Annotated in this window: 89 protein-coding genes and 10 pseudogenes (2 of these 99 cut by a window edge); 30 read left to right on the top strand and 69 right to left on the bottom strand. The window is 70.2% G+C overall.

Annotation, left to right across the window (positions count from 1 at the left end):
• From AC07DO_RS37700 to AC07DO_RS37650, 11 genes and pseudogenes are all read right to left on the bottom strand, one after another.
• Window positions 1-79 carry the 5' portion of a hyalucidin A family RiPP precursor gene (locus AC07DO_RS37700; RefSeq protein WP_479066630.1) on the bottom strand. Its footprint begins 14 nt before the window's first position, so 79 of the gene's 93 nt are visible here — the first part of the coding sequence; its start codon is at window positions 77-79; the stop codon falls past the left edge of the window.
• Window positions 80-84: 5 nt separating this feature from the next.
• Window positions 85-1,272, bottom strand: coding sequence for a cytochrome P450 (locus AC07DO_RS37695; RefSeq protein WP_479066629.1), 1,188 nt, complete (start codon window positions 1,270-1,272; stop codon window positions 85-87).
• Between the two features lie 411 nt (window positions 1,273-1,683).
• Entirely contained in the window at window positions 1,684-2,592 is a 909-nt protein-coding gene (locus AC07DO_RS37690) for an esterase/lipase family protein (RefSeq protein WP_479066627.1), read from the bottom strand.
• Window positions 2,593-2,910: 318 nt separating this feature from the next.
• A pseudogene (locus AC07DO_RS37685) lies at window positions 2,911-3,429 on the bottom strand (isoprenylcysteine carboxyl methyltransferase family protein); the annotation flags it as partial.
• Between the two features lie 58 nt (window positions 3,430-3,487).
• Window positions 3,488-4,420, bottom strand: a complete 933-nt coding sequence (locus AC07DO_RS37680; protein ID WP_479066625.1) for an acyl-ACP desaturase — start codon at window positions 4,418-4,420, stop codon at window positions 3,488-3,490.
• Between the two features lie 90 nt (window positions 4,421-4,510).
• On the bottom strand, window positions 4,511-5,623 hold the full coding sequence (locus tag AC07DO_RS37675; protein WP_479066623.1) for a type III polyketide synthase: 1,113 nt from the start codon (window positions 5,621-5,623) through the stop codon (window positions 4,511-4,513).
• A 5-nt stretch (window positions 5,624-5,628) separates the two neighbouring features.
• Window positions 5,629-7,812 carry an MMPL family transporter gene (locus tag AC07DO_RS37670; protein ID WP_479066622.1) on the bottom strand — a complete coding sequence of 728 codons (2,184 nt, stop codon included), beginning with the start codon at window positions 7,810-7,812 and terminating at the stop codon, window positions 5,629-5,631.
• Between the two features lie 38 nt (window positions 7,813-7,850).
• Window positions 7,851-9,074 (bottom strand): beta-ketoacyl-[acyl-carrier-protein] synthase family protein, encoded by a 1,224-nt coding sequence (locus tag AC07DO_RS37665; RefSeq protein ID WP_479066620.1) that lies wholly within the window; start codon window positions 9,072-9,074, stop codon window positions 7,851-7,853.
• Complete coding sequence (locus AC07DO_RS37660; RefSeq protein ID WP_479066618.1) at window positions 9,064-9,333, bottom strand: acyl carrier protein; 270 nt, start codon at window positions 9,331-9,333, stop codon at window positions 9,064-9,066. The genes AC07DO_RS37665 and AC07DO_RS37660 overlap by 11 nt, the downstream gene beginning before the upstream one ends.
• Before the next feature lie 233 nt (window positions 9,334-9,566).
• Window positions 9,567-10,622, bottom strand: a complete 1,056-nt coding sequence (locus AC07DO_RS37655) for a type II toxin-antitoxin system Phd/YefM family antitoxin (protein ID WP_479066616.1) — start codon at window positions 10,620-10,622, stop codon at window positions 9,567-9,569.
• A 184-nt stretch (window positions 10,623-10,806) separates the two neighbouring features.
• Window positions 10,807-12,411, bottom strand: a complete 1,605-nt coding sequence (locus AC07DO_RS37650; RefSeq protein WP_479066614.1) for a S8 family peptidase — start codon at window positions 12,409-12,411, stop codon at window positions 10,807-10,809.
• Between the two features lie 501 nt (window positions 12,412-12,912).
• Between AC07DO_RS37650 and AC07DO_RS37645 the strand changes: the two genes are divergently transcribed.
• Window positions 12,913-16,692 carry a LuxR C-terminal-related transcriptional regulator gene (locus AC07DO_RS37645; protein ID WP_479066612.1) on the top strand — a complete coding sequence of 1,260 codons (3,780 nt, stop codon included), beginning with the start codon at window positions 12,913-12,915 and terminating at the stop codon, window positions 16,690-16,692.
• A 54-nt stretch (window positions 16,693-16,746) separates the two neighbouring features.
• Here the strand turns inward: AC07DO_RS37645 and AC07DO_RS37640 are convergent, their stop codons facing one another.
• The 4 genes from AC07DO_RS37640 to AC07DO_RS37625 form a co-directional block, all read right to left on the bottom strand.
• Entirely contained in the window at window positions 16,747-17,637 is an 891-nt protein-coding gene (locus AC07DO_RS37640; RefSeq protein WP_479066610.1) for a pentapeptide repeat-containing protein, read from the bottom strand.
• Window positions 17,638-17,902: 265 nt separating this feature from the next.
• Window positions 17,903-18,454 (bottom strand): hypothetical protein, encoded by a 552-nt coding sequence (locus AC07DO_RS37635; protein WP_479066608.1) that lies wholly within the window; start codon window positions 18,452-18,454, stop codon window positions 17,903-17,905.
• Window positions 18,455-18,655: 201 nt separating this feature from the next.
• Window positions 18,656-19,549 carry a YwqG family protein gene (locus tag AC07DO_RS37630; RefSeq protein WP_479066606.1) on the bottom strand — a complete coding sequence of 298 codons (894 nt, stop codon included), beginning with the start codon at window positions 19,547-19,549 and terminating at the stop codon, window positions 18,656-18,658.
• A 416-nt stretch (window positions 19,550-19,965) separates the two neighbouring features.
• The gene (locus AC07DO_RS37625; protein ID WP_479066604.1) at window positions 19,966-20,454 is read right to left on the bottom strand and encodes a GNAT family N-acetyltransferase; all 489 of its coding nucleotides are present in this window, start codon (window positions 20,452-20,454) and stop codon (window positions 19,966-19,968) included.
• Window positions 20,455-20,695: 241 nt separating this feature from the next.
• On the opposite strand from AC07DO_RS37625, the gene AC07DO_RS37620 reads away from it, so the two are divergent.
• A complete protein-coding gene (locus tag AC07DO_RS37620; RefSeq protein WP_479066602.1) occupies window positions 20,696-21,202 on the top strand; it encodes a DinB family protein in 507 nt (168 codons plus the stop codon).
• Between the two features lie 288 nt (window positions 21,203-21,490).
• On the opposite strand, the gene AC07DO_RS37615 is transcribed toward AC07DO_RS37620, so the two are convergent.
• Window positions 21,491-22,435, bottom strand: coding sequence for an alpha/beta fold hydrolase (locus tag AC07DO_RS37615; protein WP_479066600.1), 945 nt, complete (start codon window positions 22,433-22,435; stop codon window positions 21,491-21,493).
• An 89-nt stretch (window positions 22,436-22,524) separates the two neighbouring features.
• On the opposite strand from AC07DO_RS37615, the gene AC07DO_RS37610 reads away from it, so the two are divergent.
• Entirely contained in the window at window positions 22,525-23,118 is a 594-nt protein-coding gene (locus AC07DO_RS37610; protein WP_479066598.1) for a TetR/AcrR family transcriptional regulator, read from the top strand.
• A 276-nt stretch (window positions 23,119-23,394) separates the two neighbouring features.
• On the opposite strand, the gene AC07DO_RS37605 is transcribed toward AC07DO_RS37610, so the two are convergent.
• Window positions 23,395-23,793, bottom strand: a complete 399-nt coding sequence (locus AC07DO_RS37605) for a nuclear transport factor 2 family protein (protein ID WP_479066596.1) — start codon at window positions 23,791-23,793, stop codon at window positions 23,395-23,397.
• A gap of 216 nt (window positions 23,794-24,009) precedes the next feature.
• On the bottom strand, window positions 24,010-24,522 hold the full coding sequence (locus AC07DO_RS37600) for an enoyl-CoA hydratase/isomerase family protein (protein ID WP_479066595.1): 513 nt from the start codon (window positions 24,520-24,522) through the stop codon (window positions 24,010-24,012).
• On the opposite strand from AC07DO_RS37600, the pseudogene AC07DO_RS37595 reads away from it, so the two are divergent.
• Window positions 24,406-24,758, top strand: a pseudogene (locus AC07DO_RS37595) (winged helix-turn-helix transcriptional regulator). The gene AC07DO_RS37600 and the pseudogene AC07DO_RS37595 overlap by 117 nt on opposite strands.
• A 216-nt stretch (window positions 24,759-24,974) precedes the next feature.
• Window positions 24,975-25,118 carry a hypothetical protein gene (locus AC07DO_RS37590; protein ID WP_479066594.1) on the top strand — a complete coding sequence of 48 codons (144 nt, stop codon included), beginning with the start codon at window positions 24,975-24,977 and terminating at the stop codon, window positions 25,116-25,118.
• A 618-nt stretch (window positions 25,119-25,736) separates the two neighbouring features.
• On the opposite strand, the pseudogene AC07DO_RS37585 reads toward AC07DO_RS37590, so the two are convergent.
• Both AC07DO_RS37585 and AC07DO_RS37580 read right to left on the bottom strand, forming a co-directional pair.
• A pseudogene (locus AC07DO_RS37585) lies at window positions 25,737-26,016 on the bottom strand (IS5/IS1182 family transposase); the annotation flags it as partial.
• 100 nt (window positions 26,017-26,116) lie between these two features.
• Window positions 26,117-27,301, bottom strand: coding sequence for an MFS transporter (locus AC07DO_RS37580; RefSeq protein ID WP_479066592.1), 1,185 nt, complete (start codon window positions 27,299-27,301; stop codon window positions 26,117-26,119).
• Between the two features lie 150 nt (window positions 27,302-27,451).
• Between AC07DO_RS37580 and AC07DO_RS37575 the strand changes: the two genes are divergently transcribed.
• Complete coding sequence (locus AC07DO_RS37575; RefSeq protein ID WP_479066589.1) at window positions 27,452-27,778, top strand: ArsR/SmtB family transcription factor; 327 nt, start codon at window positions 27,452-27,454, stop codon at window positions 27,776-27,778.
• Window positions 27,779-28,128: 350 nt separating this feature from the next.
• Window positions 28,129-29,142 (top strand): NADPH:quinone reductase, encoded by a 1,014-nt coding sequence (locus AC07DO_RS37570; RefSeq protein WP_479066588.1) that lies wholly within the window; start codon window positions 28,129-28,131, stop codon window positions 29,140-29,142.
• Between the two features lie 31 nt (window positions 29,143-29,173).
• Here the strand turns inward: AC07DO_RS37570 and AC07DO_RS37565 are convergent.
• Together AC07DO_RS37565 and AC07DO_RS37560 are read right to left on the bottom strand one after the other, a co-directional pair.
• Window positions 29,174-29,596 (bottom strand): annotated as a pseudogene (locus tag AC07DO_RS37565) (IS701 family transposase); the annotation flags it as partial.
• Between the two features lie 194 nt (window positions 29,597-29,790).
• Window positions 29,791-30,327: a transposase gene (locus AC07DO_RS37560; RefSeq protein ID WP_479066587.1), complete on the bottom strand. Its 537-nt coding sequence runs from the start codon at window positions 30,325-30,327 to the stop codon at window positions 29,791-29,793.
• Between the two features lie 229 nt (window positions 30,328-30,556).
• Here AC07DO_RS37560 and AC07DO_RS37555 point away from each other — a divergent pair, with 229 nt between their 5' ends.
• The 4 genes from AC07DO_RS37555 to AC07DO_RS37540 all read left to right on the top strand — a co-directional run bounded on the left by AC07DO_RS37555 (window position 30,557) and on the right by AC07DO_RS37540 (window position 33,976).
• The gene (locus tag AC07DO_RS37555; protein WP_479066585.1) at window positions 30,557-31,324 is read left to right on the top strand and encodes a hypothetical protein; all 768 of its coding nucleotides are present in this window, start codon (window positions 30,557-30,559) and stop codon (window positions 31,322-31,324) included.
• An 884-nt stretch (window positions 31,325-32,208) separates the two neighbouring features.
• The gene (locus AC07DO_RS37550; protein WP_479066584.1) at window positions 32,209-32,541 is read left to right on the top strand and encodes a hypothetical protein; all 333 of its coding nucleotides are present in this window, start codon (window positions 32,209-32,211) and stop codon (window positions 32,539-32,541) included.
• Between the two features lie 595 nt (window positions 32,542-33,136).
• Window positions 33,137-33,529, top strand: coding sequence for a hypothetical protein (locus AC07DO_RS37545; RefSeq protein WP_479066582.1), 393 nt, complete (start codon window positions 33,137-33,139; stop codon window positions 33,527-33,529).
• A gap of 39 nt (window positions 33,530-33,568) precedes the next feature.
• Window positions 33,569-33,976 carry a hypothetical protein gene (locus AC07DO_RS37540; protein WP_479066580.1) on the top strand — a complete coding sequence of 136 codons (408 nt, stop codon included), beginning with the start codon at window positions 33,569-33,571 and terminating at the stop codon, window positions 33,974-33,976.
• Window positions 33,977-34,065: 89 nt separating this feature from the next.
• On the opposite strand, the gene AC07DO_RS37535 is transcribed toward AC07DO_RS37540, so the two are convergent.
• Complete coding sequence (locus AC07DO_RS37535) at window positions 34,066-35,811, bottom strand: FAD-binding oxidoreductase (RefSeq protein ID WP_479066578.1); 1,746 nt, start codon at window positions 35,809-35,811, stop codon at window positions 34,066-34,068.
• A 289-nt stretch (window positions 35,812-36,100) separates the two neighbouring features.
• On the opposite strand from AC07DO_RS37535, the pseudogene AC07DO_RS37530 reads away from it, so the two are divergent.
• Window positions 36,101-36,278: pseudogene (locus AC07DO_RS37530) on the top strand (plasmid stabilization protein); the annotation flags it as partial.
• Window positions 36,272-36,526: pseudogene (locus AC07DO_RS37525) on the top strand (SRPBCC family protein); the annotation flags it as partial. The pseudogenes AC07DO_RS37530 and AC07DO_RS37525, both read left to right, overlap by 7 nt.
• A gap of 89 nt (window positions 36,527-36,615) precedes the next feature.
• Here AC07DO_RS37525 and AC07DO_RS37520 read toward each other — a convergent pair.
• The 11 genes and pseudogenes from AC07DO_RS37520 to vioD all read right to left on the bottom strand — a co-directional run.
• A pseudogene (locus tag AC07DO_RS37520) lies at window positions 36,616-37,037 on the bottom strand (LLM class oxidoreductase); the annotation flags it as partial.
• 152 nt (window positions 37,038-37,189) lie between these two features.
• Window positions 37,190-40,414 carry a non-ribosomal peptide synthetase gene (locus AC07DO_RS37515; protein ID WP_479066576.1) on the bottom strand — a complete coding sequence of 1,075 codons (3,225 nt, stop codon included), beginning with the start codon at window positions 40,412-40,414 and terminating at the stop codon, window positions 37,190-37,192.
• A 26-nt stretch (window positions 40,415-40,440) separates the two neighbouring features.
• Window positions 40,441-41,298: an NAD(P)-dependent oxidoreductase gene (locus AC07DO_RS37510; protein WP_479066574.1), complete on the bottom strand. Its 858-nt coding sequence runs from the start codon at window positions 41,296-41,298 to the stop codon at window positions 40,441-40,443.
• A gap of 56 nt (window positions 41,299-41,354) precedes the next feature.
• Window positions 41,355-43,184 (bottom strand): non-ribosomal peptide synthetase, encoded by a 1,830-nt coding sequence (locus tag AC07DO_RS37505; protein WP_479066572.1) that lies wholly within the window; start codon window positions 43,182-43,184, stop codon window positions 41,355-41,357.
• Window positions 43,181-44,386 carry a pyridoxal-phosphate-dependent aminotransferase family protein gene (locus AC07DO_RS37500; RefSeq protein WP_479066570.1) on the bottom strand — a complete coding sequence of 402 codons (1,206 nt, stop codon included), beginning with the start codon at window positions 44,384-44,386 and terminating at the stop codon, window positions 43,181-43,183. The genes AC07DO_RS37505 and AC07DO_RS37500 overlap by 4 nt, the downstream gene beginning before the upstream one ends.
• Window positions 44,387-44,452: 66 nt before the next feature.
• Window positions 44,453-45,760 carry an MFS transporter gene (locus tag AC07DO_RS37495; protein WP_479066568.1) on the bottom strand — a complete coding sequence of 436 codons (1,308 nt, stop codon included), beginning with the start codon at window positions 45,758-45,760 and terminating at the stop codon, window positions 44,453-44,455.
• Between the two features lie 43 nt (window positions 45,761-45,803).
• Window positions 45,804-46,013: an MbtH family protein gene (locus tag AC07DO_RS37490; protein WP_479066566.1), complete on the bottom strand. Its 210-nt coding sequence runs from the start codon at window positions 46,011-46,013 to the stop codon at window positions 45,804-45,806.
• A gap of 45 nt (window positions 46,014-46,058) precedes the next feature.
• Window positions 46,059-47,402 (bottom strand): condensation domain-containing protein, encoded by a 1,344-nt coding sequence (locus AC07DO_RS37485; RefSeq protein WP_479066564.1) that lies wholly within the window; start codon window positions 47,400-47,402, stop codon window positions 46,059-46,061.
• Window positions 47,399-50,593: a non-ribosomal peptide synthetase gene (locus tag AC07DO_RS37480; RefSeq protein WP_479066562.1), complete on the bottom strand. Its 3,195-nt coding sequence runs from the start codon at window positions 50,591-50,593 to the stop codon at window positions 47,399-47,401. The genes AC07DO_RS37485 and AC07DO_RS37480 overlap by 4 nt, the downstream gene beginning before the upstream one ends.
• 125 nt (window positions 50,594-50,718) lie before the next feature.
• Window positions 50,719-51,750 (bottom strand): guanitoxin biosynthesis L-enduracididine beta-hydroxylase GntD, encoded by a 1,032-nt coding sequence (gene gntD / locus AC07DO_RS37475; protein ID WP_479066560.1) that lies wholly within the window; start codon window positions 51,748-51,750, stop codon window positions 50,719-50,721.
• Between the two features lie 23 nt (window positions 51,751-51,773).
• Complete coding sequence (gene vioD, locus AC07DO_RS37470; protein WP_479066558.1) at window positions 51,774-52,949, bottom strand: capreomycidine synthase; 1,176 nt, start codon at window positions 52,947-52,949, stop codon at window positions 51,774-51,776.
• Between the two features lie 331 nt (window positions 52,950-53,280).
• On the opposite strand from vioD, the gene AC07DO_RS37465 reads away from it, so the two are divergent.
• On the top strand, window positions 53,281-54,513 hold the full coding sequence (locus AC07DO_RS37465; protein ID WP_479066556.1) for a cytochrome P450: 1,233 nt from the start codon (window positions 53,281-53,283) through the stop codon (window positions 54,511-54,513).
• A 106-nt stretch (window positions 54,514-54,619) separates the two neighbouring features.
• Here AC07DO_RS37465 and AC07DO_RS37460 read toward each other — a convergent pair whose 3' ends face one another.
• Complete coding sequence (locus tag AC07DO_RS37460; protein WP_479066554.1) at window positions 54,620-58,090, bottom strand: thioester reductase domain-containing protein; 3,471 nt, start codon at window positions 58,088-58,090, stop codon at window positions 54,620-54,622.
• 68 nt (window positions 58,091-58,158) lie between these two features.
• Window positions 58,159-60,045 (bottom strand): non-ribosomal peptide synthetase, encoded by a 1,887-nt coding sequence (locus tag AC07DO_RS37455; RefSeq protein ID WP_479066552.1) that lies wholly within the window; start codon window positions 60,043-60,045, stop codon window positions 58,159-58,161.
• Window positions 60,046-60,434: 389 nt separating this feature from the next.
• Between AC07DO_RS37455 and AC07DO_RS37450 the strand changes: the two genes are divergently transcribed.
• Window positions 60,435-61,646 carry a cytochrome P450 gene (locus AC07DO_RS37450; RefSeq protein ID WP_479066550.1) on the top strand — a complete coding sequence of 404 codons (1,212 nt, stop codon included), beginning with the start codon at window positions 60,435-60,437 and terminating at the stop codon, window positions 61,644-61,646.
• A 78-nt stretch (window positions 61,647-61,724) separates the two neighbouring features.
• On the opposite strand, the gene AC07DO_RS37445 is transcribed toward AC07DO_RS37450, so the two are convergent.
• Entirely contained in the window at window positions 61,725-62,534 is an 810-nt protein-coding gene (locus tag AC07DO_RS37445) for a helix-turn-helix domain-containing protein (protein WP_479066548.1), read from the bottom strand.
• Window positions 62,535-62,973: 439 nt separating this feature from the next.
• Window positions 62,974-63,363 carry a DUF4232 domain-containing protein gene (locus AC07DO_RS37440; protein WP_479066546.1) on the bottom strand — a complete coding sequence of 130 codons (390 nt, stop codon included), beginning with the start codon at window positions 63,361-63,363 and terminating at the stop codon, window positions 62,974-62,976.
• Between the two features lie 693 nt (window positions 63,364-64,056).
• Between AC07DO_RS37440 and AC07DO_RS37435 the strand changes: the two are divergent.
• Window positions 64,057-64,197: pseudogene (locus AC07DO_RS37435) on the top strand (DUF4259 domain-containing protein); the annotation flags it as partial.
• A 305-nt stretch (window positions 64,198-64,502) separates the two neighbouring features.
• On the opposite strand, the gene AC07DO_RS37430 reads toward AC07DO_RS37435, so the two are convergent.
• The 7 genes and pseudogenes from AC07DO_RS37430 to AC07DO_RS37400 form a co-directional block, all read right to left on the bottom strand.
• Window positions 64,503-64,805 carry a S41 family peptidase gene (locus AC07DO_RS37430; RefSeq protein ID WP_479066544.1) on the bottom strand — a complete coding sequence of 101 codons (303 nt, stop codon included), beginning with the start codon at window positions 64,803-64,805 and terminating at the stop codon, window positions 64,503-64,505.
• Between the two features lie 24 nt (window positions 64,806-64,829).
• Complete coding sequence (locus AC07DO_RS37425; RefSeq protein WP_479066543.1) at window positions 64,830-65,093, bottom strand: hypothetical protein; 264 nt, start codon at window positions 65,091-65,093, stop codon at window positions 64,830-64,832.
• 282 nt (window positions 65,094-65,375) lie between these two features.
• The gene (locus AC07DO_RS37420) at window positions 65,376-66,005 is read right to left on the bottom strand and encodes a hypothetical protein (RefSeq protein ID WP_479066541.1); all 630 of its coding nucleotides are present in this window, start codon (window positions 66,003-66,005) and stop codon (window positions 65,376-65,378) included.
• Window positions 66,006-66,018: 13 nt separating this feature from the next.
• The gene (locus AC07DO_RS37415; RefSeq protein ID WP_479066679.1) at window positions 66,019-66,363 is read right to left on the bottom strand and encodes a hypothetical protein; all 345 of its coding nucleotides are present in this window, start codon (window positions 66,361-66,363) and stop codon (window positions 66,019-66,021) included.
• Window positions 66,364-66,438: 75 nt separating this feature from the next.
• Window positions 66,439-68,997, bottom strand: a pseudogene (locus AC07DO_RS37410) (RHS repeat-associated core domain-containing protein); the annotation flags it as partial.
• On the bottom strand, window positions 68,937-69,521 hold the full coding sequence (locus AC07DO_RS37405) for a DUF6531 domain-containing protein (protein WP_479066539.1): 585 nt from the start codon (window positions 69,519-69,521) through the stop codon (window positions 68,937-68,939). The pseudogene AC07DO_RS37410 and the gene AC07DO_RS37405, both read right to left, overlap by 61 nt.
• Before the next feature lie 786 nt (window positions 69,522-70,307).
• Entirely contained in the window at window positions 70,308-71,273 is a 966-nt protein-coding gene (locus AC07DO_RS37400) for a pirin family protein (RefSeq protein WP_479066537.1), read from the bottom strand.
• A gap of 141 nt (window positions 71,274-71,414) precedes the next feature.
• On the opposite strand from AC07DO_RS37400, the gene AC07DO_RS37395 reads away from it, so the two are divergent.
• The gene (locus AC07DO_RS37395) at window positions 71,415-71,756 is read left to right on the top strand and encodes a tetratricopeptide repeat protein (RefSeq protein WP_479066536.1); all 342 of its coding nucleotides are present in this window, start codon (window positions 71,415-71,417) and stop codon (window positions 71,754-71,756) included.
• A 50-nt stretch (window positions 71,757-71,806) separates the two neighbouring features.
• On the opposite strand, the gene crcB (AC07DO_RS37390) is transcribed toward AC07DO_RS37395, so the two are convergent.
• The 5 genes from crcB (AC07DO_RS37390) to AC07DO_RS37370 form a co-directional block, all read right to left on the bottom strand.
• On the bottom strand, window positions 71,807-72,181 hold the full coding sequence (gene crcB / locus AC07DO_RS37390) for a fluoride efflux transporter CrcB (RefSeq protein ID WP_479066534.1): 375 nt from the start codon (window positions 72,179-72,181) through the stop codon (window positions 71,807-71,809).
• Window positions 72,178-72,531, bottom strand: a complete 354-nt coding sequence (gene crcB / locus AC07DO_RS37385) for a fluoride efflux transporter CrcB (protein ID WP_479066673.1) — start codon at window positions 72,529-72,531, stop codon at window positions 72,178-72,180. Before crcB (AC07DO_RS37385) ends, crcB (AC07DO_RS37390) begins: the two co-directional genes overlap by 4 nt.
• Window positions 72,532-72,818: 287 nt before the next feature.
• The gene (locus AC07DO_RS37380; protein WP_479066532.1) at window positions 72,819-73,931 is read right to left on the bottom strand and encodes a carboxylate-amine ligase; all 1,113 of its coding nucleotides are present in this window, start codon (window positions 73,929-73,931) and stop codon (window positions 72,819-72,821) included.
• Between the two features lie 127 nt (window positions 73,932-74,058).
• Window positions 74,059-75,165 carry a M20/M25/M40 family metallo-hydrolase gene (locus AC07DO_RS37375; RefSeq protein WP_479066671.1) on the bottom strand — a complete coding sequence of 369 codons (1,107 nt, stop codon included), beginning with the start codon at window positions 75,163-75,165 and terminating at the stop codon, window positions 74,059-74,061.
• A 28-nt stretch (window positions 75,166-75,193) separates the two neighbouring features.
• A complete protein-coding gene (locus tag AC07DO_RS37370) occupies window positions 75,194-75,904 on the bottom strand; it encodes a LuxR C-terminal-related transcriptional regulator (RefSeq protein ID WP_479066530.1) in 711 nt (236 codons plus the stop codon).
• Window positions 75,905-76,721: 817 nt separating this feature from the next.
• Here AC07DO_RS37370 and AC07DO_RS37365 point away from each other — a divergent pair.
• The gene (locus AC07DO_RS37365) at window positions 76,722-80,009 is read left to right on the top strand and encodes a bifunctional cytochrome P450/NADPH--P450 reductase (RefSeq protein WP_479066528.1); all 3,288 of its coding nucleotides are present in this window, start codon (window positions 76,722-76,724) and stop codon (window positions 80,007-80,009) included.
• A 42-nt stretch (window positions 80,010-80,051) separates the two neighbouring features.
• On the opposite strand, the gene AC07DO_RS37360 is transcribed toward AC07DO_RS37365, so the two are convergent.
• A complete protein-coding gene (locus tag AC07DO_RS37360; protein WP_479066526.1) occupies window positions 80,052-82,211 on the bottom strand; it encodes a nuclease-related domain-containing DEAD/DEAH box helicase in 2,160 nt (719 codons plus the stop codon).
• Between the two features lie 96 nt (window positions 82,212-82,307).
• Window positions 82,308-83,732 carry a dihydrolipoyl dehydrogenase family protein gene (locus AC07DO_RS37355; protein ID WP_479066524.1) on the bottom strand — a complete coding sequence of 475 codons (1,425 nt, stop codon included), beginning with the start codon at window positions 83,730-83,732 and terminating at the stop codon, window positions 82,308-82,310.
• 164 nt (window positions 83,733-83,896) lie between these two features.
• Between AC07DO_RS37355 and trxA the strand changes: the two genes are divergently transcribed.
• A complete protein-coding gene (trxA, locus tag AC07DO_RS37350) occupies window positions 83,897-84,283 on the top strand; it encodes a thioredoxin (RefSeq protein WP_479066522.1) in 387 nt (128 codons plus the stop codon).
• 39 nt (window positions 84,284-84,322) lie between these two features.
• On the opposite strand, the gene AC07DO_RS37345 is transcribed toward trxA, so the two are convergent.
• Window positions 84,323-85,357 (bottom strand): LacI family DNA-binding transcriptional regulator, encoded by a 1,035-nt coding sequence (locus AC07DO_RS37345; RefSeq protein ID WP_479066520.1) that lies wholly within the window; start codon window positions 85,355-85,357, stop codon window positions 84,323-84,325.
• A gap of 272 nt (window positions 85,358-85,629) precedes the next feature.
• Between AC07DO_RS37345 and AC07DO_RS37340 the strand changes: the two genes are divergently transcribed.
• On the top strand, window positions 85,630-87,057 hold the full coding sequence (locus AC07DO_RS37340; RefSeq protein ID WP_479066518.1) for an amidase: 1,428 nt from the start codon (window positions 85,630-85,632) through the stop codon (window positions 87,055-87,057).
• A pseudogene (locus tag AC07DO_RS37335) lies at window positions 87,045-87,317 on the top strand (hypothetical protein); the annotation flags it as partial. The gene AC07DO_RS37340 and the pseudogene AC07DO_RS37335, both read left to right, overlap by 13 nt.
• On the opposite strand, the gene AC07DO_RS37330 reads toward AC07DO_RS37335, so the two are convergent.
• A complete protein-coding gene (locus AC07DO_RS37330; RefSeq protein WP_479066513.1) occupies window positions 87,256-88,170 on the bottom strand; it encodes a TIGR02452 family protein in 915 nt (304 codons plus the stop codon). The pseudogene AC07DO_RS37335 and the gene AC07DO_RS37330 overlap by 62 nt on opposite strands.
• A gap of 159 nt (window positions 88,171-88,329) precedes the next feature.
• On the opposite strand from AC07DO_RS37330, the gene egtA reads away from it, so the two are divergent.
• The 6 genes from egtA to AC07DO_RS37300 all read left to right on the top strand — a co-directional run bounded on the left by egtA (window position 88,330) and on the right by AC07DO_RS37300 (window position 94,033).
• Window positions 88,330-89,670 carry an ergothioneine biosynthesis glutamate--cysteine ligase EgtA gene (gene egtA / locus AC07DO_RS37325; protein WP_479066511.1) on the top strand — a complete coding sequence of 447 codons (1,341 nt, stop codon included), beginning with the start codon at window positions 88,330-88,332 and terminating at the stop codon, window positions 89,668-89,670.
• Window positions 89,667-91,025 (top strand): ergothioneine biosynthesis protein EgtB, encoded by a 1,359-nt coding sequence (gene egtB, locus AC07DO_RS37320; RefSeq protein WP_479066509.1) that lies wholly within the window; start codon window positions 89,667-89,669, stop codon window positions 91,023-91,025. The genes egtA and egtB overlap by 4 nt, the downstream gene beginning before the upstream one ends.
• Window positions 91,025-91,780 carry an ergothioneine biosynthesis protein EgtC gene (egtC, locus tag AC07DO_RS37315; protein ID WP_479066507.1) on the top strand — a complete coding sequence of 252 codons (756 nt, stop codon included), beginning with the start codon at window positions 91,025-91,027 and terminating at the stop codon, window positions 91,778-91,780. Before egtB ends, egtC begins: the two co-directional genes overlap by 1 nt.
• Entirely contained in the window at window positions 91,777-92,739 is a 963-nt protein-coding gene (egtD, locus tag AC07DO_RS37310) for an L-histidine N(alpha)-methyltransferase (RefSeq protein ID WP_479066504.1), read from the top strand. Before egtC ends, egtD begins: the two co-directional genes overlap by 4 nt.
• A 71-nt stretch (window positions 92,740-92,810) precedes the next feature.
• Window positions 92,811-93,548: an alpha/beta fold hydrolase gene (locus AC07DO_RS37305; RefSeq protein ID WP_479066502.1), complete on the top strand. Its 738-nt coding sequence runs from the start codon at window positions 92,811-92,813 to the stop codon at window positions 93,546-93,548.
• Window positions 93,549-93,805: 257 nt separating this feature from the next.
• Window positions 93,806-94,033, top strand: a complete 228-nt coding sequence (locus AC07DO_RS37300) for a hypothetical protein (RefSeq protein WP_479066500.1) — start codon at window positions 93,806-93,808, stop codon at window positions 94,031-94,033.
• 397 nt (window positions 94,034-94,430) lie between these two features.
• Here the strand turns inward: AC07DO_RS37300 and AC07DO_RS37295 are convergent, their stop codons facing one another.
• Window positions 94,431-95,063, bottom strand: coding sequence for a TetR/AcrR family transcriptional regulator (locus tag AC07DO_RS37295; protein ID WP_479066498.1), 633 nt, complete (start codon window positions 95,061-95,063; stop codon window positions 94,431-94,433).
• A gap of 130 nt (window positions 95,064-95,193) precedes the next feature.
• Here AC07DO_RS37295 and AC07DO_RS37290 point away from each other — a divergent pair, with 130 nt between their 5' ends.
• On the top strand, window positions 95,194-96,315 hold the full coding sequence (locus tag AC07DO_RS37290; protein WP_479066496.1) for a serine hydrolase domain-containing protein: 1,122 nt from the start codon (window positions 95,194-95,196) through the stop codon (window positions 96,313-96,315).
• A gap of 50 nt (window positions 96,316-96,365) precedes the next feature.
• Here the strand turns inward: AC07DO_RS37290 and AC07DO_RS37285 are convergent, their stop codons facing one another.
• Window positions 96,366-97,571 (bottom strand): extracellular solute-binding protein, encoded by a 1,206-nt coding sequence (locus AC07DO_RS37285; protein WP_479066669.1) that lies wholly within the window; start codon window positions 97,569-97,571, stop codon window positions 96,366-96,368.
• 316 nt (window positions 97,572-97,887) lie between these two features.
• On the opposite strand from AC07DO_RS37285, the gene AC07DO_RS37280 reads away from it, so the two are divergent.
• The gene (locus AC07DO_RS37280; protein WP_150175059.1) at window positions 97,888-98,109 is read left to right on the top strand and encodes a dodecin; all 222 of its coding nucleotides are present in this window, start codon (window positions 97,888-97,890) and stop codon (window positions 98,107-98,109) included.
• A 12-nt stretch (window positions 98,110-98,121) separates the two neighbouring features.
• Here the strand turns inward: AC07DO_RS37280 and AC07DO_RS37275 are convergent, their stop codons facing one another.
• The gene (locus tag AC07DO_RS37275; protein ID WP_479066494.1) at window positions 98,122-98,631 is read right to left on the bottom strand and encodes a phosphatase domain-containing protein; all 510 of its coding nucleotides are present in this window, start codon (window positions 98,629-98,631) and stop codon (window positions 98,122-98,124) included.
• 79 nt (window positions 98,632-98,710) lie between these two features.
• On the opposite strand from AC07DO_RS37275, the gene AC07DO_RS37270 reads away from it, so the two are divergent.
• A complete protein-coding gene (locus AC07DO_RS37270; protein ID WP_479066492.1) occupies window positions 98,711-99,715 on the top strand; it encodes an LLM class flavin-dependent oxidoreductase in 1,005 nt (334 codons plus the stop codon).
• Window positions 99,716-99,972: 257 nt separating this feature from the next.
• Here the strand turns inward: AC07DO_RS37270 and AC07DO_RS37265 are convergent, their stop codons facing one another.
• The 12 genes from AC07DO_RS37265 to AC07DO_RS37210 all read right to left on the bottom strand — a co-directional run.
• The gene (locus AC07DO_RS37265) at window positions 99,973-101,223 is read right to left on the bottom strand and encodes an ABC transporter permease (RefSeq protein WP_479066490.1); all 1,251 of its coding nucleotides are present in this window, start codon (window positions 101,221-101,223) and stop codon (window positions 99,973-99,975) included.
• Window positions 101,220-101,996: an ABC transporter ATP-binding protein gene (locus AC07DO_RS37260; RefSeq protein ID WP_479066488.1), complete on the bottom strand. Its 777-nt coding sequence runs from the start codon at window positions 101,994-101,996 to the stop codon at window positions 101,220-101,222. The genes AC07DO_RS37265 and AC07DO_RS37260 overlap by 4 nt, the downstream gene beginning before the upstream one ends.
• The gene (locus AC07DO_RS37255) at window positions 101,993-103,471 is read right to left on the bottom strand and encodes a peptidoglycan-binding domain-containing protein (protein ID WP_479066486.1); all 1,479 of its coding nucleotides are present in this window, start codon (window positions 103,469-103,471) and stop codon (window positions 101,993-101,995) included. The genes AC07DO_RS37260 and AC07DO_RS37255 overlap by 4 nt, the downstream gene beginning before the upstream one ends.
• Entirely contained in the window at window positions 103,468-104,061 is a 594-nt protein-coding gene (locus tag AC07DO_RS37250) for a hypothetical protein (protein ID WP_479066484.1), read from the bottom strand. The genes AC07DO_RS37255 and AC07DO_RS37250 overlap by 4 nt, the downstream gene beginning before the upstream one ends.
• A gap of 178 nt (window positions 104,062-104,239) precedes the next feature.
• Complete coding sequence (locus tag AC07DO_RS37245) at window positions 104,240-105,664, bottom strand: cation:proton antiporter (protein WP_479066482.1); 1,425 nt, start codon at window positions 105,662-105,664, stop codon at window positions 104,240-104,242.
• A 5-nt stretch (window positions 105,665-105,669) separates the two neighbouring features.
• Entirely contained in the window at window positions 105,670-106,185 is a 516-nt protein-coding gene (locus tag AC07DO_RS37240; protein WP_479066480.1) for a flavin reductase family protein, read from the bottom strand.
• Between the two features lie 9 nt (window positions 106,186-106,194).
• Entirely contained in the window at window positions 106,195-107,757 is a 1,563-nt protein-coding gene (locus AC07DO_RS37235; RefSeq protein ID WP_479066478.1) for a tryptophan halogenase family protein, read from the bottom strand.
• A 45-nt stretch (window positions 107,758-107,802) separates the two neighbouring features.
• Window positions 107,803-108,015 carry a ferredoxin gene (locus tag AC07DO_RS37230; protein ID WP_268774975.1) on the bottom strand — a complete coding sequence of 71 codons (213 nt, stop codon included), beginning with the start codon at window positions 108,013-108,015 and terminating at the stop codon, window positions 107,803-107,805.
• A 43-nt stretch (window positions 108,016-108,058) separates the two neighbouring features.
• Window positions 108,059-109,264 (bottom strand): cytochrome P450, encoded by a 1,206-nt coding sequence (locus AC07DO_RS37225; protein WP_479066476.1) that lies wholly within the window; start codon window positions 109,262-109,264, stop codon window positions 108,059-108,061.
• 8 nt (window positions 109,265-109,272) lie between these two features.
• The gene (locus AC07DO_RS37220; RefSeq protein ID WP_479066474.1) at window positions 109,273-110,388 is read right to left on the bottom strand and encodes a cytochrome P450; all 1,116 of its coding nucleotides are present in this window, start codon (window positions 110,386-110,388) and stop codon (window positions 109,273-109,275) included.
• A 79-nt stretch (window positions 110,389-110,467) separates the two neighbouring features.
• Window positions 110,468-111,688, bottom strand: a complete 1,221-nt coding sequence (locus tag AC07DO_RS37215; protein ID WP_479066472.1) for a cytochrome P450 — start codon at window positions 111,686-111,688, stop codon at window positions 110,468-110,470.
• A gap of 130 nt (window positions 111,689-111,818) precedes the next feature.
• Window positions 111,819-115,343 carry the 3' end of an amino acid adenylation domain-containing protein gene (locus tag AC07DO_RS37210; protein ID WP_479066470.1) on the bottom strand. It continues 7,821 nt past the right edge of the window, so 3,525 of the gene's 11,346 nt are visible here — the last part of the coding sequence; the start codon falls outside the window, past its right edge; the stop codon is at window positions 111,819-111,821.

Here is a 115,343-nt window from a genome sequence, read left to right as displayed (position 1 = left end):
AGATGTACCAGAAGTGGTGCCCGCCGTAACCGGACCGGATGTTGAGGACCGATTTGGCTGTGCGGATGAGCTTCCTCATGCCATTCACCTCCTTTCCAGGGCGGCGGCTCGGTGGCGCAGCTCCGCGGTGAAACGCGGCGGAGCCAGGGCGGGACCTTTTTGGGGTCCGCCGCCGCTCGTGGTGATCGATACATGCCAGTCGCGGGTGATGATGCGGATCAGGTCTTCCAGGAGCGTCGTCGTCAGGGTCGCCCCGGCGCAGGTGTGCGGGCCGTATCCGAACGGCATGAAGGCCGGTTCGTGCGGGGGCGCCGCCCAGCGGCGCGGTAGGAACTCGTCCGCGCGCTCCCAGTGCTCAGGATGGCGGTGTACGAGGTACAGGCAGACGTTCACTTCGTCGCGAGCGCCGACCGTGACGTCGGCCAGTTGGTGTGCGCGGCTCGGCGTACGGTCGAACAGCCAGGCCACCGGCCACAGGCGCAGCGCCTCCCGGACGATCCACGCCGGCTTGTCCGCGGCGGTGCCGGGATTCGTGGCGACGAGGTACACCGCCCAGCCGAGGGCGAATCCGATCGAGCCGACCGTGGCGAACAGGAACGACAGATAGACCTCGGCCACCTCGCCGGGGTCCGTCGCCGAAGCGGCATCACTGACGACGACGTCCAACAGGTCACGCGGCTCGACGACGACACTGCTGCGGCGCGCCCGGACCTCCCGGACCAGCAAGCGCATCACGCTGCGGCGGAATCGGAGCCGGGACAGGACCGTATGGCGCTCTCGTGCCCCGGCCAGCACCGCGCGGGCAATGATGCCGTCCACCGCCGCCAGGAGTTCAACGGGGGCGTCCGGGTGCAGAAGTGCGTCCCGCAGGTGCTCTCGGATCAGCAGATTGCCCGCGTCGGGCCAGCTGCTGGTCGGAGCAAGGCGTGCGCCGACCAGGCGGGACAGGTCCCCGCGGCGGGCGTCGAGTCGGCGGCGCACCAGCTCGCGTGCCGCGCGGCCGATGTCGATCTGCGCCGTTCTGGGGCCGAGGACCCCTGCGCGGGTGCGGAAGAAGTCGGAGGTCTCCCTGTAGGCGCCCGACCGGTTGCCCAGCACCTCACGGGCCGCCTGTGGATTCGCCACGCACAGCCTCCCCGACGCCGAGCGCCACACGTCGCTGTCGGCACCCTCGAACTCCGCCGCCAGGAACTCCAGTGGGTCGTCCCGGTGGGAGGCCGCGCCGCGACGCCGTGGAGCCACCGCACCGTCGGGCGACGACGACCTGGGCATGGCAACCCCCTCGGTCCAGCACGCAGTCGAGACCGCAGACACGGCCGGCCGAGCCGGCCATCGGCGATCGCAAGGCCCTCCGGTGACGCCGAACCGCTCAAGGGACAGCCTCCTCCGCGGGAGGCGGCCTGGGAAGCCGTCCGCGAACATCGTCTGTCGCCCGGTAGGAGAACCGGTCATCAAGTCCGAGCCCGAGTGCCACGCGCCGTGTACGCGGCCGACGCAAGAGCCCCTCCCCGCCGTAGCCCTTCGCCTCACCGAAGCGCGAGCCCTCCATCGGGCCGGGCGGTCACCGTGGCGGGCCCGACAGCGCTGTCAGCAGGGCCGTGCGGGCGTGGTTGAAGGTCAGCCGAGCACCCACGTCCGGGTACACCGAACCTCGGCGTACCCGGACCGTCCCGGCCCCTCTGCCTACCAGTTCCGCGCCCAGTAGGCCGCGTTCATCGCGACGCGGGCCGGAGCCGCGCCGTCCGCGTCATAGCGCCACAGCCCGTCGCCGGGCTCGTTCCGGTACTCCATCTCGTAGGTACCGGTGGTCTTCTCGTTGACGTCGGCGTGCTTCCAGCCGTTGCCCCGGTAATACATCACCCGGTGCTCCGCTTCCTCCATGCCGACGGCGGACCCGAGGACGGCGAGGTCGTCGGCCGAGCCGATCAGGGTCCAGTCGGTTCCTTGCGTCGACTGAGGGTTGTCGCCCGTCCAGTCGAGGAAATCGGACCCCGGCCGCATGTCCCGGCACTGCTGCGTGCGCTCGAACGGCCAGCAGAAGTACGCGAGCCTCAGACCGCTGTGCGGAGTGACGATGGTGACCGCGTCCTCGACGTACAGGTAGGGCGGCCAGTCGGCCAGCTTCTGCTCGACTCCGGTGAGGGCCGCTCGGGCGACCAGACCGCCCATGGAGTGGCCGATGAGGTCGACCGACTGGCCGTTCTTGGAGTAGCGCTCGTAGATGTCCCAGGCGAGCCGCCTCCCCAGTTCCTTGATGGAGAGGTTCTTGTCGCCCGTGGCGATCCTGACGTCGCAGTTCACGTCGCCCTGGTAGTAGCCGACCATGTGCAGGGGCCCCGACCAGCCCTCGCTCCTGAAGAGGTCGCGAGCCGGGCGCCAGCCGTCCAGGCAGTCGCTGCCGGGCGAGTCCGAGGAGACACCCAGGTAGCCCTTGAGGAAGTAGACCGGCTCATTGACCGTGTCGTCCCGGGGCGGGGCCGCGGCGCGTGCCTCGGCCACGGAAGCGCTGCCGGAGGACGCCGAAGCGGCCGTCGCCCCACCCGTCACCAGCATGGCCACCACGACCACCAGCACAGCCACGAGGTGCGCCAAGAGGCGCGATGTTCTGTGTACAGGCACAGCTCCACGTACAGGCATGGTTCCTCCTTCGTCAGGCCGGTCGAGGTACTGCACCGGACGCTAACAAGGGGGCCCCGCCCGCGAATCCAGCAGCGGGTTGACCTCCGCCTACCGCCTGGGTTGACGAGGCAGCCACGTACAACCGGCGCCGTAGCGCGGGCACCCCGCCGAGGCTCCCGATGTGCTGATCGCCCTGGTAGGAGACGCGCGGCGCGGACAGCAGGGCTTCGTTGACGAGGGCGGCGAACAGCTCCAAGAGCTGCACCGCGCCGCTGGTCCCTCCGCAGGCCACAGCACCTCGTTCTCCGTGCGTACGCGGACGGCGAGCCAAGGCGTGTTGGCGATGGTGAAGAGCATGGCAGTGATCCATGCGGTGTGGACGAGGGGCAGGGCGATGCCTTCGATCAGGACGATGAGGTAGTTGGGGTGCCGCATCCAGCGGTAGGGCCCGGTGGCGACCAGCGGTATCCCCGGCACGACGATGACGCGGGTGTTCCAGCGGGGGCCGAGCGCCCTCATGCACCAGGCGCGGCCCGCCTGCACGAGGATGAGGACGGCCAGCGCCGGCCAACCGATCAAAGGGACGAAGGCGCGGTCGGTGAGCGCGACCTCCGCAACGGTCCCGACGAGCAGGCAGACATGCAGGAGGATCATGACGGGGTGGTGGCGTCGCCCGTACTCGACGCCGCCACGGTCGACGGCCCATCGCGCGTTCCGACGGGCGGTTCCCAGTTCGACCAGGCGCACGGCGGCCAGCGCGGCCATGAGAACGAACAGACTTACGGGGATCGTGGCCCAGCCCAGGGACATGGCGGATCGTCCTTCTCACTCCCGGGACGGCGGAATCCTCGCCCGACCGCCCATCGGATTACGCGTTCGCGAGCCGGTTGAGGCGTTCGGCCAGGGCGCGGTATCTGCCGGCACGGTCCGCTGATTCGTCCATGTGGGCGGCGATCTCCTCCTGGGCGTGCTGTCCGACCGGTGTGAGTCCGGTGGTGTCGAGGGCGCCGAGCATGCGGACGAAGGGAAGGGCGATGTCCTTGTAGTAGATCTCCGGGGAGAGGATGCCCGACCTGGCCATGGAGCTGACCAGCCGGCCGAAGCCGGGTGCGGCGTGGCCGGGAGGGCGGAACGTCCTGAGGACTTTGGCCACAGCCTGCAGCGTTCGGTCGGGGTGCATACGCATACACGCCTGGAGGGTGGTCCGGTAGAAGAGCATGTGCCGGTTCTCGTCGTGGGCGATGCGCTGCATCAGGGCCCCGCACGCCGGTTCGTCGCACAGTCGGCGAATTCCCTGGTAGCTGACGCGGGTGCCGAGCTCCTGGACGGTGACGTAGACCAGGGAGGCGATGAGGTCGCCGCGGTAGTCGATCTCGTAGCCGTGCTGCACATGCGCGGCGCGCGCGTCCTCCATAAGCACCGGATCGGCACTGCGGGTGACCACGAGGTAGTCACGGATGGCGGTGCCGTGCCTGGCCTCCTCCATGGTCCATCGATTGACCCAGACACCCCATGGGCCGTCGAGCGACAGCATTTCCCCGATCACCCGGTGGTAACTGGGCAGGTTTTCCTCGGTGAGCAGACTGTAGAGGAGGCCGTCCCGAGCGGCCGCCTTCAGTTTCTGCTGGGAGGGGTCCCATGGCTCCCCCTCGAGAAGACCGTCGTAGTCACGGCCCTGGCTCCACGGGATGTACTGGTGCGGGTACCAGTCGACGGTGGTCCGCAGATGCGTGTCGAGGGCGTCGGCGACCACCGGTTCGAGGTCGATCAGGATGCGTACGTCTGCGGGGATGGCGGGCACGGTCCGTGACGCCTTTCTTGTCAGGCAGTTCAGGCGGTCGTCTCAGGCAGTTCAGGCGGTCGTCAGGTTTCGGTAGCGGCGGGTGGCCCCCTACCAGCGGAGGAGGACCAGTTCGATGGCGAACCCCGGCCCCATGGCGGCGACCAGGCCGGGCGCGCCCGCGGGAGGCGGCGTTTCCATGGCCGCGTGCAGGATGTCCAGTACGGAGACGGACGAGAGGTTGCCCCGCTCGGCCACGGAGCGCCGGGTGAGTTCCAAGGCGCCGGGCCGCAGGTCCAGGGCCCGCTGTACACCGGTGAAGACCTTCGGTCCGCCTCCGTGGATGATCCAGCTCGCGATCTGGTGCGGTGTCAGTGCGTGCCGCTCGAGGAGCCCTTGGACGGCCGTGGGCAGGTGCTTCTCCGTGAGCGTGGGGACCTCGGGCGACAGCAGGATCCGGAAGCCGTGGGAGCCGATGTCCCAGCCAAGGACGTCCTCGGTGCCGGGGACCAGCAGGCTGTGGGTGTCCACCAGCTCGGGCCCGGCGGGGCAGCCGTCCCGTCGGGCTCCGAAGGCCACGACGGCGGCCGAGCCGTCCCCGAAGAGGCTGCCGGCGACGATGTTCGCCACGGAGCCGTCCTTGAGCTGGTGCGCCAGTGTGCACAGTTCCACGGCGAGAAGGACGGCCACTTGGTCGGGGTGGGCCAGTAGGTAGTCATGGAGCCGGGCCAGCCCCACGGCACCTCCGGCGCAGCCGCTGCCGAACAGCGGGATACGTTTGACGTCCGGCCGTAGCCCGACCCGGTGGGCGAGCCGAGCCTCCAGCGACGGCACGGCCAGCCCGGTGACGGTGGTGCTGATCACCGCGTCGACCTCCTCCGGCCGGACGCCCGCGGTGCGCAGCGCGCCGACCAGCGCCTGTTCCCCCAGGTCCATGGCGGTGTCGAGCCAGACGCGGTTCTGCTCGGTGAAGTCCTCCCTGCGGGCGAGATCGACGAGCTTCTCCAGCGGCAGGGACAGCGAGCGGGTCTCCACACCCGAGTTGGCATGGATCTTGCGGAGTACCAGAGCGCCCGTCTCGGACTCCAGCAGCGACGTGCGGGCCAGGGCGGCCAGGATCTCTTCCTGCCGGTACTGGTACGGCGGGAAGGCCGTCCGGATCGCCGCCACCCGTGGGCCGGCGACCGCCGACTGCCGGGTGCGGTCGTGTGTCGCCTGGGGCATCGACATCAGCTTCCGCCTTTCTTCACAGGTGTAGTGATCACAGGTGTAGTGATCAACAACGGGGGCCTGCTGCGGGGCGGGGCCCACCAGTTCGCCGGACCAAGGACCGCCATGACGGCGGGCACCAGAACTCCCCGCACCAGGACGGCGTCCACGAGCGCGCCGAACGCGACGCCGATGCCGATGAACTTGAGCAGGGCGACGTGGGAGGTGGCCATGGCCGCGGTCGAGATCGCCACGGCCGCCGCGGCGGACGTCATCAGCCGGCCGGTGCGGGCGACGCCCTCGATGACCGAGGTGCGGTTGTCTCCGCAGCGGTCGTACTCCTCCCGGAGACGGCCGAGCAGGAAGACCTCGTAGTCCACCGACAGGGCGAGCGCGATGAACAGGACGAACAGCAGCGTCGAGGCGTCCAGCGTTCCCGTGGTGGTGAAGTGGCCGAGCACTGCGCCGCCGTGGCCGTCCTGGAAGAGAACGACGAGCGCACCAAGGCTCGCCCCGAGGCTGGCGGCGGCCACGATCAGAGCTTTCAGAGGGGCGATCAGGCTACGGGTGAAGACGCTGAGGAGGGCCAGGAGCCCCGCGGCCAGCAGACACAGGCACCACGGGAGGGCGCCGAGGACGGCGTCCGCCGTGTCGACGGCCTCCGCGGCTCGTCCGCCCACCGCCACGCTTCCCGGCGCGGGGGTTTGTCGCACCTCGCGCACGACGGTGTCCGCCTCCGGCGTGCCGGGCGCGGCGGACGTGGCCGCCAGCAGCACGAGTGCCTCACCGGACGGAGCCACACGCGCCACGCGTACGCCAGTGATGCCCGGGACACGGGCGAGTCGGTCGCCGTACGCCGGTGCACCGTCCGTCGCCCGCGGTCCGGTGACGACCACGTTGAGGAGCCGCTCCGGTGGCGCGGTGAACTCGGCGCGCACACGCTCGGCCGCTGCGGCAGCCGGAGCCGAAGCAGGCAGTGTGCGTTCGTCCACAATGCCGAGCCGGGCGTGGGTGAAGGGCAGGGCCAGCAGGGTCAGCAGCAGCACCGACAGGCCGCCCGTCAGGAGGGGCCGGGCGGTGACCGTGGACGTCGTGCGACGCCAGAAGCGACTCCCGTCCCCGGTACGGGCACGCCGCCACCGCGCCAGCGGGTCCCATGCCTGGGCCCGGGGGCCGAGCAGCCGCAGACAGGCGGGCAGCACGGTCAGGGCGACCAGCGCCGCGAGCACGGTGACGACCATGCCCGCCAGGGACAGCGCGCGCAGCATCGGCACCGGCACCACCAAGGCGGTGGCGAGGCACACGGTGACGGCGGCGGCGGAGAACGCGACCGAACGGCCGCTGGAGCGGCGGGCGGCCGCCAGCGCCGTGTGAAGGTCCGCGCCCCGCGCGATCTCCTCCCGTACGCGGGCCAGCAGGAAGAGGCTGTAGTCGACGGCCAGGCCGAAACCGATCGCCGAGGCGGCGTTCACCGCGACCCGTGACACGTCGGCCACCTGCGCCAGCAGGCCCAGGACCGGGACGGTGCAGCCGATGGCCAGCGCGGCCACGACGACGGGCAGCACCGCGGACACCACGGAACCGTAGGCGAAGACCAGGACGACGAAGAGCACCGGCGCGGCCAGCAGTTCGGCCCGGCTCAGATCGCGCTCGATGGTCTCGTCGATCTCCCGGTTGGCCCACACCTCGCCGCTGGGCTCCACCCGCATCCCCGGGGCGGCCGCACGGGCCGCCGCCACCACACCGGGCGCCACCTGTTTACGTTCCTTGTCCGTCCCCTTCAGCCGTACGCCGACCAGCAGGGTCCGTCCGTCCTTGGAGCGCAGCCACGTGTCACCGGTGGTCTGTGCCGACCACACGGTCTTGACGTCGCGCTGCCCGGCCAGCGTCTCCCTCATCGCTGTGGTGCCGTCCCGGACGGCGGCCCCACGTTCACCGTCTCTGCGCCGTGAATCGCCGGCGCGCTGCGAAACGCCGGTTCGCTGCGAAACGCCCACGCGCTGCGAAACGGCCAGGAGCAGATCGGGCGAGGGCACGCCGAGTCGCTCCGCCTGCCGTCCGGCACGCGTCGCCTCCGTGTCCGTCGCGACCGCGCCTCCGGTGCTCAGCGTCGAGAGGGCAACCGGGGCAAGCACCCCGGCGCACACCGCCGCCAGCAGGGCGCTCACCAGCACCAGCCAGGCCCGGCGCCGCACCGCATCCATCCATGTGCCTCCGTTCCGGACGCTTCGTCCCGCTCCCGCTAGGAAGCCGTGAACAGCAGAACGGCGTTCTGGCCGCCGAAGCCGAAGGAGCAACTGATCCCCGCCTCGCCGCGCGTGGGGCGGGGGCGTCCGGCGACGATGTCCAGCTTGTGGTCCCCGTCCTGGCCCTCGAAGTTCGCCACCGGCGGGACGGCCGCATGGCGCAGCGCGAGCACCGTGTACGCCGCCTGAATCGCCCCGGCCGCCCCCAGCGCGTGCCCGATCACGCCCTTGGACGCGGTGACCGGCGGCCCGTCGTCACCGAAGACGCGGACGAGGGCTCGTGCCTCGGCCGCGTCGTTCAGCGGGGTGGAGGTGCCGTGCGCGTTGACGTGGCCGACGTTCCCCGGCTCGCACGCGGCGTCGGCGAGAGCAGTGCGGATGGCGCGGACCGCGCCGTCGCCCTGCGGGTGCGGGGCGATGGGATGGTGCGCGTCGGCACCGGCACCGTAGCCTCGCAGCAGCGCCAGCACGGGAGCCCGGCGGGCCCGGGCCGCGCCTGCGCGTTCGAGGACGAGGATGCCGGCGCCCTCGCCCAGGACGAAGCCGTCACGTTGCGCGTCGAACGGCCGGCTGGCCAGAGCCGGTTCAGCCGTGCGCCGGGACAGTGCCCGCATCCGCGTGAAGCACGTGGCCGTCATGCGCGAGCGGGCCGACTCGCTGCCGCCCGCCAGCACGATGTCGCAGGTGCCGGATCGCAGCAGGTCACGTGCCACTCCGATCGCGGTGGCGCCCGACGCGCAGGCACTGGCGGTGGTGAAGTTGGGACCGCGCGCGCCCAGGTCGATGGCGACCTCGCCCGCGGCCATGCTCGGAACGCTGCGCGGGAGCGCGAGTGGCGAGACCCGCTCCGGCCGCCCGGCGCCGAGGTGGCCGAACTCGGTGACGTAGGTACTCAAACTGTTCGATCCCACGCCCAGCACGACACCGACTCGCTCCGCTTCCCAGGCATGACGATCGAGGCGCGCGTCCGCGACGGCCCGCCGGGCGGCGACGAGGGCGAACTGGATGAAGCGGTCCCCGCGCCGCGCCGCCGCCCGGCCGAGTTCCGTCTCGGCGTCGAAGTCCGTCACCCGGCAGGAGAAGTCGACGGGCAGGTCCGCCAGGCCCGGATCCGTCGCGGCCAGCGAACGCCCCCGGCACAGGGCCGCCCAGTTCGCCTCCGCCGTATGCCCGGCGGGAGTCACGAGCCCCAGGCCGGTGACCGCGATCTCAGCGCGCATGCTCGAACGCCCGAGCCGCCTCGCCCAGGGTCGAAGACGGGCGCAAATCCAGAGCGTTCTCGGGCAGGACGATCCCGTACTCCTCCTCCGCCCCCACCACCAACTCCATCAGCGACAGCGAGTCCAGGCCGAGACTCTCGAACGTCGTCCTGCCGGAGAACTCACCGGCATCCGCCTTGACACCGAGGTGGCCGGTCAGCAGGGCCACCAACTCCTCGGGAAGCTCGGACTCCGTCACGCCTTCCGCCGCCTGCCTCATGCCTGGATCTCCTGTCCGCTCGCTGCGAGAGGCCGTGCGGCGCTGCCCGCGTTCCTCCGTTAAAAGCCACGCGCGCAGGAGCCTTGCGTCTCGAGCCACTTCACGTGTCGGCCGAGCGGGTCCTGCACCTGTCGCCCGGCCGCACCCAGCTTTGGCTGCGCGCCACCGTGTAAACACCAGCGAGGGGTGGAGGGAACGATCTATCACTCGTTAGGACCCGCAAGGCCACTGGTTCAGCGGCGGGCCGGACGGGCGCAGCGCACGTTCCCGGAGGTGATCGCGTCCCGGGGCAGGGCGAGGCCGAAGGCCCGTTCCAGGCCTTCGAAGAACAGCGCGATGTTGTCCGTCCAGTTGCCTGCCTTCTCCGCGATGCGCAGGTGCCGGTTGAGGAAGGACAGCGGCGCTTCGGGGGCGAACGGCGGCTCCCCCGGGGTGTACCAGATGAGCTCGTACATGTCCCGCTGGTCTTCGGCGCCGTCCTCGACCGGGAAGGGGTTCTGGTACACCCCGTCCTCGAAGTAGCTGAAGTCGTAGATGGCCTTGGCCATGGTCGCGCCGAGCGTGATCTGCTGCTCGGGAGCCGGGTCGAGCGAGCGCGTGAAGGCGTGGTCGAAGTCGTGGTAGCCCAGCCACGTCCAGCCGTTCTCCTCCCCGAAGGCCAGCACGCGGGTGAGGTCCTCGGTGCCCTCCCGTGCGTCCCGCTCCTCGACCTGGTGGAGCAGCAGCCCGTCGGCGATGTCCTGCGCGTCGGCCCCGTAGGCGAGGGCGACCTCCTCGGCGGTCAGTCCCTTGATGAACACGAGTTCCGTGAAGGGCTGTTGGTTCCGCCAACTGCCGGCGATCCACGCCACACCGTCGCCCACCGGGCCCTGGCGGGCGAGGAACTCCTCGAACGCGGCCGCCTGCTTCGGGGGCATGTGACTCTGGCGGGCCGTGCTCGCCCTGTCCTCCAGCCAGTCGAGCTCCGCCACGGACCTCAGTTCGGCGACGACCACCCGGTCCCGCACGAAGGTCATCCGCCCCCCGTCAGCGTGCACGTACCGGATGTACGGGCCCTGCGGGTCCGGGCCGAACGGGTGCCCCTGCCCCGATCCGGATCTGGGCCGGTGTCGCGCGCCGCCGTGGGCCCGTTGGGCGAAGTGTTCCAGCTCGGCGAGTTCCGCCGCGGGCAGGAGCACACTCGTCGGCTCGCCGCCGTCGACGACACACACCCGCTCGCCGGTCTCCTCGACGCGAGCGACAAGACCCGCGAAGTCCGCTATGGCGTCGCTCAGTTCAACGTTGTCCATACGAGGGGACATTACTGGCGGCAATGCGGCCGCCGGGCCGGGGGTGGGACACCTGGCGGCCACCAGGCTTGCAGCGCAAGGGAGTTCGGCGACCCCGGCGGGGCGCCGACCGGCGTGTGCGCGGTCGACGCCCCACGGGCGGTGGCAGGTCAGAGATCTCCCCTGTCACGCGCGGTCGGAACGCTCAGAACTGCAGGGCCCAGGACCCGATCGTCCCGGTGTCGTTGGCCCAGTTGTCGGTCACGCGCAGCTGCCACGTGCCGTCGGCGGTCTCGCTCGAGGCGTCGACGCGGTAGGTGGCCCGGACGTCGTCGGCGCTGTCATTGCTGTCGTAGTTCTTCAGGAGGTAGACCGTTCCGTCGGGTGCGACGAGTTCGACCTTCAGGTCGCCGCGGTAGGTGTGCCGGATGTCCACGGCCACGGACAGGTCTGCGGGCGCCCTGCCGGTGACGCCGGTGACGGGGAGCGGCGATTCGACGGTGGCGTTGTCGCGGATCGGGTAGTCGTCGGTGTTCTCGAACCTCTTGCCGGTGGGCGGGGTGGTGTCGCCGCCGCCCGTGTGCAGGAGCTTGTTCGGGGAGCCGGTGCGCGGGTCGGTCACCTTGCCGGGGGTGGCGTCGGCGACCAGCTGGTCGCGGACCTGGGCCGGGGTCCACGTCGGGTGGGCGGCGAGCAGCAGGGCGGCGGCACCCGCCACGTGCGGGGAGGCCATGGAGGTACCGCTCATCGTCTGCGAGGCACTGTCACCGGCGTTGGACGAGGAGACGATGCTGTCGCCCGGCGCGAAGATGTCCAGACAGGAGCCGTAGTTGGAGCCCTGCCCGTTGGACCAGCCGGTGGCGCGGGCGTCCCGGCTGTTGGTGGCCCCCACCGTGATGGCCGACGGGGTGGAGGACGGGGAGTACGAACACGAATCGGCGTTGTTGTTCCCGGCCGCCACGACCCAGGCCACCCCCGAGGATATGGAGGCGGCCACCGCGTCATTGACGGACTCGGTCCTGCCGCCACCGATGCTCATGTTGGCCACGGCCGGCTTGACCGCGTTCTTGGTGACCCAGTCGATTCCGGCGAGGACCGGGGCCCAGGTGTCGCCCGAGGTGCCCTGACAGTTCAGCACGCGCACGCCGATCAGCTTGACGCCCTTGGCGACGCCGTACGCGCCGCCGCCGACGGTCCCGGCGACGTGCGTGCCGTGCCCCTGGCAGTCGGAGGCGTTGGAGTCGTCGTCGATGAAGTCGTAGCCGCTGACCGCGCGGCCCCCGAAGTCGCGGTGGGTCATGCGGATGCCGGTGTCCACGATGTACGCATTCACGCCCGAGGCGTTCGTGTCGTACGTGTAGCTCCTGTCGACCGGCAGGTCGCGCTGGTCGACGCGGTCCAGCCCCCAGGAGGGCGGGTTGGTCTGAGTGTCGACCGCGTAGGCGACGGCGTCGGCCTCCACGCGGGCCACCGTCGGGTCGGCGGCCAGTTCCTTGGCCTCGCCTTCCGTCATCCGCACGGCGAAGCCGCGCAGGGCGACGGTGTACGTGTGGCGCAGGCTCCCCGCGTGCTCCTTGGCCAGGGCCTTCGCGGTGGCGGGGATGTCAGCGCGGGCGACCGAGTTCTTGAAGGTGACGATGTACGAGCCGTCGACGGCGCCGGGGCGGTCCGCCCCGACGATGCGGCCTTCGCCGCCGCCCGGCGGCACGGGAGCGGCTACGGCGCCGGAGGTCGCGGCAACTCCCGCTAGCAGGGCGGTACTTGCGCCGACGGCGAGTGCGCGCCGGACGACGCGAGCGTCGATCTTCATGGGTTCTCCTCGGGTACGGGGTGGGGGCTGCACCATGCGGGGGTGCACGAGTAACGCCATGCACATGACAGCGGCATAGGCGCGGCGGTCAGGACGCGGGGATGTATGGGTTGGGGACCGAGACGTACGAGGTGGCGTCGTCGGACGGGGCAGAGCTTCGGTCACACGGAAGCGGCACAGCAATCCGTAGCGCTACCCAAAGAGTGGGCGGCGGGGCGGGGCTGTGGTCAGGACCTCTCGTCGTTCGGGGCGACGCACGGTCCGACGACCGCCCTGACGGGGGTGTCGGCATTCCGTAGGTGGTGGGCCCCTATTGCGACGTCGTACCGACGGCGGGTAGACCACGGTTCAACGAACGCCGTACACCGACGAGAAGCGTCCTCCTCACCGAGGGCGGATTGTCCTGGGTGACGGCAGGCGAGAGGCGGAGCCGTGACCCGACGTTCCTTCGATGCGGACCGTTCTTTCGGTACGGACCGTTCTTTCGGCTCCCGTTGGGACGTGGAGGCGGCTGTCGCCGAGGGCAGCGGTTCCGCCTGCCGGGCCGAGGGGAGCCGACGTCTGCGGGACGCGCTGCGCGCGGGCCCGGTCGTCGCGGTGGTGCGGGGAGAGTCCGGGACGGGCGTGTCCCGTCTGGTGGACGAGGTCCTCGGGGAGACGGAGTTCGCCGGGTGGACACAGTTGCGCGGGACGTGCCAGTGGCCAGGGAGGGCAGGGTGGGGCGGCCTCGACGTCGGCCGGGACGCTGCTGCGCCGAGGGGGGCAGGTGCTATCGCTCCGAGTGAGGCGGGCACGGGCACACCGAGTGAGGCGGGCACGGGCGCACCGCTCGACGCGACCGACGAAACCGCGCCCCGTGCAGCCGCGGGCACCGTACCCGGCGGAACGAACGTGACCGCACCCGCCGAGGAGGGCATCACCACGCCGAGTGAGGCCCTCGCTGCCGCGCCCGGCGAGACCGAAGTATCCGCACTCGGCAAGGCCGACGTCGCCGCACTCCGCGGGGTCAAGGTCGCCGCACTGCGCGGGGCCGACATACCTGCGCCCGGCGAGACCGGCCTCGCCTCGCCGAGAGAGGCCACCGTCGCCGACCCCAGCGAGGTCGACGCAGCCGCGAAGATCGCTGCGGCGCCCGAAGTTCGGAGTGGCAGCGCGCCAACTCGTCCCTCCCTCTCCCCCGCCCACGATGTCACGCACCTGCCGTCCGTCCCGCCCGGGCCGGGCACGCGCTCGTCCGTCGCCGCCGTCACAGAACCACCCGGCGACGATGCCCTCGCCCCCATAGCGGACGCCCTCGCCGGGATGCCGTGCCGTCCCGGCGGCCCAGGGCGGTCCCTTCCCGCCGTCGCCGGGATCGTGGGACTCCTCGTACCCGAGTTGGCCGAGCAGTTGCCGGAACCACCCGCGGCTGCGGCCGACCCTGCGTCACGGCGTGCGCTGTTGCCGCGTGCTGTCGCGGCTTTGCTGGCGGGGCTGGGGGACGCCGTCCTGGTCGTGGAGGACGTCCACCACGCCGACCCCGCCACCCTCGGCCTGCTCCATTACCTGATGAGCGCGATGCCGCCCCGGCTGCGGCTGATCGTCACCGAGGAGGCGGCGCCCGGCCTGCCGCTCTTCGGGGTCGGCTTGGCGGTACGGGCCCCGGTGGCGGAGATCGACGTCCGGCCCTGGGCGTACGGGGAGACGGAGGAGTTCGTACGCCGGTGGCTGCACGTCCACCGTCCGCAGCACGTCGAGGAGCTGCACGATCTGGTCGTGCTGGTGCACGAGTGGACCCGCGGCCTCCCGGAGGTCGCCGAGGCCCTGTTGCGGGCCACCGAAGAACTGCTGCACGCTCGGGCGGAGGGCGGCCGACGCGCGCCCTTGGGTGCGGTCGACAGCCGGACGGTGCGGGACATCGGGAGCGCCGGTCCGCCGATGACGGCGGGAGGAAACAGCCGTCGGGAAGGCGACGCACGGCACGCACCGCACACACCCCACACACCGCACGCACCGCACGCGCGGGCCGACGGTGCCGACGCGTACGGCACACCCCAAGAGCCGACCGCCGTGGACGGCATCGGCGCGCCGGAGACAGCGACGGCATCCGGAAGCGACCACGCGCCGCCGGCCGCGGACTCCGTGCTCGCGGCCGTGCGGTCCGTGGGCGTTCCGCCGCCGCTCCGGCGCGACTTCGCACTGCGGTACGCCCGCCTCGACGACGACGCCCTGCGCGTCGTCGAGGCGGCGGCGGTGCTCGGCCGCCCCGTGCCGGTCGCCGTGCTCGCCGAGGTGGGTGACGTCGCCCCCGACCGCGTCGGGGCGGCCGTGGAGACGTGCCTGCGACAGGCCGTGCTGCGGGCCGACGGCCCCCGCCCCGTCTTCCGCCATCCGCTGGACCGCCGTGCCGCGCTGGCGCGCACGCCCGGCCCCCGGCTGGCCCGGTTGAGTCTGCGCGCCGCGCGGGCGCTGCACCGGGGCGGTGACGGTCCGCTGCCGCTGGTCGACCTCGCCCGGCTGTACCGGGCGGCCGGACGCGTACGCGAGGGGGTGCGCTGCCTCGTCGCCGCGGCCGACCGGGCCGCCACGACCGGCGACTACTCCACCGCGACCAGCCTCTACACGCGCGCCGTCGACGAGGACCCACGCGCCGAAGGCCGCATCCGCACCGCCGCGAAACTCGCGCGCACGGCCCAACTCGCACGCGCCGACGGGCGTGTGGTCGCCGCGGTACGGCGCGTACTCGACGAGGACGCCCCGCCGCCCCGGCTGCGCGGCGAGATCCGGCTGCACCTGAGCGTCGTGCTCCGCAACCAGAGCGGAGGGGCGCTGGACAGCCTGAACGAGGTGGCCCGGGCCATCCCCGACCTCGAGCTGACGGATCCGCAGACCGCCGCCCGCGCCATGGCGGTCGCCGCCATCCCGTCCATCAAGGGCTGGCCCGTCGACCGTCATCTGCACTGGCTGGACCGGTGCGAGGCGCTCGACGGCCAGGTCACGGAGCCGGGTGCCCGCGCCGCCATCGCCGCGAACCGCGCGACCGCGCTGATGCTGCTCGGCGATCCCCGCGCCTGGACCGCCGCGGACGCGCTGCGCGGTCCGGCCGCGACCGCCATGGAAGCCGCGCACCACGCGCGCGGCTGGACCAACCTGGCGCACGCGGCCACCGCACTCGGGTACGACGCGCGGGCCCGCGAGTTCCTCGCGCGGGCCGCCCACGGCCTCGCCGATACCAGCAGCCCGTACCTGGAAGGGCTCACGCAGACCGCCCAGTTGGTGCTCGGCTGGCACGAGGGGCGGTGGGACGGGCTGTACGCCGCGGCCGACCGCACCACGCGGCTCTACGCGGAGATACCCGACCTGACCGCCGAGGCCATGCTGGTCCGCGGGCTGACCGGGCTGCACGTCCTCGGCGACGTCCCGCAAGCCCGACGCGACCTGGCGGAGGCGGCCCGGACCACCCGTTACGACACCGGCGTCATCCTCACCGCCGCAGCCGCCGCCACGGCCCGCGTCCATCTGGAGGCGGGACGCCCCGGCCAGGCGTGCGAGGCGGTGGAGGAGACCTTGCACCGCCTGGAGCGCACCGGCGGCTGGGTGTGGGCGGGCGAGGTGGCGCCCACCGCGGTGGAGGCCCTGTACGGCAGCGGGCAGGGTGGGCGGGCCCGACGGCTCGTCGCCGAGTTCGACGCGGCGACCGAGCCTCTCGACGCGCCCGCGGCCCGCGCCGCGCTGACCATGTGCCGGGCGCTGCTCGCCGAGGCCGACGAGCGGCCGGGCGACGCCGTCGGCCTCTGGGAGGACGCGGAGGTGCGGTGGCGCGGGCTCGGCCGGCCCTTCGACGCCGCGCGGGCGGCCGAGGCCCGAGGGCGCTGCCTGCTCGATGTGCCCGGCCGGGCGCGCGACGTCGCTCCGGCGGCCGGCGTCATCCAGGACGTCGTCGAGGCCTATCGCGAACTGGGCGCGCGCTGGGACGTCGCGCGCTGTCAGCGGTTGCTGCGCCGCCACGACATCGTCACCACCCACCGCCGCGGCCGCCTGGGGTACGGCGACCAGCTCTCGCCCCGCGAGCAGGAAGTGGCTCAACTCGTCGTGCAGGGGCGGGCGAACCGGGAGATCGCCGAGAGCCTGGTGCTGTCGACCCGGACCGTCGAGCACCATGTGGCGCGCATCATGCGAAAGTTGAACGTCGCCTCCCGGACCGGCATCGCTCTGGCCGGTCGTACGGGCGAGGACAGCTTTCCGGAGAGAGGCACACGCGCCCGCGGCGTCCCGTACGCATCACGCCCACCACGTACCTGAGCGCCGCGCTTCCGCGCGCGATGCGGGGCGTGTTACGACCATGGCTGGGATCACCTAGTGAGCACGGGCCGAGTCAACCTGGTCCCTCGTCAGGCCCTTCACGTCACGCAGTTCCGCGCCGCGCAGGTCCACGTCGTTCAGTTCCGCACCGCGCAGGTCCGCGCCGCTCAGTTCCGCACCGCGCAGATCCGCGCCGCGCAGGAACGCATCGCGCAGATCCGCATGGCCCAGGAACGCGCCGCGCAGGTCCACGTAGCGCACGTTCGCGTCGCGCAGGTCCACGCTGCCCATGTCCGTGTTGCTCAGGTCCGCCTCGCGCAGGATCCCTTCGCGCAGGTTCGCTTGGTTCAGGTTCGCGGCGTGCAGGTTCGCCCGGTTCAGCTCCGTGCCGTGCAGGTCCGCTCCGCTCAGTTGCCCGCCGTGCAGGTCCGTGTCGCGCAGGTCCGCGTCGCTCAGGTCGATCGATGTTCCCCCTGTGCCTGGGGCGAGGAGGCCGGGGAGCTTGGCCCCCTGGAGAACCGGGCGGAAGGTGTCGTCACGGGTTGCGTCGCGGTTGGCGAGCACGGTGAAGGCGGCCTGGACGTCGGCGGGGATGCCCTGGTCTTTCGCCGGGGGGTTGGCGGCGTGGGTGCGGATGTAGGTGGCGAGGACGTTGGCGATGGTGGGTTGGTCGCGGCGGGAGTCCTGCATGATTCGCTGCAGGGCGTAGATGCCGCCCAACCGCACGTCCACCTTGTCCTCACCGAGGTTTCCCACCGCCGCCGTGTACCGGTCGGTGATCTGCCCTTCCTTGGCCAGCGCCCGGTCCTCCCGCGCCTGGGTGTTGGCCTGCTGGGCGTGCTCATTGGCCTGTCTGGTCTGCACGTTCGAGTACCAGAGCCCCACCACCGCCACGACAGCGGCGACCACGACGGTGAACAATTCGACCCGGCGCGCCCAGTCCATGCCCTCCGGACGTCCCCCCGGAGCAGGAGCAGGAGCGGGATCGGGAGCGGGAGCGGGAGCGGGAGCGGGATCGGGGGCAGGGGAAGTGTTCGGTGGCCGGGTGGAGCCTGCTCCCGGGCTGCTGGCGGCCCTGGCTGTGAGGCGGGTGGTACGGCGTAACCGTGGGCGGCGGGCAGGCGTAGAAGGCATACCTGTATTCGATCTCACCTTTCCGTGCCGGCGCAGCGATTCGGCTCCATGAAGCCAAGGCGGAAAGGACGCTCCATCAGCTCTGCTGTCGTTGCCCCAGTAGGCGGGCCTGTTCCTTCTTCAGCACGGAGAATCCCTGGCGCGCGTAGGCGGCAAGCTCCTCGCTGGGGAACGACACCACCGAGAGGTGCTGATCGTGGTTTCCCTGCGCCCACCGGGCAGCTGTGATCTCGTAGCCCGACACATGCGCGCACAGCTGGAGCAGAAGCGGCGGCATCTCTGGTTCGCTCAACAGGTCCGCGTGCTTGATGACCAGGTCGCGCATGGCCTGGATGTTCGGCAGAAAGACGGTGGTCACCCACAGCCGCCACTCGGTGCGCTCTTCCGCAGTGGGCGGAGTCTCATGAACGAACGGTGACGTTCCGCCAGGGCGAGCATGACGTTCCAGGAACGCGCCGAAGGTGCGGCTGTTGGCTTCCGTAAGGGCGAACAGGGGCCCATAGAAGTCGCCGAGCTGGCGATTCACGCGGGCCAGTTGTTCCTGCCGCTGCGACAGGCGCAGGCCGTTGAGGTAGGTGACGACGTAGCCGACGAACGCCACCCCAATGGTGACGACCACTGCGGTCATGAGGGGCGATGCTAGCGGGCACGGCCTCCCCTCGTTGGACGGCCGTGGCGGCCTTACGTTTCATAGCGGTGGTGGACTCTGCGGATCCCGCCGGGGTCTGCGGCGGCGAGAGCGGACGGGCGGTATACCCCGCACCAGCGGCTCGCGGGCACCAGCGGCTCGCGGGCACCAGTACGGCCCTTTGGTCGAAGTGGCGCGCGGTCAAGAACAATCTGAGCGGTAGGCGAAGGGCCTGTCGGAGCAGCTGGTGCATTCGAACAGGTAGATGCCGCCCATGTCGCCGAGCATGAGCCCAGGGGGGCATTGGACCTCGGTGCGTTGTTCGTATGGAAGGTCCCAGATGGTTCCCGTGGTCGGGGCGTCCTCGATGGGCAGCCAGGTGCGCCAGCTCGCGCCGTCGAACTCGCTGCTGCTGATCGTCAGGAGATGCTCCATGCGCTCACGGCATCCCGGGCACACAGGCCAGTTGGGCTCCTGTGTCCACGTCGGATACCCGCCGACCTTGACGCCGTCCGACACGGAGAGGTGGGACCAGTAGGACCAGCCGGTTTCCTCCTCCAGCTGTTCGAACCTGGCTTCGAGCGCGTCGGCGACCTCGTCCGGGAGGTCCCAGTTGGGATAGTCGGTGACACGCTCGGGGTGCAGGACGCACGGGTCGGGAAGGTAGTCGTTGCCAGCGCCGGTCGGGCGGGGCCGGTCGGCCGGCCGCAGGTCGCTCAGGGAGCCGTCTCGCCAATAGATCTCGGGGCGGGGAACGTAACCGGCCTCGTGATCGAAGGGGCACCACAGCACCTGCAGCAGATCCGTAGCGCTGGGGAAGGCCAGGTCAGGCACGTCGGCCGCGAAGAGCTGGAGGACCGGGACGAGCGGGATCGGTCCCTGGCCGGGAGGGGAGAACGCCGTGCGCGGGTGGTCGTCCTCACAGTGGGGCCAGGGCTCCGAGAGCGGCCAGAGCACGGGTCCGCCGAGCGAGCTTTCCCGCGCGCTCGGATCGCCGAGGCGCGGATGCAGGCGAACGGCCGTCTTCCGATAGCCGGCCACCTCAGGGAACAGCGTCTCGACATCGAGCGGACGTGGCGGGGTGGTGCGCGCCATCGGAGTACTCCTCACAGACCAAAGCGTTGCCTCGGCCGCGGCCGAGGCCGCGGTGGGCCGAGAGTAGACGCACGGCCGGTCGGATCCAGCAGCAGGCCCCGTTCTCGGTCACGAAGCAGGCCCCGTTCCCGGTCACGAAGCAGCGCACGGTCGGCCCCGACAGCACCCGAGATCACGAGAACCCCGGCGCCACAACCGGCGCCACAACCGGCGGCGCCAGGCCGAGAAGTCCTTGATCGCCTGCAGCTGCTCAACCTGGCGAGCCTTGCGGTCGGCGACGCTCTGGCGGCGTTCCTCCAGCCGTTCAGCGGAACGCTGAGTGGCACGTTGGGAGAGCGCGGTCAGACCGCCGCCCAGGAGGACGCCTACGAGCGAAAAGAGCGGTGCCCACACTCCGGTCGCCACGCGCCGCTCCCCTACGACAAGTCCTTGCGCATTGTCGTGCACACCGTTTCATAGCGACGCAGTGTTCCATCCGGGGCCTGCTCGTCCCACGCGTCCGGCCGGCGATCGTAGGCGAGGTAGCCGAGGCGTTCGTAGAGGGCGCGGGCGCGTGGGTTGTTGTCCTCCACGCCCAGCTCCGCCCGCCGCAGCCCGCGGTTCAGGATGCGCTGCTCCGCGGCTGAGATGAGAACGGTGCCGATGCCGCACGACTGCAGTGCGGGGTGAACAGCCAGTTGCCACAACGTGCCCGCCCCTTGGCCGGCGCGGTAGTCGACGCCGCCCATGGCGATCGGGATGTCACTGCGGGCACAGACGGCCAGATAGTCGACTTCGCCGTACCGCGCGCGCTCCAACTGCCGTGCGACGTTGGCGAGGTGACAGGCGCTTCCCGCCCAGCCGCACGCCGCCAGATCCGCGTGCGTCAGATCCCGCACGGTCAAACTCAACGCGACGTCGATCATCAACACCCCTCCGACCTGTCCGACCTGTCCGACCTGCCACGGTCCACCCCGGCAGAATCTGCAGCAACTCAAATTCCCCTGCTGTCCCGTCACCGCACCGGAACACTGGACACAAGGCGGTCTGCCCCTGGAACGGGCGGCCAGGCCTGAGTCCGACTCACGGCCCCGATGTCGGCGGCACGGCCGGGTCCGCCGCTAAATGCCTCGACAGCAGGTGCGGTGATCGGGGACGCTTCGCGCGATGACCAGAATCGACGACACACCGCCCGCGTGGGACGAGCGCACGCAGCTCACCACCTTCCTCGACTACACACGGGAGAGCGCTCGCGCCAAGTGCGAGGGCGTCTCGGCAGAGAACGCCCGCAAGGCGCTCCTGCCGGGCTCACCGCTGATGACCATGAGCGGAGTGATCAACCATCTCCGTTGGGTCGAGTACTACTGGTTCCAGGTGGTCTTCCTCGGCGAGGAGGACCAGGGCCCCTGGACCGAGGAAGACCCCGACCGCGAGATGCGTATCGCCGTCGACTTCCCGCTCGCGCAGTTGCTCGACGAATACGCCGAACACAGCGCCCGCTACCGCGAACTGGTCGCCAAGAACGACCTGGACAAGCGGGCCGAGGGAACCGTCCGCGACGGTCTCCACGTCGACCTGCGCTGGATCCTCCTCCACCTCACCGAGGAGACAGCCCGCCACAACGGCCACCTGGACATCCTGCGCGAGATGCTCGACGGCACGACCGGCAACTAGATCCGCCGGAGAGCACGGGCGGAGCCAAAATCGGATCGAGGCAACCGTGACGGTGCCGCGGCCAACACGGATGCGCTCCATGACGGAACGGGCTGCGGCGCGTCGCCCGCCGGCCCAGCCTGATCAGCAGGGCCGACGGGCGGGCGGCATCCGCCCTCGCCGTCAGCGTCGATCTTGCAGGTGAGGCCGCGGCGGGAGCGTCCGAGCCCCTCGTCGGGGCAGGCCTGCCGGGGCGTTGTTCCTCTCCCGGCCCCTGAGGGCGTCGCTTGCGGATCTGGTAAGGGCGACCTACCCGACACGCTCGTGATCTATGAACGCGGTCAACACGTCCACAGTCGCGTCGGGCTGCTCGTCGGGAATGAAGTGTCCGGCTTGTGGAATGAAGACGCCCGTCGCGTTCTCCGCCCACGGGCTGATGGAGGCGGCCATGTCGGGGATCGAGCCGTGGGAGCTGGAGATTCCCAGGACCGGGACGGTCAAGTTCCCTCGTCCGAGAGCGTCATGATTTCTACGCGCTGATTCCGCGGCGTCGCGGTAGTAGGCGAGAGACGCTCGGAGCCCACCCTCGGCCGCGATGGCGGCGGCGTAGTGGTCGATCTCGGCGTCGTCGAATGTGTTCGGGGACAGAGCTTTGACCTTCAGGAACCAGCCGACGTAGTCACGCTCGCGGCCGGTGAGCAGGGTCTCGGGCAGTTCGGGCACCAGGTGGAACGCGAAGTGCCAGGTCTTCCAGGCCCGGTCGGGATCCGTTGGGATGGAGTCCGGGAGGGTGACTCCGGGAATGCCGGCGTCAAGCAACGCGACGCCGTGCAGGCGCTCTTCGTACTTCAGGGCCAGCGAGAAGGCGACCCAGGCCCCGATGTCGTGGGCGGCGAGCCAGTACTTCTGCACGTTGAGCGCGGTCAGCGCGGCCTGGACACGCGAAGCGACGGTGTGCGTGTCGTAGCCCCCTTGAGGTCGGTCGGAGTGGCCCTGCCCCGGCAGGTCGATCGCGATCACGTGGAATCGCTCGGCGAGGCCGGGCATCACCTTTCGCCAAGCCCACCAGGTTTGCGGGAATCCGGCGAGCAGGACGACGGTGGGACCGGCCGCCCGGCCACCTTCCACGGCGTGCAGTCGGATTCCTTCCGCGTCGACCCAACGGTGAGTGAAACCCGTGAGGTCGTGCAGCGGCAACCCGGGGACCGGGTTCTGGTCGCAGGAGCGGTTCGGAGCCATGGCGTCGTCGGTCATGCGTCGAACCTACTCCATCTTGAACTGGATAGTTCAAGATAAGGTGGGCAAGACCACAACGGCTGATCCGAGAACGAGGTGCATGCGTGATGGCCGGAAAGAAGCAGTTCGACGTGGGCATCGCACTCGACGCGGCGATGGTCCAGTTCTGGCGGGCCGGATACGCCGATACGTCTCTCGACGACCTCTCCAGGGCGACCGGACTGAACCGCAGTTCCCTCTACTCCTCGTTCGGCGACAAGGACTCGCTGTATCTGCGCTGCCTGGACCGCTATGCCGCACGGTACGGAAACAGGTACGACCAGGCGCTTTCACGTGCCTCCGAGGAACCGCTCCAGGCGCTACGGGCGTTCTTCGAGGTCACCCTGCGGCGCATCGCCGACCCCGAGGTACCCGATGGATGCCTGGTCGCCCAGACCGCGATGGCGGCACCGGTACTCAGCCCCGCCATCGCCGCACGAGCGATCGAAGCCCTGGGCGCTCAGCACGCGCGGCTGCGGACCGCCCTGGGCGCCGCGCAGTTGCCCGAGGGCGATGCCGACGACCTCGCTGCCCACCTCACGGCGGTCAACCAGGCACTGGCCGTGATGAGCAGGACCGGGGCGAGCGAGAAGCAGCTCCGCACCGTCATCGGCGTCAGCATGAGCGCGCTCTCGCACGCCTTGCATGCCCGGAACCGGTGATCCTGGTCCGGAAATACGTGTCGCCCCCTCGGCGCTCCGCCTTGAGCGGACTTGACCCTACAACCTGCACGCGGTGGTGTTCGTGGACCAGGTGGTACCGCCAGTAGGCGTCGAGGTCGCCATCGCTGACAGGTGCGCGGAGTTGAGAACGGCTTCGGAGCCGACGAGGCCCCAGCGGGCTCCGGTGATGTCGCCGGTCGCCGATGAGGGGCCGGCCGGCTCCCCCGATGGCCTGCGGCTGCCTCCCGGGCACGCGCGGCGCGCCCGGGGGCGTGGTCACATCACGGTGTCGGTCTGCAACGGGCCCGCGGTGATGCGGAGTGTGCGCACGCGGACCGGCTCTTCCTGGTCGAGATAGAAGATGTGCATGAACGGAGCGCGCACCACCCGGTCCGGCGCGCTCCTCCTGGCCATCGTGGCCTCGCCGCGCAGCAGGCGGACACCGTCGCTCGCGGTCCAGTACTCCAGGACCTCGTGGGCGATGTTCAGTGGCTCGTCGATCTTGACGAAGAATGCCTTGATGGCCTCGACGCCGTGGATGTGCTCGGTGCCGAAGAACATGTCGGTGTCCTCTGTCAGCGGCGCGAAGCCCTCACCGAACTCCAGGGTGTCGATGGCGTCCATGAACGTAAGGACCCAGTCGGGTACGGCTGTCGCGTGCGCGGTGTCGGGCATGGTGGTGGTCCCCTGATCAGGCTGTTGTGGGAAGGGAGGCAACAGGGGCGTCGGTCTCGGCGCTCATATCTTGTGTTCCCTCAGAGCGCGGTGCATGCGGTCACCAGACCCGTCCGTGGGCTGCTCCGGGTCGCGGGCGGTCTCCCACGACGTACTGTCCGGGCGTATGGACCCGCCATGCGGACGTGCCGCTCTTCACTCAACCGCCGAGCTTTTTCAGACGAGACCGTCGATCAGGGCCTCGAGGCAACGCTCTCCGTCCCGGGTCCGCGCGTCGGGGACAGTTGCCGCCTCTCCGATGCGGCCCTCGGCGGGAGTGCTGAAGAGCTGGCCGAACAGTTCCTTCGCCGTGCGCAGTCCATCAGTGGTGGACACCGCTGCGGCGTCCACCGCCTCGACCGTGGCGCGGGCAACGCCGGGCGCCAGGGCGGCGATGCGGACGGTCAGGGAGTCGACGACGTGGTCGAGCTCTGCAGCCGGCACGGCCCGGTTCACCCAGCCCGTCCGTTCCGCGGTCGGGGCATCGATCAGCTTGCCGCTGAGGATGATCTCCAGCGCGCGTGCGCGGCCCACGAGGCCGGGCAGGTAGGCGGCGCCTCCCGCGCCTGGGATATAGAGCTCGGTGACAACGGTCGACAACTGCTCGATCAGCTCTTCGACAAGTGGTCGCTTCCGGTGCTGGACGCCTTGTGCGATCGCCCCCGGCGTTTCAACGAGCTTCGCCAGCACCTGCCCGCCGTCACCCCGAAATCGTTGACGGCATGCCTTCGGCGGCTGGAACGCAACGGCGTGATCGAGCGAGTGATCCTGTCCACCGAGCCAGTGGCGGTCGAGTACCGCATCTCCCCCCCCTGGGGCGCACCCTCCAGGACCCTCTGCAGACCCTGCCGAGATGGGTGGGCAAGCACCTCGACACAGTGGAAATCCCCCGCTCTCGCTACGACCAGCGGCACACGCGCAGTTGAAGCCGAGGCCCACGCCGTCCGTGCCTGGTGAACGCGAGCGAAAACGGAACCATCGCGTCGTGGGAACGTCTTCCCCCAGAAGTTGATGTTCGGAGGAGGGGAGCCTCGGTGAAGAGCCGCGGACAGGGCCGAGATGCAGACACTTCCCCGGCCGGGGACGCGCCCTGGTGGGCCGGGCTCGGCCTGCCGGGTGGGGTGGTCCTGGTGGCGATCGGAGTGGGACTTCTACTCTGGCTGGTGTGGGGTGGCCGTACGACCACCGGCGACTGGTACCAGTACTACGGAGCCGCCAAAGTCCTGGCCATCGGCTGCGTCATCGCCGGCACCACACTCCTTGCCCGGCGCCGCGTGCGTGAGTAGGGGAAAACGTGCCGACACCTGCGAGCCCGGTCGCGCTCGTCACCAGATCATGACGGCGACGAAAACATGGACGGCCACCGCGACGGTGCTCCCGACGACTTGGCGTGGCTCGCGCCGCCCGAGCCCGATCGTCGCGTCCATCGCCTGGGAGAGGGCCGCACCCGACAAGCACAGGCCGGGACTAACGCCCGTGGCGAGAAACGGAAGGACGGCGGCGAGCCGCAGAGCGGAACAGCCTTCGCCGCATACATCCGCGCGTAGAAGACAAGGCCGACGCCGTCGCCGCCTTATGTGACGAGCACCGAAGGGCGTAGGGCGGCGACTACCGCGTAGAAGGCACCACCCACGGCGAGAATCGCGTTCAAGAAGAAAACAATGATCATGGCCCAAGTGTGCAGTTCCCGATGATCCAATCTCGTCCTGAACCAGCGGGCCGGACAGCCCAGTTGCGATCGAAAAGAGCCGCTTCCTCCTCGGGGAATGTCAGTTCTCACTGCCGGGCTGAGGGGTGGCTGCGGCCGATACACATGGGAGGGGCTATGGGGCGGGCAGCTTGCTGGGCGGTTCCCAGCCGCGTGTGAGGATGTCGAAGATCGTCTCGACGGCAGCTCGGCGGTCTTGCCGACCGCGCCCCCACTGGCCGGGCATGATGACCAACCCGAGCGGGCGGCGCCCACCTTCTCCGGCGAGGCGGGTCTTGCTTGTGAGCCCGCCTCGCGGGCCTCAGAGCCTCATCAGAGCGGTGACGTGGTGGGCTCCTGCGTCGGCCCGGGATCTTTGGGGCGCAGGTAGAGGTGCCCGCTACGTGCTGGCGAGCGTGGCAGGTCGTGGAATAGACGCTGACCATGCTCCGGTCGATCAGGCCCTCGGCATCGACGTCGGTCTGGACGGCCCGCAGATTCTCCGACACTCGTCCGCCACGCCCTGGAGCCACCTGCCCGACGACGTGCTTCGCAAGCTGCCCGGCGCCGCGCGCCGGGCAGCTTCGAGGTCACCGGTCAGTCGACCTCGCTCATCCGGGGCGCCTCGGCCGTCGACGCCGGCGTCACCGCAGGCCGTCCTCCCCGACGCCCCAGTACGCGCTCGACGGCCACGGCGGAGACGCAGAGAAGGGCGGCGAGCACGGAGAAGACAGGGAAGATCGTGGTGTCGCTCCAGACCGTGGCGCCGATGCCTACGAGGAGCGTGGGCGTGATGAGCGCGCCGTACGCGAGCAGGTAGAACATGGACATGACAGCTCCGCGCCGCTCGGCGGGAATGTGAGCGGTCAGGTGGCGCAGGGAGCCGCCGAAGGCGAGCCCGTAGGCGCCGCCCTGGAGTGCGACGGTGACGATGATGACGCCGGCGTTGCCGGTCGCGAAGCCGGCCACCCCGGCCAACATGAGCACGGCGAGCGCCGTGTCGCCGACGAGCGCGACCGTGCGGGCCGGGTAACGCGCGCTGACGACCTGGGCGCAGGCGGCGGCCAGGGTCACGGCCGCAATGACGACGCCGCCGAAGAACGGCCCGTCAACATGCGCCGCATGGGCGGCGATCGCGGGTTCCAGCGAGAAGCAGACCCCGAGCACGGCCCAGGCGGCACCGGCGCCGATCACGGCGAAGACGAAGCGTCCACGGATCTCCTTTGGCACGTGCGGGCGAGGGATTCCCAGAGGCGCGGCCCCGACCGAGGGGTGCGGCTCCCGCATCACCAGGAGGAGCACGAACAGGGCGAGGGCGATGAACGCATCAGCGAGGTAGGGCAGGAGCAGGGGATGGAAGCCTGTCTGGGCGAGGCCCGCGGTACCGAGCGCGGCGGCGGCGATGCCGACGTTGAACGCGATGGCGGTGAGGGTCCCGCTGCGGGCCGCCCGCTCGGGACTCACGTCCAGCAGAGCGGCCCCGCCGGCGACGACGATCGCACCGATCCCCAGACCGTTGAGCATCCGCGCCACGACGAGACGTCCGGGGCCCGCAGCGGAGAGGAAGACGGCCAGCCCGGCGAGCAGCAGCAGGACCGCGACGAGAAGCACGGGCCGACGGCCGTACCGGTCGGACAGGGGTCCGGAGACGAGGATCGCGACGACCGCGACAGCCCCGTACGCGGCGAAGATGATGGTGGTGAGGAAGGGCGGATAGTCCCACTCCTCGGCGTACAGGGAGTAGAGCGGTGAGGGGATGGCGGACGTCGCCTGCCCGAGCATGAGAAGAACGAGGAGGGTCGCATAGCTCCATGGCTGGGGACGTCGCCCCGGGGAGAGTGCCGGCACAAGGACTCCTGGGAAGTATGATGCGTGTCGTACTTCGTGGATGCTAGGGAGAAGTATGATGTACGTCAAACTTGGAGTTGTCTGATGCCACCCTGGGAGATCCCCTCCGACCAGCTGCCACCCGTCGCCCCGGTCCAGAAACTGCTGCGCGCACTCGCGGATCCCGTACGTCTGGAAATGGTCCGCCGACTGGCCGTGGACCCCGCCGCCGAAGCCCCCTGCTCGGACCTCTACGAGGGCCTGAACAAGTCCACAGCGACCCACCACTTCAAGATCCTGGTCGAGGCGGGCGTCCTTCACCCGGTCATGGTCGGCCCTTCGCGCGGGCACCGCCTGCGCCGCAGCGCCCTCCAGGAAGCGGCACCGGGTCTGCTGGACGCGTTGATGGCGGCGATGGCACGAGAGGGCTGACGGTTCTGGGACCTGACGCGGCAGCGCATCAGGGCCGGTCGTGATGGGGCATGCGAGTCGGTGCATCTCGTGACGCCGCCTGGCGGATCCCCTGGTCAGGGCCGTCATCGGTTCCCGTTGCCACCCGGTGCGGGCGGCTGCGGGTCTCGAGGGGTACCGGTCGGTGCGAGTGACCGGTACGCATTCGTCGCTGGGCGGGCCGCGGGTCTCTCCCGCAGTGCCGAGGCCCCGCAGGGCTCGCGGGACTTCCGTGGCAGCCCGCTCCGCGAGGGGGTTCAGGGGATCTCCCTGCCCCGAGGCGTTTTCCCCGGACGGCGGGCGTCCGGGAAGGAACTAAGGATGGGTGAGAGATGAAGTCCGTCGTTCGGACGGCTGCCGGCGGGCCCGAGGTCCTCCAGTTGGTCGATCGTCCGGTTCCCGAGCCCGGTCCCGGGGAGGTACGGGTCCGTGTGCACGTCTCGGGCGTCAACCCGACCGACTGGCGAAGCCGCCAACGCGCGCTGCCTCCGGGCATGGACGAGCAGGTGCCCCACCAGGACGGCGCGGGGGTGATCGATGCCGTCGGTTCGCAGGTCGATCCGGCACGAGTCGGACAGCGGGTGTGGATCTGGGAGGCCGCGTGGAAGCGGCCCTGGGGAACGGCACAGCAGTACACGCTCGTGGCCGACCGGCACGCCGTCGCGCTGCCCGACCATGCTTCGTTCGAACTCGGCGCCGCCCTGGGCATCCCGGCCCTGACCGCCCATCGCGCACTGACCGTGCACGACGGCGGACCGGGGCAGATCGCGCCCGGCACTCTGCGAGGCACGACCGTCCTGGTGGCGGGTGGCGCCGGCGTGGTCGGCAACGCGGCCATCCAGCTCGCCCGCTGGGGTGGAGCCCTCGTGATCACCACGGTCAGCAGCCCGGCCAAAGCCGCGCTGGCACACGCGGCCGGCGCCCACCACGTGGTCGACTACCGCGCACAGGATGCGACCGCAGAGATCCGCGCCCTCGCTCCCGAGGGCGTCGACATCGTGGTGGAAGTCGCACCCGGCACCAACGCCGCTCTCGATATGGCGGTGACCGCCCCGGGCGCCGTGATGGCCTACTACTCCGGCAGCGAAGACGAACAGCTCTCCGTCCCGGTGCTCTCCTCACTGGCGGCGAACCTGCGCTGGCAGAGCGTCTACGTCTACACCGTGCCGCCCGCCGCGAAGCAGCAGGCACTCATCGACGTCGCCGCGGCCGTGGACGCACGCGCCCTGCGCGTGGGCGAGGACGCCGGAATGCCACTGCACCGCTTCCCGCTGGAGCACATCTCCGATGCCCACACCGCACTCGAGCGGGGCCTGGTCGGAAAGGTCCTGCTCGACATCCCGTGACCGCGGGAACGGCCCCGCCTGTTCCCCGGAGCCACGTATCCCAGGTCCGTCCCTCGAAGTGGTCCAGGCCCGGGCCGTGCTTGAGTTCGCGACGGTCGTGCTCGATACACCAGCGCATCCTCGCGAACCGCACCAGGTCCGCGACCGGGGTGGGTGGTGGCGGGCAGGTTACTCATCCAGTAACCGGTCGGCGCCGCCTCACCCTCGTCCTGTGCGACCGGCAGGGTCCGTAGCGGCAGCACGCCGTCCCACCAACTGCGTCCGCCGGCCAGCGCCTGCGCGGTGCGCCGGACGACTTCGCCGGCAGGCCGCACCCGCAGCACCGCGAAAAGCGAGGTCATCGGCCCCTGCTGCCCCGACGCCAGGTCACCTCCTGGAGCGGGGTGCCGACATCGACCAGGGCGGACAGGGGCTGCGGCCGGGTGCGGTAGCAGGGTCGGGTGGGACCCACACCGGGACAGGCTTCAGGCCGGTCGACAGACGACGCCTTGACGAACTATCGGACGACGCGCCGTTTCTGTACGAGGCCGACACCAGCTACGTCCTCGACCCCAACGCACCCACCCCGCACGACAACCAGCTTCCGGAGCCGAGCCCTGCAAGGGGTGAAGGCGAGCCCGGCTGCCGGACCAAGAGGTACGCGTGTTGTTACGGCCCGGTCCGAGGGTTCTTCGTCCAGTCGGTGCGGGGACCCTTAAGGGTCAGACGCCGGGTCATGAGAGTGATGAATGCCTGGTTCAGATGGGCTTCGGCATGCTGGGGAAGCCGCTCGTAGTCGCGGCAGTTGCGGCGGGCGTTCATGATCCAGCCGAGTGAGCGCTCGACTTTCCAGCGTCGGGGCAGCACGACGAAACCGCGGGTTCCCCTGGGCCGCAGTACGGGCTGGGGCGACAACCACAGGTGGTCCGCGGTCCAGGCGGGCAGCAGGTCACGGGCGTAAGCGGAAAACGCCCAGACCTGGGTGATCCGAGGGTGGGTGAGCCGCAAGCGCCAAAGCAGGTCGCGGGCGATGATCTCATCGCGGACATCCCCGGCCGTCACCGTGATCATGACGGGCAGGCCCAGCGTGTCGGCCACGAGATGTCTTTTGCGCCCGTTGATTTTCTTGCCCGCGTCATAGCCGCGGCTGTCCCGGCCGACGGTGGAGGCCGCCTGCACCGACTGGGAGTCGACGATCAGCGTCACAGGGAACGGGCAGCGGCCCTTGCCCGTGGGGATGTAACGCCGCAGCTGGTCCCGGAGGAAGGTAATGACCAGGTTCGGTGAGACTCGCGCCAACTGCGTGGAGACAGATGATCAGGACGCGCACGCCCTGCACCTCGGCCAACTGACCGTTCTCACCGAATCCAGGCGACTTCTCATTCGACGTAGTTCGAGTGCAGCCCCAGTTGGAGTGCCGGTCGGAACCCGGGTCTTGCGGCTGCACATCGTGTCATCGATCGTCGTGCCCATGGAGATGCTGATGACCTGCCTGGTTTCACTGGCCAGTGTGAATATCGTGCTGGGTCTGGCGACCCGGCCGTGGAGGCGGTCGGTGGAAGCTCGGATGGTCCGGCAGGTGCGGGCTTGGCCGGGGCTCGACGCGTACCACGCGGACCTGCTGAGCACCTCCGAACCGTTGTGCTCGACCGACCACCAGGCCGGCAGAATGCTGCTGAACTCCTCTCGTGCGGCCTCGGTGGCCGTCCGTCTGATGAGTGAGGACAGGCTGCTCGACAGGCACGGCATGAAGCTGGCGGAGACTGCGGCTGAGCCATCCCACCCGGTCACCGCGGCAGCGTTTCGCGCCATCAGCCGGTACCAGACCGTCCACGACCGCCCGCGCGTCGGCGACATCGGCCGCGACCCCGCCTTCCAGACGGCCGTCCGCAGTCACCTGAACGACCTCTTCGCCCACGCCCCCGCCACCCGCCGCCACTTGGGCACTGCGATCAACAACTTGGCCCTCTGGTGCTACGGCCTCGGCGCGGCAGCCCCCGCCGTGCACGCCTTCTTCATACTGCGCCGCACCGACCCCAGCGACCCCTACGCCCTCCAGGGCTCCTTCGTGCTGGCCTCGCTCGCCTTCGTGGCGGCCCTGATCGTGCTCACAGCCCAGGCCGGCAACACGTGGCACCCCCTCGAAGGCTTGGAAACCCCCACCGAACTCAAAGAACTGGCCCCACCCCGCGAAGACCCGTAGACCTTGCCGAAGGCGCCGGGGAAACATCGGCCGACCACGACGGGAAAACCCCGTCGGCGAATAGGTAGCGGGGAACATCCGGAGTCACGGCCCGGGGCCGACTATGACCCGGGACGCTATCCGTGCCCTCGGAGCGCCAGCGCGAGCTGATCCTGGCGAACACGAACGACAGACTCGCCCCAGCAGGGGTGGTCCGCAGCCGTGTCAACGGGTGCGAGCCGAAGCTCATCGCCAACCAGACCGAGCTCGCCCTGGGGCCCTACGAAGCGACTGGATCGGATGAGACGCCAGCTGACTTCAGTGAGAACGGACACCAACTCGCTCACGCCGCCGACAGCGCGGCTCAGTGACGGAATCGCTAAAACCGGGATGAAAACGCCCCCACCCGGGGGGTCTCTGGCGGTCCTCGCCCACCCCGCGGCGTACAGCGGTCACGCCCGCGGCGTCGCGGCGCCGTGAACGTTGGCGGCGGGCTGACCTCGTCCGCAAGGGCTGCACCCACGGCGCCGTCCTTGTCGACGTCTCCTCCGGACCCGCATCCTGAATCGGCTTGAGGGGTAGACACGAAGCGCCACCTGCCTGCCCGCAGGCACGGTGCACTCACGCGCTGGGGGTGGAGCAGGTGCGACGGGTGGTCAATCTGCAATCCGTTGAGCAGAAGTTGTTGCTGCTTGCTCTCCTGTTCGTGGTCGGCGGGTCGATCGTCGCGAACCTCTTCGCGTGGGACGTGAAGTGGCAGATACCCCTCATCTATGCCGCACTCTATGTCCTGCTATCAGTCGTTATCGAGATCCGTGATCGTCAGGCCCCTACTGCTTCCACGCACTACCGCACCAGCGACGAATTCTTTCTGTCGTTCACGCACCGCCGAGCGACATGTCTACATGAGCTACGTGCGCAACACGCCGCCGCCAAACTTTCATTCCCAGGCCGCACAATGGCTGCGAGAGCACTACGAGGAGATGCACGGTCTTGCCAACTACCACGCCCGCGTGGTGACCATCAACAGCGGTGTCGACGCCGTCAATATGGCGATCATTGATGACACCGCGGTCCTGTTGCTCCTGACCGCGGATGGATCTTTCATGAGCGGACACAGCCTGGAGACGGCTGAAGCCGTCAACTCCTTCCGGGACTACTACAGGTCTTGGTGGGCATCGGCGGAGCCGCTGGAAACCTACGCGCAGCGGACTGACCTCATGTCTCCCGACCACTGAGCCTCACGGAACTGCGGAACGGGCCTCGCATGCTCCTCACCCTTGCTCCGCGCGTCTCCCGGACCTGCCCGCTTTCGCTTCCCACCCGTTGCATGCTCTTAGGTCATGGGCATGCAAAGAGGAGGCGCATGGTTACGGGTGCTCGTGTGCGCGGTTGCGCTGGGCGTGGTGGCGGTGTGGGGCCTGCCGGCGGTGACACGGAGCGATGTGGATCCGGTGGGGGCATGTATCGGCTTGGCGGGGCTCATCGTCTCCGGCTGGTCGGGGGGGATGTCCTGGCGGGCGCTGCGTCACCAGGAACGTGACGCGGTGGTGACGGCGGGCCTGCTGGCTCGAGCGGTGTTCCCAGGCCGAGAGCCGCGCACGGGCACAGCTGCTCGTTCTTGCCCTGCTGGAGAACCGCAAGCCCGAGGACCCCGTTCCGGTACGGCTGCCACTGACCTCCTGGTCCACGTTGCCTGCCCCAGCCGTCGGCGTCGGGCGCGTAGCCGCGAACCGTGATCCGGGCGCGGGAGCCCACGCCGTACGAGCGTGGGTATGCGGACACCTGGTCGACACCTACGCAGGGATCTCCTTCACGACCGCCGCCGCGTTGATGGATGCCGGGCTCACCCTTCCGGTACTGGACGGGCTGGATGAGATGGCCGCCGAGGATGCTCCCGGATACGGCTCCCCGGCCCGGCAGGCGCTGTCCATGCTCAACGCCTTCCAGCAAGGCCGCGCGAAGGCCAATATGGTGCTGACCTGCCGCAGCGAGCAGTACGAAGCGTTGGAAGCCGTCCAGGTGTGGGCTCAGGACGCCGCCCGGATCGAGATCACCCAGGTCAGCCCTGCCCAGGTCCGTCAGTTTGTGCACGGACGTGTGGCCGACATGACGCGCTGGGAGTGCCTGTTGGACGCCCTCGACCGGGCGCCGTCCGCGACGCTGGTGCGGGCGCTGTGCACTCTGGAGGCTGACCCTGGCCGTGACCACCTACGAGCAGCGTGATGCTGTCACGGGTGACTACGTGCGGGAACGCTCGACATCATGGACTCGCCGCACACCGTCGTCCGTGCCGAACTCATCGCCGCGCTCTTGTTCGGGCTCCCGGTCGGTGTCCTGTACGGGGCCATGGTGCGGCCCGCATTCGGGGTCCTGGCCGGCGTCGCGATGGGGCTGCTGTGCGGGCTCGGTGGGACGGGGACTCGCTATATCGCTCTTCTGGTGTGTACCCGCCGCGGTCGCCAGGCCCTGCCTTGGCGTCTACGCCGGTTCCTGCACTGGGCGACCGAAGCCGGCCTGCTGCGCGTTGCCGGCACCGCCTACCAGTTCCGCCACCGGGAACTCCAGGACTGGCTCGCCACCTTGCGAGCCGCGCCCCCGTGGCCCCGGGATCCGGCCCGGCGCGCTGTCGATTCCTTCGGGCACGATGGTGGAGGTGATGCCGCCCCGTGATGTGGGCACCGTCGCCCTGCGGAAGCGCCCGGACCGACCGTGACCACCGCTCCCGGCAAGGAGCGGTGGTCACGGGTGCGTGTGCGGGGTTACGGCAGGCGCACCGACTGGGCGTGCCGGAAGATGTCCTTCGGGTCCCAGGCCGCCTTCGCCTTCTGCAGGCGGGCGTAGTTGCCCTTGTAGTAGAGGCTGTTCCAGGCGGTCGACGAGGTGTTCCAGGCGGCGTCGCCGAGGTCCTTGTCGGGGTAGTTCACGTAGCAGCCGTCGTTGATGTCGTTCGGCACCGGGACGCCGCCGGTCTCCGCGTACACGTCCTTGTAGAAGTCTCGGATCCAGGCCAGGTGCCTGGCCTCGTCGGCCGGGTCGGTCCAGTACGTCTGGTACTGCAGCTTGAGCACCGAGTCGCGCTGCGGCACCGCGGTGTCACCGGGTTTGACGCTGTTGATGCGACCGCCGTACGAGTCGACCTGGAGCAGCGCGTCGCCGTTGCTGTAGTCGGAGCGCGTCAGGTGCTTGTACATCGCCTTGATCTGGGTGACGGAGAAGCCCTTGCGCGCGTACGCCGACTTGTACTTGCCGTACAGCGTGGGGTTGCCGCCGCTGAGGTAGTCCGTGGCGATGTACCAGGGCAGCGCGCGCGGCTTGGCGAACTGCGGCATGGCCGCGTGTTCGCCGGACCGCTGAGTCATGGCCCGGCGGGTGACGCCCACGCCCGCGGAGACCGCGGCCAGGTAGTCGTCCAGGAGGGCCTGCGCGTCGGGGACGGTGGCGTCCATCTGCGTGAGGAGGACGATCTCCGACCGTTCGGGGTTGGCGCGCTGGTTCAGCTTCAGCAGGCCGAACAGCGAGTTGTACTTGGAGTCCGGCGCGCTGTTCTGCTCGTGCCAGGTGCCCCAGTTCTGCAGGAGCCGGGTGAAGGACGCCTCGGTCATGTCCTTCCAGGGGAAGGCCGTGGCGTGCACGAAGACCTCGGAGGGAGGCTTCGGCAGCAGCTTGGACGGGTCGCTGCCGGTGGCGCCGGGCGTGCGCAGCCAGTAGCGGGTGATGAGGCCGAAGTTGCCGCCACCGCCGCCGGTGTGGGCCCACCACAGGTCCTTGAGCGCGGCGTCAGTGGAGTCGCGGGTCGCGACGACGGCCTTGGCCGTGCCGTTCTTGTCCACCGTGACGACCTCGACACCGTAGAGGTGGTCGACGGTCAGGCCGTGCAGGCGGGAGAGCAGGCCGTAGCCGCCGCCGGATATGTGGCCGCCCGCGCCGACGGAGGCGCAGGAGCCCGCCGGGAGCGTGACGCCGTACAGCTTGTAGAGCGTCTCGTAGATCTGGAGGTTGGAGGCACCGCCCTCGACCGCGAAGGCGTTCTTGGCGCTGTCGTAGTAGACCTGCGTCATCCCGGACATGTCGATGACGACCTGGACGTCCTTGTTGAAGACGAAGTCCTCGTAGCAGTGGCCACCACTGCGGACCGTCAGCCGCTTGCCGGCCGCCACCGCGTCCTGGACGGCCCGCACGGCCTGGGCGGTGGTGGTGACCAGGCGGACGTAGTCGGGCTTGGCGACCCAGCGCTGGTTGATGCCGCGGACCAGGTCGGGAAAGCGGGCGTCACCCGGGGCGACGGTGATGTAGTCGGGCGTGCCGACGGTGGTCTGCGGCCCGGTGGCGACGGTGGTCGCGGCCACTCCCCCGGGGTGCGCGGAGCTCTGGGCGGCCGCGGACGGGGCGGTGGTCAGGGCCGCTCCGCCGGCGACTGCGGCGGCGCCGGCGAGAAGGGATCTTCGACCTAACGCTCCGCCCTGATTCGCCGCACTCGAGTCGGTTGTCTTGTTTGTCCTTCTCATGGTCACACTCCACCAACGGGTCTGGCACCAAAGGAAGTTGAAGATGCATCGAACGATGATCGATCACGACAGTAGCCCAGCGGGACAGGGGTGACGCAATAGCTTCATTGAGAAAACTGTCCGAACTGCCGGTCACGCCATGGTTGATTGCAACATGTGCAACTATGCGCGGCCGAACGGCTGCTCACCCGCCTTCGCGGGACGCCCGTCGGCGAGTGTGACGCGGGCCGACTCGTGCGCCGGCGCCCCGTCCGCACCCACGCCCCGCCGGGACTCCGGGCCGACCAACTTGTCCGGCGGTCGAGCAGCCCATCCGGTCTGGAAGGAGATCGCCGCGCGCACCGTGAACAAGGAACGGGCCCGCTCCGGCGAGTCGACGACCGCGAGCAAGACGTCCACCCAGGACAAGAAGTCCCCCCCAGCGCGGCGGCGAGCGCTCGCACAGCGGCTCCCAGGGGCCGACGAAGCCTGGCTGCCGCAGGACCTGCACGTGGACGCCGGGGAACCACCCGCCGTCACCGCGCACGAAAACCGCACCGGCCAGGACGTCTCCGCCCAGCTGCGGGCCCGCCGCGACCAGCTGCGGCTCGAATGGGGCACCCGCGAGCAGGGCGGCTACACCGGCTGGCTCCAGGTCGCCGGCCTGGACAGCGGGACCAGTGAGGTCACGGTGCACCTGTCGTTCTTCGAGGAGGGGCACGACCCGGGTGAAGAGGCAGGCTGACGACGCCGAGGTCGGCGCGGTCGGTGCGTCCCTGTGCGGCCCCACACCCCCGCACCCCCTCGGCCCCGGCTTCGGCCCTGTCCGTCGCTCGGCCGCAACTGCCGCATCCGGCCGTCGAGCTCACGCTGGTAGAAGTCGATGAATCCGTCCGGGTCGGGGCCGGCGTTCTGCATGACCAGCCTGTCGAATCCCGCGTCCACGAACTTCTGCGCCACCTCGACGAACCGCGTGGGGTCCGTGCCGCAGGTGAACTTCTCCAGGATGTCCTCCTCGCGCGCACGGTCGTGGTCGCGGCGTCGAAGTTGACCGGGTTGGGCAGCACGCTCATGACCTTCCAGCCGGTCAGGGCCCATCGCGATGTCTCCAGGGCTGCCCTGGCCCCGGTGTGCTCGTCGGGCGCCCAAGCCATCGGCACCTCCGCGTACCGCGGACCGGCACCTCCGGCCTCCCGGTACTGCCGGACGATCTCGGGCTTGTCCTCCGTGGCGAACAGGCCGTCCCCCCCTGTTGTCTGTGGGCCCTTTTGCCCGCATAGAGGCACCCGTTGGCATACGGGCATAACGCACACATCCATCGAGGCCACACCACCGTCACCGAGGCCCGCCCGCCCACGCGGCGCGCAGAGTGTCACAGCTCCCCCAGCTCGGCGCGCAGTCAGCCGACTGGTTGGTCCACCCCCGCCGCCACGATCAGTCGGGCCGCGTTGGTGACCGAGGAGTCCTCGAAGAACTCGGCGATCGGGACTTGCACCGTGAACGCACTCTTGAGGCGGGAGACGAGCCGCAGCGCGGCCAGGGAGTGGAAACCCAGCGCGAAGATGTCCGTCCGCAGGTCGATCGTCGGCACCTTGAGCACCGCACAGTAGACCTCCGCGATCTTGAGTTCGAGCTCGCTGGCCTGCGCTTCTTCGGAGACGTCAGGCTCGCGGCTCTGCAGCGCGAGCAGGGCTGTCTGGTCGACCTTGCCGTGCGAGGTGAGCGGGAACCGTTCGACCACCGAGATGTGGGCCGGGACCAGGTGTGGGGGAAGCTGGGTGCGAACGTACGCCGCGACTGTTGCCTCGTCGGCGTGCGCACCGATCAGGAACGCGATCAGCTCGAGCTCGGCCGCTGGGTCGGCCTCGGTGCGCCGAGGCACGACCAGGCTGCTCGCCACGTCCGGATGGCCGTCGAGTACCGATTCGATCTCGGCGAGCTCGACGCGATGGCCGCGCAGTTTGAGCTGGCGGTCCACGCGGCCGAGGAATTCGAGGTCACCTTCGGTGTTCCAGCGGCCCTGGTCGCCGGTGCGATACATGAGTGCGCCCGGCTCGGCCGAAAACGGGTCCGCCACGAAGCGCTCGGCGGTCTGCTCGGGCCGGTTGAGAAAGCCGTCACAGACGCCGGGGCCGGCCAGGTAGATCTCCCCTGGCACGCCGCGTCCCACCGGTGCGAGCAACGCGTCGAGCACGTAGACGGCGGCGTGCGGCATGGGTCGTCCGATCGGCAGCGCCTCACGGTCGAAGTCGGGCCCAGGCCGGTAGGTCGTGCTGGTCACCGCCGTTTCGGTGAGCCCATAGACGTTGGTGAGCGGAATCCCGAAGTCCAACCAGCGCTGGTAGACCTCGACAGGCGCGCGTTCGCCGCCGACCAGCACGCGCCGCAAGGTGTGCGGAATGGGGACGACAGCCGGGTCGATCAGGCGCACTACTTCGATCCAGTAGGCGGTGGGGAGCTCACATATGGTGATCTCGCGCTCTCCGAGGAGGTGCAGCAGTGCCTCCGGGCCGGTCCGGCCGAGCATGCCGTCGAAGAAGACGACGCAGCCACCGGCCAGCCAGGTGGGGAAGAACTCCTCGACATGTACGTCGAAGGTCATCGCGGCGAGCTGCAGCATCCTGTCGTCCGGGCCCAGCTCGAATGTGTCCGCCGCGGCACGGGTGAACGCAGTCAGGTTGACATGGGTGACGAGGGTGCCCTTGGGCACTCCCGTCGAGCCGGAGGTGAACGGGACGTACGCGACCTGGCGGGCTGACACAGCCATGTCCGCGAGATCTTCGCCGGTCTGGGCCTCGATCGAGGAAACAACCGCCGGATCGTCGAGGGCGAGCACCTGGTGGGCCCCGGCGAAGTCCTCGGCAAAGTCCTTGGCGAGGTCCACGACCGTGAGCAGCAAGCGGGGCGCGGTCTCGGCGAGGACGTGGGCCTTGCGGCCGGCGGGTGCGTCCGGAGCCATCGGGACGTAGGCCCCGCCCGCCTTCAGCACGGCGAGGACGGCGGACGGCCAGGAGGAGCCGTGGGGCAAGGCGAGCGCCACCCGCTCGCCGGTGCGAAGACCCAGCTGACGCAGGTGCCGCGCGAGCCGGTTGGCCTGGCTGTTGAGCTGTGCGTAAGTGACCTGCGTACCGTCTTCGCGCTCGATCGCCGGCGCATCCGGGCTCTGTCGGACCCGTCGCTCGAACAGCGCGTGCAGGGTGTCCGGCTCGTCCCCCGGGACGGGCCGCCCGGTCAGCTCCCGGTCGGGCTCGGCGTCGGTTGAGGTGCGAAGGGCTCCCAGCGGGGACTCGGGGTGGGACGCGGCCTCGCCGAGCAGCGCCAGGTAGCTCTCGGCCATGGCCTCGATGGTGCCCGGGTCGAACAGCTCCCTGTCGTATTCGAACTGAAGGCTCAGCTCCCCCAGCGCGTCCACGGCGCCGAGACCGAGACGGAGCCGGGCCCCGCCGTTGGACAACTCGTACAGCTCTGTCACCGCGCAGCCCGGCAGCGTGGCCTCGAACTCCGTGGACTGCTCGAAGGAGTACGCCGTCTGGAAGAGCGGGGTCTCCTGCGAGGTGCGTTGGGCGTCGACCCGTTTGACGAGCTCGGTGAACGGCGCGTCTTGCGAGGAGAGCGCGTCGAACGTACTCAGCTGGAGTTCGCGGACCAGCGAGGCGAAGGGCACGTCCGTGTCCAACCGCAGTCGCAATGGCATGGTGTTGGCGAACAGCCCGATGAGCGACTGGTACTCGGGCCGGGTCCGGCCGGCCAGAGGCGTTCCGATCAGCAGATCGTCCTGACGGGTGCAGCGGGCCAGCAGCACGCCCCAGACACCGCCGAGCATCGCGAAGGGCGTGACCCCGAGCCGCTTGGCGCAGGCGTAGGCATCGGCCCGAAGCCGCTCTGGCACCAGGGTCGTGAACTCGTCCCCTCGGTACTCCCGGGACGCTCCTGAGCTGTGGTCGACCGACAGTGCGAGGGTCGTCGTCGCACCGGTCAGTTCCCGGGCCCACGCGTCGAGCGCGTCGTCGTACCCGCCGTCCTCGGTGAGGCGCCGCTGTTCGGCCGCGAAGTCGCGGTACTGCAGGGTGAGGTCGGGCAGATCGGGCTCATCGCCCGCGTGCCATGCGGTGTAGAGCGCGGCGAACTCGGTCCAGAACAGACGCAGCGACCAGCCGTCCGCGACGATGTGGTGCATGTTGAGGAACAGCGCGTAGGCGTCATCCTCAAGACGTAGCGCAGCAGCCCGCAGCAGCGGGCCGTTTACGAGGTCGAAGGGCTCGCGAGCGGCGGTCTCGACGAACTCACGCCACTCGTCGGGCCGGGAGCGGAAGTCGAACACAGGCAGCGCGAAGGGCTGCGGCGGATCTGTGACGAGGTAGAGCTCACCGTTTTCCTCGCCCACCCGGGAGCGCAGCACCTCGTGCCGGCGCACGATCTCGCTGACGCAGCGCGCGGCGAGGTCCGTGTCCAACGTGCCACGCAGTCGGATCACCATGGGTATTCCGTAGACACTGCGGCCCGGGGCGAGTTGTTCGGCAATCCAGATCTGCTCCTGCAGGAGGGAGAGCCTCTCGGTCTGTCGGTTGCCCATGGGTGCTCCGGTCGGGTGCGTGGCCTGCGCAGTGGTGGGTGACTCGGTCATCGTGATCCGCTCTTCCTGACAGTCGGCTAGTAACCGAGTTTCCGGTCGACGAGGCCGATCGGCTCGAGGCCGTCCGCCAGTCGACGAACGTTGCGTTGGACCAGGTCGACGAAGGGTTCGAGTGCGTGGTCCAGATCGCCGGCGCAGTGCGCGGTGATCACACAGGTGGGCAGGGACCACAGCGGGTGCTCCGGAGGAAGCGGCTCTGGGTCGGTGACGTCCAGGCCGGCTCCGGCGATCCACCCGGAGGTCAGCGCGCGAACGAGGTCATCCGTGACGACGAGCCCGCCGCGGGCCACGTTCACCAGGCACGCGTCCCGACGCATGGACTTGAGTCTGGCCGCGTCGATCAGCCCGGCCGTGTCCGCGGTCAGCGGCGCGGCGAGGAAGACCACACGGGCCTCGGGCAGCCATGCGTCGAGGCGATCGGGCGTGGCGACCTCGGCGCCCGCCATCGGGGCGCCGCTGCGGCACACCACCTTGGGGCGGACCTTGAACGGGCGCAGCAGTGCGAGCAGTGCCCGGGCGACTCCGCCGCCGCCCACCACGAGGACCTCGGCGTTCGTCAGGCCGATGGCGGGGCGCGGCAGCCAGGCGCCGGCCCGCATGGAGGCAGTGCCCTGCCGCAGCACGGTCAGCGCGAGCATGAGGGCGTGTTCGGCCACCAGCTCGGACTGGACACCCACGGCCCGGCTCCAGCGGATCCGTTCATCCATGAGCGGCAGGTAGCTTTCGACGCCGGTGCTCGCGAGTTGAACCCAGCGCACCGACGGTGCGCGCTCCAGTGCGGCTGCCAGCTCCGAGGGCTGATCGCCGGTCCAGATCAGGCCCTGGGCCTGGCCCGGCGGAGCCAGTCGTACGCCTGAATGATGCAGCGCTGTCATGAGATCGGCGGGCGCCGGCTGGGGAAGCACTGCCACCGGCAGGTCGGGAAGCATGGTCACCGGCCACTGCCCGGGTTGCCCGCCGCCGTGACGTCCGCCGTCGCGCCGGCCAGCGCTGCCACTCCGCGTACCGAATACGCGGCGAAGACCTCGCGCGGACCGAGGCTGGTGCCCAGGTGTTTGCGGATCCAGCTGATCAGCCGCAACATGAACAGCGAATCCCCTCCCAGGTCGAGCAGGTTGTCGAGCACACCGATCTCGTCGAGTCCCAGGAGCTCCGCCGCGACGGTGGCGATGCGCCGCTCGATCTCATCGGCCGGCGGCACGAACTCGGTGGGCAGGTCGGGGCGGCGCTTCGGCGGCTGCGGAAGCATCGCGTGGTCGATCTTCCGATGTGTCGTCAGCACAAACTCGTCCAGCCGGATCAGCGCCGAGGGGATCAGGTGGGTCGGCAGTTCGTCGGCGAGGAAGGAGCGCAGTTCACCGACGCTCACGGTGTCCCGGTCGGCAGTCACGTAGCCGATCAGACGCTGCTCACCCGACGCGTCCCGACCGGTCGTGACCAGGGCTTGACGCACCGCCGGGTGTCGGTCGAGGGCGGCCTCGATCTCGCCCGGTTCGACGCGATAGCCACGCACCTTGACTTGCTGGTCGCCGCGTCCGAGGAATTGCAGCCGGCCGTCGGGAAGACGGCGTACCCGATCGCCGGTGCGGTACAGCCTGGCGCCCGGAATCCCCGAGTAGCGGTCGGCGACGAACTTCTCCGCGGTGACGTCGGGCCTGCCCAGGTAGCCGCGTGCCAGCGAGTCACCGCCGATGAGCAACTCGCCCTCGGTATCGGCGGGTACGAGTTCGAGCCGCTCGTCGACGACGTACATGCGGGTTCCGGTGATGGCATCGCCTATGGACAGCACTCCGTCCTTGGGAGTCTGGCCGGGCGGCACGCTCCAGTAGGCTGCGGTCGCGGTGGTCTCGGTCGGTCCGTAGACGTGCACCAGCGGAAGATGGAAGCGGTTCCACTGCTGGACGGCTTCGGGCATGGCGCGGTCTCCGCCCATCACGACCGTGCGCAGTGACGGGGGCAGTACCCCGCCGGTGTCCACGAGGTGGTGGACCAGCAGGTGCCAGTGCGCGGTCTGCATCTCCAGCAGCGTGATGTCGTGCGCGGTGAGGAAGTCGAGCAGGGCCTCAACCGGGGAGAGCGCGACCCGGTCGGCCGGGAAGACGCTTGTCCCGCCCTGTACGAGTGGGGGGAACAGCTCCTCGAGTGCGGCGGAGAACGCGGCGGCGGCCAGCATCAGGTAGCGATCACGCGGTCCCATGCCGAACTCGGCGCTCGCGGCGGCCGCGAGATTCGCCAGGCCGAGATGGGTGATCATGACGCCTTTGGGCGCTCCGGTGGAACCCGAGGTGTAGATCACGCAGGCCAGATCGTCCGGTGCGGCTGCGGGGGCGCCGGAGCGGGGGGCCGAGCGCCCTCGGTCCGGGGCGAGCGTCGTGACGGGCAGGTTGGTCGGCCCCTCATGTGTGCCGTCCACGATGAGGATCTTGATGCCGGAGTCCGCCGCGAGGAAACTCTTGCGCTGGTCGGGGTAGTCCGGGTCGATGGGCACGTAGGCCGCTCTCGCACGCAGTACGCCGAGAATCGCGACGAGCAGGTCGACGGAGTGACGCATCATGACGCCGACGCGATCGCCGGGAAGCACGCCCGCCTCCGCCAGGCGCGCCGCCATGTGCTCGGTTTCGGCGGCGAGTTCGGCGTAGGTCAGCGTCCGCTGTGCGTCCTCGGTGGCGCAGGCGTGCGGCGTCACCCTCGCGTGCTGCTCGAGCAGGCTCGGGATGAGCTGCGGCGCGTCGTCGCGCGCTGATCGAACGTCGGCGTTCACGCGGCGGACTCCTCAGGGTTGGACGACATCGACGTCACGGGGCCCGCGGCGGCAACAGCCTGCCCTGCCATCAGCTGCACCACGGGCGTGACACCACTGCCCGGCGACACCGGGGCGCCGAGGGCCGCGAACCCGGTCTCGAGTGCGGCCAGCACGGTGACCAGGTCGAGCGGGTCGACGTGACCGCAGTGACCGATCCGCACGACGTGGTCGGCCAGTTCTCCGTTGCCGGTGGTCAGCTGGACGCCGGTGTGCTCGACCACCGCATCGACGACAGCTTGCGCGCTCACTCCGGGTGGCGTGAACGCGGCCGTCACGATGCCGTTGCGCGCCACTTCCGGGGTCAGCAGCCGCAGTCCGAGGCCGCGCAAGCCCGCTCTGGCCATCCGGCCGAGCTCAGCATGCCGCCGATGGCGCCGCTCCATGCCTTCGGCGAGTACCTGTTCCAGCGCCGCGGCCAACTGGAGCAGCACGCCGACCGCCGGCGTCCAGGGAGTACGCGGGATGGAGTGGTTCAGGCCGTCACGCGTGATCGTCCAGTCGAAGTAGAACCGCGGATGCCCGGCCTTGGCGTGCCGACGCCAGGCGCGCTCACTGACCGAGACGAAAGCGACCCCTGGCGGCGCCATCAGCGCCTTCTGGGTCCCGCTGACCACGACGTCCAACCCCCACGCGTCGGCCTGCATTTCGCAGCCGCCGACCCCGGAGGCCGAGTCCACGATCGTCAGCACGTTACGCGTCGCTCGCCCGAAGGCCTCGAGGTCGGTGACGACGCCGGTGGAGGTCTCGCAGTGCACGACGATCGCCGCGACGATCTGCGGGTCGGCCTCCAGACAGGCTTCGACAACGGCGGGGTCCGGCTCGCGCCCCGGCGCGACGTCGAGCACGACCGTCTCTAGGCCGTAAGCGCGGCACAGCTCCACCCAGCGCCTGCCGAAGGCACCGTTGTCCACCACGAGCACCTTGTCCCCTGGACTGAAGAGGTTTTGCACCGCGCTCTCGAACGCACCGGTGGTGCTAGACGTGAAGACCAGCACGTCCCCCTTGGTGCCGAGCACCTGCCTGAGCCCGTCGAGGATGCGTGTGAATGTGCGGGCGAAGTCCACGGTGCGCTCGTCGACCATGGGGTGCGTCGCCGCCGCGATGACCGCGGGCGGCAGCTGGGTCGGACCGGGTATGGCCAATCTGTCCTTGTAGATCATCTTCCTGATTCCTTCGTGCCGCGGTGGTCCGGCTTCGTCAAAGGCTCGTCCGCAGTCGAGTACCGCTCAGCCAACCGTCGCCTCACTGCCGCTGTCCGGTACGTGGGGTTCGTTCCGCGCCTGTAGCTCTGGTGGCTCAACCTTGGTCAGGGCAAGGGCGAACAGGGCCGTGCCCACGACCGCGACCACGGCACAGCCCACCAGCACCGGGCGCAGGCCGAACAGGATGCCCAGAGGGCCGGCCACGGCGAAGCCGACCGGTTGGGCGATCTCGGAGGCCATCAGGTCGAAGGCGGCCACCCGGCCGAGTACCTTGCTCGGTACGGCTCGCTGCATGAGGGTCTGGAAGAACACTCCTTGCAGGCCGATCGCGCAGCCGGAGAGCACTGCGGCACCCGCCACCACCACCGTCGGCACGCCGGAGCCGAGGGCCAACGCCTCGAAGACGATCAGCGGTGGCAGCCACGCTATGAAGATCACCGGTCGCTTCGGCTTGATCCGGCTGGAGGTGAACTCCGCGCAGAGCACGCCGATGGTCATGCAGGTGCCGATGACACCCCAGGCCGCGGGACCGCCCAGATGGGTGTCGGCCACCATCGGGCCGAGGACCGCGAGGGGAGCCAGCAGGACCATCGAGAACAACGTCCACTGCAAGGTGAGCAGCCAGAGCCAGGGGCGCTTTCGAAACTCCTGCCAGCCTTGCTTCAGCTGCGTGACGACCGTCCCGCCTTCGTGCTCCGGTTCGGCTTCGCGCCGGGCGGGGATCCTGGCGAATACGAGGCAGAGAGTGATGAAAGCCATCAGCACGCTCTCCACCAGGAAAGCGGCTCCCGAACCCCATGCCGCCACGACGAATCCTGCCGCCGCGGGGGCCACCGTCCAAGCCAGTGAGGAAAAGGCGCCGACCAGCGCATTGGCCTCGTCCAGGTCTTCTCTCGCAACGATGTCCGGCATGATCGCCATGCTGGCCGGGCCGAACAGCGCGTCGGCGCCGCCATATACGACGGCCAGAGCGAAGAACCAGGCGAGGGTCGCGGTATCGGTGAGGAGCCCTATCGCCAAGGTCGCCGCCGCGGTCAGGCGTACGATCGACGAAACGGTGAGCAGAGCGGCACGCGGAAAGCGGTCCGCCGCGACGCCGGCAAACAGCGACAAGGCGAGCGAGACCGCCGCCTGAACTCCGAGGACGAGGCCGAGGTCACTCGCAGAACCAGTGGTGTGGAGAATACCGAAGCTCTCCGCGACCGGCAGGAAGCCGTTGGCCATGCTGGAGCCGAGACGGGCGGCCAATAGGCAGGTGAAGTTTCGGTTGGTCAGCAGCCTTCTGCGTTTGCTTCGGCGTCTTATTTTGTCGGAGACCTCTACATCGCTCATTGCGTCTCTTTCCGCGCGTGCTGGTTTCAGGTCCGAGGGGTCCTCAGAAGGTTGTCGCCTCGACCAGGGACTTGGGCCGCATGTCCGTCCAGTTCCGTTTCACGTACTCCAGGCAGTCCTCTCGCCCGGCTTCGCCGTGCACCACGGTCCAGCCGTTGGGCACGGTGACGGCGGCGGGCCACAACGAGTGCTGTCCCTCAGCATTGACCAGCACCAGGTACACGCCGTCTTGGTCCTCGAATGGATTCGCCACTGCTCTCACTCCCATACGTAGTTGTCGAAATGTGTCGGCGGCCGCTCAACTCGATATGCGTGGCACGTCGACTGTGCTGATCGGCGCATCCGGGTCCGCGGCAAGAGCGGCCAGCGTCCGCCGGTAACCGTCGGCCACGTGCTGGGCGGTCTCCGGTTCGAACAGGTCGAGCTGGTACTCCAGGAACGCGTCCATACCGGCCGGCTTCTTGTCCGGGCCGAAGTTCTCCCGCAGGCTCAACGCCAGGTCGAACATGGAGCTGCCGGCGTCGATGTCCACGGGCACGTCGGTCAATCCGTCGAACTTGAGCCCGGCTTCGGTGTCGGACTCCAGGGTCAACATGACCTGGAAAAGCGGGTGTCGGGACCGCGAGCGGGCCGGATTGAGTTCCCTGACCAGGTGATCGAAGGGGATGTCCTGGTTGTCGTAGGCATCGAGGGCGACGGCCTGGACCCGTTTGACCAGGTCTCGCAGACTCGGGTCGCCGGAGACGTCAACGCGGAACACCAGCAAATTGACGAAGTACCCGACGAGATCGGTCAGCGCGTCATCCATGCGGCCGGCCACGGGTGAGCCGATCGGAATGTCGGTGCCCGCACCGAGCTTGCTCAGCAGCGCCGCAAACCCGGCCTGCAAGGCCATGAACATGGTCGCGTTTTCGGTGCGGGCGACCTCGGTCAGTGCCGTATGCAGATCGGCGTCGAGGGTGAACTCGATGGTGCCCCCGGCGAAGTCCGACATCGGTGGGCGCGGGTGATCCGCCGGCAACGGCAGTTCCTGGGGAATGCCGTCGAGCACCGCACGCCAGTGCGCGAGCTGTCTCGACGCCAGGCTGTCCGGGTCCTCCTCGCGGCCCAGCAATTGCCTCTGCCAGAGTGTGTAGTCGGCGTACTGGACAGGCAGCGGCGGCCAATTCGGCTCGGCACCACGGCGCCGCGCCGCGTAGGCCCGGGCGAGGTCCCGGGTGAGCGGCCCGAGCGACCAGCCGTCGCTGACGATGTGGTGCATCGAGATGAGCAGCACGTGCTCCTGCGGCCCCAGTACGAACAGCCATGCCCGAAGGGGCAGGTCGCGCACGAGGTCGAAGGGGCGTTCCGAGGCCTCGTACATCGCCGGACGCAGCTCTTCCTCGGCGAGCTCCTCGTACTCCAGCCTTACCGCGCATTCCGAGATGTCCAGGACGACCTGGTGCGGCACGCCCTTACCGTCCCGGATCACCGTGCGAAGCACTTCGTGTCGCTGCACGACGTCTCGCAGTGCCTCCTCCAAGGCTGTTCTGTCCAGCTGCCCGGTCAGCCGCGAAGCGAGCTGCATGGTGTACACCGAGCTGCCCGGATTCATCTGATGGATGAACCACAGTCCGAGCTGCCCCAACGACAGAGGGATCATGACTGGTCCCACACGGCGCTTTGCCGCTGGTGGCTCGGGAGGAGTGCCGGCCGGGTGATGGCGGCGATCTGACCGGAGTCGATCTGCGCCGCGAGCAACGCCGCGGTAGGCGCCTGGAACAGGGCCTTGATACCGATCTCCACACCCATGACACTGCGGATCCGGCTCAGCAGACGCACCGCGTGCAGAGACTGGCCGCCGAGTTCGAAGAAGCTCTCGTCCACACCGACCGAAGCGAGATCCAGCACCTCGCAGATCAGCTTGCACAGTTGCTGCTCGCGCGCGGTGCCCGGGCTGCGATCGGTGACAGATGTGCGCTGGTCCGGCTCGGGCAGGTTGCGCCGGTCCACCTTGCCGTTCGTGGTCAACGGCAGGTACCGCAGGCGCACCACGGCAGACGGAAGCATGTAACCGGGCAGCTGGGACGCGGCGTGGGCGAGGATCTCCTCGTCGGGCGCCCGGGCCACTACGTAGGCGACGACGTGCCGCAGTCCCGGCCTGTCCTCGCGCACCACCACGGCGGTCTGTTCCACGTCCGGGTGCGCTGCGATCACGTTCTCGATCTCGCCGAGCTCGATCCGGAAGCCGTTCAGCTTGACCTGGTCGTCCCGGCGCCCGACGAACTCGAGATTCCCGTCGTCACGCCAACGGGCCCGGTCTCCGGTGCGATACATCCGCCCCCCGGCCGGACCGAAGGGACAGGCGACGAAACCGGACGCGGTGAGGTCGGGCCGGCCGAGATATCCGCGGGCCAGCCCGGCGCCGCCGAGGTACAGCTCGCCCGCCACGCCCACCGGCAGCGGCCGCAGGCCCTCGTCCAGGACGAAGATCTGGGTGCCGGCGATCGGCCGGCCGATGGGTGGCGGTTCGTTCCCCTCGTTCCCCGTCAGCGGGCCGCTCAGCGTCGCGCACACCGTGGCCTCGGTGGGCCCATAGGCATTGAACACGCTGCAACGCCCGGACCAGCGTGCGGCGAGGTCGGCGGTCAGGCTCTCCCCCGCCACCACGATGGTCAGGTCCGCGGGCAGATCCTCGTCGGGGGAGAGCGAGGCGAGTACCGAGGGCGGCAGGGTCACGTGCGTCACGGTCTCTCGCACGAGCAGTGCTTCGAACGAGCCCCCGACGAAGTCGTGAAGGCCCGGGACGAACACCGCCGTAGCGCCGCTGAGCAGGGCCATGCAGAGCTCCGAGACGGAGGCGTCGAAACTCGGACTGGCGAATTGCAGGACCCTGCTGTCGGACCGTACGCCGAATGCCTCGATCTGCGCGCCGGAGAGCCCGGCGAGACCCTCGTGCGTGACTGCCACGCCCTTGGGTGTCCCGGTCGAACCGGAGGTGTAGATGACGTAGGCCGGGTGCGCGGGGGTGAGTGGGTGCGACCGCTGTGCGTCGGAGAGGTTCGATGCGTCCGCGTCCGCGCCCGCGTCACGCCCGGTCTGCTGTTCGTCGAGGACCAGGAGCGGCGTCGTCCAGGGCTGGGCCGTGGCGCCATTGGCATCGGTCAGCAGCAGGGCCGGACGCGCGTCGCCGACGATGTACTCGATTCGCTTGGCCGGGTAGGCCGGGTCGAGCGGGAGGAACGCGGCACCCGCCTTGCTGATGGCGAGGATGGCCAGGACGAGGAGCGGGCCGCTGGGCAACGCGACCCCCACCAGCTCCTCGGGTCCCGTTCCGCGGGCGATCAGAGCTCTGGCAAGCCGGTTGGCCCGCTCGTTGAGTTGTCGGTAGCTCCACCGCAAGTCGCCGCAGGAGACCGCACACGCGTCGGGGCGCAGCGCGACCTGGGCCTCGAAGAGCGAGGGGAGGACGACGGGATCGTACGAGGTGCCGTCCCCGCTCCCCTGCGTCACCAGCAGAGCGTGCTCCGCCTTCGAGGCCAGTGGAATCTCGCACAACGGTCGGTTCGGCGAGCGGACCGCGTTGGCGAGGAAGGTGGTGTAGTGCGTCGCGATGCGGCGGATCGTCTCCGGCGCGAACAGGTCGGTCGCGTACTCGATTTCCGCTTCGAGCCGGCCGTCCCGCTCGACGACCTCGATACTCAGGTCGAGTTTGCTGGCGGTGCGCGGTGGCGGTGCGGCGCCCTCGATCGTCACTCCCGCGACGTGCAGGGACTCCTCGAGCGCCTCGTCGTAGACGAACGCCGTCTGGAAGAGCGGATTGCGGCTCGGGTCGCGGGGCGGACGAAGTCGCTCGATGACCTTCTCGAGCGGCGCTTCCTGATGGACGAGACCTTCGATGGAGGCCCGGCGCGTCTGGTTGACCAGGCCGAGGAAGGTCTGATCCCGCTCCGGGCGTACCCGGAGGGCCAGGACATTGACGAACATGCCGATCAGTTCCTCGGTGCCCGGCTCGGTCCGACCGGCCATAGGGGTGCCCACCAGCAGGTCCTCTTGGCCCGCGTAGCGGCCGAGAACGGCGGCCCAGCCGGCGAGCATGACCACGTAGGGGGTGACGCTCCAGCGGCGGGCCGCCTCCGTGAGTTCGCCACCCAGCGAAGCCGGCAACGTGAAGGAGTGGCTGGCGCCATGGAAGCTCATGCGTGCGGGACGCCGGTAATCGGTAGGCAGTTCAAGGGCGAAGGACGCGTCCTTGAGCTGGGTGCACCAGTGCTCGACCTGACCGTCCAACAGGCCCTCGTCGAGCGAGCGACGTTGCGCGACGGCGTACTGCCCGTAGGCGACAGGCAGCACGGGGAGTTCGGGTGTGCGGCCCTCGGCCCCCGCGGCAAGGAGTTCGGCGAGCTCCTGGACCAATACGCCGGCCGAGACCCCATCGAAGATCAGGTGATGTATGTCCACCAGCAGGCGGTGGTCCGCGGGATTGAGGCGGTACAAGCCGAACCGTACGAGCGGCCCGTGCAAGAGGTCGAACGGAGCTGCCGTCGCGGCGCTCACCCGCTCCATCATCTCCTGCTCCGAGGCGACATCCTGTGGATCGAGTCTGACGGATTGTGCGGGGACGACGACGAAGCGGGGCGAGCCGGAGCCGATGGACACCACGGAGTGCAGCACTTCGTGCCGTTCAACGATGTGGGTCAGAGCCTGCTCGAGCAGCCCGGGGTCCAGCTCGCCGCGCAGGGCGAACACGACCGGGGCTCCGTAGTGCGAGCCCCCGTCGGCGAGCTGCTCGGAGACCCAGATCCGCTCCTGTGCCAGGGAGAGGGGGAAATCCCTGGAAAGAGCGGCATCCACGTCAACGCGGCGGTCCTGGCTGTCGTTTGGTTGTGTCGCGGAGTCTTGGGCAGTCGACACTGACGTCTCCCAGTCGGTTCCGGGTACGGTCCGTCCGGCCGCGTGGGCCGAGGCGTTGTAGGTCGTCAATGGATCACTCGCGCGTCGTGGCTGGTTCTGCGGTCGCGCGACTTGCGCAGGTCGCGCGCCACGTTCAGCCTCTTGAGCCAGCGGTCCGTGCCGTCGAAGCGGGCCGTGAACGGCACCCTGCCGTGCACGATCTTGTAGTTGTCCAGGAAGAGCAGTTCACCCGGTTCGAGCACGTAATCGCGTATGTTGCGATCGACTTCCGCCTCGATGGCCTTCATCGCGCGGGCGCTGTCCGGGTCGGCGTATGCGTCCTCCATGAAGAACGGATCGATGCGCAGATAAGGTGCCTCGCGGTCGCCGAAGAGGATGGCGACCCGGTCGGGCTCGCTGTCCTTGGCCATGATCCATTCGTAGCTGCGCGCGAGCAGCTCGCGTTCGCGCGCCGACATCTCCCGGTTGTCTTCGGCGTGGTGCGGCAGATGCGAGCGGTCGGGCTTGATCGGGTACCGCTCCTGACCGAGCAGGTCCCTGATCTCATCGGTGAGCTCGAGGTCGTCGACCGAGGCGAAGGTCGTTGCCACCCGGTCGTGGTTGCGCAGGCACGCCAGGCCGAGGTAGTCGGCCCGCAGCGGGTGGAAGGCCTCCTCGGTGTGCCAGGTCAGCAGTTCTTCGCTGCCCGAGCCGAGCTGCTCGTTCTCGTGACCCTTGATCGGGAAGATGTCGTGCATGATCCGGCCGTCCTGCTGCGTCGCCCAGGCGATGGGATCGCCCAGCAGGGACGCGCAGAGCATGAAGTACACCTCCGCGGGGAACGTGGACGCCCGGCCGACATGGGTACGCCAGTGCTCGGGAGTGGGCCCGACGGCGACGTCGTCGATCCGGAAGCCGCGGATGGACAGCACGCCACCGGAAGCCTCCAGGCGGAACGCGTTCAACTCGGCCCGCAGCCGCTGCGGCAGCTCATGTGCGTACACCGCGCACTGCCGGACGAACTCCGGGTCACTGACCGACTGGAACTTGGCCGTGAGTGACGTGAGTAGTTCGTCGACTGTCTTCAATTCGATGTCTGAGAGTTCAATGCTCTGCATGTTCGTCAGGGTTCCTTTCCGCCTCAGGGTTGGGGACTCGCGGCGAACTCAGCGCCCAAAATGTCCAGGCCCTTGCTCAGTTGGCCGCGATCGCCGCCGAAACCGAGCCGGACGCGGCACGGGTGGTCGAATGCCCGGCCGGGGACGAGCAGTATGTTGCTGGTCTCTCCCAGCCGCCGGCACAGCTCGGTCGTGTCCTGCCACGGGCGCAATCGCGGGAACGCTGTCACTCCGCCGAGGGGCAGCGGGAGATCGACACGGTCCTCGTGCCGCGCGGCCCAGTCGGTCAGCAGGCGCCGGTTGGCCTTGGCGTTCTGCAGCCTGGGAGCGATGAACACGTCCGCACGCTGTACGACGCGCAGCGCTATGTACTCGAGAAGCGGGGAGAGGCTGAGGGTGATGCGGTCGCGCAGGTTGGTCATCGCCCGAAGAAGCTCCGGGTCGGCCATGCACCATCCGAAACGCATGCCGGGTAGACCAAAAGCCTTGGAGAAGGTTCCGATCGACACAGTGCGCGGATACGTCAGTCCGGGGTCCGGCAGCGGCGCGTCATCGTAGACCAGGTCCGTGAAAGCGCCGTCCCACAGGAGATGGGCGCCAACACTGTCAGCAATCTCCAGCAGGCGACGGAAACCGGCGAGGTCGAGTGTCGCGCCGGTCGGGTTGTGCGGAAAGTTGACCACAATAACCTTGGTGCGCGCAGTGACGATCCTCGCGAGTTCCTCCACGTCGGGCCGGAATCCGTCCTCCTCGCGCAGCTGCCAGCGCAGGACTTCGCACCCCATGGACTCTGCGACGGATACGTGCGAGTGGTAGGCCGGGTGCAGGGCGACGACTTGGTCGCCCGGCTCGAGGAGGGTCTGGAGCGCGACGTAGATGGCTTCGCTGCCGCCGTGCGTCAGCATCACCCTGCGCGCGTCACCGTCCCCCCAGCGCGAGGCGATGGCCTCGCGCAGGTCGTCCCGGCCCAGGCACGGACTGTCCCGGAAAACAATTTCGTCCAGATATCCGGGCTCGATGCCGGCAAGTTCTCGCACCTGCCCGAGTGAGTAGTCGAGAACCCCACTCGACCCGATGTCTATCGCCGCGTCATGATAGTGGTCGCGCATCCAGTCTTCGAGCAATGCCCCATCAAAATTCATCGTTCTCCAGAACCTTCTCAGTTCGGCAGAGATGCTGGACTTGCGTTTCTGGTCCAAGGACGGTGATTCCTCAAACACCCGGATCGAGGGTGTGAGGTCTTCTGCGGAGCAATGTATGTCCTCCCCGATAGGGGCAGTTGACAGATATTGCCCCCTGCGGGATCTGCGTTGCTGCCCGTGCGTCGACGAGTCGGGCGGCCGTCGGTCCACACCGTGGCCACCGTGACGACGCCGTGCCGTCGCCGGCGGCTCGGTGAGCCGCGGCTGAATTCCACGGCCCAGAAAGGCTGTTGTCGATCGTTGCCCGATATTCGATCAATATTGCTGCGTCAACTGCCGCCGTCGATCCGGCTGTTAAGGTTCCGGAGCGCGATTCCGAGCAAACTCCGTGACAGCGAAGGTGATTTCCTTGGTGGACATGCGAGCAGGGTTCGACTATGACAGCCATGACCCGGCGATAGCGGTGGACCCGTTTCCGACCTATGCGAAACTCCGCGAATCCTGCCCGGTGCAGTGGAGCCGCGCATGGGACGGCTATTGGGTCACAACCGGCCACCGTGAGGTGACCTCGGCGGCCCGCGATGCCCGGACCTTCCACACCGCGCAGGACAGGGCGGACGGTACGGTGCAGGGGGTGACCATTCCCTCACTCGGGCAGAGCAACCGGATGATACCGCTGGAACTCGACTCGCCGGAGTGCCTGAAGTACCGCAAGCTGATCTCCGTGTTCTATTCCCCGAAGCAAGTCGCTGCGCGCGCCGGCGAGGTCCGGCAGCTGGCGGCGGCTTGTATCGACGAGGTGATCGAGCGCGGCGAGTGCGACATCGTTCTGGCGATGACCGAGAAGCTGCCCAGCATTCTGACCATGCGGGACATCGGACTGCCCGAGGAGCGGTGGTTCGACATCGACTCCCTCCTCTACCGGGCGCTTTTCGCCGCTCCGCACGATCCGGCTACAGCCCGCGAATGCGCGCAACTGATCTGCCTGGAGCTGGTGGAAGCACTCGACGCGCAACGGGACGGCGACAAGCGGGGGCTGCTCGGGCACCTGGCGGCCAGTGAGGTGGACGGAGCACCGATACCGGACGATGACATCGTTTCGATGATGTATTTGCTGCTGCTCGGCATCCATCCGACGTCGAGCGTGACGGCGATCGCGCTCCGCACCCTGGCCCAGCAACCCGAGTTGCGGTCCCGGCTGATGTCCGACCGCTCGATGATCCGCACCGCCGTGGACGAATTCCTGCGGTGGGTCTCGCCCGTTCAGAGCACGGGCCGGATTGCCGCCGAGGACGTCGAACTCGGCGGGCAGCGCATCGCCCGGGGCGAGCAGATGCTGCTCGGGTGGGCCGCGGCGAACCGCGACGATTCCGTCTTCCCGCAGGCGGACCGGATCGACCTGAACCGCGACGCCGGCCGCCACCTCGCTTTCGGTGCCGGCCAGCACTATTGCGTGGGCGCGGCCATGGTGCGAGAGATGTTCACGGCGATGCTGGAGGAAGTGTTCGACCGGATGCCGGACTACACCGTCGCCGATGACGCGGCGATCGAATGGTTTCCGGATCTGACCCCCGTATACGGGATCAAGGCTCTGCCGATACGGTTCGCGCCCGGCCGATAGGCCGGGCGTCGTTCATGGCCGAGGAGTCGGCCGGCCCGGGGGACGTACTGCGGGACGCGGGGCCGGGGACGGGGGATGGCCCCGGCCCCGCGTCCCGGGCGGCACGTCAGGGGTTGACGTGGCCGCCGTCCATGGGGCGCCCCGCTGTCATCAGGTTCTTCAGGTCCCGGGCGTACTTGGCGACGAGGTCGCGTGTGACGCCCGGGATCTCCCCGTGCCCGGCGATCGCGCCGGCCCGGACGGCGGCGCGGAACCGTTCGGAGGGGAAGATGGATCCGGGTACCGGGTCCTCGGGCTCCTTGTAGCCGTGCAGGATGGGCAGCGCCGCGTACTGCCGCTGTGCCTGGGGCAGGGCGCGCAGCGCCGCCTCGAGCCGCAGATACCACTCGGCGTAGTCGTCCACCCGCTCGATGGCGTGGCCGTCCTGCGCGAGCCAGTCGACGATCGCGTCGAGGGAGACGCCGTCGTCGTGGGGGTTCACGAGGCTGAACGTCCGGTACCCGGACGGGGCTTCAGCGGCGCCGCGGCCCCCCAGCGCCACCATGGCAGCAACCGTGAAGTCGACGGGCAGGCCGTCGTAGTGGGCGCGTTCGCCGTCCGCGCGGTAGAAGCTGCGCGGCGCGATTCCAGTGGCGAGCACGCTGAACAGGAGGCGGCTGAACACGTCGGTGGCGTTGAGCTGTCCGCCGTACCGGCTGTGCGCGAGGATCATGCTGGACCGGAAGGCCGTGACCGGCAGTCCGCACAGGTCGTGCGCCTCCCGCAGCAGCACTTCGCCGGCCCATTTGCTGGTCGCGTACCCGTTGGCGTAGCCATCGTCGACGTTCAGGGCGGGTATGGCGCCGCGGACGTCGGTGTCCTCGTCGAGGGCCGGTCGGCAGGAGTCGGCGACCCCGACGCTGGAGACGTAGGTGATCGGCTTCGCCCGGTGGGTGAGGGCCAGCCGGACGACTTCGGCCGTGCCGACGACGTTGGCCTCGAAGAGGTGCGGGTACGGCAGGAGGTGGTTCACCAGCGCACCGGCGTGGACGATCAGGTCGACCTCGTCGGCCAGCCGGTCCCAGACCGCCTCGTCCAGGCCGAGCCGCGGTTCCGCCATGTCACCCGCCACCACCTCGAGATGGGCCGCGGCCAGTTCCTCGTACGTCCGCACCAGCTCCGGGTCGCCGCTGTCGAAGGCCGCGTTCAGCCGCTGCCGGGCCGCGGCGGCGTCGCTGCCGCGCACCAGGGCGATCAGCCGGCCGCCGGCCGGCGCCAGAGTCTGCAGCCATTCCAGGGCGAGGAAGCGGCCGAGGTAGCCGTTCGCGCCGGTCAGCAGCACGGTGCGCGGCTCCCGCTCGGCGCGGGGCAGCGCGGGGGCGTCGGCGAGGAGGTGTGCGTCGAGGAACTTGTCGAGGGTGAGGTCCTTCGCGTGGACCTCGGTCACGCCCTCGCCGTGCACCGAGGCGAAGGTGGGCCGCCGCACGGCCGAAACACGGTGAGCACGGCGCCCGGCGCCCTCGCCCCCTTCCTTGAATCCCACGATGCGGATCGTCATTTCCTTGAGCGTGACCGGTTCCAGGAACAGCTCGATCGGTACGTCGATGTCCAGCTCGTCGCGGAGCCGTCCGGCCAGATGCACGGACGTCAGCGAGTCGCCGCCCGCGTCGAGGTACGTCTTCCCCAGACCGGCGGGCCCGTCGAGATCCAGCGCCTCGATCACCAGCTCGGTGACTCTGTCCTCCAGTTCGCTGCCCAGTGCGGGCGCCGCGCTCTCGGCCGGCGCTTGAGCAACCGGCGCTTGAGCGGCCGACGTGCGAGCAGCCGACGTGCGAGCAGCCGACGTTTGAGCGGCGGCACGGCCGCGCAGCGTCAGCGCGCCGTAGCTCTCGCCCGCGAACGGGTACGACGGGAGCCGTACCCGGCGCACCTCGCCGTCGAGCGCCGGCCAGGTCACCTCCTCGCCGCGCAGCCACGCCTCCCCCGACGGGTCCCGCACCGGATCCGTGTGACCCTCGGCCAGTGCCATGAGCTTGTCCGACACCTCCTGCACGTCGGCGGCGACCACGTAGGCACGCACGGGCATCCCGACCCGGCCGGTGCGCAGGGTGTGCGCGACATCGGCGAGGGCGGGGGCGTCGGCCTCGTGCAGACGTGCCGCCAACCGTGCTGCCACGAGGGCGAGTTGACGCGCGGTACGGGCCGACAGCGGCAGGACCGTCGGGCGGCCGTCGGCCTTCGCGCGCGGCTCGCGTGCCGGTGCCTCCTGCGCCACCACGTGCACGTTCGTGCCGCCCATGCCGACCGACGTCACGCCGGCAAGCCGGGGCAGGTCCGGCCTGCGCGGCCAGTGACGGGTCTCGGTCACCAGCCGCAGCGGCGAGTCCCGCAGGGCAGCCATCGGGCTCGTGACGTTCACCGTCGGGGCCAGGGTGGCGTGCTCCAGCATCAGGACCGTCTTGATCAGCGCCGCCACACCGGCCGCCGCGTCGGCGTGCCCGATGTTCGACTTCACCGAACCGAGCGCGATGCCGACGCCGCCGTCGATGCCGGCTCGGGCGTCGAGACCGGCTCGGGAGGTGAACGCCGCGCTCGCCGCCGCCAGTTCGATCCGGTCGCCCAGCTCGGTCCCGGTCCCGTGCGCCTCCACGTACTGCGCCGCCGACGGCTCCAGCCCCGCCGCAGTCCACGCCTCGGTGATCGCGGCCGTCTGCCGGTCCACGCCCGGGGCGGTGAAGCCGACCTTGCCGGCCCCGTCGTTGGTGACGGCCGTGCCTCGGATCACCGCGCGCACCGGGTCGCCGTCGGCGAGCGCGTCCTCCAGCCGCCGCAACACCAGCACGCCCACCCCGCTGCCCGGCACTGTGCCGGCCGCCTTCTCGTCGAAGGGGCGGCAGCGGCCGTCGGGAGAAGAAGTCCCGCCCTGGTAGTAGACGTAGCCCTCCTTGCGCGGGGCGCCGATGGAGACACCGCCCGCGAGCGCGGTGTCGCACTCGCCGAGCAGCAGGGCCTGGACGGCGACATGGACCGCCGTCAGCGAGGACGAGCAGGCCGTCTGGACCATCATGCTCGGCCCGTCCAGGCCCAGCCGGTAGGAGACCCAGGGCGCCAGGAACTCGCGGTCGGTGAGGAGCCGCACCTGCATCGCGCCGATCGACGCGGCGAGCGCCGGGTCCGTCTCGGCGGCCAGCGCGTGCTCCGTCGAACTGCCGCCCATGTAGACGCCGGTGCGGGACGGTGCGTTCAACGGGGCGTACCCTGCGTCCTCCAACGCCGACCAGGCGGTCTCCAGGAGCACCCGGTGCTGCGGGTCCAGGGCGGCCGCCTCGGTGCGGTTGAAGCCGAAGAGCTCGGCCTCGAAACGGTCCGCGTCCGCGAGATATCCCTGTACCGGGACGAACGCGGGATGACGCAGCTCGGCCGGGTCCGTCCCCTCGGCGAGCAGTTCCCTCTCGGTGAACTCGGACAGCGAGCAGACGCCGTCGCGCAGGTTGGCCCAGTAGGCGTCGAGGTCGCGGGCGCCGGGGAAGCGTCCGCTCATCCCCACGACGGCCACCGCCTGCTCAAGCTCGTGCTGTGCGGCTTCCTCGGTGGTCATCGCGTCGTGCCCTTCTTGGAACGGAGCTTGTGCGGGGCGGCTGTGATGAGGTCCTGGTACTCCGGGTGTCACCGCCGTCCCCCTCCCTCTAGACGCTGGCGCCGTGCGCGCAGCGCGCGAAAGCGCCTGGCCGATGCCGCCTGCGCGACCACAGCCGGACCCTCGTCCGGGGGAACGCCGTCACGGATCAGCATTGCCTGCGCCGCCACCGTGGTGTGAGAGAACAGAGCAACGACCGAGAGCCGAACTCCCGCATGTCGCTCAAGGGCGTTCTGAAGCTCGAAGAGCTTGACCGAGTGGCCGCCCAGATCGAAGAAATTCACCCCGGTCGGAACGTCTTTCCGCTTCAGTACCTCGGCCCACGCGGCGGACACCCGTCCAGTCGTGTCGTCCGTGGGGGCGGCGGCTCCATCCTCTGTCTGGGAGTCCGGACGGGTCTCTGCCAGAGCACTGAGGCGTTGTCGGTCGATTTTGCCGTTGACATTCACAGGAAACCGATCGAGCACGTGAATCCAGTCCGGAACCATGGCTTGCGGCAGCCTGCGGGCCACATGCGCGCGGATGGATTCTGGAGAAGTGTCAGGAGGCGACAGGACGAACCCGACAAGCTGGGTCCCCTCCGCGTTCGTCACCACGGCGGCGTCGCTAACTCCTGATGCGGTACGCAGATGAGCCTCGACCGCGCCGAACTCTATCCGGTGACCACGGATCTTGACTTGTTGATCGCGGCGGCCGAGAAATTCCAACTCACCATCGTCGTTCCACCGGGCGAGGTCCCCAGTGCGGTACATCCTGGCGCCCTCGACGTCGGTGAAAGGGTCGCCGATGAAAGCCTGGGCAGTCGCTTCAGGGCGGCCGAAGTACCCTCGCGCCACCCCAGGGCCGCCGATGAACAACTCGCCGCTCACACCGCGTGGGACCGGCTCCAGGCCTCCATTCAGCAGGTAGAGGCGGACTCCAGTCACCGGCCCGCCGATGGATATCGGTCCAGGGGCTTCATAACGGCGGAAGCTGGCCCACACAGTGGCCTCGGTCGGGCCGTACTCATTGACCAGGGCGACTGTCCGGCCGAGCAGGGCGAAATGGCGTTCCACCAATGCCTCAGCCGGCGACTCGCCGGCCACGATCACCGTATCCAGCGCGTCCAGCCGCGTGCCCTGCCGTGCCGTCGCGTCCAACAGTGCGCTGTAGAGCAGTGGCACACAGAGCAGCCGGGTCACCTTCCGGCGTTCCACCAGGCGCGCCAGCCGTTCGGGATCGCGGACTTCATCAGACGCAGCTACGACCAAACATCCCCCCGCGGTCAAGGTCCCCCACACCCCGGCAACCGAGGAATCAAAGGCCAAGGGCGACACAAGCAAGAAGACTGGAGCGCCGGGATACACCGCGCGGCGTGCCCAAGTGGAAGCGGACAGCTGACTGTGCTCGACCAGGACGCCTTTGGGCTCGCCGGTGCTGCCCGAGGTATAGATGATGTAGGCGGCGTCATTGGGCGTCACCGCGGCTGCCGCCGCCGTGCTCTCTTCTCCTTCTCGGGCATTCTCCGCTCGAATGACCGGGCATGTGAGCGTGGGCAGTCGGCCAGACGTGCCCTCTGCGACGATCACGGCAGACACGTCCGCGTCAGCGAACACATCGGCGATCCGCTGATCAGGGTGGGCCGGGTCTGCCGGGACGTACGCGGCACCGGCGTACAGGATGCCGAGCACGGCGGCGATCATTGCGTTCGAAGGTTCGACGAGCACACCGATTCGCTCGCCCCTGCCCGCACCTGCCGCACGGACTGACGCTGCGATGCGCCTGGCCCAGGCGTCGAGCTCGCCGTAGCTCAGCTCGGTGTCCCTGCTTCGGACGGCGACCCTCAGCGGATCACTGCCGGCTATCCGGGCCACGACTGCATGGACCGGGCTGAGTTCGTCGTGTGGAGCGTTCGACGCAAACTTCTGTTCTGGCAAGGTTGTCAAAATTTCCCCGCTAATTCTCGGCTGATGCTGCCGCGGTGCCACCCGGTTCAACTCCAGAAAAGAGAATGCATTCGCACGGACAGGAGTGGCGGGCGAACGTGAGCAGTACACGCTAATCAGACGGTCACTGAACTCCACTGAGACCGGAGAAGATTCACTCTGGCACCCGTTCACCCCGGCGTCAATGCGCGAGAAGGGCCGACGAGGCGGCGCGCAATATGTGTCCAGAAGAGCGCAATAACCGCCAGCCGCGCTTCGCCGGCGACACTTGACGCCGGCTCGCGGACATCGCTAGCCTACTCGATATTCCCATCACGGACGCAGCACTTGAATCCCGTGGATTACTCATAAACCGTCAGGCCGATACTGGGGGATCTTCCATGCGCACTCCCCATACGACGAATCTTTCCCACCTGCTCGATCCCGAACATGCGGCGGAGCCATACTCGTTTTATGCCGAGTTGCGCACTAAATCACCGGTGCAGTGGGATGACTGGATGCAGACCTGGGCGGTGCTCGGCCATCCGGAAATCGTCGATCTCTCGAAGGACAAGCGTCTTTCAGTGGCCAAAATATCGGATTTCCACGAGAGCCTCCCCGAACAGGCCCGCGGCGATATTGCACTGCTGTCTCGCACACTCTCAGACATGATGCTGTTCAATGATCCACCGCATCACACCCGACTACGCCGGCTGATCAGGCCGAGCCTTTCTCCCCGCCTCACCCGGGAACTACGATTTCATGTCCAGGAGTTGGCCGACGAACTGCTCGACAAGGTCCTGCCGAGCGGACGCATGGACATCATTCACGACTTCTCGGAACCGCTCAGCCGTGGCGTCATCGCGAAACTGGCAGGCGTGTCCGACGACGCCACCCACCTCCTGGAGGGCTGGCAGGGGCTGCTGCATGAGTTCTTCACCCAGTCCGACTCCCAGAACGCGCGGATACAGGCACTGAGGGAGTCGTTCGACCGCACTGCCACCGCTCGTCGAAACGGCACGGCCGACGACTTCTTCAGCCGGATGATCAGCCCCCAACTCCGGGCAGCCGACTACACCGAGGACGAAGTCTTCGCCAACCTCCTGCTGCTCATCGACGCGGGGCAGGCGACTACCACACATCTGATCGGGAACGCGGCCCTCGCCCTGTTGAACAACGACGAGCAAACACAACGGCTGCGCAGAGATCCAGAGCTGATCACACCCGCCACGAACGAACTGATGAGATACGACAGTTCGGTCCAGTTCACCACTCGGAAGGCGCTCGCCGACATCGACCTCGGTGAGCACCTGATCCGAGCCGGCCAGTCGGTGACCCTGGTTCTCGGTTCGGGAAATCGTGATCCCCGCCGCTATACCGACCCTGACACATTGGATGTCTCCCGACCGGCCGCTGATCACCTGTCGTTCGGGCACGGCATCCACTACTGCCTGGGCGCCTCACTGGCTCTCACCGAGATCGACGTCGCACTGCGGGCGTTGCTGCGTCGGACCGCCAACTGGAAGTGCGAAGTGGCTGAGCCCGAGTGGCTGGAAAGCATCAACTTCCGCTTCCTTGAATCCCTTCCGATCACTTTTGAGGCAATCGCCTGACTGTGGCATCCGCCTCGACCGAAGGAGAGTGGTCACGCCGTCACGCCGTCACGCCGTCACGTCGTCACGTGTCGGCGTTCAAGGAGAGGGCGGATGCTGCCCTCTCTGCCGGTACTCCGAGGGCGAGCAACCCATGTGCTTCCTGAACACCCGAGCGAAGTTCTCCGGGTTCGGGAAACCACAGAGCCTGCCGACCTGGGATATGGGGTCGCTGCCCGCTGTGAGCAAATGGCGGGCAGCGTCGATGCGTAACCCGGTCAAGTACCGCATGGGCGTCTTTCCCGTGCTGGCAGAGAATCGGCGCAGGAAGTGATACCGGCTGAGACGTGCTTCTCCGGCCAGCTGGTCGAGTGTGATGTTCTCGGACAGGTGCATCTCCATGTAGGCCCGCAGCGTGAGCAGTTGTTCCGAGCTGAGACCTCCCGCACTCGGTGATGGGGAACGGAATGGATGGAGCAGGTATTCGGCCAGGTAGTGGGCTGCACTCAGGGCATAGCGCTCTCCTGCACCTGTCTTTCGGGCGTGAAGCAGCGTTTGCGCCATGGATGCGACATGCGGATCGAAGGCACGCAGTGACTGTAATTCCGAAACATCACGGACAGGAGCGGCGGTGTGGGTGTCCAGCGCTCGCTGAAGGAATTCGGTGGAAAGCTGGATGTAAACGACTTCGAATGGCAGAAGTCTGGGTGGTGTCCTACTGAGCCGGATCAGGTTGTTGGGTGCGACCAGGCAGACCTCTCCGGGCGTGAGCGTGGTACGTCGCCAACCGTGATCGTCTCGACGTTCAATCTGGCACACACCTCGTATGGGCGTGACGATGCCGAACCATTGATCCGACAATTGGTATGTCCAGGTGCCACTGTCGTGCCCAGCGGCTTTCTCTTCCACAACGATTTTCTGAGAGGTTTGGTCTCGCCACGTAATGGTCACGTAGTTTTGCCTTTGCGGGTTCGGGTAAACGAGGAGTGAAAGACACCAGGTTCGTCACAGTTAGAACCGGGCTGAAAAAATTGCCCTCAGTGTCACGCAACGGTCAGCGACACGTAATTGGAGCCGTACTGAGACGGCAAGGGCGGGCCGAAAGGGCTACGACGCGGACCGGGAGTTGGTGCGCGCGTGAGGAGAGGGGGAGGCCTGTGTACGGCTGCCGCATAGAGCGGTATGCGCCCGTACGCCGATTCCAACGGACCGCCGGTGAGGGCCCCTGGGGACGGGTGCCCTCACCGGTTTCTCTGTGCGCAGGCGCTGCCGGGCGGAGGCCGACCGGAAAAACGGGTCAGCTGGTGGGGAAGGTCAGTTGGCACGGCTGGTCAGCCGCAGAAGGGCATCAGCTGGAGAAGGCGACGGCGTCGGCGGGGTCGGCGTGCCGGTTGGTGGCGATGGGCTGGTCGACCAGGACGGTGCTGAGGAGTTCGAGGGTGATGCTCTCGCTGACAGCGTGCTCGGCGGGCGACACGGCAGTGTCAGGGGAGGAGCCGAAGGACGCGGAGGGCAAGACGCCCTTCAGGGTGCGGGAGATACCGGGTCCGGCCTTGGCGGTGAGGAAGGGATAACCGCCCGCCCGCGTCTCCTCGGTGACCGTGAAGGTCAGGTCGTCGGTCACGCAGCCCGGTGCGGCGGCGCTGTGGCTGTCGGCCGTCGCGGCGCCGGTGAGGGCCGGCACGGCGACTGCGGGGAGGGCGAGGCAGGCGGAACGGGCGACAAGGCGCGAACGCAACTGGATCTCCGTGGTGCTGAAGGGTGCGGAAGTGGTTCGTCCAGCGGGTGGCTGGAATGACCGCAGCTTGTTCAGTGATCCGTCCCTCCCGCCACAAATGACGACCACTACGGGACGCTGGAACGCCGAAACATGCTCTGACGAGCACAGATGTCGTGGGTGTGGAACGGGACGCTGGAACGCCGAGACATTGGGACGTCGGGACGCCGATTGCCGAACTCTCTCTGACAAGCTGCTCCGACCAGCCGGACGACCACCGGTCCGAGGATGACCACGAGACGAAGATGAGCCGTGGGCGTAGGCGCAGACAAGCGGGTGGATCCGCCTCACTGCGGTACCGCAGCGAGAACTGCCGCGTAGGCCTGAGGGGCGGCCAGACCCTGCAGCGTCCCCAGGGCCGGAACCGCCGGCACCGCAGCCCCGAGCCTCGCTAACGACCTACGAGACAGTTCCTTTTCACCCATGGGCACGCCTTCCGAGAAAGAGGAGTGAGGAAGCGGCGGACAGTGGTACATCACCGCGGCTGCTCCCCGCTGCTGACCATCACCCTGTTGGGCGCCGCTCACGTCGCGCTCACGTTTGGCTGACGTTCCCGCCAGGCAGGCAACGGACAGCGTCACGGGGTCGTGACCGCGACGAGCTCCCATCCGGACGATCCACGCCACCGGCTATCTCACGGAAGCAGAAGAGGCGGTGGCCGCCGCTGCACTCATCGCGGCGCAATGCCCGGAAGGCGAACCCGTCGACAAGTCCTACGGTCCGGAAACACCTATGCCCGTTTTCCCTTCCGACCTTCGGGAAATCGCCGACGAAGCCCTCGCCCGCATCGCCGGCGACGAGAACGAGCCGGCCGCAAACTGGGTCGACGCAAAGGATTGGAAGCAATGGCGAGCCGTACTCACGCGCCTTCGCGCCGTGCTTGCCCCGCCACCCCCTCAGTCGCTCTATTCGATATCCAGCCATAACGGAGCGACACTCGGCACGGAAGCTGAGCCAGAATCCGTTCTCAGGCTCTGGTTCGCTAGGCAGGCTCTGTCGCCGTTTTGGGCGCAGCATCTGGCGATCGAACCTCGACGCCGTCAGCACGGGCCTCACCCTGCGCTGGAACTCTGGCGTCGTGCAGGGCCGCCTCAACCGGATCAAGGTGGAGGAGCTTTGTTGCTCAAGTCTGGAGCCATGCCAGGGCGGGGGCGAGGGCATCCCGTGTCGGCACGGTTTCGTCCGGCTGGATGGGAGCGTCGCCGTACACACGCCCCACCCGGTCGGCCCTCCCGGACCGCTGTGAGCACGAGCATCGCACCATCACTCAGCTCGATCGCGGCGTTGCCGGTCGCCGGCCCGGCGGTCGGCTCTCCGAAGGTCCGTACGTTTCCCTTGCCCAGGAAGGCGATGAGCGTGGCCTCCGCGGCACTCATCGTTTTGCCGTCGATGAGCACTGCCACGCGTATGTCCGGGACTGCGAGTTGTTAGGGATTGGGCACCGGCGACATCGCTTCCTCGTCGTGGTAGACGATGCCGTGGCACCCGTCGACCAGTCGCCCGCTCGGCAGTGATGCTGCGGTCGTCGCTTCCTCGCCGAAGGCTCCGGCCACGTCATCCGGCGTGAGGAAGAACGTGTGGGGGTCGTTCAGCACGTCGATCGCCTTGCGGATCTGACCGTAGGCGTCTGGCGGGGACGTCGCGTCCGCGATGGCCTCGTACGCTTCCCGCCGAAAGTCTTCCCAGTCCACCTTCCGACGGTTGAGGGCATTCTCCTGGATCAGGGTGAGACCCTGTCTAAAATACTGAAGCAGCGGATCGCTGCCGCCGATGGCGAGTCCCTGCGCGCCGCCGTCCGCTGGGCACTGAGGGCTACCTGACCAGGAGGACCTTGCGCACCCTCCGGGCACACTGCGCCAGTCTCCAACGCGAGCGTCATCACACCCACCGCCACGCAAAGCGCGAACCGTATTGCAACGATCCCAGGTGCAAATCCCGTTGGTCACTGGCCATGAAGCCAACCGGCAAGAACGTCATTCCTCGTTCCAGCCAGCGAGTTCAGCGACGGACGCGGTGGCCATTTCGATCTCGTCGCGCACAGGGGCACAAGATCCACGAAGATCTTCCAGGAATGCTCTTGTGAGCCCAGCTTCCACTTGGTCTCTGTTCAAGTTCCGGACGGAGGCCACGAAGGCTTTCTGAGCATCCTGCTCCAGTTGCTGGAGTCGTCCGACTTCTTCTTCCTCTCCTGCCTCAGTCATGGCGATTCTGCTCCCGCCGAGCTTGAAGTCGAAGCTGCCGAGGATCGTTTCAAGAGTCTGGCCGGACATCTCAGCCCGCGAAGGAGCCGGATTCATGAAAACGGCGATCGCGTTGACTGCAAGCATCGCGGACTGGAGGATGGAGAACCCCTTGGTGCCCGGATCATCAGCCTCGAACGATTCCCCCCTCGCCTCGAACTCCTCCAAGATTTCCAGGAGCTCGTCCTCTTCCACTTCGCCGAGCGGCGCCTTCCAGGCGCTGTCCAGAACGTAGGAGAACCACTCGGCGTCCGAGTCATCGGCAAGGGTGGAGAAAACTCCGCTCCCGCGCTCCGCGCAGGAAAGGCAGAATCCCGCAAGGAATATACTCGGGATCTCGTGAAGTGCGGAGTAGGTCTCCACGTTGCGAGTCAACTTATTCTCCCTTGCTCCAGAACAGCGTGTAAGGCGAGTTCTGCGGCATGTGGCCGCGAATCCCCTGACCCCCTACTTCTACTCCCCGTGCACTGATCTGCGGCAGACAGATGTCGTTGCAGAAGTTGCGCGAAGCTGCTCCGTAAACGGCGTGCTCGTTGGGGCCCAGAGACTTGAGTATACCCTCCTCGGCATGCCCAGGAGCGCGCACGAACGTCTCACCGTCTCGCAATGTCCACGCGCTAGGCATGGGGCCTTCGCCATTAATTCCGATTCGTTTTGTGTATTGCTTGGTCTCTGAATTGAATACCCCGATCACTGAGGTGGTGCCCTTGACGTCGGCCATCCAGTAGTCGTTCCGAAGGGCTTGCAGCTCTTCAGCGCGGTCCAGGGCCAGGAGCGCATCCTGCTGCGTTCCCGGACTGCAGGGTGTGAGACCCAGGGGATCGATCCATACGAATGGATTTCTGACGTAGGTGCACGCGTTTGGTGCCGGTGTCAGCCCCAGAGGGTCGGGGGTGAGATAGCGGGCGGTTTCGGGGTCGTAATGGCGAAAGTAGTTGTAGTGAAGATGTGTCTCTGGGTCGAAGTACTGGCCAGGGAACCGGAGCGGGGTGTACGCGGTACTGGTCGACTCCCAACTGGTCGCCCCCCCAGAGGGTGGTGCGAGTGTGCCAGGCGATGTCCCCTGTTTCGTCGACGAGCTCGGTGGGGGTGCCGACGAGGTCGGTGACGATCGCGAAGAAGCGCGAGTCGATCTCGTCCTGGGGTGCATCGGCCGCGGTGAGGCGTTCCGTCTGGGCAATCGGGCGCATGCCCTGGTGGTCCCAGGTGAGGGTGACCGGGTTCGGCAGCTCTGCTGAGGTGGTGGTCTGCTCGCAGAGGGTGGTGCCGTCCCAAGTGAAGTCGGTGCGCTCGACGACTGTTTCCCCGTCGGCCGCTATCTGGAGTTTCGCTGTGCGTCGGCCGAAGGGGTCGTAGGTGTAGCGCCAGAGGGTGCCGTCCGGGGTGACCACCGACACCAAGTGGTCTTCTGCGTCCCAGGTGTAGCGCCATGTGTCCGGTTTGCGGGATAGGCGGCGCTTTTGGCGCAGGGTGATGCGTCCGGCAACGTCGTGTTCGTAGCGGATGTGACCGGCGCGGGTGATGCGGGTGCCGGTGTAGGTGCGCGGTCCGGTGGCCTCCTGATCGAAGTGAGTGGAGGGCCAGGTGGCGTGGGTCTGGTTGCCGGCCTCGTCGTAGGCATAGGTTTCGGCCCAGTCGGTGGCGTGGACCGCGGTGACACGGCCCGCAGCGTCGGGCTCGAAGCGGCGGGAGCCGTTGAGCTGGTCGTGGACGGCGGTCGGAAAGCCGTCGGCCCGGTAGGTGTAGGTGCGCTGCTGGATCGTGGCGCCGATGGCGTGGGTGACGGTGTGGTTGGTCAGGCGACCGAGGGGGTCGAAAGTGCTGGCCAGAGTGAGGTGGTCGCCAATGCGGCGGGACAGTTCGCGTCCGGCCGCATCGTGCTCGGAAGTAAGGGTGCGGCCCGCGGTGGTCAGATGAGTGCGGTTGCCGGCGGCGTCATAGGCGTAGGTGCTGGTCGCGCCGGTGGGGGTGGTGCGAGAGGCAGGGCGACCCAGGAGGTCGTACGCGTAGGTAGTGGTGCGGCCGTTGACGGTTTCGGCCAGCAGGCGGCCAGCAGCGTCGTAGCGAAGGTTCAGCGCGGCGTCGGGGCCTTGGGCCTCCGTCAGCCGGCCTGCGGAGTCGTAGGAGTAGACGATGGTGCCGTCCGCATCCTTGGTGAGCGTCCGGCCCATCGGGTCGCGTTCGTAGCGGATGGTCCGTCCGGCCGGGGTGGTTTTGGCGGTGAGCCGACCTGCCCCATCGTGGGCGTAAACGAGGCGCGGCCGTCAAAGTCTGTCTCCCCGACCAGGCGGCCTGCGGGGTCGAACGTGTAGTTCCAGGTGGCGCCGTGTGGGTTGGTGACCTGGGTGAGGCGGAGTTCCGTGTCGTGCGTGAAGGTGTAGCGCACGCCGTCGGGGTCGGTGCGGGCTGCGAGCAGGTCGAAGTGGGTGTACTCGAAGTATGAGATGCCGCCCAGTACATCGGTGTGCTTGGTGCAGTTGCCCTCGCCGTTGTACTGCCAGGACTCACGGGTGCCGTCGGGGTTGGTGCGGGAGGTGAGTTTGCCCTCTACGGTCCAGGTCAGGCGGGTTACCGCGCCCAGCGGGTCGCTCAGGGCGACGGGCCGGCCGAACTGGTCGCGCTCGTAGGTGATGCGGGCGCCGAGTGGGTCGGTGATCTCGACCGGGAGTCCAGCTGCATTGGCACGTATCTGCAGCGTGTTGCCCAAGGCGTCGGTGACGCTGGCCAGATGGCCCGCCGTTGTGAAGGAGTAGCGGGTGGTGGCCGCGGCCGGGTCGGTCAGCTGCGTGCGGTTGCCGTGGGCGTCGTATGTGTGATGCCACTGGGCGCCATCAGGCTCGCTGACCGTCGTGGGCAGCCCGAGCTCGTTGTACTCGGTGCATGTTTCACTTCCGTCCGAGTGACGTACGGAGGTGATCCGGCCCTGCTCGTCGTAGGTGTAGCGGGTGGTGTGGCCGAGGGCGTCGGTGATCGCGGTGAGCCGGTGCTCGGTGTCCCACTCCTGGAACGTGGTCTGCCCGAGCGGGTCGGTCTTGCGGATCAGGCGCAGGGCTTCGTTGTGCTCGTAACGGGTGGTGTGACCGAGGGAGTTGGTGACTGCGGTGGCGCGTGTGGCGTCGTCGTAGGCAAGAGTTCCAGAGAGGAAGCCACCGCTTCCCTCGGTGCGGACGACTCGGCCCTGCTGGTCGTAGGTGTACGCATACGTGGTGTCATTGCGGTCCGTCCACGTGGTGATGCGCCCCTCGGCGTCGTAGGTGAACCGAGTCGGTAGGCCGGAGGAGTTGGTGACCTCGGTCAGGTCGCCCTGAGCGTTGTAGCCGTAGGAGACGAGGACTGTTCCTCGGCCTTCGGGGTGCGCCGGATCGAGCAGACGTAGGGCGGAGACGCGGGGCAAATCGCGGTGGTGGTCGACGGCGATGCGGTAGCCGCCGCAGTGGGCAACCTCCTCCGGAACTCCGTCGGCGGTGTAGTGGATGGTGATGCGCTGGCCGTTCCGGTCAACGATCGCCTGAAGGGGCAGATCGACCGCCTGCCCGTCATCGGCGGGATGCGGGAGTGGAAGACGTACGCGTGCCCGGTGTCGGGGTCGGTGAGACGCAGGGCGCCGTCGACGTTGGTGTCCCAGGTCAGGGGTATTCGGGGACCGAGCTCGGGGTAGACAGGATCGTTTCTGTCCGGGATGGGGAGTGGGTACGTCAACCGGGCACCGTCGGGTGCGGCGTAGCTGATCCCGTCTTCGTCGATCTGGAGGCGCTGGTCGAGGGTGGAGGCCCAGCTGGGGCCGAACCAGCCGCCCCAGCGGTAGGACGACAGGTGAGTCCGTTCCAGTACCAGGGGCAGGACGCCGGGCAGTTCGACGTCGGTCTGAGGCAACAGCATGTCGCCGGTTGCCACATCGATCGGGTCCAGATCGCACTTCTTGAGCGCGGCCCGGATGGAGGCGGGCAGTTTCTCCCACTCCGAGGGGCGCAGCTTGAGCCGGGACAGGCCCGACCCGTCGAGCCCCAGCTTCTTGCCGAGCTTGGCGAGTTCGCTGGGCTTGAGCCCCGCTCCCAGCCCCGAAGCAAGAACCTGCTGGTACTCCGAACACGCGGATCACCACTCTGCTCAACGCCCCCATTCCCCAAAATCGCGGCATCGACGTAAGTCCACACCGCTTGCCACGCGAATGGCATCAGCCGGTCAAATCAGCATTCCTTTCATGGCTGCGCCGCACTCCAAGAGGCGCACTGCGACCCCTCTGCGTGTGGCCAGCCGTGAGCCTTCTCGCGTAAGGCCGCAGATCATAGTTCGTCGCGCATAAACAGGACCAAGCCCGCGGCGCCGCCGTGAGTCATGGATCAGTGCTCCCGATCGGTCAGCTTCAGACGGTCAGTAAGCGAAGCGAAACCGCTACCGCCGCTCGTAACGCGGGCGGTACTGGGCCTCCCACCAGCACACACGCCAGAGGGCAGTCGACCTGACTACTTGCCAGTAAGGTCAGCAAAGGGTCAGCAAGCGTCCGATAGGACCTGGTCACACGTGCCGACACATGCGAGCCGCAGCCCGTCTCCGCGACCGTCCCATCGCAGCTCGACCGAGTCCTTCCGGCGCCTCCCGCCACCAGAATTCGACAACCTCCCCCTACGTCTCGGCGACCGTCAACGCCAGACACATAACCCCAGCTCAGCGCACCCTCCCCCGCGGCTTCAGCGCCACCGGTGGCAGTTCCGGCGCGGGCAGTGACGCGCCGTCGTAACCCTTTACCTCGCCGAAGCGGGAACCCGTCATCCAGGCACCCCGCGCCTGCTCGATCTCCTCATGGCTTCTGCCCACGAAGTTCCACCACATGATCAGCTCCTCCTCGAACGGCTCGCCTCCCAGGAGCATCAGGGCCGCGTCCGAGTCCGCGCGCAGGGGGAGTTCCGTGCGGCCGCAGCCGAGGTAGAGCATCGAGCCGGGGAGTACGGGGACGCCGTCGACGTGCGTTTCGCCCGACATGGCGAGGACCGCGTACTCGAAGTCCCGTTCCAGGGGGAGGCTTACGTCCGCGCCGCGGGAGAGGGCGAGGTCCGCGCCGACGATCGGTGTGTACGTCGTGCCCGGTGACGTCGAGCCGTCCAGGGTGCCCAGGAGGAGCGTCGCGATCAGGCCCGGGGCCGTGATCTGCGGGAGCTCCGCGTGGTGTTCGAAGTGCGGGTCCGTGTGGCGGTCGCTGTCCGGCAGGGCCACCCACAGCTGGGCGCCGTGCAGGAAGCGGGCGTGCGGGCGGGGGCTCTCCTCGGAGTGGGAGATCGCGCGGCCCGAGGTCATGAGGCCCAGCTCGCGGGGGCGGATCGTCCGCCGGCTGCCGGTGGAGTCGCGGTGCAGCACCTCGCCGTCGTGCAGCCAGCTGACGGTCTGCAGGCCCATGTGCGGGTGGGGCGGCACCTGCATGCCGGGCTCGTCGGCGATGTCGTCGGGGCCGTAGTGATCGACGAAGCACCAGGCTCCCACCATACGGCGTCCGAGGTTCGGCAGCAGGCGGCGGACCTCGGTGGACTCGCCGAGTGTGACCCGGCGCGGGCTGAGGAGTTCCCGTACCGGTTCCGCGACGACGAATCCCCGGCCGCCGCACAGGGAGGGAACCGCTTCGCGATCAAGATTGCTCATGCCGCACAACCTAGCCCCGTGGGCGCTCGGGAGGCAGACGGCTATCCGCCAGCCCCCGTGTCCGGTACCCCTGTGTGCCCCTGGGAACAGTCGTGGAATATTCAACTACAGGGGCTCGTTGCAGGTCACCAAGGAGGAACAATGACCTACTACGACCACGGGACCGCGGCCGAGCGCTGGGAGCGCGCGCAGCTCTTCTTCGACGCCAAGGAGTACGCCACGGCGGCCCGCATCCTCGACACCCTGGCCGACGAGGCGCCGGAGCAGGTCGCCCCGCGTCTGCTGCTCGCCCGCGCCTACTACCACTCCGCCCAACTGGGGCGCGCCGAGACCGCGTTGCGCAAAGTGATCGAGCTCGACCCGGTCGAGAGCTACGCCCGGCTCATGCTCGGGCGCACGCTGCAGCGGCAGAACCGCGCCGACGACGCGGCTCTCCACCTGCGCATGGCCGCCGCGCTGAACGGGGACTTCGCGGGGGTGTGAGCCGGAGCAGCGCATCGGCGGCTCCGTCTTTCAGCCGTACGGTCTTCGGCTCACGTCCACAGGGCCTCGGCGGCGGCCATCCCCACGAACGCCGCGCCGAGGCCCGCCGCCACGCTTCCCAGCGCGTTGGCCGCCGCACGGAACCGCCAGCCGCTCTCGGCGAGCCGCAGGGTCTCGTACGAGAAGGTCGAGTACGTCGTCAGCGCCCCGCACAGTCCCGTGCCCAGGAACAGCTGGACGTGCGACGACGCGGCGCCCGCCACGACCGCGCCCGTCAGCACGCCGAGGATCAGGCAGCCCGCGACGTTGACGGTCAGGATGCCCCAGGGGAAGTCGGTGCCGTACCGCTTGCGCACGGCCACGTCGGTCAGGTGGCGCAGGGGCGCGCCGATCATGCCGCCGACGATCACGAGCAGCCAGTTCATGCCCGCCTCCCCACCACTGCCCGGCGCGTCGTCCACGCCGCGGCCCACACCGCCGCGAGCGCCGCGACCAGGGTCAGGGCCAGGTAGGCCAGGCCCGTGCGGACGTGGCCACCGCGTACGAGGCGTTCGATGTCCACCGCGTACGTCGAGAACGTGGTGAAGCCGCCGAGGAAGCCCGTGCCGAGGAACGGTCGCGCCAAGGGGTGGGCCGTCCGCACCTCCGTGATCAGCACCATGAGGACGCCGATCGCGGCGCAGCCCGCGACGTTCACCATCAGGGTCGTCCAAGGGAAGCTTCCGGGGGCTGTCGGCCACTCCAACGACAGCGCGTACCGGGCCGCCGCGCCCATACCGCCGCCCGCGGCCACCACCGCGACGACCTTTCCTTCGTCCCGCGTCAACGTTCCTCCTACTCGCCGGCGCCCCTCGCGGGGCGCGCTCGTTCGCAAGTAGGGACCGTTGGCGGCGTCGTCGCCGCGGTTCGGGTACGGCGAGCCCCACCGCCGCGCGGCGTACCCGGGGCGGGCACAGGTGTCTGGTCCGGCCGCCGGAAGATCGTCGCTTCGTCCAGGTTAACCGGCGCGGAGGGGCGCCGCGTCGTCAGGCCCAGGAGGAGTGCAGAGCCTCTCCCTCCTCATCACCCCACGTCGCGGAAGCAGCCGATCAGAGCGTCCACGGTGTCCTGGAGGCGGTTCTCCCCGCGGTGGGCTGCCCGCTGCCGTTCGGCGCCCGTGCCGCGCGCGCGGAGCCGGGCCCAGGCGGCCCGGATCCAGGCGTCGTCCCCGTTGTCCTCCAACGCCGGGCGGACGTGCGCGTAGAGGCGCTCGGCCAGGACCTGAGCGGGCCGGAGCCGTTGGGTGTGCGCGTCGAGTCCCTGGCCGCGCAGGCCGTCACGGGCCGCCCGCCAGTACGCCGCCCGCAGCACCTCCGGCGCGGGGTTCACGACCGGCTCGCCGGCGTGGGCGGCGCGCAGTTCCGTCAGCGCCAGCGCCCGTACCAACGCCGCGTACAGGACCGTCTCCCCCGCGGTCATCTGCGCGTCCGCCACGCGGATCTCCAGCGTCGGCACATGCGCCGAGGGCCGTACGTCCCAGTAGAGGCCCCCCTGGTCCATGACCGCCCCGGCGGCGTGCAGGTGGCCCACCAGTTCCTCGAAGTGCGCCACGGAGTCGAAGTACGGTGGTGGTCCGGACACCGGCCAGCGCGCCCAGGACAGGGTCCGCCAGCTCGCGTAGCCGGTCCACCGGCCCGCCCAGTACGGGGAGTTCGCGGTGAGCGACACCAGCACCGGCAGCCACGGCCGCAGCCTGTTGCTCACCTCCAGGGCCACCGCCCGGTCCGCGATGCCCACGTGGACGTGGCAGGCGGCCGCGCACTGCTCGTCGTCCAGTGCGCGGAACTCCGCCAGGCTGTCGGCGTAGCGCGGCCCTGCGGTGAGTGGAAGCGGTTGTACCTCCCCCAGGACCGGTGCGCCGGACGACACGACCGCGAGGCCCTGCTCCCGCGCCGCGTCCGCGACCGCGCGGCGCATGGCGTTGATGTCGTCGGCGAGATCGGCCAGGCGGGTGTGCGGGGCCGTTCTCGCCTCCACCTGGAACCGGGTGATCTCGTCGCCCACCCGTTCCCTGCCGAGCCGCTCGGCGGCCAGAGCGGCCACCCGTGCGCCGTACGGCCGTACCTCGCGCGACTCCCTGTCGACGACGAGGTACTCCTCCTCCACCCCGAACGACATGCGCCCCTCGGCCCTCATGGACGTGAGCTTCTCACGGCGGGCGGCAATGGCACAGGACCGCACGAGTGCGGGGGGGAGCGAGTACGGGGAGCCGAGCACCGGAGGGGCGAGTACCGGGGGCGAGTACGGAGGGGCCGCTGAGCGGCTAAAGCGCGACCTCGCCGTCGCGGATCGCGCGCACCAGGCCCGTCACGAGATCGGCCCGCTCGGCCATCGCCTCGACCACCACGTACTCGTGGTCGGCGTGTGCTCCGCCCCCGACCGCCCCGAGGCCGTCGAGCGTCGGCACGCCGAGCGCGGCCGTGAAGTTGCCGTCGCTGCCGCCGCCGACCGCCCTGCCCTCGAGGCCCGGGATCAGCCGCCGGGCCGCCTCGAAGAGCCCGGCCGCCGCCGACTCGGGCATCGGCGGGCGGCCGACGCCTCCCCGGACCGTGATCTCCGCTCCTTCGAGGCGGGGAGTCAGGGCGGCGAAGGCGGCCTCGATACGTTCCTTCTCCTCGGGCGACTCGACGCGGACGTCGACGACGACGGCCGCCTCCGCGGGAACCACGTTGTCCAGCGTGCCGGCGGACGCGACGGTCGGCGTGACGGTCGTGCCGATGCCGGGGTCGCCGAGCGCCTCGATGGCGAGGACCTGGTGGGCCGCTTCGACCAGGGCGTTGATGCCGGCCTCGGGTTCGAGACCCGCGTGCGACGCGCGGCCCGTGATGGAGACCTCGAACGTGCCGCAGCCCTTGCGCCCTGTCTTCACTCCCCCGCCGTCGGCGGCGCCTTCGAACACCAGGACCGCGCCGCAGGCACGGGCGCGTTCCTCGATGAGGGTGCGGGAGGAGCCGGAGCCGACCTCTTCGTCCGCCGTCACCAGGATCTCGACGCCCGAGCGGTCGTCGAGCGCCGCCAGGCCCTGCACGGCCTGCACCAGACCGCCCAGCATGTCGAAGACCCCGGGGCCTGTCGCGTGTCCGTCCGTGACCTGGAACGGGCGGCGGGCGAGGGTTCCGAGCGGGAACACCGTGTCGTGGTGGCCGAGGATCAGGACGCGGGGATCGCCGCCTCCGGACCAGTGGACGTGCGGGCCCGCCTCGCTCTCGACGAGGGCCGCCTTTCCGCCGAGCCGGGCCTCGATGACGCCCGCGCCGGCTTTCGCCGACTGCGTGAGGGCGTCGCGGTCGCGCGACGGCGACTCGACTTCCACGAGTGTCCTGAGGTCTTCGATCATCACGTCGACACTCACGTCGACCGGCTCGCGCATCGTCACGCCCGACAGGGTACGTGCGCGGTCACGCACCGCCCCTGGCGGCACCGCCTCGACGCCGAGTGGGGCCGGACACCTGTGGCGGCCATGCTTCCGGGGCGAGCAGTCCGAGTACGTAGGCCCGGGCCACCAGCGCCGTGCGGTTCGGGACGCGCAGGCGGCGGCAGAGGCGCGTGAGGTGGTAGTTGACGCCGTCGGCGCCGATGCCGATCGTGCGCGCGACGACGGCCGTCGTGGCGCCGCCCGCGACCAGGCGCAGGATACGGGCCTCCTGTGCGCTGAGGGCGGGGTGGGCGAGCTCCTCCTCCGGGTCTCCGGCGCGGGCCGCGGCGCCGTCTCCCGAGGGCTCCTCCCGCTCGTCCGCCACGCACAGCGTCACGATCAGGGGCGGGGTGTCCTCCAGCGGATCGGTGACGGGTTCGACGGTGACCTGTCCGTGGTGGAGGGTTCCGCGTGCCGTCCAGCACGCCTCCACCGGGTAGCGCGACCTGCGCCCGGAGCGCATGGCCTCGTCGAGTTTGCGGAGTTGGTCGCTGTTGGTGGGGGTGAGCAGGTCGAGCAGGAGCCGGTTCGCCACGCGGCCCGGCTGGAGTCCCAGGGCTCCGGCGAAAGCCGGGTTGGCGACGGAGACGAGCCCGTTCGTGCCTGCGATGGCGGTCGGCGTCGGGGAACGGTCCAGCAGCGTGAGGAACCGCCCACGCCACACGGCGGCGTCAGCCTCCCTGTGCTTCACCACGACCGCCTCCGACACCACACGATCGGCCCGCGCCACGGCCGACTCTGCCGCTGCGTGGCCGGCTTGCGCCACGGCCGACTTGACCGATGCGTCGCCACCCCGCGCCATGGCCGACCTGGCCGCTGCGTTCTCGGCCCGCGCCACAGCTGCCCCCGGCCTCACATCGTCGGCCCGCACCACGGCCGACCTGGCCGATGCGTCGCCGACCCACGCCACGGCCGACTCTGCCCCTGCGTTCTCAGTCCGCGCCACAACTGCCCCCGGCCTCACGTCGCTGGCCAGCGCCACAGCCGACCTGGCCGATGCGTCGCCGACCCACGCCACGGCCGACTCTGCCCCTGCGTTCTCAGTCCGCGCCACAGCCGACCCCTCCCTCGCATCGCCGACCCGCGCCACGGCCCACTCCCCTCGTCCCACCGGCCCGCGCCACAACTGCCTCCGGAGCCGCCCCGCCGCGCTGCCCCGCGCCGCCCCTGACGCCAGCGTCCTCGGACTTCGTCACGTCGCCCTCCGACGCTGCTCACTTGACCGCCCAGCCCCCCTCCCCCCCGGCTCCCAGTTCACCGCCCCGTCCCCCCATCCCTTCACCTCTCCGTCCGACACCCCCACCCCCGCCCCTCCCCCTCTTCACATCCGCACCCTCATCCGGCGCGCCCAACGCATTCGGGGCCCTCGCGCAAGCCGTGACGCGGGAAAGACCCCTACAAGATTATGTAGTCCTCGCCCGAAACCGTTCGCCCCCGGGCGCCACCGTGGAGAGCGCGCCCCCTGCCGGGCGCTCAACTCCTCCGTGTCCGAGGGAAGGGGCCCTGTCGCCATGCGCGAAGAACACGCCGTCGAAGAACACACCGTCGAGGTCTGCGGTCTCCGGGACGATCCGGACCTCGTGCTGCCCACCGTCGACGTGACGGCCGCCGGGCCGACCGCCACTCCGATCCAGCAGGCCGTGGAGCTCGCGCGGCGGCACGGCCCGCTGTACGTCCGCCGGTACCACGGGCGCGAGTCGGTGTGGGCCTGCTCGCTGGAGCTGGTCGAGGAGCTGTCCGACGAGACGCGGTTCGCGAAGGGCGTCGGACCCGCCCTGGAGAACGTCCGCGGCATCGCGGGCGACGGCCTGTTCACGGCGTACAACGACGAGCCGAACTGGGCCAAGGCGCACGACATCCTGCTCCCCGCGTTCGCCATGAACTCGATGCGGACGTACCACCCGCACATGCTGCGCGTGGCCCGGCGCCTCATCGCCTCCTGGGACGGCCGGTTCGCGCCGGGCGCGGCCGAGTCCGCGCCGGTGGAGGTGTCGGAGGACATGACCAGGATGACGCTGGACACCATCGGCCTGTCCGGCTTCGGCTACGACTTCGAGTCGTTCGGCCGCACCGATCCGCACCCCTTCGTCCAGGCTCTCGTACGAGGCCTGGCGCACAGTCAGGCGAAGCTGGCCCGTGACCCGGCCGGTGACTACGCCGCCGACGACGCCGCGTTCGAGGACGACGCCGCCTTCCTCGCCCGGGTCGTCGACGAGGTGATCGAGACCCGCAAGGCGTCGGGCGACACCTCCGCCGACGACCTGCTCGGCCTGATGCTCAACTCCCCGCACCCCGGCAGCGGGGAGACCCTGGACGAGGCGAACATCCGCAACCAGGTCATCACGTTCCTGATCGCCGGGCACGAGACGACGTCCGGCACGCTCGCCTTCGCCCTTCACCACCTGGTGAAGAACCCGGCGGTCCTGCACCTCGCACAGGCCGAGGTCGACGCCCTGTGGGGCGACGAGCCGGATCCCGAGCCGACGTACGAGGACGTGGGGAAGCTCCGGTACGTGCGGCAGGTGCTCAACGAGGCACTGCGGCTGTGGCCCACCGCGCCCGCGTTCCAGCGCAGGGCCCGCGTCGACACGACGCTCGGCGGGCACCCGGTGAAGGCGGGACAGTACGTGGTCGTGCTGACGCCCATGCTGCACCGGGACCCGGTCTGGGGCGACAACGTCGAGGAGTTCGACCCCGAACGCTTCGCCCCGGAGACGGAGGCAACCCGCTCCCCGCACGCGTACAAGCCCTTCGGAACGGGCGAACGCGCCTGCATCGGGCGGCAGTTCGCGCTGCACGAGGCAACCCTGCTGCTCGGCATGCTGGTGCACCGCTACCGCTTCGTCGACCGCGCCGACTACCGGCTGAAGGTCAAGGAAACCCTCACCCTGAAGCCCGAGGGCTTCACCATGACGCTGGCGGCGCGGACCGCCGAGGACCGGGCGCGGAGCCGGGCGGCGGCAGGGAGCGCGCAGTACGGAGCCGCGCAGCCGCAGGGCGGCCCGGCGGCCGAGCACGGCCTGCCCGCGCGCGCGATGCCGGGGACCGCCCTGACGTTGTTGCACGGCTCCAACTTCGGCACCTGCCGCGGGTACGCCGAACAGCTCGCGGACCTCGCCGCCGACCTCGGCTTCGACGCGCGCGTCGCTCCGCTGGACGACGCCGCGGGCGCGCTGCCCGCCGATTCCCCCGTCGTGATCGTCACCGCCTCCTACAACGGCAGGCCCACCGACGACGCGCGCGAGTTCGTGTCCTGGCTGGCCGGGGCCGCGCCGGACGCGGCGGCCGGTGTGCGGTACGCGGTCCTCGGCGTCGGTGACCGCAACTGGGCGGCGACGTACCAGCACGTGCCCACGCTCGTCGACGACGGGCTCGCCGCCGCCGGCGCGACCCGGCTCCTCGACCGCGCCGAGGCCGACGCCTCCGGCGACCTGACCGGGTCCGTGGAGCGCTTCACCTCGGCGCTCCGCGAGACGCTGCTGCGGGAGTACGGGGATCGGGAGTACGGGGATCCGGAGAGCGCTGGGGGCAGCGCCGCCGTGCCGGCGGAGAGCAGGGTCTACGACGTCGTCGAGGTGTCCGGCGGGCCGTTGGACGCGCTGGACGCCCGGCACGGCACGGTGCCGATGACCGTGACGGAGACGGCCGACCTCGCCGACCTCACCCGTCCGTCGGCCCGTCCGAAGCGGTTCCTGCGGGTGGCGCTCCCCGACGACGTCACGTACCGCACCGCCGACCACCTCGCCGTGCTTCCGGTCAACGATCCCGCGTCGGTCGAGCGTGCGGCGGCCGTGTTCGGCGTCGGCCTCGACACGGTCCTCAGCATCCGGGCGCACCGCCCCGGCCGCACCACCCTGCCGCTGGACCGACCGGTGGCCGTACGTGAACTCCTGTCCCGTTACGTGGAGTTGGGCGATGCCCCTACAGCGGCGCAGGTCGCCCTGCTCGCGGAGCACAACCCGTGCCCGCCCGAGCGCGCCGCCCTGGAGCGTCTGGCGACCGCCCCGGACGCACTGTCCGCACGGCGCGGCAACCTCCTCGACCTGGTGGAGGACCACCCGGCCCTGCGCGGCCGACTCCCCTGGCCCGTCCTGCTCGAACTGCTTCCGCCCATCCGCGCCCGCCACTACTCGATCTCGTCGTCACCCGCCACCGCGCCCGGCCACGCCGACCTCATGGTGTCGCTCCTCTCGGCACCGGACCACTCCGGACGTGGTACGTTCCGCGGCACCGGTTCCTCGTACCTCCACGGTCTGCGGCCCGGCGACACGCTCCACGCGCGCGTGCAGCCCTGCCGCGACGCCTTCCGCGTCCCCGCGGACGCGCACACCCCGGTCGTCATGATCGGCGCGGGCACGGGTCTCGCCCCCTTCCGCGGCGCCATCGCCGACCGCCTGGAACTCCTCCGCAACGGCACCCGCCTCGCGCCCGCCCTCTGCTACTTCGGCTGCGACCACCCCGACGTCGACTACCTGCACCGCACGGAACTCGAAGCGGCGGAACGCGCGGGAGCGGTGTCGATGCGCCCCACGTACTCCCGAGCCCCCGAGGGCGAACTCCGCTACGTCCAGCACCGCGTCGCGGCCGAGTCCGAGGAGATCTGGCGCCTCCTGGAGGCCGGTGCCCAGGTCTACGTCTGCGGCGACGGAGCCCGCATGGCCCCGGGCGTCCGCGAGGCCTTCCACGACCTGCACATGAAGCACGCGGGCGCCGACGCGTCGCGGGCGGCGGCGGAGGCGTGGTGGCGGGGGCTCGTAGCCGACGGGCGGTATGTGGAGGACGTGTATGTGAGCGCCTGAGAGGGGGCGGGGGCGCCCGGCCCCCTGGGCATCACCACCGGCCTATTCGGCGGCCCCGCCTGTCCTGCTCGCCGCATCTGCCGCACCGGGCCTGCCGCCCTCTCCCTCGTGTCGGTCCTCGACGCTGCCCAGCCACAGCACGTCACGGGCCCTCGTCATCGCCACGAACAGCTGGCTTCGGCGCAGCTCTTCGTGTTCCTCGGCCGTGTCGGGGGGCCGTGGTGCGACGGGGCCGCCGGTCGGCGCCACGGGTCCGAGGGCGGCGTCGTGCCGGGGCAGGTACACCCGTTTGAACTCGAGGCCCTTCGCTCTGCGATAGCTGCCGAGTTTGACGGCGTCGACCGGGTGTCCGTCGTAGTGCTCCAGCATGCAGACCGGGATTCCCGCGCGGGTGAGCAGGCGTTGGTAGTCGGCGATGGCGCGGACCGAGGGGCACAGTACGGCGGTGTCGGCGCGTTCGGCCGTGGTCAGCTCGCGCAGGGCGGCCAGGAGCGCCTGGTCGTGTTCGGCCGCGGTCGGCTTCGAGACGCGGACGACCTGCCCGTCGTGGTAGGTGAGGTCGACGTCTCTGCGGCCGAGGGTGCGCAGCCCGTCGATGTCGTCGAACGCGTCGTCGGCGACGACGTCGAGGGCCGCGTCGAGGATCTGCTTGCTGTTGCGGTAGTTGGTGCGCAGCACCTGTCCGCGGTCGCCGCGGATGTCGATGCCCGCGTCGGACAGGCGGAAGCCGCCGGGGTAGACGGCCTGCTGGCCGTCGCCGACGAGGAGCAGTGCGTTGGGCGCGTCGCCCACCAGCGTGTGCAGCAGGCGCACGCCGACCAGGGTGAGGTCCTGGACCTCGTCCACGATCACCGCCGAGCAGGGCGGTCGCTCGGCGCCGCGCACCGCCTCCGCCAGGGCGAGGGACAGCACGTCGTTGAAATCGTGCACGCCCTTCTCGACGAGCAAGGACTCGTACGCCTCGTAGAGCTCCCACACGGCCTGCCGGTGCGGTCGCCGCAGGACCGTTCTGCGGCGGCGGCGCGGCACGTTCGCGTACGCGTCGAACGTGGTGATGCCGCGGCCCTTGATGACGTAGTCGATCTCCTGCTGCCAGTAGAGCGGCGTCGGGTCGATCTCCATCAGCCGGCCGGCGCGGCCCACGTGGGCCCAGGCGAGGCTGAACGCCGTCCGGGCCTTCTCCTTGTGCAGCCGTACCTGGACGTCGCGCGCCCGCAGGAATTCCCGTGCCCAGGCGTGCAGGCTGCTGAAGTCGACCTTGTCCGCGATCGACGGGGACATGGTTCTGAGGAAGGTGCCCTGGACCCGGGGCAGGTTGTTGGCGTAGGTGACGTACAGGATGCGGCCGTTGGTGCGGCGGGCGAGGTGGGCGGCACGGTGCAGGGCGACGACCGTCTTGCCGGTGCCTGCGGGGCCGCTGATGCGGGCCGGTCCCGACCAGTTGCGGCGGACCAGCGCGACCTGGTCGGGGTGGAGGAACGTCATCCACTGTTCGATCGGGGCGTGCAGGGCTTCTTCCAGCGCCGCGTCCCGCAGGCCTTCGAGGTCGAACAGGCCGTCGGGTTCGGCGGGTTGACGCGGGGCGGGGACCGGTGTCCGAGGTTGCCCCACCGCCGAGTCCTCGTACTCGGGGAAGACGCGCTCCAGGTGGTCGGCCATGGCACGGACCGACTCCGCGCGGAGCCGACGGGGCTCCGCGAGCAGCGCGCGTCCGACCTCGTGCTCGCCGAGGAGCCTGATCCTGCCGAGCCCGGCGTCCACGCGCCGTCCCGCGAAGACCATGAGCGGCTGGACGGCGACCGGGGACATGCCGAGGGATGCCACCGCGCTCTCGGCGGCCTTCGTGACGGCGAGGAGCTTGGCGGCGTGGTCGTCGCGCGGCTCACCGCCGGCGCGGAGTGTGCCGTCCCGCACCTCCGGCGCGGACCGCCAGTTCTTGACGTCGATGACGAAGACACCGCCCGGCCCCACGAGCAGCATGTCGACGTTGGCGCTGCGGGTGCCCGGCCAGCGCCGGTCCACGAGCAGCCGCCACCCGCGCTCGGTCAGGACCAGCAGCTGGGCGGCGACGCGCTGCTCGCCCTCGCTCGCCGCCTCCCAGCAGAGCGCCTGGCGGCGGGCCGCCTGCCACTGCTCCCGCAGCAGCCGCTCCTGGCGTCGCGCGTCCTGCGCCCGACGCGACGCCGACCCGCCTGCCGTCATGCGAGTACCCCCCTCGTACGCGGAGTAGCGATCATAGGACGATCCGCTACCGGTACGGCAGGGTGCGCGCGGTACGCCGCAGCCCCTGGGCGGTCCTCAGCCCCTGTACGTCTCGAGCAGCCGGAGCCACACCTCGCTGATCGTCGGGTACGCGGGGACCACGTGCCACAGGCGGCTCAGGGGGATCTCACCGGCGACCGCCATCGTCGCCGAGTGGATGAGTTCGCCCACTCCGGGGCCGACGAAGGTGACGCCGAGGAGGATCTCGCGGTCCAGGTCGACGATCATGCGGGCGCGGCCGCGGTAGCCGTCGGCGTAGAGACCGGCGCCCGCCACTCCGGACATGTCGTAGTCGACGGCGCGGACGCGGTGGCCCGCTGCTTCGGCCTCTGCGAGGGTCAGGCCCGCGGAGGCCGCCTCGGGGTCGGTGAAGACGACCTGCGGGACGGCGGCGTGGTCGGCGGTGGCGGCGTGGGCGCCCCAGCGGTCGGTCTCCAGGAGCGGGACGCCCTGGGCGCGGGCGGCGATGGCGGCTCCGGCGATGCGGGCCTGGTACTTGCCCTGGTGGGTGAGGAGCGCGCGGTGGTTGGCGTCGCCGACCGCGTAGAGCCAGTCGCTGCCCTCGACGCGGAGGCTGTCGTCGACCTTCAGGTAGGAGCCCGGCTCCAGGCCGACCGTCTCCAGGCCGATGTCGTCGGTGCGCGGGGCCCGGCCCGTGGCGAAGAGGATCTCGTCGGCCTGGAGGGTGGAGCCGTCGTCCAGGGTCGCCGTCACCACGCTGTCCTCGCGCCGCACCGCGGTAACCGAGACGCCGGAGCGGACCTCGGCGCCCGCCTCGGTGAGCGCCTCCCGCACCAGCTCCCCGGCGAACGGCTCCATGCGGGGCAGCAGGCCCCCGCCGCGTACCAGGACCGTGACCCGCGACCCGAGTGCCTGCCACGCGGTCGCCATCTCGACGGCGACGACACCGCCGCCGACCACCAGCAGCCGGCCGGGTGCGTGGTCGGCGCTGGTGGCCTCGCGGCTGGTCCACGGCTTGACGTCGGCGAGGCCCGGCAGGTCGGGCAGGGCCGCGCGGGTGCCGGTGCAGACGGCGACGGCGTGACGGGCCCGGAGCGTGTGCGCGGTGCCGTCCGTGCCGGTGACCGTGACCTCGCGGGGGCCCGCAATGCGGCCGTGGCCCCGGTACAGGTCGACGCCGACCCCTTCCAGCCAGCCGACCTGGCCGTCGTCCTTCCAGTGCGAGGTGTAGTCGTCGCGGTGCGCGAGGACCGCCGAGACGTCCAGTGCGCCCTGCACGGAATCGCGCAGGCCGGGGACGCGGCGGGCGTCGGCCCGGGCGATGACGGGGCGCAGCAGGGCCTTGCTGGGCATGCAGGCCCAGTAGGAGCACTCGCCCCCTACGAGCTCGCTCTCCACGATCGCGGCGCTGAGTCCCGCGGCGCGGGCGCGGTCCGCCACGTTCTCCCCCACAGGGCCGGCTCCGATGACTACTACGTCGTACGTGATGGCATCCGTCATGAGGACAGTGTGTCGGCAGGTGTGCGCCGTGGCCACACGGGTACGCGCGCCGGACACGCCCCTGCGCGCGCGGCACCTTCCGCGCGTGCGACCAGGCGGAATACGTCCGCACGATCGGCCGTTGTGCACAGCGGCCACGCCCCAAAAGGAAGTAGGGACACACCATGAGCACTGTGGAGCTCACCAAGGAGAACTTCGACCAGACGGTCACGGACAACGGTTTTGTCCTGATCGACTTCTGGGCGGAGTGGTGCGGGCCCTGCAAGCAGTTCGCCCCCGTCTACGAGAAGGCGGCCGAGGCCAACCCCGACCTGGTCTTCGCCAAGGTCGACACGGAGGCCCAGCCGGAGCTGGCCCAGGCCTTCAACATCCAGTCCATCCCGACGCTGATGATCGTCCGCGACCAGGTGGCGGTGTTCTCCCAGCCGGGCGCGCTGCCCGAGACCGCGCTCACCGACGTCATCGGGCAGGCCCGGAACCTGGACATGGACGAGGTCCGCCGCCAGGTCGCCGAGGAGCAGGCCAAGCAGCAGGGCCAGCCGGAGCAGTAGGACCGGAGCAGTGAAACCGGGAGTATCAGGGGCTGTGGGCTAGCTGGACTCGCGGTGCACGACGTCCGCTCCGAGGACGTCGTGCACCTCGGGTTCCGCGCCCGGGTCGCGCACCACGCGGTCGACCAGTTCGGCCAGGCCGCGGCCCGACGGCAGCTCTATGCGGACGGTGCTGAGGCGGGGGCGCAGCAGTTTGCCCAGCATCAGGTCGTCCGAGCCGAGCACGGCGATGTCCTCGGGTATGTCGATGCCCTCGTCCTGCAGCGCGCGCATCAGGAGCATCGCGTACTCGTCGTTGTAGGCGAAGACTGCGTCGATTCCCCGGGCGCGGCAGCGCGCGGCGAGCCGGGCGGCGGACGCCTCCTCGTAGGCGAGGGGCAGCTCGGTGACCGAGGCGCCGGCGGTGCGTGCCCGCTCCACCGTCTGACGGACCCCTTCGACGCGGGGCTCCCAGAAGGGCTCGAGGCCCTCTTCCTCGGGCACGACGACGCCGATGGTGCGCCGGCCGCGGGCCAGGAAGTGCAGGGCCGCCGCCTCGCCGACCCTGCGGCCGTCCATGAGCAGGGCGTGCGCGCCCTCGACGCGGTGCGGGCCGAGTGTGAAGACCGCCTTGGCGCCGGACCGCTTCAGGACCGTCACACCGCGCGGGTTGAGCGCGGAGGCGTCGGGTGCGAGGACGGCGACGGGGCGCAGCTCGGCCCAGGCGCGGGCCGCGTCCTCGCCGGTCAGGCCGAGGCTGGCGTACTGGACGACGGTGTAGTCGAACCTGCTGAGCGCCCACTGCAGTTCGTTGAAGAACTGGCTGAAGAGCGGGCCCATCGGGATCTCCGGCGTCGGCATGAGGACCATGCGGCTGTGTCCGGCGCGGAGGCTGCGGGCGGCGGCGTGCGGGACGTAGCCGAGTTCCCTGGCCGCTTCGTGGACGCGGCGGCGGGTGGGCTCGCTGATCCGGACGGCGCTGGTGTTGTTGAGGACGTAGGAGACGGTCGCGCGGGAGACCCCCGCCAGGCGGGCGACGTCGGCGCTCGTCGGCACGGAGCGCTGTGCGGGCTGCTGCTTCGGTATCTGCACCATGGCAGGACCAATCCTTGCAGACGGCGCCGGGGGCGCTTGAGGCGGGCGGTGGAGCCGACCGGTGCGGGCGCGGGCGCGTGGTGCCGGTGCGTGGCGCGGGCGTCCGGCGCGAACTCCCCTTCCCTCGTGCCGCGTTGGTCCGGCGCTCGATCCGCGTCGGTCCGGCGTGCGGTCTCCGTCGGCACGGTTCGCTTCGCGGTGGTGCCGTTCCCCGGCAAGCTACTCGCCGGTTAACGTTCGGGCACCCGTCGTCGAGCGAAGGTGTCCCCCACATGACTGCCGACCGTGCCGAAGGGCTGGCGCGCACCGCCCGCGCGCTGGCCGACGGAGACGTGACCTCGCGTGCGCTGACCGAGCGGACGCTGGCCAGGATCGAGGCCGCGCAGCCCGTCCTGAACGCCTTCAAGCTGGTGCGCGCGGAGGCCGCGCTCGCCGAGGCCGACGCCGCCGACCGGCGGCTCGCCGCGGGCGGGGCGGGTCCCGGGCGGCCGCTGCTCGGGGTGCCGCTTGCGGTGAAGGACGACATGGACGTGACGGGTGAGCCGACCGCGTTCGGGTGCAGGGGCGACTTTCCGCCGGCGACGGCGGACTCGGAGGCCGTGCGCAGGCTGCGGGCCGCCGGGGCCGTGATCGTCGGCAAGACCAACACGTGCGAGCTGGGCCAGTGGCCGTTCACGGAGGGGCCCGGGTTTGGGGAAACCCGCAACCCGTGGGGCATCGGGCATACACCGGGCGGATCGTCGGGCGGGTCCGCGGCCGCCGTCGCGGCGGGGCTCGTCCCCGCCGCGCTGGGCTCGGACGGCGCGGGCTCGGTGCGGATACCGGCCGCCTGGACCCACCTCGTGGGGATCAAGCCGCAGCGCGGGCGGATATCGACCTGGCCGTGGCCGGAGGCGTTCCAGGGCATCACCGTCAACGGTCCGCTGGCGAGGACGGTCGCGGACGCGGCGCTGCTCCTCGACGCGGCGAGCGGCAGCCACGCGGGCGACCTCCACCGGCCGCCCGGCATTCGGGCCGCGGAGGCCGCGACCCGCGATCCGGGCCGGCTGCGGATCGCGCTCTCCCTGCGGATGCCGTTCACGGCGACGCCCAAGCAGCTGCATCCCGTGGTGCGCGACCGGGTGGTCGCCCTCGCCGCGCGGCTCGCCGCGCTGGGCCACGACGTCGCGGCGGCCGATCCGCGCTACGGCCAGGTCGGTCTGGCGTTCGTGCCGCGCGCGACGGCGGGCATCGCCGAGTGGGCCCGGCAGGTGCCCGACGTCTCCCTCCTGGACCGGCGGACGCGGGAAGCGGCCCGCATGGGGCGGCTGTTGGGCGGCGCCCCGCTGCGGCTCGCCCGCCGCGCGGAGGCCGTGCTGCACCACCGGGTGGGAGCGATCTTCTCTACGTACGACGTGGTGATCGCCCCGACGACGGCCGCGCCGCCGCCCCGCATCGGCACGCTCGCCGCGATGAACGGCTGGCGGACCGACCGGGCCATGATCGCCGCCTGCCCCTACGCGTGGCCGTGGAACGTCCTCGGCTGGCCGGGCGTCAACGTGCCCGCGGGGCACACCCCGGGCGGGCTGCCCGTCGGTGCCCAGCTGCTCGGGCCGGCGGGAAGCGAGCCGCTTCTGGTCTCCCTGGCGGCGCAGTTGGAGGCGGACCGGCGCTGGCACGAGCGGTGGCCCGCGCCCCTGCCGGACGCGGCGGTCTCCTGAGCACGGTGTCGCGCCGACCGCGCCGACCGCACGGGCCGCGCGGTGGCCCGTGTCTTACGGACGGCGGGGAGTGGGTGCCGATCGGGAGCGGGCCGTGGGACCGGGCAGGGCGTGACGCCTGGGTGGACGTCGACCGGGTGCTGCGCGTGCACGAGCGCGGGATGCGGCGTAAGAGCCGCGCGCTGGACCGCATGCGGTTCAACCTCGTCGTGCTCCGTCTGGTCGTGCTCCATCTGGAGGAGCGGTACGGCCGACGCTGAGGTGGCCTGTGCTCAGGTCCGCGAACTCCGTCTCGAACGTGCCGCGCGTCACCGCGTCCTTCGACCGGTCGAGCACTCCGAAGACGACGTGCGTGAACTGTCCGGCGAAGCGGCCGCCGTCGCCGAGCAGGGCCCGGAAGGCCCCCGCCACCTGCGCGGGGCCGTTCATGAACACGCCGCAGCCCCAGGCGCCGAGCACCAGGCGGCGGTAGCCGCACGCGGCCGCCGTCTCCAGGACGCGCTCGGCGCGCGCGGCCAGAGCCTGCCCGATGCCGGGGGCGCGCTCCGGTGCCGTGCGGCGGATCACCCCGGCGTTCGGTGCCGCGGAGGTGAGGAAGCCGACGGTGTACGCCTCGTCGAGGAGCCTGCCGCGGTCGTCCCGGAAGACGGGAACAGCCGGTGAATGGATCACGCGGTCGCTGTAGAAGGGGTCGCGGTCGGCGCGGTGGTGGGCGTAGAACCCGGGGACTTCGAGCAGGCAGGTGTACAGCGCGGAGGCGCGGCACAGCGCCTCCTCCTGTGCCTGGGCGCCGTTCAGATAGCCCCCGCCGGGGTTGCGCGCCGAGGAGAAGTTCAGCACCGCGGCTCGGGAGGCGTCCGGCCGCGGGGACCTCTCGGCGGTCAGTCTGCGGGCCGCCTCCAGGCTGCTCTCGCCGGTGACCTCGAAGCGTGTGTGCTCCACGCGCTCGCGGGGCGGCGCCTCGACCGGGTCCGGGCCGAACATGCGCGTGCCGGCGCGTGCCGCGGCCACCACGTCGGCGATCAGCGTCTCGCGGCCGCCCTGGGTCACGTATGCCCCCGCGGCGACGATCCGCTCGGTCTCCTGCGCCTGTCCGCGCAGCCGGGCGCTCATGACCACGCCCCCGTGTCGTTCATGAACGCATGGTGAGCCGCGTGCGTCGGGCGGCGCAACAGAAATTCCGGGTACGTGAACGGCCTGAGGGGCACTCTTGTGCGGACGCCCTCAAGGGTTTTGGGTGTGACGAGCAGCACCGGATGGAAGGATCCCCGCATGCCTGAGGGAGACTGTAGGAAACACCGCACGGCGGGCCGCACAACGGCTCGTGACACGGTGTCGGAAGCCGAAGTGGAAGCACTGGTTCGTGGCATCTGCTTCAAGACAGGGCCACCCCGCACCATCGGGGTCGAACTGGAATGGCTCGTCCACGAACCGGGCCTGCCCCACCTGCCCGTACCCGCCGCCCGCCTCGAAGCGGCCTATGCCGCACTGCGGGCCCTGCCCCTGCACTCGTCCGTCACCGTCGAACCCGGCGGCCAGCTGGAGCTCAGCTCGCTTCCCGCCGATTCGCTGACGGAGTGCATCTCGGCCATGGAGGCCGATCTCGTCGTCGTACGCGACGCGTTACGTCCCCACCGCCTCACTCTCAGCGGGTTCGGCGCCGACCCGTGGCGCCCGCCGTCGCGGATCCTGCGCGAGCCCCGCTACGACGCGCTGGAGTCGTGCCTCGACCGCGGCGGCCCCGCCGGCCGCCGCATGATGTGCTCGACGGCGTCCGTGCAGATCTGCCTCGACGCCGGATACGAGGAGCCGGGCCCGCTCGGCTACGCGCGCCGCTGGCGCCTGGCGCACCTGCTCGGACCCGTCCTGGTCGCCGCGTTCGCCAACTCACCGCTGCAGGACGGCCGCCCCACCGGCTGGCGCTCGACCCGGCAGGCCGTGTGGGCGGGCATCGAGCCCGGCAGATCCGGCGCCCCGCCGCTGGACGGGGAGCCGCGCGAGACCTGGACCAGACACGCTCTGGACGCGCCGGTCATGTGCGTCAGGAGAGGGCCCGGCGAAGGTCCGTGGAGCGTTCCGGAAGGGATGAGCTTCCGGGCGTGGGCCCGCGCGGGCGCGTCCCGCAGACCCACCCGGGAGGATCTCGTATACCACCTGACCACGCTGTTCCCTCCGGTGCGCCCGCGCGGGCACCTGGAGCTGCGCATGGTCGACGCCCAGCCCGGCGATGACGGCTGGATCGTGCCGCTGGCCGTGACGAGCGCCCTGTTCGACGATCCCGGGGCCGCCGAGACCGCCTACCGTGCCGTGAAGCCGCTGGCCGAGCGGTACGGGCCGCCGGGTTCGACCGCCGCGCCGCACAATCCGCTCTGGCTGGACGCGGCACGTCACGGCCTCGCCGACCCGGAACTGCGCGAGGCCGCCGCGGCGTGCTTCGCCGCCGCCCTCGACGCGCTGCCCCGGCTCGGCGCCGAGGCGTCCGTGCGGGACGCCGTGGCGACGTACGCCGCACAGTACGTCGCGCGGGGCCGCTGTCCCGCCGACGACCTGCTGGACGCGGTGCGCGACGACCCCACCCCCCACGACACACCTGGGAAGGATGTCCGCCGATGACCGGCTCCACCATCGACCCGGAAGCGACCGACCCGGAAGCCCTGCGGGAGCGCGCCCTGAGCGCGCTCCTCGCCGCCCGGGAACGTACGACGCTCCTCACCTCCTGCGTGGAGGACGCCGAACTGGCCGCGCAGCACTCGCCTTTGATGTCGCCGCTGGTCTGGGACCTGGCGCACATCGGCAACCAGGAGGAGCAGTGGCTGCTGCGCGCGGTCGCGGGGCGCGAGGCCATGCGGCCCGAGATCGATCCGCTGTACGACGCCTTCGAGCATCCCCGCGCCGAACGTCCGAGCCTGCCGCTGCTCGCGCCCGCGGAGGCCCGCGGCTACGCGGCCGAGGTGCGGGGCCGCGCGCTCGACGTGCTGGAGAGAACGCCGTTCCGCGGCACACCGCTCACCGACGCGGGCTTCGCCTTCGGGATGATCGCGCAGCACGAGCAGCAGCATGACGAGACGATGCTGATCACACACCAGCTGCGGTCGGGGCAGACCGCCCTGACCGCTCCCGACCCGCCGGCCGGTGAGCCGTTCACCGGGCCGGCGGAAGTCCTCGTCCCCGGCGGCCCGTTCACGATGGGGACGTCCACGGAGCCGTGGGCCCTCGACAACGAACGTCCGGCGCACCACCGCCTCGTCCCGCCGTTCTTCATCGACACGACTCCGGTGACGAACGGCGCGTACCAGCGCTTCATCGAGGACGGCGGCTACGAGCGGATGCACTGGTGGGACCCGGCGGGCTGGGCGATGGTCCGCCGTCACAACCTGTGCGCGCCGCTGTTCTGGCGGCGCGAGGGCGGGCAGTGGCTGCGGCGGCGCTTCGGGACGGTCGAGCCGGTGCCGGCCGACGAGCCGGTGCTGCACGTCAGCTGGTACGAGGCCGACGCGTACGCGCGCTGGGCGGGCCGGCGCCTGCCCAGCGAGGAGGAGTGGGAGAAGGCCGCACGGTACGACCCGGTGACCGACCGGTCGACGCGCTACCCGTGGGGCGACGCGGACCCCACGCCGGAGCGCGCCAACCTGGGCCAGCGGCACCTGCGCCCCGCGCCCGCCGGGAGCTACCCCGCGGGTGAATCGCCGCTCGGAGTACGCCAGTTGATCGGTGACGTGTGGGAGTGGACGTCCGGCGACTTCCTGCCCTATCCGGGCTTCGCCGCCTTCCCCTACCGCGAGTACTCGGACGTGTTCTTCGGCGGCGACTACAAGGTGTTGCGCGGCGGCGCGTTCTCCGTCGACGAGGTGGCCTGCCGCGGCACGTTCCGCAACTGGGACCATCCGGTGCGGCGGCAGATCTTCGCGGGGTTCCGCACCGCGCGGGACGCCGGACCCACCGAGACGCCGACGCCGGGGCCCGCCTGATGTGCCGTCACTTGGCTTTCCTCGGACCGCCGGAGCCGTTGGGGAGTCTCCTCGTGGCGCCCGCACACAGCCTGTTCCGGCAGTCGTGGGCGCCCCGGATGCAGCGCTACGGCACCGTCAACGCCGACGGTTTCGGCGTGGGCTGGTACGCCGAAGGGGACCCCGCGCCCGCCCGCTACCGCCGTTCCGGTCCCATCTGGGGCGACGGCTCGTTCGCCGATCTGGCGCGGGTCGTGCGCTCCGGGGCGGTGCTCGGCGCGGTGCGCGACGCGACGCTTTCGGGTGCGGACGGGGAGGCCGCGGCGGCCCCCTTCGCCGCCGGGCCGTGGCTGTTCAGCCACAACGGCGCGATCACCGGCTGGCCCCGCTCCCTCGCCCCGCTCGCGCAGGACCTGCCCCCGGCCGACCTGCTCTCGATGGAGGCGCGCTGCGACTCCGCATTGGTGTGGGCGCTCGTCCTGAACCGGCTGCGCCGCGGCAACGAAGAGGCGCAGGCCCTCGCGGACACCGTCCTGGAGGTCGCGGAGGCCGCACCCGGTTCCCGCCTCAACCTCCTGCTCACCAACGGCGACACGATCGCCGCGACCGCCTGGGGCGACACCCTCTGGTACCTCGCGGAACCCGACCGCCGCACCGTCGTGGCCTCCGAGCCCTACGACGACGACCCGCACTGGCGCGAGGTGCCCGACCGCACCCTGCTCGCCGCCAGCCGCACCGACGTACTGCTGACCCCGCTCAAGGAGCCCCCCGCGTGAGCCCGTTCCTGCTGACCCGCACCCTGCCCGAGGACGCCACGGGCGCCGCCCTGCGCGCCGACGTCCTCCAGGGCCTCACCCGTACCCCGAAGACGCTGCCGCCCAAGTGGTTCTACGACGCGCGCGGCAGCGCCCTGTTCGAGGAGATCGCCACTCTTCCCGAGTACTACCCCACCCGCGCCGAACGCGAGATCCTCGTCACCCGGGCCGGCCTGATCGCCGAGATCACCGGTGCGCGCACGCTGATCGAGCTGGGCTCGGGCTCCTCGGAGAAGACCCGGCACCTCATCGACGCCATGGAGTCCCTGCACACCTACGTCCCCGTGGACGTGAGCGAGAGCGCGCTGACCGGCGCCGCGAACACCCTGCTCGCGCAGCGGCCCTCGCTCGACGTGCACGCCCTGATCGCCGACTTCACCCGCGGCCTCGCGCTGCCCGGCACACCCGGGCCGCGCCTGGTCGCCTTCCTCGGCGGCACGATCGGCAATCTGCTGCCCGCCGAACGCACCGCGTTCCTCTGCTCCGTACGCGACCTCCTCTCCCCCTGCGACGCGCTGCTCCTCGGCACGGACCTGGTCAAGGACGAGTCGGTCCTCGTCTCCGCGTACGACGACGGGACGGGCGTGACGGCCGCGTTCAACAAGAACGTCCTGACGGTCATCAACCGCGAGCTGGCAGGGGACTTCGATCCGGACGCGTTCGAGCACGTGGCCGTCTGGGACCGCGAGCACGAGTGGATCGAGATGCGGCTGCGCTCCACGGCCGACCAGACGGTGAAGCTCCACGCACTCGACCTCGCGGTCGACTTCGTCGCGGGCGAGGAGCTCCGCACGGAGATCTCGGCGAAGTTCCGCGAGGACGGGGTACGTTCCGAACTGGCCGCCGCCGGTCTTGAGCTGGCGCACTGGTGGACGGACGAGAGGGGGCGGTTCGCTCTCTCGCTGAGCACGGTGGCTTAGCGGGGGCCGCCCTCTGATGGCTCTCCACTCACCCGGCCACGGGGCGGCGCGCATCGTTATGCTCTCGCCCCGTGGACGAAGTCGTGGTGGTGCGGGCCGGTTCGGGTCCGGAGGTTCTGCTCGTGCACGGGGGCGCCGGCCCGCGGACGACGTGGGGCGGCCTGTCCGCCCTGGCTGACCGATGGACCCTGGCGTACGTCCACCGGCGCGGCTATCCGCCGAGTCCGGCGCCACGGGCAGGTCAGGACTACGAGGTGGACGCCCTGGACCTGGCGCCGCTGCTCGTCGGCCGCCCGCACGTCGTCGCCCACTCCTACGGCACCCTCGGGGCGTTGGCGGCGGCCGCGGCCGCGCCGGGCAGCGTGCGCTCGCTCACCCTGATCGAGCCGCCCCTCGCCTTCCTCGCCCCGGACGATCCCGACGTGGCGCGGCTCGAGCGTCTCGGCGACGCGGTCCTCACCCACGGAATGGACACGGACCCCGCCGAGCTGCGGGAGTTCCTGCGCCTCGCGGGCGCCTCCGTCGACGACGGCCCGCTCCCGGGTGGCGTGGTCGCGGGCGTCCGTCGGGCCCACGGAGCCCGGCTGACCAGCCGGGCGCGTCCACGGCTCGGCGTCATCCGCCGGGCCCGCGTCCCGGTGCTCGTCGCGTCGGGAGGCCACGCGCCCGCGCACGAGCGGATCTGCGACGCCCTCGCGGTCGCACTCGGCGGCGAGCGCACCGTACACCGGGGCGCCGGACACTTCGTCGCTGCGGCCCCGGGCTTCGCCGACCGGCTCGACACCTTCCTGCGCGCGAGCGGGAACTGACGCCCTCACTCACGCACGCGGGTCATCACGCACACAGTGGATCTTTGTAAGGGGCACGTAACAGGGATCAGGGAATTGTTGATCGCAAATGCGCGCCGTGCTGTCCTGTTGTGGAGCCGGGGAGCAGCGGCCACAAACGCATGCCCCCTACACGTAGCACCTTGACCGATACCGGTACCGGTACCGGTACTAGTGCCGTGGCCCTACCAAGCCGCTCGTCCCGCAGTCGGGTGGTGGACCGTACAGAGGAGAGACACATGCGCAGGAAGCTCGCGAAGGCCGCCGTCGTCATGGTCGGCATCGCCGCCGTCGCCGGAGTCACCACCGTCAGCGCGCAGGCGGCCGAAGGGGCGCCGATCAAGATGGCCAACTTCGAGACGTGCACCGCGTGGGGCCACGACCTGCAGGCCAAGGGCGTCGTCAAGGGCTACCACTGCGACAACATGAACCCCGAGAAGCAGTGGTACCTCACGCCCGTCTACTAGAGGCGGCAGGCCCCCGCCCGAGGGCCGAGGAGCGCAACCGGGCCAGAAGGGCCGCACCCTTGCCGGGTGCGGCCCTTCTCGTCCTAGTTCAGGAGGTCCGACACGATTTTGAGAGGGCCGGGCAGGTCGGGAATCTTGATCGGGGGCACGTTGGACACCGGCGGAGGCTCTACCGCGGCATTCGTGCTCTTCACGGACACTTCAGCCGTGGCCGAGGCGGCCGTGCCGAGAACGGCGACCGCCGCCAGCGACAGGGCGACAAGAGTTTTCCGGTACACAGGACGTCCTCTCATTCACAGGCAGCTCCTGGCGAGCAGGCCCCGTCATAGGTACCCGGAGAGCCCTCGCCTCGTACTCCCGCAATCGGGTGCACCTCACCGAACTCCGGAGCGGATCTCTAACCGAGCTCCGCGTGTCGGCAGGTTCCGGTGAATACGCGGCCGATCCGGTCGTCCAGCGCGGCGAGCATCGCCGGTTCTGGTGCGCCCTCGGGGTCGATGTGCAGGTGCAGGGCGAGTCCTTCGGCGAACGCAACGATGTGCAGGGCCTGGTCCGTCGCGTCGATCCCCTGAGCGACCTCGCCGCATACTGTGCCATTTCTGATGGCCTGCGCTACGCGTGAGCGGATACCCACGAGGGTCTCTCTCTGGACGGCGGCCAGGTCGGCGTTGTGCGCGGCTTGGCCCGCAAAGGCGAGACGGACCAGGAACTCGGCTCGGCGGGCGTCGTCCAGCGGCATGAGCTCGGCCAGCGCCTGCCGGAGCATCTCGGCGATGGTGCGACCCTCGGCCTCGCCCCGGTTCACCACCTCGTCCACTCGTGCGGTGAAACGCCCGTTGACGCGGGTGAACGTGGCCAGCAGCATCTCGTCCTTCGCCGTGAAGTAGTGCTGCACCAGGCCGACGGACACGCCCGCTTCCGCGGCGGTCCGCGCGACGGTCACGGCGGTGAGGCCGTCCCGTACGACCAGGCGTTGGACGGCGTCGGTGATCTGGCCCTGTCGGGCGTCATGGTCGGCAACTCTCGGCACGTGCAGACGGTACCGCGTGCTATAACCGTACGCCTATATTGCTACCGGAGAGGCCCTTGCGATGACCCGGCGACGCTCAATGCGCTTGTTAGGCGCAGGACTTGCTCTTGCTCTGCTGTTGTCACCCCGTATGGCCGGTGCGGACCAGGCCGGTGACGGACAGGCGGCCGACAGCCACCGTGACCCGGCCCTGCAGGCCCTGGTCGACCAGGTGGTGGCCGACCCGAACCCCAACCCGGGCGCTTTCCTGCTCGCCCGACGCGGCTCGGACGACCGCTTCGGCGCGGCCGGCGTCGCCGACCGTTCCACCGGTACGCCGATGGCACCGGACCTGAAGTTCCGCGCCGGGAGCGTCACGAAGACCTTCACCGCGACGGTCGTCCTGCAACTCGTCGCCGAGCACCGGCTGCGACTCGACGACACCGTGCAGAGCCTGCTGCCCGACCAGGTCCGCACCGGCAACGCACTGTCCGGTGCGGACATAACCATCCGCCAACTGCTCAACCACACGAGCGGGCTGTACGACTACATCGACGGGCTGCTTCCCCACTTCCGCGGGCTTGACCAGTACTGGCCCCGCGACCAGCTGATCAGCATCGGTCTTGCCCGACCCCGGTACTTCCCGACTCCCGGCACCCGGTTCCGGTACTCCAACACCAACTACCTGCTGCTCGACCTGATCGTCGAACGGACCACCGACCGCGACCTGCGCACCAATCTCGAACGCCGCATCTTCGCCCCCCTGGGGCTGCGCGGCACCTCGTACCCGCTGGCACGGACCGCCATCGACGGAGCCCATGTGCACGGCTACGCGGACGTCTCGCTCCTGCTGCCGAACGCGCCGGACCCGACCCGGTTCGACGTCACCGCGTTCAGCCCGTCCGAGGCCGGCGCATCGGGCGCCCTCGTGACAACTGCGGCCGACGTCGCACGCTTCTACCGGGCCCTGCTGCAAGGACGTCTCCTGCCCCCGGACCTGCTCCGCCGGATGCTCACCGACACCGTCCCCACCACCGGCAGCGCCCCGCCCGCTGTCGCCTACGGCCTGGGGGTCTACGTCTACGCCACCGGCTGCGGCCGTGCGTACGGCCACGGCGGCAGCGCACTGGGGTACCTGACCTTCGCCCTCAACAGCCGCGACGGGCGCGGCCAACTCGTCGCCCACACCAACTGGAACTCGTTCGCCGACACCGGGATCGACGACGACTTCTGGGCTGCCTTCCAGCAGGGTTACTGCGAAAGGTCCGGGTAGATCCCCTCGACGTCAGGCAGTAGGGACAGCTGCGGGTGGTCGTGCGTCGGTCACAGGCCGCCGACGTCCAGTGCCCTGGTGATCCGGGCCGATGCCTTGCGGGCCTCGGTCGCCGGGTCGCCGCCGGTCAGGACTCTCGTCATGTATCCCTTGATCGGGTTGTCCGCCTCGACCTCCGCCCAGCGCGGGGAGTTGGGGGTCGCCCGGCCGTTCGCGGCGCCGACGGCCATCGCCGCCGCGCCCTCCTCGTCGGCCACCGCCGGGGCCAGCTTCGCCTTGTTCGGGACGTAGTTCATCGTCCGCGCCAGATCGGTCTGCCACTTCTTGCCCGCCAGCGCCTCGATCACCTCGACCGCGCCCTTGTGGTCGTCGCTGTGCTCGGGCACCACGAGGTCGGAGCCGCCGGTGAAGACGGCGGCGGGCTTGCCGGCCTTCTTGCCCGGGATCGGGAAGTAGCCGAGCTTGCCCTTGAGTTCGGGGTTCTTCTCCTCGATGGCGCGGGCCGCGCCGGGCACCGCGACGATCTGCGCCACATTGCCGCCGGCGAACACCCCGGCCTGCGACGGGTGTTCCTCGTCGGCGTCGCGCGGACCCTCGCCGAGCGCCTGAAGCTGCCGGTAGAACTCCATGCCGCGCAGCGCCTCGGGCGTGTGCAGCGTGCCGCGCCAGTCGCCGGAGGACTCCTTGGTCTCCTTGGCGAGTTCGCCGCCCTCGTCCCAGATGAAGCCGGAGAGGGTGTACCAGTCCTGGCCCGCGAGGTAGATGCCCTGCTTGCCGCCGGCGTTGAGCTTCTCCGTGGCCTCGAGCCACTCCGCGCGGGTGCGGGGCGGGGTCTTGATGCCTGCCGCCGCGAACAGGTCCTTGTTGTAGATGACGACGCGGTTGGCGGCGTACCAGGGGATGCCGTACTGGGCTCCGCGGTAGCGGCCGGGCTCGGCGAGGCCGGGCAGCCAGTCGTCCATACCGAGGTCGCGTGCGGACTCCAGGGTCAGGTCGTACAGGCCGCCCTCGTCGACGTACTGCGCGACCTGGGTGTTGCCGACCTCGATGACCTCGGGGCCGTCGCCGCCCTCCTCCTTGAGCGCCTTCTTCACCTTGGCGCCGATGCCGGTCCATTCCTGGATGCGGACGTCCAGCTCGATGTCGTCGTGCTCCTTCTCGAAGTCCGCGGTGAAGCGCTCGACGAACTCCGGGGATGCGCTGTCTTTCATCAGCCAGACCGTGACGGTCCTGGTGTCGTCACCGCCCGGCAGCATGCCGCACCCGGCGACCAGGACGGTGGAGGAAAGGGCGAGTGCCAGGGACACGGCGGCACGGTGGTGCGGTCTCACGTGGGTCACTTTCTGCCTGCGGACAGGGGAAGGTCAGCCCGACGCGGGGGGTGAGCACGCTGCTCGAACGGGTACTGGCTGGATTTTGGTCCGTACCAATGAGCTGGTCAAGGGGGTACGTCGTCTCGCACGCCGTCTCGCGCCACGGGAGCGACTGGGGCACGGTGGAGTGACGGCACTTCTCGGGGCCGTGCGGCAGCGCGCCGTACGGCCCCACCCGACGGCCCGGAGGAACATCCTCATGTCGAACCACACGTACCGTGTCACCGAGATCGTCGGCACCTCGCACGAGGGCGTCGACCAGGCGATCCGCAACGGCATCGCGCGGGCCTCGCAGACGCTCCGCTCGCTGGACTGGTTCGAGGTCACGCAGGTGCGCGGCCACATCCTGGACGGCGAGATCCAGCACTACCAGGTCGGCCTGAAGGTCGGCTTCCGCCTGGAGGACGACGCGGAGGTATGAGCCCCGGGGCGTTCAGGTACGGCCCTCGCGTTCCTGGGCGTCCTTCAGGGTCTCCGGGGTGTTCGCCCAGGTCACGCGGACGACGGTGAAGCCGGCGCGTTCCGCCTCGGCACAGACCAGCTCGTCGTCGTCCACGAGCATGCGGACGGTCCGCTTCCGGGCGATCTCCTGGAGGATCTCCAGTTTGGTGCGGCGTGCGGGGCGCCGGTCGTTGTCGCGGCGCATCCAGATCCGTCCGTCCGGCAGCCCCTGGCGTGCCAGCCAGTCCACCGTGTCGGCGCGGCAGCGCTCGGGGCGGCCGGTCAGATAGACGACCTCGCACTCCGCCACGCTCGCCAGGGCCAGCTCGATGCCGCGGGCCAGCGGCGGGTCCTGGGGCGCCGCGGCGAAGAAGGCGTCCCAGTCGCGGGGCGCGCGCTCCAGGAAGCGCTGCCGGTGCGCGGTGTCCGCGAGGGTGCCGTCGAGGTCGAACACGGCAAGAGGCCTGCTGTGGTCCGTGCGAGATCCGTTGTCTTCCGTCACATCGACAGCGTAGGAGCGTCCGGAGCGGATCCGCGCGGCGGGCCGGGAATCCTGGCGGGCCGCACGCGTTGAACCCTGTGTGAGCTCAGTGATCGCGGCAACCCGGTTCTCCGTCCTCGACCGATCGCGCACCCGTGAGGGGCACGACGGACCCGAGGCGCTGCGCGACACCGTGCGCCTGGCCCAGGACGTCGAAGCGCTCGGATTCCATCGCTTCTGGGTCTCAGAACACCACGGAGTGCCGGGCGTCGCGGGCTCGGCGCCCACCGTCCTCGCCTCGGCCGTCGCGGCGGCCACCCGCACCATCCGGGTCGGCACGGGCGGTGTGATGCTGCCGAACCATCAGTCGCTGGTGGTGGCCGAGCAGTTCGGGGTGCTCGAAGCCCTCTTCCCCGGCCGGATCGACATGGGGCTCGGCCGGTCGGTCGGCTTCACCGACGGGGTGCGCAGGGCGCTGGGGCGCGACAAACACGACGCGGCGGACTTCGCGACGCAACTCGGTGAACTGCTCGACTGGTTCCGCGGCACGTCGGGGACGGGGGTGCGGGCCCGGCCCGCCGAGGGTCTGACCGTCCCGCCGTACGTGCTTGCGGTGGGCGAGGGCGCGACGATCGCCGCCGACGCGGGCCTTCCGCTGGTCATCGGGGACATCCGGGGCCGCGAGAAGATGCTGCGCGGCATCGAGCGGTACCGGAGCGGCTTCCGTCCCTCGCCGTGGCTCGCGGAGCCGTACGTCATGATCGCGGGCAGCATCGCCGTGGCGGAGAGCCAGCAGGCGGCGCGGCGGCTGCTCGTGCCTGAGGCCTGGTCGATGGCGTACTCGCGCACGCACGGCACGTTCCCGCCACTGCTGCCGGCCGAGCGTGTGGAGTCCCTGGCCATGACGGAGAAGGAGCGCGGCTTCCACGAGTCGGGGCTGACCGGCCATGTGCACGGCACGGAGGAGCAGGTGGCCGACGAGCTGGAGCGGGTGATCAAGGAGAGCGGCGCGCAGGAGGTGCTGGTCACGACGAGTACGTACGACCGGGCGGGGCTTCTCGACTCGTTCCGGCGGCTGGCGCGGGTGGCGCGGCTGACGGCCTGACCGCCCGATCGTGGCCGGACAGCGCCGGGTCCCGCCCGCGTCGCGTTCCGGGATCGGCCCGGTGGCGGCGCGGACGGGCGCGGTGCGCCTGGGGCACGGGGGATGGCTCCAGCAGGAGCACCGCGGTCCCTGAGGCCCTTCCCGGGGGCCTCGCGGACGGTCTTCAGACGGGTGGCGGCGGTGTCATGCGGTCGCGTCTGTGAGGTCGCGTCTCATGTGGTCCCGTCTCGTGTGGTCGCGTCTCATGTCGTCGCGTCTCATGTGGTCGCCAGGGCCTCGGTCGGAGGCAGTCGTGCCGCCCGTACCGCCGGGTAGAAGCCGGCGAGACCGCCGATGACGAGCGTGGCGCCGACGCCGCCGGCCATCGCCCAGACGGGGACGACGGAGGGCCAGCCCTGGTAGGAGGCGTAGCCGCCGGTGACGGCGATGCCGAGCAGGACGCCGCCGACCCCGCCGAGGGCGGACAGGAGCAGGGCCTCGGCCAGGAACTGGGTGCGGATCTGGCCGCGGGTGGCACCGAGCGAGCGGCGCAGGCCGATCTCGGAGCGCCGTTCCAGGACGGAGATGACCATGGTGTTGGCGACGCCGACGCCACCCACGAGCAGGGCCACTCCGCCGAGACCGAGCAGCAGTCCGCTGAGGGTGTCGTCGGTGGCTTCCTTGGCGGCCAGTGCGTCCGAGGGCCGGGAGACGTTGGCCTCGTTGGGGCTCTCGGGGTTGGTGGTGGCGCCGAGTACTTCCTGCACGTCGTTGACGGACGACTCGTCGGCCCGCGTGAAGATGGTGGTCGGTGACCCGTCGAAGTCCAGTTCGCTCTCCGCCACGGACCAGCCCACGAGGGCCGACGAGTCCAGGGAGGGCACGAGTTCGTTGGGGGCGAGCAGGCCGACGACGGTGAACCAGCGGCCGCCGATCCAGACCTTCACGTCGTCCCCCGCCCGGTGCACGCCGAGTTGCTCGGCGGCCTTGGGACCCAGCACAACCGCCGGGTAGCGGCTGTTGGCGGCGTTGAGCCAGCGGCCGTCGACGATCTCCGCGCCGACCGACTTCGGCAGGTCCGTGCGGGCCGCCGACACGTTGAGGCCGCCGGTCTCCTCCACGGGCGTGTAGTCGCTGCGGTAGACCTTGGCGCCGGTCTTGCCGAGGGCGGAGACCGATTCGACGTCGTCCATGGCCGCGATCATGTCGACCGATCCGACCGGCAGATGGGCCTCGCCGCCGCTGAAGTTCTGCCCCGGGGTCACCGTCAGGAGGTTGGTGCCCAGGTCCTGCAGCCTGCGGTTGAGGTCCTCGGTGGAGGAGGTCGAGATGCCGACCACGCCGACCATGGCGGCGATGCCGATGGCGATGCCGAGCGCCGAGAGGAACACCCGCATCGGGCGGGAGCGCAGCCCGGAGCCGCCGACCCGCAGCACGTCCGCGGGGTTCATCCGGGCGGGCTTCGGCCGCCGCGGGGGCTCGGGCGGCTCGGGGGCCGCGGCGCGCTCCAGCTCCTTGATCGCGGTCATCGCACGGCCTCCTCGGGCACGAGGGCGTCCTGGGACACGAGGGTGGCGGGGCTGCCGTCCTCGGCGAGCGAGTCGTGCTCGATGCGGCCGTCCTTGAGGCGCACCTCGCGGGGCAGGGTCGCGGCGATGTCCCGGTCGTGGGTGATGACCACGACGGTCGTCCCGGCCTCGTGCAGCTCGTGGAGCAGTTCGATGACGACGGCTCCCGACCGTGAGTCGAGCGCGCCGGTCGGTTCGTCGGCGAGCAGCAGCGGCGGGTCGCCGAGCACCGCGCGGGCGATGGCCACGCGCTGTTTCTCACCGCCGGACAACTGGTGCGGCTGATGGTAAAGGCGGTGGCCGAGGCCGACCCTGCGCAGCGCCCGCTCGGCGAGGCGGCGGCGCTCGCCGCGCGGCATGCCGCTGTAGAGCAGTCCGTCCGCGACGCTGTCCAGCGCCGGTACGCCGAAGGCCAGGTGGAACTGTTGGAAGACGAAGCCGATCGTGTCGGCGCGCAGCGCGGACAGTTCACGGTCGGTCAGGTCCGCCACGTCGTGCCCGTTGATGCGGACGCGGCCCGCCGACGGGCGGTCCAGGGTGCCCATGATGTTGAGCATCGTGGACTTGCCGGACCCCGAGGGGCCGACGATGGCGAGGAGTTCACCGCGCCGGATGACCAGGTCGGCGCCGCGCAGGGCGGCGACGCCCTCGTACGTCTTGGAGACGCCCGTGAGCTCGACCACGGGCCGGTCCGTGGAGCGGGCGGCGGGGAGCTCGGGGGTGGACGGGGTCACTTGGGGACCCCCACGACGGTGCCTTCCGTGATGCCCTTGCCGGACACCTCGACCTTGCTGTCGGCGAACATGCCGAGCTTGACCGGGCGGTACTCGGTGCCGTCCGCGGTGACGACCTCCACCGCGTAGCCTCCGCCGCGCTGCGCCACCAGGGCGCTCACGGGGACGACGAGGACGTCCTTGCGGGACTCGGCCTTCAGCGTGACCTGGACGGCGGCGGCCTGGTAGCGGCCGAGGCCCTTCTGGTCCTTCACCGTCAGCTCGACGGGCAGGGTCGCCTTGTCGTCGGAGTCCCCGGAACCGGAACCGGAACCGGAATCGCCGGAGCCGGAGCCGTCCGCGGAGTCGTCGCCCTGGGAGGTGGAGGGCGTCCCGATGTCCGTCACCTCGGCCTGGACGGTGGTGTTGTCGGGGAGTTCGACGGTGACCTTGGTGCCCTTCTCGACCAGGTCCTCGAACTGCACGTCCAGGTCGACGCCGACGATCCGCTGGGTGCCGGTCCAGGAGAGGACGCTGCCGCTCAGGGCGGCGCCGGGCGAGGTCTTCACGTCGGCGACGCGCCGCGCGCCGTCGGCGACCACGGCGTCCCCGGCGGCCACGGTGCCGGTCTCCTCGCGGTTCAGGTCGTCCTGCCAGTCCTTGACGGCCTCGGCGGTCGCGGAGTTGTACGTGTCGTCGACGGTGAACCCCGTGTAGCCGAGGGCGCGGAGGTTCTTCTCCAGCATCTTGACGTCGTCGCCCTCGCTGCCCGACTGCAAGGTGCGGTACAGCGGGAACGAGCCGTACAGGAGAGGGATCCGCTGCTGGTCGACGCGGTAGACGGTGTCGCCGCGCTCGATCCTCCTGCCCTCCTCGGGCACCCAGGTGACGATGCCGTCGCCCGCGGTCCCCGCGGCGGCGGAGCCTTCACCCGACTGGCCGGACTGCCCTTGACCGGACTGGCCCTGGCCCGACTGTCCTTCGCCCGTGCCGGAGGACGAGGCCGGTGCCTGCACGGTGGTCGCGTCGCCGTAGCCGAGGTTGCCGTCGACGGTCTCGGTGTCGGTGAGCGTCGTACGTGCCACCTTCGCCGTGGCCGGCGGGCCCGAGGGCGCGGAGCCTGCCGAGCCGCCGCCGTCACCGCCGAGGGTGCCGGTGGCGGCGACGCCGGCCGCCGCGGCCACGGTGATCGCGGCGAGCGCGATCAGCGAGGTGCGCAGCGGGCGGCGCCTGCGCTCGCTGCCGGCCGGCGTCCCGTCGTCGTCGGAACCGTCGTCGGAGCCGTCGTCCGACGCGGTGTCCAGCGTGGTGGCGGGCTCCGCGGTCAGGGACGTCTCGAGGTCGCGGGTCTGCGGGCGGGTGTCCGGGCCGGGTTCCTCGGCGGTGTCGACTGCTCCGGGCCGCTTCGTCGACACCTCACCGGAGCTGTGCCGTTCCAGCGCGCCCGACGGCTCGCCGCCCACGGACAGCGCTTCGGTCTCGTCGCGGCTCGTCACTGCGGGACGCCTCCCCCTTGACCGTTGTTCATCATCATGCCGCCGCCGGGGTACTTGCTCTGGCAGGCGCCCATGGCCTTGGTGAACTCCGGGCCGCCCGGGGTGATGCCGGTGCCGTTGATGTCGATCTTCATGTTGCTGCCCTCGATCTCCGGGTCGGGGAACTTGGGGAGCCCGTTCTCGCGCAGGCACTTCGCCCAGGCCGAGACCTTCCCCGAGTCGAGGGCGGCGCCACCGCCACCGCCGCCGCCCAGGCCCTGCGGGGCCTTGTCGCGGCAGGCCTCCTCGGCCTTCTTGAACGACTCGGAGTTCGGATCGACGCCCTCGCCGGGGGTGAGCCGGACACCGCCGGTGTCCTGCTGCGGGTCGGGGTAGTCGGGCGCTCCGTTCTCGCGCATGCACTTGGAGTACGCGAGTCCCTGGTCGAAGGGGCTGGTCGGGGACGCGGACGAGTCCTTGTCCGACGAGGCGGCGGAGGAGTCCCCCGAGCAGCCCGTGAGGACGGCGCCGGTGACGAGGGCCGATGCCGCGACGAGCGCGGGGGCGATGGCTCGCTTGCGTGCGGATGACCGCTTGTGTGAGGTGAACATGGACCCAACTTCTACGCGGCGGCCGGTCACACGGCGGGCACAGAGCGGGGCGTCCGCACAGTGCTTTCAAGGGGGCGGGATCGCGCGCCGGGGCAGGCAGGAGCGGCCGCCCACCGGTGGTGTGCGGCCGATCCTGTGTGGCCGTGGGACACGCGGCCGGGAGTCCGCGGAAGACCGGTCAGGTCTCCGCCCGCTCCGGACTCCCCTGCGCCGGACTTCCCCGCGTCGGACTTCCGCGCGTCGGACTTCCCCTCTCCGGACTTCCCCGCGTCGGCGTCCCGCGCCACGCGGCGTGTCTGCTCTGCTCCTCCGGCGTGCAGTCGATGCGTTTCACGGCCGCCTTGAGCAGCGGCGGCGCCATGACGGAGGTGACCACCGCGACCAGCACGATGATCGTGTACGTCCTGGTGTCGAGGATGCCGAGCCGCAGTCCGACCATCGCGACGATGATCTCGATGACGCCGCGGGCGTTCATCCCCGCGCCGAGCGCGAGCGCCTCCCAGCGGCTCAGCCTGCTGAGGCGCGCGCCGATGTAGGCGCCCGCGAACTTCCCGAGGACGGCGGTGGCGAGCACGATCAGCGCCGCCCCGAGCACCGCGGGTTCGGCGAGCGCGCGCAGGTCGATGCGGAGCCCCGCGGTCGCGAAGAAGACGGGCGCGAGGACGGCGAGGACGACCATGCGCAGCGACACCGTGCGGGCCCGGTCGAACTCCCCGCTGGAGCCGATGAGCACGCCGCACAGGTACGCCCCGAAGACCGCTTCGAGCCCGAGCGACTGGGTGCCCGCCGCCGCCAGCAGGATCATCGCGGCGGCCGCGGACACCGTCCGTTCGTCCGATCCCTTGCACAGGCGCAGGGCTCTGCGCACGAGCGGGCGGCCGATGAGCAGCGCGACCAGGAGGACCAGCAGGAGCGAGCCGATGGCCTCGGCGAACACGCCGGCCGTCAGGCCGCCCACGGTCATCGCGGAGAGCACGGAGAGCATGAGCCAGCCGAAGGTGTCGTCGATCATCCCCGCCGCCAGCGTCAGCTGGCCCACGTTGCGGTGGATGAGGTCCATGTCCATCAGCGTCTTGGCGATGACGGGGATGGCGCTGACGCACATGGCGACGCCGAGGAAGAGCGCGAACATCTGCCGGTCGGACGTGTCGATGCCGAGCATGTGCGCCAGCGGGTAGCCAAGGCCGACCCCTAGGGCGAGGGGCACGAGCAACCCGGCAAGGCTGACGCGCAGGGCCGTGCCGCCGCGGCGGCGGATCATCCGCAGGTCCATCTCGATGCCGGTGAGCCCGACGAGGAGGAGCACCGCGATCTGTCCGACGGCGTCGAGCAGGTGCACCTGGGCCGGGTCCGACGGCAGGAGCCAGGCGGCCGCGTCCGGCGCCACCCAGCCGAAGAGGGACGGGCCGAGGAGCACGCCCGCGCTCAACTCCCCGACGATGGCGGGTAGTCCGCAGCGCGTGGCCAGCCTGCCGAGCATGATGGCCAGGAGCAGCAGCACGCCGACCTGCAACAGGAAGATGAGCAGGGGGTGTGCCGCGATCGGCGGTACGGGCGCGGCCGACAGCATCTCGGCGGCCGCGGGTGGGCCTGCGGTGGGCACGGTGTTCACCCGCCCCGTTCGGAGAGGGCCCCCACGGCCGGCTCACCCGGGGCGAGTTCGCTGTAGCGCCGGAAGCCGTAGAGCAGGGCGCTCTCGTGGCGCAGGCGCTCGACCGAGCGCACCGCTCCGACGACGATGACGTGGTCGCCCGAGGGGTGGGTGCGCTCGACGGCGCAGTCGGCGACGGCGTGCGCGGCCTCGACGAGCGCGGGGCTGCGCCCGCGGCCGAAGGGCCGCCAGGCGACGCGGTCGAAGCGGTCGGGCGCACCGGACGCGAAGAGCGCGGCGACCCAGCCCGCCTCACCGTGGAGGAGGTTGACCGCGAAGGCGCCGCTGTCGGTCACGGCTCTCAGGGTCGGGCTGCCGCTGCGCAGACACGTCAGGAGCGTCGGCGGGTTCACGCTGAGGCTGCACAGCGATGAGCATGTCATTCCCCGGGGCCCCGCGCTGCCGTCCCGGGCCGTCACGACCGACACCCCGGTCGGGAACGACGCCATCATGTCGCGGAACTCGATGTCCATGTGCCCCGGTCACACCCCGTCGCGCATGCGTTTGAAGTAGGCGTTCTGCGTCGGCAGTGTGCGGACCAGCGACCGCGCCTTGTCCTTGATGGCCTGGAACTCGGCGAGCGCGGCCTTCTCGTCGATCAGGTCGAGCGCGGGCGAGGGCCGGACGGGGATGCCGCCGGTGCCGAGCAGGACGCAGTTGTACGAGTAGGGCGGCAGGCCGTGGTAGCGGGGGTGGACCGTGCCGGTGTCGGGGACCTTGCTCTCCCACAGTTCGAGGCGCTCGGCGAGCGCGTCGGGCACGGCGCGGGTCTTGGTGTCCCGCCAGTACTGGTTGTCCGCCCGCTTCGCGCCGCGGTAGTGCAGGACGAGGAACTCCCGTACGCCGTCCATCACGTTCGTCAGTGCGCTGTTGTACTGCTCGCGCAGGCGGAGGTCCCAGTCGGCCGCCGGGTAGAACTTGACGAGCTGCTCGATCGCGTAGTGGATGAAGAAGATCCCGGTGGACTCCAGCGGCTCGACGAAGCCGCTGGACAGGCCGATGGCCACGCAGTTGTTGACCCAGGAGCGGCGACTGCGGCCGATCCGCATCCGGATGTGGTTGGCGGGCACGTCGGCCGCGGCGGGGCCGACGAACTCGCGCAGGGTGCGCTCGGCCTCCTCGGGGTCCATGTAGTCGCGTGCGTAGACGTAGCCGGTGCCGATCCGGCTGATCAGCGGGATGGTCCAGATCCATCCGGCGTCCTGGGCGGTCGCGGTGGTGCAGGGGCGGAGCGGTTCCTTGTCCATGTCCATGGGAACCTGGAGGGCGACCGCGCTGTCGTTGGGCAGGGTGTCCTGGTAGGAGACGAAGGGCTCCTCGAGGGCCTTGTTGATCAGCAGGCCGCGGAAGCCGGTGCAGTCGACGAAGAGGTCCCCGTCCAGGCGCCCGTGCTCGGCGGTCTGCACGTGTGACAGCCAGCCGCGCTCGTCGAGGCCCACGTCGACGACGTTGTCGACCACGTGCCGCACCCCGCGCCGAGTGGCGTACTTGGTCAGGTACTTGGCGAGGAGGCGCGCCTCGAAATGGTAGGCGTACGGGAATTGGGCGCCCTGGTACTCGGCGATGGTGTTCGGCGCGGCCTCGTCCTCGACGAAGTCCTGTTCCAGGAGGCGGTTGTCGAGGTAGCGGGGGCTCCGGTTGTTGTCGATGACAGAGGCCATCACGAAGCAGTCCACGTCGAACCGGTCGCTCGTGGGGTACCGCAGCCACCAGTCGGTGAGCGGGAACCCCTTGACCGACCTGAGCTGCTCGAACGGGTGGTAGAAGTGGTGCCCGGGCTCGCGCCAGTTCTCGAAGCGGACCGCGAGTTTGTACGTGGCGTTGCAGGCGGGCATCCAGTCGCGCTCGGCCAGGCCGAGGAACTCGAAGAAGTGCCTGATGTCGCTGAACGTGGCCTCGCCGACGCCGATGGTGCCGACGTCCGCCGACTCCACGAGCGTGATGTTGATCCGGTCGCCGAAGGCCGCCGTCAGATACGCGGCGGTCATCCAGCCTGCCGTGCCGCCGCCGACGATGACGACGTCGCGTACGGGAGCATGCGTCATTTCCCCACCCCACTGTGATGTTTGAGCACCGATCGTGATGAAGTCCTAGCGGCCGCGCGCGTCCCCGCCGCTCAGCGTGATCGCGCCGGCCGGGCATCTCGCGGCGGCGCCGCGCACCGCCGCGGCCGAGCCCGCTTCGGGCCGTGCCGCTTTGAGCAGCACCTTCCCGTCGTCCTCCGACTGGTCGAACACGGCGGGCACGTAGCTCATGCACAGGCCGGAGCCCGCGCACCGGCCGCGGTCGACGTGTACCTCCATCTCTCTCCTTCCCCCTCCCCTTCCGAGCCGGGCCACTCCGGTCTCACCAGGTGACCGGCAGCCGTTCCACCCCGTAGGCGGTCGAGCGGACACGGAATTCCACGTCCTGTGCGGGCACCGCGAGTCGCAGTCCGGGGAAGCGCCGCAGCAACGCCGTGTACGCGACGCGGAGCTCCATCCGGGCGAGGGCGGCGCCGATGCAGTGGTGGATGCCGTGCCCGAACGCGACGTGCGGCACGGGTTCTCTGGTCAGGTCGAGCCGGTCGGGCTCGGCGGTCAGGTGCGGGTCGCGGTTGGCCAGCGGGATCGAGCAGACGACGGTGTCGCCCGCTCTGATCAGCCTGCCGCCGAGGGTGATGTCCTCGACGGCGGTGCGGGGCGTGGGGGCGTGCGGCACCGACAGGTAGCGGAGCAGCTCCTCGACGGCGCGGTCCAGGGCGGCGGGATCGTCGCGCACCAGGGCGAGTTGGTCCGGGTTCTCCAGGAGGGCGAGGGCGCCGAGGCCCAGCATTCCGGAGATGTTGTCGAGGCCGGCGAGCATCAGCAGGATGCAGATGCCCCGCAGCTCCTTGTCGGTGAACTCGCTGCCGTGGTCGCGCACCAGCATGCCGAGGAAGCCGTCGTCGGGGTTCTTGCGCTGCCGGGCCACCAGGGCCGCGAGGTAGCGGGTGAAGGCGGATCCGGCGGCCGTACGCTCCCGGCGGCCGCTTCCCGTGGCGAGGTGGGCGTGGCAGCGGCGCAGGAAGTCGTCGCGGTCGTCGCGCGGCACGCCGATGAGTTCGCACAGCACCGGTCCCGGGATCGCCGAGGCGAAGAGTTGCGCCAGGTCGGCGGGGTGTCCGGCGCGCTCCATGGCGTCGAGGCGTTCGGCGACGATGGTCTCGATGCGCGGCTGGAGCCTGCGCATCCGCCGTACCGTGAACTCCGGCGTGAGCATTTTGCGCAGCCGGGTGTGTTCGGGCGGGTCGTAGTCCATGAGGAGCCCGACGCCTTCGTCCGGCCGCCCGCCGTCCCCTTCGGCCGGTTCGCGCGTGCCGAAGCGGCGGCGGGTGGAGAACCGGGTGTGGTCGCCGAGGACCCTGCGCACTTCGTCGTGTCCCGTGACCAGCCACAGGGGCTCGCCGCCCGCGCCGGGTGCCAGGCTGACGCGGGTGACGGGCCCGTCGGCGGCGAGGCGCCGCAGGTCGTCCGCGGGGTCGAAGCGTGTGCGGCGGGTGTGCAGCGGTACCGGTGTGCTCTCGTGCGGCATGTCGCCCCTTACCAGGCCACCGGCAGCGTCTCCACGGCCTTCGAAGTGAAGCGGAGTTCGTCGCGCGGCGCGGCGAGCCGCACCCCGGGGAACCTGCGGAGCAGTTCCGCGATGGCGATGCGCAGTTCCATCCTGGTCAGCGGCGCGCCGAGGCAGTAGTGGATGCCGTGTCCGAACGCCATGTGACGGCTGTTGTCCCGTGTGATGTCGATGGGCTCGGTCGGCTCCCCCGGTGAGCGGGTGTTGTTGGCGCCGAGCAGGGAGCAGGCGACGGGCTCCCCCGCCTTGACCGTCCTGCCCGCCAGGGTGACGTCCTCCAGGGCGGTGCGGGGCGAGGCGTGCGAGATGATCGAGACGCTCCGGATCAGCTCCTCCACCGCGTGGTCGATGAGGTCCGGGCGTTCCTTGAGCAGGGCGAGCTGGTCCGGGTGTTCCAGGAGGGCGAGGATGCCGAGTCCCAGTGTGCCGCCCACGTTCTGGATGAAGGAGGCGAGGAGCGTCGCGGCGGTTCCCGTCAGTTCGGCGGGGGTCAGGTCGTCGCCGTGGCGCTGGATGAGGCGGCCGAGGAGGTCCTCGCCGGGGTCGCGCCGCTTCTGTGCGGTGAACTTGCTGAGGTAGACGAGGTACGAGTTGCCTGCCGCGTCCCGCTGGTCCCTGTCGGGGTTGTCGATGCGGTTGGTGTCGAGGTGGCGGGCGAGTTCGGCCTGGTCGTCGCGGGGTATGCCGAGCAGTGCGCACCCGATGAGGCTGGTGGTGGGCCAGACGAAGTGCGGTACGAGGTCGATGGGCTGGGCCGCGCCCTTCATGGCGTCGAGTCGCTCGGTCACGATGCCTTCGACGAGGGGTTCCAGGACGCGCACCCGGCGGAGCGTGAACTCGCCGGTGAGCATCTTCCGCAGCCGGGTGTGCTCGGGCGGGTCGTAGTGCAGCAGGTTGCCGGGCTGCACGAGGCGCCGGGAGTCCTCGATGTTGTCCGCGGGCGGCAGTGTGGTGAAGCGGTCCGAGTCGCCGAGGATCGCCCGCACCTCGTCGTATCCGGTGGCGAGCCATGCGCGGTCCAGTGTCCCCGGAGGGGTGGTCTCGACGAGCGGCGACTGCTCGGTTTCGTCCAGTGGCTTGGGCATTTCTCGAAATCCTTTCGCCCTTTGTCACGAGTCTGAATTTGGCTCCGCGCACCCGTCAAGGATGTCCAGGAAGCCGCGCTCACCACCGCACGAGGAGTTCGTCGACGCCGTAATTGGGCGTCCAGGTGCGGAAGCGGATTTCTTCGGCCGGTACCGCGAGGGTCAGCTTGGGGAACCGGCGGAGGAGTGCCGATATCGCGATGCGGAGTTCCACGCGGGCGAGCACCGCGCCGATGCAGTGGTGGACGCCGTGGCCGAATGCCAGGTGCCCGGAATTGTCGCGGGTGATGTCGAGCGTGTCCTGCGCTGCGCCGTTCGCCGCGGCGCCGCCCGCCGGATCGCGGCTCACCGCGAGCAGGGAGCAGATCACGGACTCGCCCGCCCTGATCAGCTGTCCGCCGACGGTCACGTCCTCCAGGGCGGTGCGGGGTGTGGCGTTCTGTACCGACGAGACGTAGCGGATGAGTTCCTCCACGGCGGAGTCGAGCAGGTCGGTCCTCTCCTGGAACAAGGCGAGCTGGTCGGGATGTTCGAGGAGGGCCAGCGGGCCGAGGCCGAGCATGCCGCCGATGTCCTCGAGTCCCGAGCCCATGACGGCGGCGGCCATGCCGGTCAGCTCTTCGTCGGTGAGGTCGTCGCCGTGCCGCCGGATGAGCATGCCGAGCAGGTCGTCGCCCGGATCGCGGCGCTTCTGCCGGATGAGCCGGTGCATGTACGTCATGTACGCGTTCACGGCGGCCCGTTGGCGTTCGCGTTCCTCGCGGCTGGTGTGCCGGCCGAAGCCGGTGCCGGTCCTGCTGATGTTGAGGTTGCGGGCGATCTCGGCCGCGTCGTCGCGGGGCACTCCGAGCAGTGCGCAGCCGACCAGGCCGGGGATGGGCCAGGCGAAGTGCCGGACGAGGTCGGCGGGCCGGCCGGCGCCTTCCAGCGCGTCGAGGCAGTGCTCGACGATCTCCTCGATGAAGGGTTCCAGTCGGCGGATCCGACGCATCGTGAACTCGGGGGTGAGCATCCTGCGCAGCCGCGTGTGCTCGGGCGGGTCGTACTGGCGGAGGTTGCCGACCTCGATCTGCCGCTTCCCGCCGGTCCTGCCGTCGTCGGCCGGCAGCATGCTGAACCTGTCGTCGCCGAGGATGGCCCGCACCTCGTCGTAGCCGGTCGCGAGCCAGTGTCGGCTCGGGGCGCGCCCGCCGGTGTCGAGTTCGACGAGCGGGGTGCGCGCGCCGAGTTCGACGAGTTCCGGTACGGGTTCGATGCCGTCCCTGCGGGTGTGCGCGGACGTGCTCACTGCCTTCGACATTCAGGGGCCCTTTCGCCCTTTCCGCGTGACGGGGACAGCACCGCACCCTTTCCGTCCCCGCCCACGAAATCCGTAGCGATTCACGCTTCCTGACGCACCGCGTTCCGCTGTGCCAGGAATTCCGTTTCCGTCACTCCTTTCCGGTGCCGTCCGCGGGCCGGAGCTTGTCCGCGATGGCACCTCCGATCCGTGCCGAAGGCGCGGGTTGCAGCATCGTGTAGTGGCTCGCCGCGATGTCGTGGGACTCGATGTCACCGGCGATGTAGGGCCGCCAGCTCTCACCCGGAGCCGCCGCCGGGGTGTCCGCGGGCCGGTCCTCGGTCGCGACGAAGAGCAGCAGGTCGCCTCCGAAGCGGCGTGGTGTGTGCCGGGGGGTGAGCCGTCCCACGTTGTCGATGACCTGGCGCATGTTGGCGCGGAGTCCCTCGTCCATGTCCTGGCCGATGTTTTCGTCGGGCGGCAGCCCCAGGTCGCTCGCGCGGGGCGCGGTGGTGTCGTCCTGGCCGCCTTCGGGCTGGACGTTGCTGTACTGGGCCCCGCCGAACCCTTCGGGGTAGCCGTCGATCACCGCGAGGAGCTGGACCTGTTCGCCCTGTTCCTCCAGGTGCGTGGCGACGGCCTGGGCGATCAGGCCGCCGAGGGACCAGCCGAGCAGGTGGTAGGGCCCTTCGGGCTGGACGGTCCTGATCCGCTCCGCGTAGTCGGCCGCCATCTCCTCCATGCTCTGCGGCAGCGGTTCCGGTTCGGCGAGCCCGCGAGCCTGCACGCCGTACACGGGCCGGTCCTGCGGAAGGTGCCGCAGCAGTGCCGCGTAGGCCCAGCTCAGTCCCGTACCGGTGTGCATGCAGAACAGCGGCGGGAGGCCGCCCTTGGGCCGCAGCGGGAGGAGCATCTCCAGGTCGCCGTGGTCGCCGCCCGCACGGCGTCCGGCCGCGCGGGTTCCGCCGCGCCCCCTGCCGTGCAGGGTGAGCAGACCGTCGGCGCTCCGCCTGGCGCGTTCGCCGGTGTGCAGCATGCGTTCGCCTCCGGCCGCCGCGAAGGGGCAGGCGACGAAGCGTTCGCCGGTGAGTCCTGGCGCTTCCGCGTAGCCGCGGGCGAGGGACGATCCTGCGATGTAAAGGTCGCCGGTGCCGCCGGGCGGGACCGGGCGCAGGTAGTCGTCCAGGACGTAGGCGCGCGTGTTGGGCACGGGTGTGCCGGCGGGGGCCCGGTCGGGCAGGGGCTCACCCGGCCGTGTCCGGTGGTCGAGCCAGGGGCCTCCGGTCTCCGCCGCGCTGTGGGCGCTGACGAGGGTGGCCCGCGGGTGGGCGGCCGACCAGGCCCGGGTGTCGTCGACGGCCGGGGTGCTTCCGTGGTCGACCACGGTGACCTCGGCGAACGGCACCTCGTCGGCGGCCCGTTCGTCAGCGGTCCGTTCGTCGATGGTCCGTTCGTCTGCGGTCGGTTCGTCGGCGGCGGGCAGCAGGACCCGGGAGGTGACCAGGTGTTGCGCGCCTGGCGGCCCGGCGGCCGGTGCCGCGTCCTCGCCCGGTACGCCGAGCCGGACGCCGCTCCCCGCGCACAGGGCGGAGAGCATCGGTGTCAGGAGGGCGGCCACCGGGGCCCGTACGTCGAGGAACGTCACCCCGTGGTGCGTGGGGGCCGCGTGCTGGTGGTGCACGGCGTGGTCGACGAGCGTCCGGTGTTCGACGACGGCGCCCGCGACGGTTCCGTCGGCGCCGTCCGGCACCGGGGCGCCGAGGACCAGTGCCGCCTGCCGGGGCAGAGGGGCCGGCAGCGGTGGACCGGCTTCTGGGGAGGCGCCGTCGGTGGCGGCGTACCTCGGGTCGTCGAGGAGCACGACGGGCACGGTCACGCCGTCGCCGAGGAGCGGGGCCATGGCCGTCGCGCAGACGAGGGCGGCCGGTGTGACCTGCCGCAGGCACGACGCCACGTCCTCCATGGGCCGGTTCGGGTCGGCGATCAGGCAGGCGGCGCCGGACCTGAGCACCCCGAGGACCGCGACGACGAGGCCCGAGGCGGGCGGCAGGGCGAGGACCACCACGTCCTCCGCGCCGATGCCCCGGTCGGCCAGGCGCCGGGCCAGCCGCCCGGAGGCCGCGTCCAGAGCGCCGTGGGTGAGCAGCCCGTCGTGGTCCACGACGGCGACGGCCTCGGGGGCCAGCGCCGCCTGTTCGGCGAGCAGCTCGACGACCGTGCCGTCAGGGACCGGCGCCACGACGGCTTCGCGGGCCTCCAGGACCTGGCCGCGCTCGTCCTCGTCCAGGAGGAGTTCCACCTGGCTGAGCCGCAGTTCGGGGTCGTCCGCCACCTGCTGGAGGACGCGGGTCAGCCGCCGGGCGAGCGCGGACGCCGTGGAGCGGTCGAACAGCTCGGTGGCGTAGCGGAGCGCGCCGTCGGCTCCGTCCGGGCCGCTGTCGGAGCCGTGCCGCTCGGTGAGGGCGACGACCAGGTCGGGGTGGGCGGCCGGAGTACCCACCGGCAGACGTGTGGTGCGCAGCCCCGGCAGCTCCGGCGACTCCCACATCTCGGCGGAGTCGCTGAGGATCTCGAGGACCACCTGGAACAGGGGGTGCCGGTGCCCGGCGGGCAGCGCGAGGGCCTCGACGAGCCGTCCGAAGGGCACGTCCGGGTTCTGGACCGCTCGCTGGTACGCGTCCCGTGCGCGGCCGAGCAGTTCGCGGTACGTCGGGTCGCCGGACACGTCCGTACGCAGGACCAGCGGGTCGGCGAACGGGCCGACGACGCCGTCCAGGTCGCCCTCCTCGTCCCGGCGCGGCAGCACCGTGCCCAGGGTGAGGTCGGTGCCCGCGCCGAGCCCGGACAGGAGCAGCGCGAGGGCGGCCTGCACCACCATGAAGAAGGTGGCGCCGTCGGCCTCGGCGATCTCCGTGAGCCGGAGGTGCGTGGCGCTGTCGAGGCCCAGCGGCACCTCGTCGGCGCGGTGCGAAGGCAGCGCGGGCCGGGGCCTGTCGGCCGGCAGTTGCTGCTCGGGTTCGGCGTCCGCGAGGGCCTTCTTCCAGTGGGCGAACTGCTCGCCGATGAGGCTGTCGCGGTCCTCCTCGTCCCGCAGCATCTCCCGCTCCCAGAGGGCGTAGTCGGCGAACTGGAGCGGCAGCGGGGCCCGTTCGGGGGCACGGCCTTCCCTGCGGGCGCCGTACGCGGCCGCCAGATCGCGGACCAGGACGATCAGCGACGCGTCGTCGGTGGCGATGCGGTGCACGACGAGGAGCAGCACGTGCTCGGTCTCCGTGACCGCGAACAGGCGTGCCGTCCACGGTGTCTCGCGGGTGAGGTCGAACTCGTACCCCGCGTGGTCGGCGAGCAGCCGCGGCAGCTCCTCCTCGGTCGCGTTGGTCACGGGCAGGGCGGGCCGGGCGGCGTCGGCGTCGGAATCCAGGACGCACTGGCGCACGTCGTGGGCGCCGGCCGTGGCTTCCGCCCTGTCGGCGGGGTTGCCGGTGGCCGTGTCGGGGCTGCCGAGATCCGTGTCGGGTGCGACGAAGACCGTGCGCAGGATGTCGTGCCGCGCCGCGACGTCTCCGAGCGCAGCCGTCAGCGCCTCCCTGTCGAGCCTGCCGCCCAGCCTGAGGGCGATGGACGCCCGCTGGACCGCGGAGCCGGGATTGGCCGTGGCGAGTCGCCACGTCCTCAA

The sequence above is a fragment of the Streptomyces sp. NPDC045678 genome, assembly GCF_056432085.1.
This window is presented reverse-complemented; position numbering and strand designations above follow the sequence as displayed.

Coding starts and splice junctions, on each gene's coding strand:
- AC07DO_RS37515 (WP_479066576.1), bottom strand. CDS start 40,414: ATGACCGAGTCACCCACCACTGCGCAGGCCACGCACCCGACCGGAGCA.
- AC07DO_RS37240 (WP_479066480.1), bottom strand. CDS start 106,185: ATGGACATCGAGTTCCGCGACATGATGGCGTCGTTCCCGACCGGGGTG.
- AC07DO_RS37355 (WP_479066524.1), bottom strand. CDS start 83,732: ATGACGGATGCCATCACGTACGACGTAGTAGTCATCGGAGCCGGCCCT.
- AC07DO_RS37660 (WP_479066618.1), bottom strand. CDS start 9,333: ATGAGGCAGGCGGCGGAAGGCGTGACGGAGTCCGAGCTTCCCGAGGAG.
- AC07DO_RS37635 (WP_479066608.1), bottom strand. CDS start 18,454: ATGACCGCAGTGGTCGTCACCATTGGGGTGGCGTTCGTCGGCTACGTC.
- AC07DO_RS37620 (WP_479066602.1), top strand. CDS start 20,696: ATGACCAGAATCGACGACACACCGCCCGCGTGGGACGAGCGCACGCAG.
- AC07DO_RS37510 (WP_479066574.1), bottom strand. CDS start 41,298: ATGACAGCGCTGCATCATTCAGGCGTACGACTGGCTCCGCCGGGCCAG.
- AC07DO_RS37615 (WP_479066600.1), bottom strand. CDS start 22,435: ATGACCGACGACGCCATGGCTCCGAACCGCTCCTGCGACCAGAACCCG.
- AC07DO_RS37495 (WP_479066568.1), bottom strand. CDS start 45,760: ATGAGCGATGTAGAGGTCTCCGACAAAATAAGACGCCGAAGCAAACGC.
- AC07DO_RS37395 (WP_479066536.1), top strand. CDS start 71,415: ATGACCTACTACGACCACGGGACCGCGGCCGAGCGCTGGGAGCGCGCG.
- AC07DO_RS37360 (WP_479066526.1), bottom strand. CDS start 82,211: ATGACGGCAGGCGGGTCGGCGTCGCGTCGGGCGCAGGACGCGCGACGC.
- AC07DO_RS37300 (WP_479066500.1), top strand. CDS start 93,806: ATGCGCAGGAAGCTCGCGAAGGCCGCCGTCGTCATGGTCGGCATCGCC.
- AC07DO_RS37675 (WP_479066623.1), bottom strand. CDS start 5,623: ATGCCCCAGGCGACACACGACCGCACCCGGCAGTCGGCGGTCGCCGGC.
- gntD (WP_479066560.1), bottom strand. CDS start 51,750: ATGCAGAGCATTGAACTCTCAGACATCGAATTGAAGACAGTCGACGAA.
- AC07DO_RS37290 (WP_479066496.1), top strand. CDS start 95,194: ATGGCCGGTGCGGACCAGGCCGGTGACGGACAGGCGGCCGACAGCCAC.
- AC07DO_RS37340 (WP_479066518.1), top strand. CDS start 85,630: ATGACTGCCGACCGTGCCGAAGGGCTGGCGCGCACCGCCCGCGCGCTG.
- egtA (WP_479066511.1), top strand. CDS start 88,330: ATGCCTGAGGGAGACTGTAGGAAACACCGCACGGCGGGCCGCACAACG.
- AC07DO_RS37630 (WP_479066606.1), bottom strand. CDS start 19,549: ATGGCGCGCACCACCCCGCCACGTCCGCTCGATGTCGAGACGCTGTTC.
- AC07DO_RS37380 (WP_479066532.1), bottom strand. CDS start 73,931: ATGAGGGCCGAGGGGCGCATGTCGTTCGGGGTGGAGGAGGAGTACCTC.
- AC07DO_RS37670 (WP_479066622.1), bottom strand. CDS start 7,812: ATGGATGCGGTGCGGCGCCGGGCCTGGCTGGTGCTGGTGAGCGCCCTG.
- AC07DO_RS37400 (WP_479066537.1), bottom strand. CDS start 71,273: ATGAGCAATCTTGATCGCGAAGCGGTTCCCTCCCTGTGCGGCGGCCGG.
- egtB (WP_479066509.1), top strand. CDS start 89,667: ATGACCGGCTCCACCATCGACCCGGAAGCGACCGACCCGGAAGCCCTG.
- AC07DO_RS37605 (WP_479066596.1), bottom strand. CDS start 23,793: ATGCCCGACACCGCGCACGCGACAGCCGTACCCGACTGGGTCCTTACG.
- egtC (WP_479066507.1), top strand. CDS start 91,025: ATGTGCCGTCACTTGGCTTTCCTCGGACCGCCGGAGCCGTTGGGGAGT.
- AC07DO_RS37540 (WP_479066580.1), top strand. CDS start 33,569: ATGGACTCGCCGCACACCGTCGTCCGTGCCGAACTCATCGCCGCGCTC.
- AC07DO_RS37405 (WP_479066539.1), bottom strand. CDS start 69,521: ATGCTGTTGCCTCAGACCGACGTCGAACTGCCCGGCGTCCTGCCCCTG.
- AC07DO_RS37250 (WP_479066484.1), bottom strand. CDS start 104,061: ATGTTCACCTCACACAAGCGGTCATCCGCACGCAAGCGAGCCATCGCC.
- AC07DO_RS37640 (WP_479066610.1), bottom strand. CDS start 17,637: ATGGACTGGGCGCGCCGGGTCGAATTGTTCACCGTCGTGGTCGCCGCT.
- AC07DO_RS37365 (WP_479066528.1), top strand. CDS start 76,722: ATGCGCGAAGAACACGCCGTCGAAGAACACACCGTCGAGGTCTGCGGT.
- AC07DO_RS37235 (WP_479066478.1), bottom strand. CDS start 107,757: ATGACGCATGCTCCCGTACGCGACGTCGTCATCGTCGGCGGCGGCACG.
- AC07DO_RS37345 (WP_479066520.1), bottom strand. CDS start 85,357: ATGGTGCAGATACCGAAGCAGCAGCCCGCACAGCGCTCCGTGCCGACG.
- AC07DO_RS37570 (WP_479066588.1), top strand. CDS start 28,129: ATGAAGTCCGTCGTTCGGACGGCTGCCGGCGGGCCCGAGGTCCTCCAG.
- AC07DO_RS37650 (WP_479066614.1), bottom strand. CDS start 12,411: ATGAAGATCGACGCTCGCGTCGTCCGGCGCGCACTCGCCGTCGGCGCA.
- crcB (WP_479066673.1), bottom strand. CDS start 72,531: ATGGGCGCGGCGGCCCGGTACGCGCTGTCGTTGGAGTGGCCGACAGCC.
- AC07DO_RS37220 (WP_479066474.1), bottom strand. CDS start 110,388: ATGCCCAAGCCACTGGACGAAACCGAGCAGTCGCCGCTCGTCGAGACC.
- AC07DO_RS37655 (WP_479066616.1), bottom strand. CDS start 10,622: ATGGACAACGTTGAACTGAGCGACGCCATAGCGGACTTCGCGGGTCTT.
- AC07DO_RS37610 (WP_479066598.1), top strand. CDS start 22,525: ATGGCCGGAAAGAAGCAGTTCGACGTGGGCATCGCACTCGACGCGGCG.
- AC07DO_RS37665 (WP_479066620.1), bottom strand. CDS start 9,074: ATGCGCGCTGAGATCGCGGTCACCGGCCTGGGGCTCGTGACTCCCGCC.
- AC07DO_RS37415 (WP_479066679.1), bottom strand. CDS start 66,363: ATGGCCGACGTCAAGGGCACCACCTCAGTGATCGGGGTATTCAATTCA.
- AC07DO_RS37485 (WP_479066564.1), bottom strand. CDS start 47,402: ATGATCCCTCTGTCGTTGGGGCAGCTCGGACTGTGGTTCATCCATCAG.
- AC07DO_RS37230 (WP_268774975.1), bottom strand. CDS start 108,015: ATGGAGGTACACGTCGACCGCGGCCGGTGCGCGGGCTCCGGCCTGTGC.
- AC07DO_RS37580 (WP_479066592.1), bottom strand. CDS start 27,301: ATGCTCGGGCAGGCGACGTCCGCCATCCCCTCACCGCTCTACTCCCTG.
- AC07DO_RS37215 (WP_479066472.1), bottom strand. CDS start 111,688: ATGTCGAAGGCAGTGAGCACGTCCGCGCACACCCGCAGGGACGGCATC.
- AC07DO_RS37695 (WP_479066629.1), bottom strand. CDS start 1,272: ATGCCCAGGTCGTCGTCGCCCGACGGTGCGGTGGCTCCACGGCGTCGC.
- AC07DO_RS37460 (WP_479066554.1), bottom strand. CDS start 58,090: ATGACCACCGAGGAAGCCGCACAGCACGAGCTTGAGCAGGCGGTGGCC.
- AC07DO_RS37375 (WP_479066671.1), bottom strand. CDS start 75,165: ATGCGCGAGCCGGTCGACGTGAGTGTCGACGTGATGATCGAAGACCTC.
- trxA (WP_479066522.1), top strand. CDS start 83,897: ATGAGCACTGTGGAGCTCACCAAGGAGAACTTCGACCAGACGGTCACG.
- AC07DO_RS37500 (WP_479066570.1), bottom strand. CDS start 44,386: ATGATCTACAAGGACAGATTGGCCATACCCGGTCCGACCCAGCTGCCG.
- AC07DO_RS37450 (WP_479066550.1), top strand. CDS start 60,435: ATGCGCACTCCCCATACGACGAATCTTTCCCACCTGCTCGATCCCGAA.
- AC07DO_RS37545 (WP_479066582.1), top strand. CDS start 33,137: ATGGATGCCGGGCTCACCCTTCCGGTACTGGACGGGCTGGATGAGATG.
- AC07DO_RS37330 (WP_479066513.1), bottom strand. CDS start 88,170: ATGAGCGCCCGGCTGCGCGGACAGGCGCAGGAGACCGAGCGGATCGTC.
- AC07DO_RS37225 (WP_479066476.1), bottom strand. CDS start 109,264: ATGCCGCACGAGAGCACACCGGTACCGCTGCACACCCGCCGCACACGC.
- AC07DO_RS37265 (WP_479066490.1), bottom strand. CDS start 101,223: ATGACCGCGATCAAGGAGCTGGAGCGCGCCGCGGCCCCCGAGCCGCCC.
- AC07DO_RS37625 (WP_479066604.1), bottom strand. CDS start 20,454: ATGATCGACGTCGCGTTGAGTTTGACCGTGCGGGATCTGACGCACGCG.
- AC07DO_RS37285 (WP_479066669.1), bottom strand. CDS start 97,571: ATGCTGCCGGGCGGTGACGACACCAGGACCGTCACGGTCTGGCTGATG.
- AC07DO_RS37550 (WP_479066584.1), top strand. CDS start 32,209: ATGAGCTACGTGCGCAACACGCCGCCGCCAAACTTTCATTCCCAGGCC.
- AC07DO_RS37575 (WP_479066589.1), top strand. CDS start 27,452: ATGCCACCCTGGGAGATCCCCTCCGACCAGCTGCCACCCGTCGCCCCG.
- AC07DO_RS37535 (WP_479066578.1), bottom strand. CDS start 35,811: ATGAGAAGGACAAACAAGACAACCGACTCGAGTGCGGCGAATCAGGGC.
- crcB (WP_479066534.1), bottom strand. CDS start 72,181: ATGAACTGGCTGCTCGTGATCGTCGGCGGCATGATCGGCGCGCCCCTG.
- AC07DO_RS37280 (WP_150175059.1), top strand. CDS start 97,888: ATGTCGAACCACACGTACCGTGTCACCGAGATCGTCGGCACCTCGCAC.